A 113069-nucleotide genomic window follows, 5' to 3' on the forward strand; every position below is an offset into this window, starting at 1 on the left:
TCCGATCTGCCAACTGCCCGAGCTGCCGCCGCCGCCGATGCCCGTCCCCAAAGATCCATTAGGGTCGTGCCAGTGCCCCTGCAGCGTGTCGGCCTTGAAGCTACCCATAGTCCTTGCATTTGCAGTGCAAACGTTATTTAAAAGGAGATTTACCCATGAAATGCATAGATGTTTTCCAAGCCGATTACAAAGGCTTTCTTTTGTTTCAAACCGTCGCAAACGAGTTGGCGCTGGCGCCAGGCGTTTTCAATCGTCCATATCTTTCCTATGACGAGCGTCCCCACGAAGCGCCGCCAGGCATGGTGAATCGCCGTAACTTGCCGATCAACGATGCCTGGGTGCTGGTCGAAGATCACCGTGATGACGTTCTGTACTACGTAGTGGCGCCTGCGACTGAAGAAAAGCCAGCCGTGATCGCCCAGTACCACCTGGACCAGCTGGTGGAGGTCGATGGTGTGCAGGTCAGCTATGACGGCGGTGGACCGATCCCGTACTGGCTCACGGATGTCGCGCCGGTACCGGCTCCAGCTCCAGCTCCAGAACAACTCACGTAAACCAAAGGAGACGCCATGGCTGAACCAACAAGCTCCACGGCTGCGATCGCGTTCGCCGGTGGGGCGATCACATTGACCGGCTCACTGATGGGCGTGCAATACGACACCCTGCTGGCCGGTTTTACTGGCGGTCTGATCTCGCTGTCGTATCAATCGGCATCCCTTTCGCCACTGCGGGTGATAGGAGGGCTGGCCGGTTCAGCACTACTGGCCGGATTCTGCGCGCCAGTTCTTGCACTCGGGGCGTTCTATTACGTGCCATGGATGCGCGACCTGGGAGATTTCCTGCGGATTGCCCTGGCCGGTCTGCTCGGCATATGCGCACATGTTTTGATTCCAGCGGCCCTGGCCTTGTTGCCTGCAGCGATCGACTGGGTCCGCGATTGGTTTCGCTCAAAGAAAGGGACGCCGCCATGATCCAACTGGTCATATCAATGCTTGCCGCCTTGGTCATCGTGATTCACGGAATTTTCTTCGTGATCAACAACATGAATCGCTTTACACCTTGTGGCATGCGCTTCGCCTGGATCCTGATCACCGCCGGTGGCATGGCCGAGCTGCTGATCCCCATTTTTTACCCGCGAAATCCGTCGATACCGGAAACGATCCTGGTCGTCGGTATCGCCGTTTTTATCCTGGCTGAACGCCGCGAACGCATTGTTTATCGGAGGCCGTTATGAGCTCAATTGCTGTAGTCGAATCAATCACCCTGGCGCAGTACTTCATGAACCGTGAACGTCTTTACGGTAGTGAGCTGACGGCCGAGTATCGGGCCAATGCTGCATTAACGGTCGAACGCATCAACAAACTGATTGCTGCTTTTTCAGCCGACGGGGTGGTGCAGGAGATCCGTCCGGACACGAAATCGCCGGTGTCGAGCGGATGGCGGCCGGGTGCGATCAATGCAGGTACCAAGGGCGCTGCGCCTCGCAGCAAGCATTTAACCTGCCAGGCATGCGATTTGTACGACCCTGATGGCGATATCGACGCCTGGGCGCTGAAGCATCCCGAAGTGCTGACAAAAATCGGCCTATGGCAAGAGCATCCTTCAGCGACCAAAACCTGGGCACATTTCCAGATCGTGCCGCCACGATCCGGCAACCGTGTTTTTTATCCTTGAGGCGGCCATGAAATTCATCGAGCCATATATCGGAATACTAAAAGCGATCGCATTCCTGGCGGTCGTCCTGGGCTTGCTGTGGGCCGGTATGCGAATAGAGCGCGCCGGCTGGGTCGAAAAGGAAAAGAAGGCGGTAGAAAAAGCCCTCGATGGTGAGCGCGAATTGCGTGCAGTGAGCGATGGCTGGACATCCGATTACATCAACCGTATAGCGAAACAACTGGAGGCCGCACGTGCAAAACCGAAAATTACCCTTGTCAATGACTGCCCTGTGCCTGCTGCTGTTGGCGGGATGCTCAACGACGCCCAGCGGATGCATGCAGATGCCGGCACTGGATCCAGTCCTGGCACAACCAGCCAGGAAGTTGATTCCGCATGCGCAGCCGAGCTCGACATCGCCAAGCGAAACTATGCCGAAGTCTGCGTCCCCAACGCCGAGCAGCTGACGGAAATCCAGACTCGCTGGGAAAAGACGCGGAAACTCATCAGCGGGAAATAGCCGGATCGACGTTACTTCAATGCGTGCGTATGGTCATTGGTCGGGATGTCGAACATTGGATGACGCAATAGACGTTGCTCGAGGCGCTGCGCTTTCAATGTCGCCAGCTGTCGTCGACCACGCGGGCTACGGGCAAGCTTTTGTGCAAGCTCTCTCCCTCGGGGGTGGTAATAGCGCATGACCATCCTTAAGTCCTTTTGCCCATTGATTTTGGCCATGTCATGAGGATCAAAGATGGTGGCAAGGACGGATGTCGATTCGTGCCGCAGGTCGTGAAGGCGCAGATCAATGAAGTAAGAGGGATTCGCACGTCGGCCATATTTACTGCATAGCGATTCGTATTTTTCCCGTGCGCGTTGCCGAGCTCGGATAAATGCCCTGGTGACCGAACCTGGCGCCATAGTGAATACTTTTCCGCGTAGCGGCTTGCCGGTCAGATAGACACGAAGTGTTTCCTTTGCAAATGGCGAAAGCGGTACCTCGCGGGAAGTGCCATTTTTTGTATTGAACAGCTTGACTACCCCGTGAACGAGGTCAATGTGTTCTCTGTAGATCCCACAGATTTCACTACGGCGCATGCTGGTCTCAGACGCCAAAACGGCGATGGTTGGCATTTCAAGCGATCGCGATGATTGGATGATCCACTGAAGCTCGTTTCTCGGGCATTCGCCTTCTGATACGCCACGGAGTTTGATTTGGTCGAAGATCCGACGATCCCGTGAATCCGCTACAGACGGTCGGCGAACCAACTGGGCAGGGTTGGCCAGCTCGGTCCAGCCCCAATCCTTGCGCAACACAGTAAAGACGTGAGACAGGAAGGCGAGTCGTCGCACTACCGTGGCGGCCGCTTTGTCCTTTAGCCATTCGTCTCGTAGTTCAATCAAGTCTGTATTGCGGATCCGATCGATAGGCCTGCCAGCCAGCCTGGTACCAAGCCACACGCGTGCAATGGAACGCTCCGCTTCCGCCCCTTTTTTTCTAATGGACACTTCGGATACGTATCTGGTGATGATTGCTGCGAGAGTGGGGATGAAAGGACGGCGAAGGCGATTGGATGGTTTCATTGAGATTTGAAAATTCTGTCTGTTGCAACAGATGGGATTGAGATGTGGCAGATCTTGATTGCGCCGGTAGAGATGGCGTCACCTCAGAAAACTAATCCGGGATGATGGTGCGGATATCCGCTTGCTCATGGGTTGTAAAGCCATGATCTTCGGCCAGCACGCGCTGCCAATCGTCGCCCAGTTTGTCGTCGCGGAGTGTCCAGGACTTGGACTCTAATCCGTAGGTGTGGATTGCCGCGTCAGGGAGTTTTTTTCGAATCAGCGAGATCAGTTTGAATGTGTCGTGATAGTTCCCACAATACGTACGGTAGCCAATGTGAACAGACCTTATTGCAGATCGACTGATCGGCAACAGGAAGCGACTGCATTCGTCAGCCGTTTCATTCGGAAGGAATTTGGCGTCAGCGTTAATCAATGTCTGAGCTGATTTGACCACGCGCACTTCTTCCTCATAGTGCCATTCACTGCTTTTATAAAGAAAAATTCGCGATAAGGCTTCAATGAAATTTTCATCAAATCTGCTTAACTGGCCAGCAAAGATATGTGCGCTTTCAGAAGCGTTGTAGTAGTCCGTTGGCTTCGACTTTGTGTAGATGATGTTGCCGTGCTTTGCAGGAAGAACGCAGGTCATCTCGTCGTTTAAGCCGGCATCATTACAGTCAATACCAAATACCAATCCAGTGTGTCCCACTCCGTAGTGTGACCACATAATCGGATTCAATGGATTGCGTGTCAGCGAAAGTATGGGGTAGCTGGTACTTATCGCATGGTAGCGGTTGTATGGACCCCAGAAAGAATCACCAGGGTGATCACCGGCTTTCGTTTCAAATGGGTCATTCAAATGAGGGCATTTGGTGAACGACAGCGCCCCGCTAGCGAGTATTTTTTTCCCAGTTGCTAGATCCACATACTTGTAAAGAATCATCGGTATATAGCCATTTATTTCTTTGTCGTCGTTGCGTAGTCGGCCATCGCATTTGCAACCTGCGCCACCGCTAGGCGATTCTCTGGCGTCATGGTGCGGTAATTGCCGAGGAGGGCGTTTTCGTCCGGCGTGGCTGGGAATAATTCGGGCTGCAGGTAACGGGAGAAAAACTGTTCGTCTACTTCTTCAATGCTGTCGGTACTCAGTATTGCGTCAGGGGCTTCAAAGAGTCTGTAAGTGCCGACATTGCCTTTTTCAATTGCTGAGAATCTTTCGGGTGTGGTGGTCACTACTCTGAATGTCTTCCGACCTCTCTTTAGACGGGTGATGGTGGCTTTACCGATCGGTGCTGCGATGACCTCAACGATGGTGTATTCCACCCGGCGCATCACTTGATGTCCGTCCGAATCTTTCCCGTCCTTGACATCAAATGATCCAGGCTGTGACAGCACTATCAGTAACCGGCGCCCGTCGGTGACCAGGGTGATGGTCCAGTGTTCTTCCAGATACTCATCAAGCAGCTCGGCTGCATCTTCATCGTTTGTTCTGGCGCTGACATAAAAGGGTGCGCCGTGACCTTCCAGTAACCAGTCCGTCCGGACATTCTCCGTACGGTGAAAACAGGCCAGTGTTTCACCGCTTAAGCCCCCGTCCAGTTTCATTACTTTTTCGATCGATCCTTTATTGACACCTATGCGCTTCGCCCACGGGTAAAGAGTGCGGCCGTCAGCGAGTAGCTCTATGCGCTGCGGAAGAGTGGTTGAAGCAATTTTCATAGACGAATTTCATGACGAGCAAAAATAGCTTTGCAATTCACCAAAAGGTGACTACAATTCCCCAAAAGATGAATATATAAAAAGTATTAGGGTTTTTATATAAAAGTTAAATCCAAGTATAGCAAACGTAACCACGACCATGACGACCAAAAAACCACTCCGTAAAGCCGCTTCATCGACTAAACCACGTGCCGTCAAGACCAAGCAAGTCATGGTCACCTTCGGCGTGCGTAGCGAAAAACTGAAAAAAGAGTTTGATCGCTTGTGGAAAAAAACAGACTTAAGCGAGGCTGGATTCGCCCGTGAGCTGATTAAAGAGGGCATCGAATTACGCCTCCTGAAGAAATAGAAAAAGCCCGTCGACCGCGCCAACGGTCGAGCGGGCTTTGTTTTTCCCCCATCCTGCCGGATGAGCTACCACTACTACATGCAACGTTTAGTGTAGCGAAACCGGCAAAAAGTTTAGGTGTTAATTTTTTGTCAGGATTCACATGTCAACAAGCAATAAGCGTCTGCGTGCCGGTCCCCCGGCCGATGTGCAGGAGGCGTTCCGCGCCACGGTCTACGATCACGGCGTGCCGGAAATGGCAGCAAAGATCGGTACGCCGACGGGCACGCTATATAACAAGTGCAACCTGAACGAAACCAGCCCACACAAACCATCCTTGTCTGATGCGGTCCTGGTCCAGGTGGTATCTGGTGATACGCGCATCGTCGAAGCAATGGCGTTCACCCTTGGCGGCACCTTCCTGAAACTCCCGACGGTCGACGGCGTATCTGACGCTGCGCTGATGGAAATGCTCTGCCAGATCCGCATTGAAGATGGCCACTTCCATTTAGAGCTGCAGAAGGCTCTGCGCGACAAGAAATTTTCAAAAGACGAATTCGCCAAGATCAAAAGCGAGGCCATGCAGTACGTCACGGCCATCCTGGAAGCCACCAAACGTATTGAGGGACTTGTCGATGACTAAGTCCCACCGCCCAATTCCGGCAACGCTTGTACGTGCCGGCATCACTCAAGTCGTCGACAACATCCCGCCAGGTATGTGCGTCGGTGGATTTGAATCCGCGTTCGTCCGTCTTTTCAAGACGGAAATTATCAAGAAGTGTTTTGTGCCGGGAGATAACCGTGTCGAGAACATGCCATCCATATCAAAAAAGCCTACCTCTGAAAGTAGTGGTCAGGGAACCGACCGACGAGGATCTGCGCGAAGCGTACGCAGCTTGCCAGCTGGACCCAAACCGCCTGCCATTCGAAAAGGCCGTAGCGATCAAGGCGATCTTCCTGGGACTAAGACACACGGCTAGAGCTGCAATTATCAGACGAGGTGGGAAATGACCTTCAAGAATTTCTGCGATGGGGTGATCGCCGTGGCCTTTGCTTTGATCGCCTTGGTACTGATGAGCGCGCTGGATCCACCACCGTTTTAAAGCATCACCGAGTACTTCCCCCGACGAAAGGGCGTCGGGTTCATTCACTAACCGCATGGAGAACCACATGCTTCACCACTATTTACCACCTGATGAGCAAAAGCAGCTCATCGATGCGGCCGGAACGTCGGCTGCATTACTAGATCGCCGCGATCATGCCTGGATGCGTGCCTTGCTGTATTCAGGCCTGCGTATACAAGAATTTGCGCTGATTAAATTGGGCACTGCTCTGACCGCGCTGCGCGGCAAGTATCTGTTCATTCCGCGTGAGGATCGTAAGGGTAAGTTCCGCGACCACAAAGTTTTCGTTACCGAGCAGCTGCGCTCTTCGCTCACTGATCTAGTCACTATCCATTTTGAAATGGTCGGCGATAGCAAGTCGAACCTCGACCACGCACTGATCATCAGCCGTCAGTCAGGGCAAAGCGGCCAGCCGATGAGCGTTCGTTCTTATCAGCTCCGCATCAAGTACTGGGCCAAGGTCGCCGGATTAACGTCGGATGTGTCACCGCACTGGCTGCGCCATACCCGGGCAATGAACATCATGCGCAATAGCCAGGCAAAGGACCCGCGCGGCGTGACGCAACAGGCGCTTGGCCATGTCTCCATCAGTAGTACTGGTATCTATACCGGTGTGCTACGCGAAGAGCTGGAGAGTGCGCTGACGCAGACGGATACGGTGCCATCCAAGCGTGTGAGCCTGAAGCAGTTGCGTGCCGACTTTGAACGGAGCGCAAGTTGATCCGTTTTAAACACACCAAAGAGGTGATAGGGCGTGAAGTCACCCACAAGGGAATGCGCGCCGGTCTGGTCACTGAAGTACGACACAACATCCCTAATGGCCGGCTCTACGCATTCGTTCAACCGCACAACCCTGGCGACAGTGAGCGTCGTTTGCCGATCGACGAACTTGAATACTTTGAAAACAAATGAACACATCAAAACTCTTTAGGCAGACAGTGAAAGCGCTTGCCGATGAATATCACCTGCGCCTGCACACGCTGACGCAGAACATGACTGCAGTCAATGAATTGAATCAGGCGTGCATAGACCTGGCGCTGCTACCGATCGTGCAGGTCAGCGACTGTGGCACCTTGCGTCTTACCGCTATGTCTGTTGGTCCTGTGGTGACTGACGAATTGTGGTCCCGTATCGCTGCGCATCGCTTTGAAGTCGGCAGCCCCCGCCTGTATGCGTCGGATCCGTCGCGCCAGCATTTCGAATCGTTCCTCAAACGCAATGGCCATAGATTCAATCTGGTCTATAGCGTCAATCGTGTGTCATCGACAGCGGCGGTGCCAGCATGAAGAAATTACTGCTCACCGACGAATCGCTCACTGCAGAAATTATCAAGGCTGCGGCGTATGCGTCGAATCAGCCTGCAAGTGATGCCATGACTGTCTTTGTTGCCCGGCTTTGTGGTGGCATTGAAAAGATCGCCCCTCAGTCGCATCGCACATTGATGGACATGCTGATCCCACCTGCATCGCGCCCAAGCAATGACGCCTGATCACTTCATTCAAGCCTGGATCCTGTTCTCCAGCAGCTTGGCTGTGGCACTGATGGTGAAGCCGAACGGCCGCTTCCATCACCACGGCTGCTGGATTGGATTGATTGGCCAGCCAGCCTGGTACTACACCAGCTGGCAGTCTGGCCAATGGGGACAGTTCCTTGCTTGTTTCGTTTTTACCGGCAGTTTCATGTTCGGCGTCTTCTGTCACTGCCGACGAATATTCAAGGGGTAACAAGATGAATAATTTTCCTGCAGGGCTCGTACGCAATTTTAACGAGCCATCTCCCGTGATCTACCGCGCTATGGATCATTTGATCGGCGCCCGTGCCGGGGTCACCCTCATGGTGCCGGTGACTGCGTCGACCGGCAAGCTTGACGACCTGGTGGATCAATGTCCGATACCGCACCTGGAGGCATCCGCAATTCTGGACGCTGACTATGCCGGTGCGGAAGTACTCGACATCGGTTGCATCGTTGCATCGAGCCGCTGGCGTCGCCTGGACCATGGTTCCAGTGTCTATGCGTTTGCGAGGCAGCTGCTTGATGCCTTCCTGGCCGATGACGGTGTGCATGCATATGACCAGGCGTGGCGTCACACGCAGATCCGACTGAGCGCCGGCGGCCAGCCTTGTCGGGTACTGATGGGACAGTCTGGCGTTCGCCTGGCACTCACTCCTGACTTTCTGGAGGGCTTCCTGTGAAGGATTCGACCATCAAAGTCAGCATGGCTATGCCTGCGATCGCCGATGCCCTGGATAAATTTATCGAGGGCGTTGCCGGTGAGCGGATCGGGTTCACCTTGTTGGTTTTTACTGACGAACGGGCTAGCTATATCAGCAACGTTCCACGCGTCGACAGCGTGCGCGAGATTAAAAATCTGCTTGCCGACTGGGAAGCAGGATTGCCAGACGTTCCAGCCCACAAGGTGCATTGATGACTAAGTCTAAGGGAATACTGAAACCACGCCATAACTGGACAGACGAGCAGATTGCAATTCTACAGAGCCGATATGCGAACGAACGAACTGCGCTCCTTGCAGCTGAAATTGGGTGTGGATTGCATGTCATTTACAAAATGGCCACCAAGCTGCAATTGAAAAAATCTGAGGAATTTCTGCAGAGTGCAGATTCTGGTCGTATCAAAAATTTGACATCGATTGGTGCGCAGTATCGATTTCCGAAAGGGCACCAGCCGGCGAACAAAGGCAAGAAAATGCCGGGCTTCGCACCTGGTCGAATGGCCGAGACGCAGTATGCCAAAGGAAATGTGCCCCCCAATTACCTTCCACTCGGTAGTGAACGGTATTCGAAGGAAGGCTACCTGCAACGCAAGATGACAGATACCGGCTACCCGCCGAAAGACTGGGTACCAGTGCATTGGCTGCTTTGGATTCAGCATAACGGCCCGATTCCTTCGGGTCATCGTGTTTGCTTTAAAGACAGAAATAAGAAAAACATCGTTATTGAAAATCTCGAATTGCTTTCGGTTGCAGAAATGATGAAACGCAACTCAAGGCATAACTATCCAGCGGAAATTAACGAAGTAATTTACGCACGCGCAAGCCTAACCAGACATATCAATAAGAGGTTGAAAAATGAGCGAACAGAAAACGATAAGTGACCTTCGGGCAATGTTATTTGAAACGATCGCGGCGGTGAAAGATGGAACGCTGGAGATAGAAAAGGCGAAGGTTATTTCTGAACTGTCGCAGGTCATGGTCAATACCGCCAAGGCCGAAGTCGACAATGCAAAAGCGACCGGTGGCGTCGGTAGCGGCTTCCTGGAGTCCGCACCGGTGGCTGTGCCAGATGGTGCGCTTCCAAATGGCATCACCGGTATCACGCGCCATGTGTTGCGGGGATGATCATGACTCACACGTGTCACATCCCCAATTGTTCGAAACCAGTCAAACCGGAACTGCTCATGTGCCTGGTCCACTGGCGCATGGTTCCTGAAGCATTGAAACGTGACGTGTGGAAGTGCTATCGCCGCGGCCAGTGCGATGACAAAAAGCCTTCGATCGAATACATGGCGGCCGCGCGTGCCGCAATCGACGCCGTTCAAACCAAACTACAACTGAAAGCAGATCGTAATGGCTCTCTCCCGCTTATTTAAGTTCGCTGTATCGAAGCGTGAACTGGTGATGGTAAAGCACTCGGTGTGCTTGAAACCCAATACAGCCGTGTTGCTGACACCAAGGGATCGCAACGGCATTGAATCGAGACCGCAAGGTGTCATTGTCAGTTGGTTGTTCTGGCAGCTGCGTATCGATTTTAAATTCTAATTTTTAAGGAAACGATCATGGATAAAACATCGAAGAAGATTTTGGGGGCGCCAGCTGTTGGCCAGGAAGATAAAGAACAAGCCGCTGCTATTTTTCAGGCCGCACGTGAAGAACGCGAACAAGCTCAGAAGGCTTTACCTAACATCCGCCGCGATGGCCGGGATGCGCTTGTCAGATTGGTGAACATTGCACGGGGTGATTCGGGGCAGTGCCGCCATGTCGCGGTGTTCCTTCTCAGTCTGTACAACGGCAGTCGATTCAAATTCGATCTTACTGATTTTCGTTGCTTAGACAAGTCGATATTTGACGACTGCATGGCTGTGCTGAAAATGGATCGCACACCTGCGATGGAAGTGCATATGTATTTCGAAAATGGCGGTGAGATTTGGGAGCAATTAGCCAGGGATTGGCTTGTTCCTGATCGCCGGAAGTTACGTCTCGCTTTGTGTACTGCGTCGTTCACCGGTTATGACAAAGAACAAAATGCAATCAACGAGAAGTTAGTCGCAGATTACTTGGCCAGCCGCGCAATCTGAAGCCACACACAAATTCAAAAGAGACGTAATGGCTTCCATAAAAGAATTACAAAACAGAATTGATCTTCATGATTTGGCTGATCGCCTCGGATTAAAGCGAGGAAAGGGCGCCAATGCGAACTATCACAGTCCGCATCATCCTGATAAAAGCCCCTCGATCGGAATCAAGAAAGATGGCAGGTCCTTTGTGGATTACAGCGGTGGCGATTCGCCACACAGCAAAGGATCATGCATTGATCTGATCATGTGGGTGCAGGGCATCACCGATATCGGTGAAGCAATGAGTGAGCTGCACGATATGTACGCAATCCCACGTGACAAGAAACAGCAACCGGATGATCCACCTGCAGAGAAATCGCTTGCCGAATTTATAGCCGATCGCTGTATTGGCCAGGCACTGGAGGTGCGCGAGTACTTGAACGGCCGCGGCATCAGCGACTTGGTTATCGATCGCGCTATCAAGGCGAAGACACTCGGGTTTAATTCGCATACGTCGAAGAAGGTGAAATCAGGCGAGGTCGGCCACGGTGGTCCTGCAGCTGCTTTCATTGTCCGCCACCCGACGACTAATGCCGTGCTTTCGGTGGATCTGCGCTTTCTGGATCCAGCGATTAACGGCGACGTTAAAACTCAGTCCCATGGTGAAAAGTTCGGCGTGCTGTGGTGCAGCGACTGGAAGCGCCTGAAAGGGGCTGCACGCGTTTATATCGTCGAGTCCGCTACGAATGCATTGTCGATCGAGACGGCCGACCCGAAAGCCGTCGTGATCGCCTTGCGCGGCCTGGGTAATGTGGATTTGTGCGATTGGTCCTTCCTTCGCGGCAAGCACGTGATCATTTGCCTGGATAACGATCAACCATTTGCCGACGGCCACAAAATGGCTGGCCATCGCCCGGGCCCGGAAGCTGCCTGGAAACTCATCGAGAAGATGGTGTCCTTGAACATCGGGGCCATGCTGGTCGACCAGGTGGACTGGAAGGACGAGGACGACGAGCCGATCAATGATGTCAATGACATGCTGAAGGACATTGGTCCGGAGAAGCTGCGCGCTGCGCTGGATAAGTTCGAACCGTGGCTGATACCTGGTCTGCCAGCTGAAGCAGGAACACAGGGTAAGAAACGTGTTTACCTTCCTGGCCATGATTTTGCGCAGTACTGGAAGTTTCGCGTACGGACTGATTTCACGAACTACATAGGAAAGACTGAAGAGAAGGACGGCGAGGACGGCGAGAAAATCAAAACACCGATTTACATGGACCTGGCCGGGTTCCGGGTTGCTTCGCTTTCGCGGGTGTCGGTGGCCAGCGCCACGTCGACCATGACCGGGGATCCGGACAACCAGCCGGCGGTCTACTTTTCTGTCTCGGTACAGACGCCTCGCCATGGGCCTGTGCTGCAGCGCCGCGTGATGCAGGACGAGCAGCTGCACAACATCGACGGCTGGAAGAAGTTCGGACCGGTGTGGAATCCTGGCACGTTCTCGCGCATGGTCAACATCCTGGAGCGGACTGCGGATCTCGGTGCCAGGCACGCCGCCAACTTTGTCGGCCTGGCATGGCGTGATGGTGAGCTGATCGTCAACGAAGGGCCGGATTGCTACTTTACCGAGCCGGACAAGCAATGTCCGTATCACAATTTGACCTTCCCGACCGGTACCAAGCGCGAGGCGCGCCAGGTCATCACAGCCTTCCAGGGCACGTTTAAACGGAATGCGGCGTTACTTCCCTTGGTCTGGTCGCTTGGAGGGCACCTGAAGGCGCTCCTGGGCTTCTGGCCACACATGATGATCCAGTCTGACAAAGGGTCCGGCAAGTCGACCCTGATCAAGCGCCTAGAGCGTGCGATCGGTATGACTATGTTCTCCGGCCAGTCGCTGCAGACAGAATTCCGCTTGCTGACATCGATTAGCCATACTTCCCACCCGGTCGGGTGGGAAGAACTGTCCGCACGCCGGCAGGAAGTGATCGACAAGGCCGTCGGCATGCTGCAAGAGAATTATCAGTACACCGTGACCAGGCGCGGTACCGACATGACCGAGTACTTGCTGGCAGCGCCCGTGCTGCTGGCCGGTGAGGATGTGCCGGTCCGTTCGCTCCTGGGCAAGATCATCCGCACCGATCTGACGGGCAAGAAGGGGCCGATGATGCCGGACGATCTGCCGCGCTTCCCGGTCCGTAGCTGGCTGGAGTTCCTGGCCAAGCTGTCCAAGGCTGAAGTTCTGGAGCGATATCGCCAGGTGCGCGAGATGTGCCTTGGCGCATCCCGCGCAAGTGGTGATGACGATGGTGCCCTGCGTATGTCGGGCAATTACGCCGCGGTTTTCCTTTCTTGGCAGCTGCTGTGTGAATACGCCGGCATCCCGCCTGACCAGGGGGACTTTGACGGGGATCTGTTCGAAACGATGAACCGCCATATCGGCGAAACCAGCGCCGACCGTGAGCCGTGGGTATGGATCATGGAAACAGCGCTGTCTGAGATTGCTGCCGGCCGCTTCAGTTATCCGCATGCCTGGGAAACCGTAGGGGAGCCGCGCCTGCTTGTCCGGACCAGCCACATCATGGATCACATATCCAGCTCGTCAGCACTGCGTGAGAAGTGGAACGGTTTGCCGGTGAAAAGCGATCGCGTTTTCAAAAAACAAATGATCAACGCCGGCGTCATCGATGGCGAACCGTGTGAGCGGACGATCCATAACAGGCGTGTTTCTAACCTGCAGGCGATGCCGTTGGCCAAGCTGGAGCAGTTTGGCTTGTTCGCTACACCTACATCAGTGAAGGAGGATTGATGAAAGCCATATTGAGTACCGTGGTCCGATGGTTTTGGATCGGGTTTTACATTTTTGCGGCGCTGTCAGTGGTTGCCGTGTTCACCATATGCGGGATGGCAATTTAGAGATATGAGCGAAAACACAAAAATAGAATGGGCAGATCACACATTCAACCCGTGGGAAGGCTGCCAGAAAGTGGGGCCTGGCTGTGATCATTGCTATGCAGAGTCGCGCAATGCTCGGTTTGGTGCTGGCACAGCCATCAATTGGGGGCCTGGCGCGCCGCGCCGTCGTACCAGCGTCAGCAACTGGAACAAGCCAGTCATTTGGAACAAGAAACCCTTTTTCCAGTGCGAAGGCTGTGCATGGCGCGGTCACGATGCGAATTTCGCTGGTGGGACACTCACTGAAGGGTTGCCTTCTTGTCCTTCCTGCGACGACATGCGCTTGAAATTGGCACGCCCTCGCGTCTTCTGTGCGTCCCTCGCAGACGTATTCGATAACGAGGTACCACAGCGTTGGCGTCAGGATTTGTTCGATTTGATAACCGACACACCGAATTTGGACTGGCTATTGCTGACGAAGCGTATCGGCAACGCCAAGAAAATGCTCAACGATGTCGCCATGTGCCGTGGTGCACTGCTGACAGCGAATGATGAGTATCGGCCACCAGCGAACGTATGGATCGGCGCGACGATCGTCAATCAAGAGGAAGCCGATCGAGACATTCCAAAACTCTTGTCAGTGCCAGCTGAAAAGCGCTTCTTGAGCATGGAACCACTGTTAAGCCACGTTGATCTGACCGCCGCATATCTGCCGTGTGAAACGAGCCGTGACGGAATCGGAATGGATCCGGAGACTGGCGCGCATGAGTGCTGCAGCGAGTGTGACTACACCGGTATCGGCCCGGAAATGGGTATCGACTGGGTGATTGCAGGTGGCGAAAGTGGACCCGGCGCACGCCCAATGCACCCGAGCTGGATCCGTAGCTTACGCGACCAATGTGTTGCGGCCGAGGTGCCGTTTTTGTTCAAGCAATGGGGCGAGTACTGCGGCGACAGTGCATTTCGAGCTCCAGCTCGTCGCTGGACGATGATGGATCGGAATGGTGTGACGCTTCAGCAAGCCGGCAGCACTGCACGAATGGGATCTATCACCCACGTGGCGAAAGTCGGCAAGGTGGCCGCTGGCCGGCTTCTGGATGGCCGCGAATGGAACGAGGTGCCGCAATGAAGGCGCTATCCATTCGCCAGCCCTGGGCCTGGCTTATCGTCAATGCAGACCTGTATCCGGATCCTAAGCGCATTGAGAACCGCACCTGGTCAACCAAATTACGTAACCAGATCCTGATACATGCAGGTTTGAAGTTCGATCGCGCCGGCTATGACAGCGTCGTGGCCAGCCGTCCTGACCTGGTCGACGTCATGCCGGCACCGGCTGATTTCGAGCGCGGTGGCTTTGTAGGCATCGCGACGGTCGTGGACTGCGTTACAGAGTCGGATAGTTCCTGGTTCTTCGGGCCGCATGGGTTTGTTCTGGCTGATGTTGCGCCTTTTGCATTCAGTCCCCACCGCGGCCAACTTGGCTTCTTTGAGGTGCCAGCCATACCGAAAACCGCGTTTCCCGGCCTCTGGCGTACGTTCAGGGGCATGCCGTTCCAGGTATCGCTCAACGATATAGCGTCCTCGTGTTTTACGGTGCCGAACCTATCAGGGAGATTCCCTCATGAATGATAACTACGTCGCGCCCAATGGCGCTGCATACGCGCTCAAGATCGCCACACCGTCACCGGAGGTACTGCAGCGCCGGTTGAAGAGTGGAATCTACAACTATGACATCGACCAGCTGCAGAAGCGCTGCTCCAAGTGTCGCGACCACTGGCCAGCTGATTCCGAATTCTTCTTTGCAGAGAAATGCAGCGCTGACGGCCTGAGTGAATGGTATAAGGCCTGCTACAAGGACTGGCGCTATCCGAAAGGCCGTAAGGCAGCGGTCGATGCGTCGGCCCCGCTGCCTTCAGCGCCGGCCGTTGCCCACGATTCTGCAACACAGTGACGGCCGTGCCTACTGCCGAGCAGTCTTCCCCCGTACCCCCTGCAAAGAATCAGGGCGGGAACAAGAGCCAAGCTTCAAGGGAAGGGGGGCGATATAGCCAAATTCTATCGATGGGAGCCACGCAGAGCGCAAATAAGCTGTGGATTTCAGTGGATAACTTGCTAAGTCATTGTTTTTAGAAAGGGTTGCTCCCACAGGTCATGTGTGTTTTTCCATGAAATAGATTCAATTTTCCATAGGTGGCAAAAATTGAATGCTCGTTCTTTATCTCTTTATTTCTCTCTCTAAATAATTGAATAGAAAGAAGAATAAGAGGAGAGGAAACGCAAAAAACACCGAGGGAGTGTATCCACAGGTTAACGATGGCAATCCACAGGTAAACCGAATGCACAAAAAAGCGTCCACGAATTTCAGTTACAGAAACTGCCGATTCTGTGGATGACGTAAAGCAAGCTTTTATTGTGGAATCAACGAGTTAAGCGTGCCTGGGGATGCGTCCACAGTTCCACAGCTTGCGCTGCGCCTGGTTACCTGGTGCAGACGATTATTTAGTGAGAGTGAGACGATTTGATGAATGACCTGATTCAAAAATTTAGCGACTGGAAGCGGCACAACGAAGGCAAGTCAAAGCGGACGGTCGATTCATATTCAGCTGCCCTGGTGCGCCTGGAAGTGTTCCTGGAAGGCCGTTCCCTGACTGCAGTGACGACTGACGATCTGGATCTGTACACCGGCCTCTGGCTACATAAGCAGGGTGTGATGGCAGTTGGCCGTCGACCGTATGTCGCTGCAGTGCGTGAATTCTATAAATGGCTGACAAGCAAAAAGCTGATCGAAGCCAATCCGGCCCTTTCGATTACCTATCCCACGGCCGGGCGCAAGCTGCCATCCATGATGTCGCTGGATAGCGCAGAAAAAATTATGTGGGCGCCAGACTTCTCAACGTTCGCCGGTGTCCGTGATGCTGCAATCCTGTCGCTGCTGCTTGGCTGTGGCCTGCGCCGTGAGGGTGTCTCCTGCCTGAATGAATCGAACCTGATTACGTCCGAATACAAGGGGGATCGTCGCTACATTCTGAAGGTGATTGAAAAGGGCGATAAAGAACGATCGCTGCCGGTGCCACGTGAGGCCGATATGGTTCTGCGACTGTATCTGGAGCATGAGGATCTGCAGCGTATTGATCGTACCTTGCCTAACGGTGACAAGGTCCTGTTTGTGTCGCTTAACAACATGACAGTGCCGGCGCATGCCTATATCGGCGAAGAGCGACGTATGGCGCCGCGCGCGATATGGGAGGTGGTGCGCAAGTACGGCCGCAAAGCAGGTATTCCAGAAAGCCAAATGCACCCGCACGCATTGCGTCACCTATTCGGCACCGAGCTGGCAGAGTCGGACGTCGATCTGCTGATCAGGCAAGAGCTGCTGGGACATGAGGATCCCAAGTCGACCGCGATCTACACCCACCTGGCCATGCGCAAAAAAATGGCCGAGGCAGATCGGGCCAATCCATTTACCAAGATCCGGACGCCAGTCGGCGATCTGATTTCAAAGCTTCGCCGTCCTTCCTGACGGGATCTTAATTTTTTAGCGAGACATTGCCATGGCCGCATCCGGACATCCAAACGCCGCACACAACTCACCATATATGCGGCGTGTGCCAAAACCTTATACATGCATCTACAGAGTGACAGCTATCGATGAAATGAAGCATTCCCGCGTGCCTCCCAACTTCACCCAATAACGGCCTAACTCAGATCATGCGACATACAACTAACCCTCAAGGCTCCCTGTTCCCTGACCTTCGCGGTCTGTCAGAAAGCGAAACTGATGCGCCTGCTGCAGAGGCTACAGACGCGCCTGAACAGCATGTAAAGCGAAACTCAGCCACCGGAATTGCAATGATGGTGCAGCAGTTGACCTCCCCAGCATCACCCCTGGCACCAAGTTCTAAGAGGGTGGGGGGTCGGCAAGGAAGTAAGGCCCCGGCCGGTGGGAGGGGCGGGTACCAAGATAAATGCGATGTTTTTCAGATTCGGGCGGGGGTAAAAAAAACGGACGATCCGCGGCTCGATGAGCTGTATGCCATGGGCATGCAGCAATACTGGCTGGATGTGGCCGAGTTTTTAGGTGTGGATGCCTTCCTGGGGATGTGGCGCGTTCTTGACGCGCACCGAGACACGATGCCGGACGCCGGCGGCCGCGGCGCCTCAATGTCGCCAACGCTCAGACCATACTCAAACTACCTTAAATTTCAGAAAAACCGCTTTGTAGAAAACCTCGCACGGCAGGGAGTGCCGCCAAGCGAGATACAAAAAAGGGTGCAAACCCAGCTGTGTGAAAAGATCTCGATAAATCACATATACCGTTTGAACAAGAAGAATAAGATCAAGCGATGATCCAGAAGACAGCAATTATTTATTTACGCGTCAGCTCTGCTCAGCAAGCAAAAAGTCAGTTACCGATCGAAAGTCAATTGCAACATGCTCACGCCAAGGCGATCGAGCTTGGCGCGACTGTAGTCCGTGTTTTTACCGATAACGGAATCTCTGGACGGACTGATAAGCGGCAGGATTTCCAGGACGCTATCGCATATTGCGAGCTCTACAAACCCGACTATTTTATTGCCTGGGATACGGCGCGTTTTGCGCGCAACAGGATCGATGCTGCGATCTATAAACGGGACTTGCGCAAGATTGGTACCGATGTCGTCTATGTATCGATGTCGATCGACAGCAAAACAGACGAAGGCTGGTTTGTAGAGGCACTGCTGGAGGTGATGGACGAGAGTACTTCACGTCGCATCAGCAAAGATACCAAGCGCAGCATGATCAAAAACGCCCAGGAGGGATTTTTCAACGGTGGCCGTGTGCCATTTGGCTATCGGGTCGAGCAAGTGGGCCAGCGTCGTCGTATGGCGATTCAAGATGATGAAGCGATGCTTGTCCGTGAAATTTTTCGACTGTGCGAGAAAGGAATGGGTTCTGGTGCGATCGCAATTAGCTTGAACAAAGACGGGCGACTGAACCGCGGCAAAAAATGGGCCAAAAGCAACGTTACATATCTATTGAAAAATCAGACTTACACCGGGCATACCGTTTTTGGGCGCCGAAAGCATCACGCCCTTGCCCTGGAGCCAGAAGAGAACTGGATCCGGACAAAAAGTCATCCGGCGATTATCGAAGAAAGTACTTTTATGAAAATACAGAATGCTATTTCCGACCGTGCACCGTTGGTGGACACCGGTAGTCCGCATAGTCAGCATTTTTTCACCGGCATGATGCGTTGTGGTCAATGTGATTGCGCTATGCATATAGCTAGCGGCACCGGCCGCGGCAAGGTGTACCACTACTACATTTGCGCGAATGCAAAAAAACATCAAGGCTGCAAGGGACGCAGAGTAAATGCCACCGAAGTCGACGATTATCTGATCCAGGTCATGCTGGATGAGGTCCTGACACGTGATCGAGTGCGGACAATCGTGCGTGAAATTCAAAGTGAGGCCAGCAAGTGGTGGTCAGATCGGGAGAAGCGCCGCGCCAACATCGTCGCCGAGATCCGCATGTGTGAAAAGAAACGCAGCAAGCTTTTTGAAATTCTTGAGCTGCATGGCAAAGATGCGCCTAACCTTGGCGATTTGACGGAGCGCATGCGTGAATTGAAGCAGCAGATCGAAAACTGGGAGATAAACCTGATTGCGCTGGAAGCAGAAGCAGATCCAGTGCTTGATATCAGCGAAAAGGATATCGTTGACGCTGCAGATACATTAAGGGGATTGGTGCTGAATTGTGAGGATCCAGTGACACTACGCACATTCTTCAGCTCGTTTGTGAAGAGGGTAGTACTAGAAGCCGATAAAGTCGTTATTGAATACGACTCTTCGAAACTAATGAACCACGAAACATCCGTGGTTCATAGTAAGAATAAGTGGCTCCCCGACCTGGACTCGAACCAGGGACCTGCGGATTAACAGTCCGTCGCTCTACCGACTGAGCTATCAGGGAACAGAAGCGAGATTATGTATCAAGAACTCTCACTTGTCAAAGCTTTCGCGATAAATTTCTTTGTTTTTTGCAAAAATATTTATCGCGCTTTTACTACTACGTATTAAATGACCTTCGCGATTGCGCCAACGACGTAATCGATGTTGCGTGTGTTCAAAGCTGCGACGCAGATACGGCCAGTGTCGATAGCGTAGATCGAGTATTCGTCACGCAGGCGATTGACTTGTTCTTTGGTCAGGCCAGAGTACGAGAACATGCCGCGTTGCTGAATAACGAAGTCGAAGTTGTGCGCTGGTGCTTGCTCTTTCAACTTCTGTACGAATGCTTGACGCATGTCACGGATACGTACGCGCATGTCAGCCAGCTCTTGTTCCCACAGTGCACGCAGTTCAGGTGTTGCCAGTGCGGTTGCAACGACTTGGCCGCCGTGGATAGGTGGGTTGGAGTAGTTGGTGCGGATGACGCGTTTCAATTGCGACAGGACGCGTGCTGCTTCTTCTGCGCTGACTGCAACGATGCTCAATGCGCCTACACGTTCGCCGTACAGCGAGAACGATTTGGAGAAGGAGTTCGAAACGAATACCGGGCCGCCAGCTTCTGCGAATTGACGAACTACTTTGCCGTCGGATTCGATGCCGTCGCCAAAGCCTTGGTAAGCCATGTCGAGGAATGGGATCAGGCCGCGTTTCAATACGACTTCAATGACTTGCGCCCATTGTGCGTCGGTCAGGTCTGCGCCGGTTGGGTTGTGGCAGCAAGCGTGCAACAGAACGATGGAGCCGCTTGGGATCGAGTTCAGGGTGTCCAGCATGCCGCTGAAGTTCACGCCGCGGGTTGCTGCGTCGTAGTATGGGTAGTTGTTAACTACGAAGCCAGCCGATTCAAACAGTGCGCGGTGGTTTTCCCAGCTTGGATCGCTGATCCAGACTTGTGCATTAGGTGCGAAGCGTTTCAGGAAGTCAGCGCCCAGTTTCAATGCGCCGGTGCCGCCGATTGCTTGCGCGGTCACTGCACGTTTTTCCTTGACTACTGCGCTATCGGCACCAAATACGAGTTCTTGTACTGCTTTGTCGTAAGCAGCCAGGCCGTCGATAGGCAGGTAACCGCGTGGCGACAGTTTTTCTGCCAGCAGTACTTCGGCTTTACGTACGCATTCCAACAGTGGCAACTTACCGTTGTCGTCGTTGTATACGCCGACACCAAGATTGATTTTGTTTGGATTCTTGTCAGCATTGAATGCTTCGGTAATACCAAGAATCGGGTCACGGGGCGCCATTTCGATGGCGTTGAGGAGCGAAGCAGGAAGAGGTGCGTTCATCGTGATAACATCAAAAGTTAGCTGCAAACGGTGGTGTTGCAGACGGGTTGTATGAAGCGCAAGGCCAAAAGTCTTGCGGGAAATGCGACTCACTATTTTACCAAAGGTCGGATTTAAATGGCTGATTTATCCCAGGTTTCCAATCCAGTTGACGAATCGAAAATCGTTACCTTCCCGAACTCCCCGTTTCGCCTGCATCAGCCGTTCCCGCCGGCAGGGGATCAGCCGACTGCGATTGCGAAATTGGCCGAAGGCATCGAAGATGGTCTGTTTTACCAGACGCTGCTGGGCGTAACCGGTTCCGGCAAGACTTATACAGTTGCTAACGTGATCGCCCGCATGGGGCGTCCGGCCATCGTGTTTGCGCCTAACAAGACGCTGGCGGCACAGTTATATAGTGAATTCCGCGAGTTTTTCCCGGAAAACGCGGTCGAGTACTTCGTCAGTTACTACGATTATTACCAGCCGGAAGCATACGTACCGCAGCGCGACTTGTTCATTGAGAAAGATTCGTCCATCAATGAGCACATCGAGCAGATGCGCCTGTCCTGTACCAAATCGCTGATGGAACGGCGCGATGTGGTGATTATTGCGACGGTGTCGGCGATTTACGGTATCGGTAACCCGAGCGAATACCACCAGATGATCCTGACCTTGCGTGCCAAGGACAAGGTTAGCCAGCGTGATGTGATTGCGCGCCTGATCGCGATGCAATACACGCGCAACGAGGTCGATTTTGGTCGCGGTACCTTCCGCGTACGCGGCGACACTATAGATATCTTCCCGGCCGAGCATGCCGAGCTGGCGATCCGGCTGGAGATGTTTGATGACGAGATTGAAAGTTTACAGCTGTTTGACCCGCTGACCGGCCGCGTCAAACAGAAGATCCCGCGCTTTACCGTATACCCAGGTTCGCATTACGTGACGCCGCGTGCCACCGTGCTGCGCGCGATCGAAACGATTAAGGATGAATTGCGCGAGCGTCTGGAGTTCTTCCGCCAGGAAAGCAAGCTGGTAGAAGAGCAGCGCCTAGAGCAGCGTACCCGTTTCGACCTGGAAATGATGCAGGAAATCGGCTTTACCAAAGGCATCGAAAACTATTCACGCCACCTGAGCGGCGCCAAGGCGGGCGATCCGCCGCCGACGTTGGTGGACTACCTGCCGCAGGATGCGCTGATGTTTATGGATGAGTCGCACGTCCTGATGGGCCAGCTCAACGGTATGTATAACGGCGATAGGGCACGTAAAACCAATCTGGTCGATTACGGCTTCCGTTTGCCGTCGGCACTGGATAACCGGCCGCTGCGCTTCGATGAGTTCGAAGGCAAGATGCGGCAGATGGTGTTCGTCTCGGCAACACCTGCTGACTACGAGAATACACATGCCGACCAGGTGGTCGAGCAGGTGGTACGTCCTACCGGCCTGGTCGATCCGATTATCAGCGTGCGTCCGGCGTCGACTCAGGTAGATGACCTGATGTCGGAGATTACCGATCGCGTGAAGAAGAATGAGCGCGTACTGGTGACCACGCTGACCAAGCGTATGGCCGAGCAATTGACAGAGTTCCTGACGGATAACGGCGTGAAGGTGCGTTACCTGCACAGCGATATCGATACGGTTGAACGGGTCGAGATCATCCGCGATTTGCGCCTGGGTACGTTCGACGTTTTGGTCGGGATTAACTTATTGCGCGAAGGGCTGGATTTGCCTGAGGTGTCTTTGGTGGCGATTCTGGATGCGGACAAGGAAGGCTTTTTGCGTTCCGAGCGCAGCCTGATCCAGACCATAGGCCGTGCCGCGCGTAACCTGAGCGGGATGGCGATACTGTATGGCGACAAGGTCACCGACTCCATGCGCCGCGCCATCGATGAAACCGAGCGTCGTCGCGCCAAGCAGATTGCTTTCAATGCGGCGAATAACATCACGCCTATGGGTATCAAAAAGAATATCCGTGAGTTGATCGATGGCGTCTACAGTCCGCAGGAAGCGCGCCTCGAGTTGCAGGTTGCGCAGGAGCACGCCAAATATGAGGCGATGAGCGAGAAGCAGGTCAGCAAGGAAATCAAACGCCTGGAAAAACAAATGCTGGTGCATGCGAAGAACCTGGAGTTTGAAAAGGCGGCGCAGATGCGTGATCAGTTGCGCATCCTCAAAGAGCAGCTGTTTGGCGCGCCGGGCGCTGATAACGTCACACCGCTGGCGGGTAATCAATAGTGATTTAGGCTTGTGTCGGGCGAACTAGCGGCTACAATCGCTGCTTCGCCCGCTCGCTATCAAGCTATGTCGCACACAATTCCACCTACCTTTATTGCCATGCTGGATGCCGCCGACGCATCCTGGCGTCCTATTCTGCTGGCTGGCCTGCAAGCAGTACATCAGGCCGCTCCCGATTATTTGCCTACGCTGGCCGGTGATGATTTCCTGCCAAATGGTGGTCGCCTGTTTGCTGCCTTCAAGCAGCCGCTGGCCGCTGTGCACTATGTATTGGTGGGCGAGGGGCCTTATCCGCGTCCGGATAGTGCGACCGGGGTTTGCTTTATGGACGGTGCGGTGTCGTCGCTATGGTCAGACAAGGGTTTGTCCAAGCAGGTCAATCGCGCTACGTCACTGCGCAATTTCATGAAAATGCTGTTGGTAGCGGATGGTCAACTGGCGGTAGAGCAGACCACCGGCGATGCTTTGGCGGGCGTATCGCAGAAGGCGCAGGCGGAGCCGGCTAAAGTGATCCAGACCTTGCCTGAGTTGCAGGACAAGCTGACGCAGCATGGCTTCCTCTTGTTGAATGCTTCGCTGGTATTCCGCGCCCATGTCGCGCCGGTGAAGGATGCGAAAGCCTGGCTGCCGTTCCTGCAAACCGTGCTGGCGGCTTTGGCTGATCATGCGCAACGGGCAGGCCAGACCGCGCCGACGCTAGTCTTATGGGGCAAGATAGCGGTGCAATTGGAGGCTTTGCCTGAGAGCGGGCGCTTCCCGAAGAGGGCTTCCGAGCACCCGTATAACCTGAGCTTTATCGCGAATGCGGTGATGCAGGACCTGTTTGGCCCTATGCATTTATTGCAGAAATAGAGTTGTTTTAAATCAGGCTGAGCTGGCGCAGGTCGGTCGCTTCTGCTGGCTCTTTGGCTTCATTCGCCGGAGCGGCAGCACTTGCTTGTGTCGCTGCAGCTTTGCCTGGTTTTTCCGGTTTGCTTTCACGTGTAAGCAGCCGCGAAATCATGGTTTCAAAGAACGCAGGCAACGCGTGCTGATCATCATGCGCGTGGAAATGCTGGCGTATCACCATCCCATCCCACATCCCCGTCAGGAACAAGGCGGTTTGCGCCGCATCCAGTGAAGCGTCCATCTGTCCGCGCGCCTGCGCAACCCGCAGCAGGTTGGTCAGGCCCATGATCCATTCCGCTTCTATCTTGCGCAGCACCGTGCCTACGCGTTTGCTGCGCATGCCTTCTGCATAGACTTCCGTCATCAGGCTGGCGTCACCACCCGCGCGATAACGTTCTGCGAACAGGCGGGTGGTGGTGTTCAGTGCTTGCTGTAGTGATTCGGCATCGCGCATTTGCAGCAACATCGCGCGGGTCTGGCGGCGCTCATCTTCCACCATAGCTTCAATGATGGCTTCCTTGCCGGTGAAATAACGATAGACCGCACCCGGGCCGAGGCCGGTTTCAGCGCAGATTTGCTGCATGGAGGTTTGGTGGAAGCCGGTTTTGCGGAAACATTTGCCAGCTGCCTTGAGGACTTCAATTCGTTTTTTATCGGCTTTTTGGGTAGGCGATTGCGGGGTCTTGGAGATGCGTGTGGCCATTGCAGATATCGAAACGAGGTTTCAGTCAATTAACGAAGGGTCAATTATAAATTGAATATTCGTTCAAAGTCATATTTGTACTAAATCAGTGTGAAATGTGCTTTCTTCTATTGCTGTTATTTTGGGTTTTGCTCTGGAAAGTTTAATTAAATTGATTGAATAATCATTCAAATAATTATTTTGGCTAATGGTGTTTGGGGTGAATTCGGTGCTTCGGGACGGTTGCGGCTTGGGTTTGCGTGCGTCCTGCTGGCTATCGCAGGGTAATTTGCTGGCGCATAAAAACCTGATTTTTATGCGATGCAATATCTGGCTTAGTGACGCTGGTCAATGTTGTCAGGCTGGGTGGCTTATAAAATATCGACTTGGAAATGTTGGCGGAAAAGCCTTGTTGTATCCCGGCAAATCGGAAAAAGCGGGTACCTGACAGATTCAGTCAAGTTTGTTATACTTGAGTGAATCGATCAACCACTCGGTTTATTCATTCCTGTTGATCACTGGAGGCAAGATTCATGCGTTTGACGACTAAAGGACGTTTTGCTGTAACAGCAATGATTGACTTGGCATTGCGCCAGGACAATGGTCCGGTCACGCTCGCCGGAATCAGCCAGCGACAAGAGATTTCGCTGTCGTATCTGGAGCAGTTGTTTGGCAAGTTGCGCCGTCATGAAATCGTTGAATCCGTGCGCGGACCAGGTGGTGGTTACAACCTGGCGCGTCGTGCAGAAGACGTGACGGTGGCAGATATCATTATTGCCGTCGATGAACCTCTGGACGCAACGCAGTGCGGTGGCAAGGAAAATTGCCATAGCCCTGAGCATGAACACGGTGGTCGTTGCATGACGCATGACCTGTGGGCAACGCTAAATGCAAAAATGGTGGATTATCTCGATTCTGTGTCGTTAAAAGATTTGGTTGACCAGCAAAAACAAAAGATTTCTGAACAATGCGTGGTGGTTGTGCACCGCAACCACGCAGCCGTTTGATTATTGGAGCTTAAAAGATGAACGCCCCGTTAGACAAAAGCCTGATTGATACGATCAAGGCGCCGCATTTCCCGATTTATATGGATTATTCGGCGACTACGCCTATCGATCCACGGGTCGCTGACAAAATGATTCCGTACCTGCGTGAGCAGTTCGGTAATCCGGCTTCGCGCAGCCATATGTATGGCTGGACGGCTGAGAAGGCAGTGGAAGACGCACGTGAGCAAGTCGCTGCACTGGTCAACGCTGACCCACGTGAAATCATCTGGACTTCGGGCGCAACGGAAGGCAACAACCTCGCACTCAAGGGCGCGGCACAATTTTATAAAACCAAGGGCAAGCACATCATCACGGTAAAGACCGAGCACAAAGCTGTGCTGGATACCGTGCGTGAACTGGAGCGCCAGGGTTTTGAAGCAACTTATCTGCAACCGCAAGACAATGGCCTGATCACTATCGAGCAATTGGCGGAAGCGATTCGTCCTGACACCATTCTGGTATCGGTGATGCTGGTCAACAATGAAATCGGCGTGATCCAGCCTATCGATGAAATCGGCGAATTGTGCCGCAGCAAGGGCATCATCTTCCATTGCGACGCTGCACAGGCAACCGGCAAAGTGAAGATCGACCTGGAAAAATCCAAAGTCGACCTGATGACATTTACTGCACACAAAACCTACGGTCCTAAAGGTATCGGTGCCTTGTACGTACGCCGCAAACCACGCGTCCGTATCGAAGCGCAAATGCACGGCGGTGGCCATGAGCGCGGCCTGCGTTCGGGCACGCTGGCAACCCACCAGATCGTGGGCATGGGCGAAGCTTTCCGTATCGCACGTGAAGAAATGGATGAAGAAATCACCCGTATCAAGGGTTTGCGCGACCGTTTGGCCAAAGGCCTGATGGATATGGAAGAGGTCTATATCAACGGCGATATGGATCACCGCGTACCGCACAACCTCAACGTCAGCTTCAACTATGTTGAAGGCGAGTCGCTGATCATGGCAATCAAGGATCTGGCTGTTTCTTCAGGTTCGGCTTGTACTTCGGCCAGTCTGGAACCATCTTATGTATTGAGAGCGCTCGGTCGCAGCGATGAATTGGCGCACAGTTCGATTCGTTTCACTTTCGGTCGCTTTACGACGGAAGAGGACGTGGATTTCACGATCAAGCTGATCAAGGAAAAAGTCAACAAGCTGCGCGAATTGTCGCCGCTGTGGGATATGTATAAAGACGGGATCGATATCAGCACGATCCAATGGGCAGCGCACTAATATCGTTCTCATTCCTGTCGCTGAATGGCAGGAATAAGGCTTAACAAGGAGTATCAAAATGGCTTACTCAGATAAAGTTCTCGATCACTACGAAAATCCACGTAACGTGGGTGCCTTCGACAAAGGTGATGAAACCATCGGTACCGGCATGGTCGGTGCACCGGCTTGCGGCGACGTGATGAAATTGCAAATCAAGGTCGGCGCTGACGGCGTGATCCAGGATGCCAAGTTCAAAACCTACGGCTGCGGCTCGGCGATTGCTTCGTCGTCGCTGGTGACCGAATGGGTCAAAGGCAAAACCCTGGACCAAGCAATGTCGATCAAGAACACGCAAATCGCGGAAGAACTGGCTTTGCCGCCAGTCAAGATTCACTGCTCGATTCTGGCAGAAGATGCGATCAAGGCAGCAGTGCTGGACTACAAAACCAAGCACGGCGTAGCTGAATCGAAAGAAGCGGCTTAAGCTTGTTTAAGCGTCTGTGCAGCGCGTGTCCTTGCGGATGCGCGTGGCACAGTCCGGACAATCTTTTAGAGCAAAGATCATGGCAATTACACTGACTGAAAAAGCAGCGAAGCACATTACTCGCTATATGGAACGGCGCGGCAAGGGTATCGGCCTTCGTTTCGGCGTGCGCACGACCGGTTGTTCCGGTCTGGCCTACAAGCTGGAATATGTGGACGAAAGCGCCAATGAAGATAGCGTGTTTGAATCGCATGGCATCAAAGTCTTTGTCGATCCGAAGAGCTTGCCGTACATCGACGGCACCGAGCTGGACTTTGCACGTGAAGGTCTGAACGAAGGTTTTAAATTCCGCAATCCGAACGTCAAGGATGAATGCGGTTGCGGCGAAAGCTTCCGTATTTGATAGCTGGCTGCAGGGGCGTTTGCGCTCCGGCAGGAATGCCTTCTTTAGAGAGAGCCTGTCGAATGTGCGCAGGCTTTTTTATTTAATAAACCGGATATTCCCTGAGTATTCACTGATGCGATGTGTCGCATCGCACTAAAAGCCAGCCCATAGCCAGCGCACAAGCATGCAAAACCACTTCGAACTCTTCCACCTGCCGCAGCGCTTTGCCGTCGACCTGAAGGCACTGGATGGCGCGTATCACAGCGTGCAGGGCCAGGTTCACCCTGATAAGTTTGCACATGCGTCGGATGCCGAGAAACGCGTGGCGATGCAATGGGCGACCCGTGCGAATGAGGCCTATCAGACACTGAAGAGCCCGTTCAAGCGCGCGGCTTACATGTGTGAACTGAATGGTGTCGATCTGCAGGTCGAGTCCAATACCGCGATGCCGGTTGAATTCCTGATGCAACAAATGGAGTGGCGCGAAGCGCTGGACGACGCACGTGCACACAAAAGCAGTGAAGAGCTGGATGAGCTGGACAGCGCGATTCGCGCCGCACGCAAAACCACGGTAGCCGAGATCGGCACCTTGCTGGATGCGAACGACTTTACGCAAGCGGCCGGACTAGTGCGCCAGCTGATGTTCCTGGAAAAATTTGCCGAAGAAGTTTCTTATGCATTGGATGCCTTGCCGGATTGATAGGGCATGGCATCGATTGCAGTAAAACCGATTAATGCGCGTAGCTAGCAATCACGCGCTAACGATGATGGCCGCAGTATGACCGTCATCCCATCTTGAGATAAGTTACAAACGAATATGGCTCTTCTTCAAATCGCCGAACCCGGCATGTCTACCGCGCCGCATCAGCACAGGCTGGCAGTCGGTATTGATCTCGGTACTACCAATTCTCTGGTCGCGACAGTACGCAACAGTATTCCTGAAGTATTGACCGATGAAGAAGGGCGCGCCTTGCTGCCGTCCGTCGTGCACTACATGAAGAACGGTCACGCGCAAATCGGTTACAAGGCGCTGGCAGCACAAAATACTGATCCAAAAAATACGGTAGCGTCGGTCAAGCGTTTCATGGGCCGTGGTTTGAAAGACATCGCCTATGTTGAAAACCTGCCTTACGATTTCCTCGACACACCTGGCATGGTGCAGCTGAAAACCGTGGCTGGTGTCAAAAGCCCGGTAGAAATTTCCGCTGAGATCCTCGCCACTTTGCGTCAGCAGGCAGAAGATGCGCTGGGCGATGAGTTGGTCGGTGCAGTGATTACCGTGCCTGCGTATTTTGATGATGCGCAGCGCCAGGCGACCAAGGATGCAGCCAAGCTGGCTGGCTTGAACGTCTTGCGCCTGCTGAACGAACCGACCGCTGCAGCGATTGCCTACGGTCTCGATAACGGCTCTGAAGGTGTGTTCGCAGTCTACGATCTGGGTGGCGGCACCTTCGACGTATCCATACTCAAACTGACCAAGGGCGTATTTGAAGTGCTGTCTACCGGTGGCGATTCCGCGCTGGGTGGTGACGACTTCGATCATCGCCTGCTGTGCTGGATCATAGAACAAGCCAAACTGTCGCCTTTGTCCGATGAAGACCTCAGCGTCCTGATGGTGAAGTCGCGCGAAGCGAAAGAATTGCTGTCGACCAAGGCAGAAACACGCATAGATGCAGCACTGGGTTCGGGCGAAGAAGTGCACCTGACAGTGACGGCTGAAGAGTTTGTCAAAATGACGCAGCATCTGGTGGCGAAAACCATTACGCCCACCAAGAAAGCATTGCGCGATGCTGACCTGACCGTGGATGACGTCGATGGCGTTGTGATGGTGGGTGGTGCGACGCGCATGCCGCATATACGTAAAGCGGTCGGTGAGTTTTTCCAGGCTACGCCGCTGGCGAATATTGATCCGGATAAAGTCGTGGCGCTCGGCGCGGCGGTACAAGCCAATCTGTTGGCCGGTAATCGTGCCGCAGGCGACGACTGGTTGTTGCTGGATGTGATTCCTTTGTCGCTCGGTATAGAAACCATGGGTGGCCTGGTTGAAAAAGTCATTCCACGTAACTCGACCATTCCATGTGCACGCGCGCAGGAATTCACGACTTTTAAAGATGGCCAGACTGCGATGGCGATCCATATTGTGCAGGGCGAACGTGAACTGGTGAGCGATTGCCGTTCGCTGGCTCGCTTTGAATTGCGCGGCATTCCACCGATGGCTGCGGGCGCAGCACGCATACGCGTCACCTATCAGGTGGATGCGGATGGCTTGCTCTCTGTTTCTGCCCGTGAACTGCGTTCCGGCGTCGAAGCTTCGATCAGCGTCAAACCTTCGTATGGTCTGGAAGACGACCAAATCGCGCAGATGCTGCAGGATTCATTCAAGTCGGCAGATGTCGACATGGCTTTGCGTGCCTTGCGCGAAGAGCAGGTGGAAGCAGAGCGCATCGTACTGGCGACGCAATCCGCGCTGGCGGAAGATGGTGGCTTGTTGTCTGATGATGAGCGTGCATCCGTTACCGGCTTGCTGGCTGCCGTGCAGCAAAGCAGCACCGGTAACGACCATCATGCGATCAAGGCGGCAGTCGAAGCCCTGGCGCAAGGGACGGAAGAATTTGCCGCACGTCGCATGGATCGCAGCGTACGAACTGCGCTTTCTGGCAAGAAACTGGACGAAATTTGATACATCGCTCTTCATCCTGTGGGTGAAGGGTAGTCAGGCTAAGCAGTGTGCATTAAAACTTAAACTTTCGAGGTAAACCAAGTGCCCCAAATCGTTGTTCTTCCCCACCATGCTTTGTGCCCGGACGGTGCCGTAATCGAAGCGCCTGCAGGCAAATCGATATGTGATGTTTTGCTGGAAAACGATATCGATATCGAACACGCTTGCGAGAAATCCTGCGCCTGCACAACTTGCCACGTGATCGTGCGCGAGGGCTTTGCTTCGCTGAATGAAGCCGGTGAAACTGAAGAAGATTTGCTGGACAAGGCCTGGGGCCTGGAAGCCTCATCGCGCCTGTCCTGCCAGGCCATCGTAGCGGAAGAAGACCTGGTGGTTGAGATTCCACGCTATACAATTAATCATGCCAGCGAAAATCACTAAAACTTATTGCCGGGAGAGCTGATATGAAATGGACAGACACCATCCGCATTGCGGAAGAATTGAACGATAAATTCCCAAACATCGATCCTTTGACGATACGTTTTACCGACCTGCATCGCTGGGTATGTGAACTGGATGGCTTTGACGATGCACCGGATCACTCAGGTGAAAAAATCCTCGAAGCGATCCAGATGGCATGGATAGAAGAAGCGAAATAATCACTTCATTGTGACGAAAAAAAAGCGACCCGCAGGTCGCTTTTTTTATGGCCATCAAGGATTATCGTGGGCGCAGGTAACCATCAACTACGCGAACCTGGTCGCCGTTGCTCCAGTTAGGTGGGTTGTTGTATGGGAAGGTGCGGATGCGACCATCGTCCATACGGACACGCACTTCATAGGTCGTAGTGGTGCGGGTGTGTTTCTCGATTTCGTTACCGGCATAACCGCCACCGACTGCACCAGCTACTGTTGCCAGGCTGCGGCCGTTACCGTTACCGATCTGGTTACCGAGCAAGCCACCAACTACAGCACCACCGACGATACCGACACCGCTAGGTTTGGCTGCGGTTTGTACACTGCGGATGGATTCGATGCGACCGCAGTTGCTGCAAACCTGGGCTGGAGGTGCTGCTTGTGCCAGCTTGTTGCTGGAGTTTTCACGGGCTTGTGCCTGCTTCGCTGCCTTGGCGGCTGCGGCCTGGCGTTCGTCAGCTTCACGACGTGCCTGATCGGCACGTTCTTCGGCAGCTTGTGCTTCTGCTGCTTTATCAGCGGCTTCTTTTTCCAGCGCGGCGATGGCTTCTTTTTGTGAACCGGAGCTGTTTGAGTTAGGCAGCATACCGGTCATGGCGGCGATACCAACCAGACAGACCAGCAATACTGCGACAGCAGCAGCGGCGATGAGTGGGTGTATGCGACTAGTAGTGTTATTGGTTTCCATGGTTCCCCCAGCTAGTGGTTATTGTTCGAGTAGCTGCAGTATTGCGCGCTACCAGTTAAATAAAAAGCCGAAACCTGTGTCAAATGTAAGCCTATGTAACGATACACACCTGAAAACAACATTTAGTTTCTCACAATAAAAAAAGGACTGCCGAAGCAGTCCTTTTTTGTTTTCATATGGAAACTTAGTCTTCGCGACGCAGGTGCGGGAACAGCAATACGTCACGGATATTCGGCGAGTCGGTGATGATCATCATCAGGCGATCGATACCGATACCGCAGCCACCGGTCGGAGGCATGCCGTATTCCAGCGCACGGATGTAATCAGCGTCGTAGTACATCGCTTCTTCATCGCCTGCGTCCTTGGCGGCTACCTGTGCCTGGAAGCGTGCTGCCTGGTCTTCTGCATCATTCAGCTCGGAGAAGCCGTTGGCGATTTCACGACCAACCATGAACAACTCAAAGCGCTCGGTGATGCCTTCGACGGTATCCGAAGCACGTGCCAGTGGCGATACTTCAACCGGGTAATCAATGATGTATGTCGGCTCCCACAGTTGCGCTTCCGCAGTTTCTTCAAACAGTGCCAGTTGCAACGCGCCGAGGCCGGAGTGGGCATGTGGCTTGACGCCGAATTTCTTCAGTTCAGCCTTGATGAATTCGGCGTCGTGCAATTGTTCGTTGCTGTATTGCGGCGCGTATTTATTGATTGCACCGACGATGGTCAGGCGATGGAAAGGCTTCGCCAGGTCCAGTTCGCGACCGCCGTATGTCAGGGTGGCGGTGCCGTGGGCATCGATCGCTGCCTGACGGATGACGGCTTCGGTGAAGTCCATCAGCCATTTGTAATCGGTGTACGCCGCATAGAATTCCATCATCGTGAATTCCGGATTGTGGCGTATCGAGACGCCTTCATTACGGAAGTTACGGTTGATTTCAAAGACGCGATCGAAGCCGCCGACAACCAGGCGCTTCAGGTACAGCTCAGGTGCGATACGCAGGAACATTTCCATGTCGAGCGCATTGTGATGCGTCACGAAAGGCTTGGCTGCAGCGCCGCCAGGGATCGTGTGCAACATCGGTGTTTCGACTTCCATGAAGTCGTTCTCTGCCATGAAGCGGCGTATCGATGCGATCGCAGCAGTACGTGCCTTGAAGGTACGGCGTGTATCTTCATTCATGATCAGGTCGACGTAACGCTGGCGATACTTGGTTTCCTGATCGGCCAGGCCGTGGAATTTATCCGGCAATGGACGCAGCGATTTGGTCAGCAAGCGCAGTTCGGTAACCTTGATGGTCAATTCATCAGTCTTGGTTTTGAACAGGGTGCCGACTACGCCCAGGATGTCGCCGAGGTCGTAGTGATGCAGTGCCGCCATCGCCGCTTCACCGGTCAGGTCCAGCGTTGCGTAGATCTGGATACGGCCATCGGCTTTCGGTCCGGACGCATCCTGCAAGGTGGCAAATGCCGCTTTCTTGCCTGCTTCACGTTTCAACATCATGCGGCCTGCCAGCGTCACGGTGACTGGCTCGGCTTCCAGTTCTTCGCGTGTCTTGCTGTCGTACTGCGCGTGCAGGTCGGCTGCTTTATGTTGTGGACGGAAGTCGTTCGGGAACGCGATACCTTGTTCACGCAAGGTGCTCAGCTTGGCGCGGCGCTCGGCGATGATTTTGTTTTCGTCTTGCGGTAGCGCTGCTGCAGCGTCGTCGTTGTGCGTAGTCATGGGAGGCAACAATCTGTATGTAAATGTGTTTTATTGACGGAGGTACTCGGTGCTGCTTATACGCCTTGCTTCAGCGATGCGGCGATGAAATCGTCGATGTCGCCGTCGAGTACCGCCTTGGTATTGCCGGTTTCAAAGTTGGTACGCAAGTCCTTGATGCGGGACTGATCCAGTACGTAGGAACGGATCTGATGACCCCAGCCGACGTCGGTTTTGGAGTCTTCCAGCTTTTGCTGTTCGCTCATGCGATTGCGCAATTCCAGCTCAAACAGTTTGGCTTTCAGCATGTCCCATGCTTCGGCTTTGTTGCGATGCTGCGAACGGTCGTTCTGGCACTGCACGACGATGCCGGACGGAGCGTGCGTCAGACGCACAGCGGAGTCGGTTTTATTGATGTGCTGACCACCCGCGCCGGACGCACGATAGGTGTCGATGCGGACGTCGGCCGGATTGATATCGATCTCGATCGAGTCGTCGACTTCAGGGTAGACGAACAAGCTGGAGAACGAGGTGTGACGACCATTGGCCGAATCGAACGGCGATTTGCGCACCAGGCGATGCACGCCGGTTTCAGTACGCAGGAAGCCGTAGGCGTAGTCTCCTTCAACCTTGAGGGTCGCGGTTTTGATACCGGCAACCTCGCCGTCGGATTGTTCGAGGATTTCGACCTTGAAGCCTTTGCGTTCGCAATAGCGCAGGTATTGGCGCAACAACATCGATGCCCAGTCCTGCGCCTCGGTACCACCAGCACCAGCCTGGATATCGATAAAGCAGTTGTTGGCATCCATAGGATTGTTGAACATGCGGCGGAATTCCATGCCTTCAACCAGCTTCAGCAATTCCTGTGCATCGTTTTCGATGGCGACGATGGTGTCTTCGTCTTTTTCTTCACGCGCCATTTCAAACAGATCGCGCGCGTCGTTCAGCTCGGAATCAATTTTGATGAGCGTATGGACGATCGCTTCCAGCGATTTCTTTTCTTTGCCCAGGTCCTGGGCGCGTTTCTGGTCGTTCCAGACATCCGGGTCTTCGAGTTCACCGTTGACCTGGTCGAGTTTCTCTGACTTCACATCGAAGTCAAAGATACCTCCGGAGTTCGGCCGCGCGAGTCGTGAGATCGGCGAGCAGGGATTCGAGGGAATTTAAGCGTTCAGCTTCCATGATATTTCTTCAGCAATCAAACCGTGAATTATACCTGAGCTAGTGTTTGCTTTTAAGCCAGTTTCTAGGGCAAACTGGCTTGGGATATCGTTTTTTCAATATTAGGACTACTGATAAATATTATTCAGGGAGTAACAAATATGGAGCGGTCGCGACACATTTGCGCGTTTTTTTGCGTATGTGCGGTACTGACAGGCTGTTCCACGACCCCGGCGCCACGCGGGGAAGTCAAGGGGATGTCAGCCAGCGGTAAAGAGATGGCGCAGTCGGATACCAACCGGATTGCCACGATAGCCATGCGTGACAATCTGGAAAGCCTGTATCTGCTGATGGATAAGCTATACAAGCGCAATCCTGCCGAATGGCGTAAAACCGGCACCAGCCGTGAGGAAAGCATCAAGCGGGTGCGTGCTGCGGTGGAGCAGCGTCAGCCGTGGCCGGGCCTGCAGGGCCAGCGCGACATCAAGGCACTGTCCCTGGCGCTGAGTCCTGAATTCAGTGGTGACCGGGTGGCGGCGCTGATTTATGGCAGTGCCGACATGATAGTCGCCGCGCATGATGGCAAAACCGAATTTTTCCTGATCGACGGGCTGGATGCGCAGCATATCTACAATGCCGCCCGCAATATCGAAATCGCGGTGTGGCTGCTGGGCAGCCGGCGTGACAGCAATGGCAGGGTTTTGCTGCTGGCCGACGATATCAGCGAAAACGGACGCAACCTGAGCTTTGAGCGCGAATTCGGCAAGGTGGTCGGTCGACTCGACCTGATGGCCGAGTTCCTGACTGAGAAGTACCGCCGTGCCGGTATCACTTATGTGCAAAACCTGATCGGCGGTTCCTTCCTGCAATTCCTGCCAGTGCGTTGATTTTTAGTCTGCAGCCTCAGCATGCTCGACCAGCAACTGGACGCGGGTACGGCCATTGAATTCATTCGCGTCGAGACGGAAAGCGACGCGCGCACGATTCGGTAGCGAGTCTATGTGGCCGAACCAGATAGCGTCATAGCTGGCACCGTCTTTTTCCAATGTCAGCTTGAGGTGACGTTCTTTCAGGATGCGCTGGTTGACGACGCGGAACTCATCGCAAAACACTGGCGGCGCAAAGCCCTGGCCCCATACCTGGGCTTCCATCAATTCTATGAATTGCGTAGTGAAGTAAGCGGTTTCCAGCGGGCCGTCGGTTTCTACCACGCGCTCCAGCTGATTCTGATCCAGCCAGTCCTTGCCGACTGCTTCAAACGCTGCGGTAAACGCATCCAGTGCATCTGCCCGTATCGTCAAACCAGCCGCCATCGCGTGACCGCCAAATTTATCGATCAGTGTCGGAGCGTGCTTGGATACCAGATCCAGCGCGTCGCGCAAATGGAAGCCTGCAATCGAGCGACCCGAACCCTTGATCCAGCCATCTCCGGCATCGGCAAAGGTAATCGTCGGGCGGTAAAACTTGTCTTTCAGGCGTGAGGCGACGATACCGATCACGCCCTGATGCCAGCTCGGATCAAATACGCTGATGGTGGTCTTGTCTTGCGGATTGAAGTTTTCCAGCAAGAGCAGCGCGGTGTCCTGCATATCCGCTTCTATGCTGCGACGCTCGCGATTGATTTCATCGAGTTGCTGTGCGATAGCCCAGGCGCGGCCTTCGTCGTCGGTGGTCAGGCATTCTATGCCTAGCGACATGTCCGACAGGCGACCGGCGGCATTCAGGCGCGGCCCCAGTGCAAAGCCAAGATCGAACGGCGAGGCGCGACGGGCTTCACGTCCGGCCGCGCGGAACAGGGCGGCAACGCCTGCGTGCATGCGTCCGGCGCGCATGCGCTTCAAACCTTGGGCGACCAGGATGCGGTTATTGGCATCGAGTTTGACCACGTCGGCCACAGTGCCGAGTGCGACCAGGTCGAGCAGGCTATCCAGCTTGGGTTGGGTCTGTGCGTCGAAGATGCCGCGCTTGCGCATTTCTGCGCGCAAGGCGAGCAGCACGTAAAACATCACGCCTACACCTGCCAGGTTCTTGCTCGGGAAGCCGCAATCCGGCTGATTCGGATTCACGATGACGCGTGCTGCCGGCAGCGTGTCAGCGGGCAAGTGATGGTCGGTCACGACCACATCGATGCCGCGACGATTGGCTTCGGCCACGCCATCTATGCTGGCGATGCCGTTGTCGACGGTGACGATGACGTCGGGCGTTTTTTCACGGACGGCGAGGGCGACGATTTCCGGTGTCAGGCCATAGCCATATTCAAAGCGATTCGGCACGATGAAGTCGACGATGGCACCCATCGCGCGCAAACCACGCAGCGCAACCGCACAGGCGGTCGCGCCATCGCAGTCGTAGTCGGCGACGATGATGAGTTTCTTTTTAGCGGCGATCGCGTCGGCCAGGTAGCTGGCGGCCACATCTATTTGCAGCAGGCCGGGCGGCGGAATCAGTGCAGTCAGTTCGCTATTCAATTCCTTCAGGTCGAGCAAGCCGCGCGCGGCATACAGGCGCGCCATGACCGGGTGCACGCCGCTTTGTGCCATGCGTTCAGCATCGCGGAATGGATAGGGACGGGTGGTAATACGGGTCATGGTGCCAGTCGGGTGAGGGATGCTTTACGCCAGAATTTGCGCAGCGACGATTTGCTGCTGGTGATGGTCGACAAGGCGGTGTTATTGCTGAGGGTGAGGCTGAGCTGGTCTAGTTGGCCGTTTTTCAGTGCTTCCAGCAAAGGCGCAAACCAGATGCCTTCCATCGCCTGCAGGCGCATTAGCCATTCCGACCAGTCGCCAGCCATCGCCGGGGCGATGAGGCTTTCCAGTGTGAGCAGGCCGCGTTGCGGATGAGTGGCTAACAGCTCGGCGGCGGAACTCACGGCACGCTGTCTGAGCTCTGCGCCGATCAGCGGATTGCGCCCGGTGGATAAACTGAATGTTTCTTCAAATTTCTGTGCCGGAGCCGCATTGCCACTGCTTGTGGCACCCCACAGCCAAACCGAATTGACCGGTTTCAAGCCGCGCATTTCGCGTGCTTCATTGGTCGGATGGGCATGCCAATGCATTTGGACTTCGTTTTGCAGGCGACGCCAGTCACGCGCTTTTTCGCCCTTGGGCATCCAGATGTCGATGTTGTGGCCGCAGGCTGCGCCCGGAGTTGACGTCTGCAAAGCGGATAATTCATCGGCGCGCAGGAACCAGGTTTGCGCATCGCCATACAGCAGCGTCTGGCCGGTTTCGGCAAATAAAGGTTGGATGACCTCAAACAGGCTGCGCGCATCTTCTTCCGCCAGCTGCAATTGCTGGGTGTCTGTCAGGACCAGGTGATCGCGGGCGATGTGTAAATGTACAGGCTGCAGAATGAACCAGGTGCCATCTGCGCTTGGCAGGCCGTAGGCGGTCATCGCGTTGTGTGCGGCGGCGGGGCTGGTGTCGCCTGTGCTGCCCAGGCCGAATTGCCGCGCCAGCCATGTTTCATGCGGCAGGCTGCGGGCAAAGCCGTCAAATGCCAGGTGTTCGGTCAAATCGCCGCGTCCGAGCAGGGTGGCGAGTGCGGGCGTTTTCAGCTCACGCATGAGGTCGCGTGCCATTTCTTTCTGTGGCAGGGCGTACGGTAAAAGGAGTGCAAGTTGAGTCATGCCGCGATTGTAGGGCAATTGCGTGATGCACTGCTATCTGGATCGCTAATCCGGATTTGTATCTGCCGGGAACGTAAGTTGATACGGCATAGTCAATCGCTGGTACGCTTGCCGCTTTTCACCCTCGGGCTGTACTGGCAAAGGGGAATGTATGGCAAACTGCGTGCTGCATTCAGGAGCCCTCTTTGAGCATCATAAAAAACTTATCTTTCGAATGGCTGGTCGGCATACGCTATACGCGTGCCGGGCGACGCAGTGGTCGTAACAGCTTTATCTCATTCATCTCGCTGATTTCGATGGCGGGCATTGCGCTCGGCGTGGCGGCACTGATTATTGTGTTGTCGGTCATGAACGGCTTCCAGAAGGAGGTGCGTGACCGCATGCTGTCGGTGCTCTCGCATATAGAGATCTTCGAGCCGCAAGGTGCGCTGCCGGACTGGCAGGCGACTGCGCGTGAAGCCTTCACGAATAAGGAAGTGCTGGGCGCTGCACCTTATGTGGATGCCCAAGCCATGATGACGCGTGATGACACTTTGCGTGGCGTCGCGGTGCGTGGTGTGTTGCCAGCGGAAGAACCCAAGGTTTCGGATGTTGCGTCGCAAGTGCGCCAGGGTAGCCTGAATAATTTGCGTGCCGGTGAGTTCAATATCGTGCTGGGCAATGAGCTGGCCCGTAGCATGGGCGCGCAGCTGGGCGACAAGGTAACGATGATTGCGCCGCAAGGGCAGGTTACGCCGGCAGGTGTGATTCCGCGTCTCAAGCAATTTACCGTGGCTGGCATTTTCGATTCCGGTCACTTTGAATACGATTCGACGCTGGCTTTCATCCATATTAATGATGCGATGACTATGTTCAAACTGCCAGCGCCATCCGGTTTGCGCCTGAAAATCGCCGACATGCAGCGTGCGCCACAAGTCGCGATGGATTTGACGCAAGTCATCAGCGGCAATGTGCTGATACGTGACTGGTCGCGCCAGAACCGTAACTGGTTCGCTGCGGTACAAACAGAAAAACGCATGATGTTCATCATCCTGACCCTGATCATTGCGGTCGCCGCGTTTAACCTGGTGTCCACGCTGGTGATGACAGTGACCGACAAGCAGGCCGATATTGCGATCCTGCGTACCCTCGGTGCATCGCCACGCTCCATCATGAAGATCTTCATGATCCAGGGCGCTTTGGTCGGCCTGATAGGTACGGCACTGGGCGTTGGTGGTGGTGTGTTGATTGCGTCGAATATCGATGTGATCGTGCCGTTTATCGAACGCTTGCTGCACGTGCAATTCCTGCCCAAGGATATTTACCTAATTAGCGAACTGCCATCTGATCTGCGCTGGAATGATGTCTGGACCATCGGCAGTGTGGCAGTAGTACTTTCTTTTGTTGCGACGCTGTACCCAAGCTGGTGGGCTGCCCGCGTAAAACCTGCGGAGGCATTGCGTTATGAGTGATCAAGTATTGGCGTGCCGCGATCTGGCTAAGACTTTCACGCAAGGGAAGTATTCGGTCAATGTACTGAAAGGCATCAACCTGGATATCGTCAAAGGTGAGCGTGTGGCCATCGTCGGCGCTTCCGGTTCCGGCAAATCGACCTTGCTGCATTTGCTGGGTGGCCTGGATACGCCTAGTGCGGGTTCAGTAACCTTGTTGGGACAGGACTTCGCGACGCTGGATGAAAAGAAACGTGGTGACTTGCGTAACCAGTCGCTGGGCTTTGTGTATCAGTTCCATCATCTCTTACCAGAGTTTTCTGCGTTGGATAATGTTGCGATGCCCCTGATGATACGGCGTGTACCGCGTGCGGAAGCGCATGAAACAGCGCGCAAGATACTGGCACGGGTAGGGCTCGAGCATCGCGTTACACACGTACCGGGTGAGTTGTCCGGTGGTGAACGACAACGCGTGGCTTTGGCGCGCGCGCTGGTGACACAACCGGCGTGTGTACTGGCAGATGAACCTACCGGTAACCTGGACCGTGCAACTGCGCAAAAGACATTCGATCTGATGCTCGAGTTGTCGCGTACCTTGGGTACGGCGTTTATCATCGTGACGCATGATGTTGAGTTGGCGACGCACTGCGACCGGATTCTGCGTTTGTCGGATGAGGGGCTGCAGCCTTATACGGATTGATTTTCGGGATAGCTATGGATGATTTGCATTGCCATCATCTGATTGCGCATAGTTGATATGTGGGTAGATACACACTGTCATCTGGATGCGGCCGAGTTTGCAGGTGTTGAAGACGCCATTGCAGTCGAAGCGGCGCAAAGCGAGGTCGGCATGATCGTGATCCCGGCGGTTGCGCGCGATAACTTCGTGACGGTGGCCGAGCTGGCACGCAAGCATGCCAATTGCAGTTACGCCCTCGGCATCCATCCCATCTATGTGCCGCAGGCCGAGGAAAGTGATCTCGCTCTCTTGCGCGAGACAGTGGCTGCGGCCATGAACGATCCCCGTTTTGTTGCTTTGGGCGAGATAGGCCTGGATTTCTTTGTGCCTATGCTGACCACGCCGGAGATGCGTGAGAAGCAGGAATTCTTTTATGCAGAGCAACTCAAGATTGCGCGCGACTTTGACTTGCCAGTACTGCTGCATGTGCGGCGTTCGCAAGACAGCATCCTGAAATACTTGCGTCGCATCAAAGTGGTCGGCGGCATTGCCCATGCATTCAATGGCAGCTTCCAGCAAGCTGAAACCTTCATCTCACTGAATTTCAAACTCGGCTTTGGCGGCGCGATGACATTTACCCGTGCGCTGCAAATCCGGCGCATGGCGGCGACCTTGCCGATCGAAGCCATCGTGCTGGAAACCGATGCACCCGATATTTCGCCGGCCTGGCTGCACCCTGAACGCAATAGTCCTGGGCAATTGCCGCGTATAGGCCAGGTATTGGCTGAATTGCGTGAACTTCCACTGAATGAGGTCGCACACCAGACGACCGCCAATGCGCTTGCCGTGATGCCGCGGCTGGGCAGCTTTATCTAATTCCTGGTCGGCATGCGTAGTGCAATCCTTGGCTTTGTCTTGGGTGCGGCCTGGCTGCAAACGTGCGCTACGCTGCCACAATACTTCACCATCCTGCTGCTCCTGATTGCAGCCTGTGTATTGATTGCACTGGCGCGGTACTCCATCCTGAAGAAATTCAAAATGCCCTTGTTCGTGCTATTCGGCACGGCGCTGGGTTTCGTCTGGGCAGCCTTGTTCGCGCAATTTTATTTATCGCATGAATTGCCGAAGGAGCTGGAAGGCCGGGACATTACCGTGATAGGTACTGTTGCCAGCCTGCCGAATTATTTTGAGCGTGGCGTGCGCTTTAATTTTGCGGTGGAAGACGTGTTGCCAGTAGATGGTGTGGTGCCGACTATACCCGGCAAGCTGGCTTTGTCCTGGTACACCTCCTTCAATCCGGCCGATGCGACGCCGGTCAGCGAGATACATGCCGGTGAGCGCTGGCAACTGACGCTGCGACTGAAGCGTCCGCATGGCAATGCGAATCCATATGGCTTTGATTACGAGCGTTGGTTGCTGGAGCAAAATATCCGTGCCACCGGCTATGTGCGTCCGGATCAAAAAGCCGAGCTCAAGAATCAGCGACTCTCTCCATTTGTGTTTAGCTTCAACAATGTGGTTGAACGCGGTCGCGGCTGGTTGCGCTCGCGTATAGAACGAACGCTGGAGGGCAAGCCTTACGCGGGTGTGATTGTGGCGTTGGTGGTGGGGGATCAGCGTGCGATCAGTCAATCGGATTGGGCCGTATTTAACCGAACCGGTGTTTCGCACCTGATTTCCATTTCTGGTTTGCACATCACCATGATCGCGGCCATGTTTGCCGGTCTGGTCTTTGCATTGTGGCGGCGTTCTTTTTTCACCTCGGCACGACTGCCTTTGTTTTTACCTGCGCAAAAAGCCGCGGCATTGGCAGGTGGCCTGGCGGCGCTGGTGTATGTCTTGCTGGCCGGTGCTGGTGTACCTGCACAGCGTACGCTGTATATGCTGACGGTGGTGGCACTGGCCTTGTGGCACGGTCGGATTACCAACGTCTCTTATGTATTGTGTGTGGCGCTGGGCGTGGTGGTCTTGCTTGATCCGTGGGCGGTGCTGGGGCCAGGCTTCTGGTTATCGTTTGGTGCTGTCGCGGTGATCCTCTACGTCAGCGTAGGACGCGCGCGGCCACCGAGTCAGTCCGCTGGCGCACGCTGGCGTGTCGGTTTGAAGAATGCCGGCTTGACGCAATACGCAGTGACGCTAGGGCTGGTTCCATTCACCGTCCTCTTGTTTGGCCAAGCTTCGCTGGTCAGCCCGATTGCGAATGCAGTGGCGATACCACTGGTTAGTTTCTTTGTGACGCCGCTGGCACTTGCAGGCAGTGTATTGCCCGCGCCTTTGTCTGCCTGGTGTTTAGTGTCAGCGCATTTCCTGGTTGAGATGCTGGCGCAATTGCTGGGCTGGATGAGTAGCTGGCAACTGGCGGTCTGGACGGTACCGATTCCAGGCTGGTGGATGTTTGGGCTGGCCTTGTTCGGCACTCTGTGGATGCTGGCGCCACGCGGCTGGCCGGTGCGTTATCTGGGCGCGTTCGCCTGGCTGCCTTTGCTGCTCAATACTGCCACTCATCCGCGTGCTGGTGAAATGTGGGTGACGGCCTTTGATGTGGGGCAGGGTATGGCCTTACTGGTGGAAACGGAAAAACATCGCCTGCTCTACGATACCGGCCCCGTTTACTCGCCGGAATCGGATGGCGGTAATCGCGTGATCCTGCCTTATCTGCACGCGCGCGGGATTAATCGGCTCGACGCTGTGATGATTTCGCATAGCGATAATGATCATTCAGGCGGCGCTTTATCCATCCTGAAGGAAATAGAAGTTGCGCAGCTGTCGAGTTCCTTGCCGCTCGACCATCCGATAGTCAGTGCCGCGCCATCGCACCAGCGTTGTACGGCCGGGCAGGCCTGGGAGTGGGATGGGGCGCGCTTTGAAGTTTTACACCCGTCACCAGAGAGCTATGACAGCAGCAAGTGGAAGCCGAATGCGCGCAGTTGTACGTTGAAGATCAGCGTGGGTGAGTATGCAGTCCTGTTGCCGGGTGATATAGAGGCGCGGCAGGAAGCTGAGCTGGTCGCAAACCAGGGCGATAATTTGCGTGCCCATATATTGCTGGCACCGCACCATGGCAGTGGTACTTCTTCGACTGAGCCATTTTTGCGTGCCGTTGATCCGCAATACGCGGTATTCCAGGTTGGCTATCGCAACCGTTACCGCCATCCGAAGCAGGAAGTCTACGATCGCTACGGAGCGCTGGGGATCTCGCGTTTGCGCAGCGATGATACCGGCGCGATCAGCCTGCGCTTTGCCCAGCAGATGCAGGTAAGTGACTATCGCAGCGAACATGCGCGCTACTGGTACGGGCGTTGACAGGGCGTTCCGGCGGCGTTGTGATTTTTGTACTTTTGGCGGTTTTGACGGAAAGCCTTATGCCACAAGGTTTTGCCGATGCGAGCTTGCATGCGGCCGGATGGAAACCGGGGAATTTGTTTCACCGGCTTTAAATTCATCTGAAAACCTCGAAGAACCAGGTGGGTTTGCGGTATAATTTGAATTTCCCGCATGTGCCGTTCGGCACCTTCTGTAATGACCAAGTTTGTATTCGTCACTGGCGGCGTTGTGTCTTCCCTGGGTAAAGGGATAGCCGCCGCCTCTCTCGCTGCGATCCTCGAATCGCGCGGCCTCAAAGTCACTCTTCTCAAGCTCGATCCGTATATCAACGTTGATCCAGGCACGATGAGTCCGTTCCAGCACGGTGAAGTCTTCGTTACTGAAGACGGCGCTGAGACCGATCTTGATCTCGGTCACTATGAACGCTTCATCACTGCCAAGATGCGCAAGGTGAATAACTTTACGACTGGCCAGATTTATGAATCCGTAATCCGCAAGGAACGTCGCGGTGAGTATCTGGGCAAGACAGTACAGGTTATTCCGCACATCACCAACGAGATCCAGGATTACATCTATCGTGGCGCTGAAGGTTTTGATGTTGCTCTGGTGGAAATCGGTGGTACGGTCGGCGATATCGAATCGCTGCCTTTCCTTGAAGCTGCCCGTCAGTTGAGCTTGCGTGCTGGCCGTAATGCCGCTGCATTCGTACACCTGACCCTGGTTCCTTACCTGGCGTCTGCCGGTGAACTGAAAACCAAACCGACCCAGCACAGCGTGCAAAAACTGCGTGAAATCGGTATTTCGCCAGACGCCTTGCTGTGCCGCGCGGATCGCCAGATTCCGGACGACGAGCGTGCAAAGATTTCGCTGTTCTCTAACGTGCAGGAAGACGCGGTTATCTCGGTTTGGGATGCCGATACGATTTACAAGATTCCACAAATGCTGCACGACCAGGGCCTGGATCGCATCGTTTGCGAAAAACTCGCCTTGTCGCCGAAACCAGCTGATCTGTCGATCTGGACCAAGCTGGTGCACGCACTGGAAAATCCAAAGGACAGCGTCACCATCGGTATGGTCGGCAAATACGTCGACCTGACCGAGTCGTACAAATCGCTGACCGAAGCGCTGCGTCACGCCGGTATCCATACCGAAAGCCGCGTCAATATCGAATACCTGGATTCGGAAGAAATCGAAGCGACCGGCCCGCAATGCCTGGCCAAGTACGATGCGATCCTGGTACCTGGCGGCTTCGGCAAACGCGGTGTGGAAGGCAAGATTGCGTCCGCTCGTTTTGCCCGCGAAAGCAAAATCCCTTACCTCGGCATCTGCCTCGGCATGCAAGTCGCGCTGATTGAATATGCACGCGATGTAGCAGGCCTGACCAAGGCGAACTCGACCGAGTTTGATCCGGATACCGAACAGCCAGTGGTCGCACTGATCAATGAATGGCAAAACCATGACGGCAAAGTAGAGCGTCGTGATGCCAATTCTGATCTCGGCGGCACCATGCGCCTCGGCGCGCAAACCTGTGCAGTCAAGCCGGGTACGCTGGCAGCAGAAATCTATGGCAATGAAGTGACCGAGCGTCACCGTCATCGCTATGAAGCAAATAACCATTATCTTGGTCGTGTTGAAGATGCGGGCCTGATTGTTTCGGCGCGTACCCCAACCGAGTCCCTGTGTGAAATCATGGAATTGCCACGTACCGCGCATCCTTGGTATGTCGGCGTGCAGTATCACCCTGAGTTCAAGTCAACCCCGCGTGACGGACATCCGTTGTTCATCTCGTTCATCAAGGCGGCGCTGGCACACAAACATGCAGGGCAGGCCAAGAAGTAAAGGGGATTAAACCCTGCAGAGTATCGAAGCAGCTTCCATATTCATACAAACGTTAAAAGAATTTGTAATTTAGGAGAATTAGATGAGTGCAATTGTTGACATCATTGGTCGCGAAGTAATTGATTCACGCGGCAATCCGACCGTTGAATGCGATGTCTTGCTGGAATCCGGTGTCATGGGCCGTGCGGCCGTACCGTCCGGCGCGTCGACCGGTTCGCGCGAAGCAATCGAATTGCGCGATGGCGACAAGAGCCGTTATTTCGGCAAGGGCGTGTTGAAGGCATGTGAGAACATCAACACCGAAATCTCCGAAGCGATCATGGGTCTGGATGCCAATGAACAGGCTTTCCTCGACCGTACCCTGATCGACCTCGACGGTACCGAAAGCAAATCACGCCTGGGCGCAAACGCGACCCTGGCAGTGTCGATGGCAGTTGCCAAGGCAGCCGCTGAAGAATCCGGCTTGCCACTGTACCGCTACTTCGGTGGTTCGGGCGCGATGCAAATGCCTGTGCCTATGATGAACGTCATCAACGGCGGTGCCCACGCAAACAACAATCTGGATTTGCAAGAATTCATGATTATTCCAGTCGGTGCGCCTAGCTTCCGCGAAGCGATCCGCTACGGTGCGGAAGTGTTCCACACCCTGAAAAAAATCATCAATGACAAAGGCTTGCCAACTTCGGTAGGCGATGAAGGTGGTTTCGCTCCTTCGGTGGAAAACCACGAAGCAGCGATCAAACTGATCTTGCAAGCAATCGAACAAGCCGGCTACGAGCCAGGCACGCAAATCGCGTTGGGCCTGGATTGCGCAGCCAGCGAATTCTACAAGGATGGTAAATACAATCTGTCCGGCGAAGGCATGACCTTGTCGAGCGCGGACTTCACCAACCTGCTGGGCACCTGGTGCGACAAATACCCTATCATCTCGATCGAAGACGGCATGGCTGAAAACGATTGGGAAGGCTGGGCAACACTGACCAATGCATTGGGTAAAAAAGTGCAATTGGTTGGCGACGATTTGTTCGTGACCAACACCAAGATCCTGCGTGAAGGCATCCAGAAAAACATCGCCAACTCGATCCTGATCAAGATCAACCAGATCGGTACCCTGACCGAAACTTTCGCTGCGATTGAAATGGCGAAACGTGCAGGTTACACCGCTGTGATCTCGCATCGCTCGGGCGAAACCGAAGATTCGACCATTGCAGATATCGCAGTTGGTACCAATTCGCTGCAGATCAAAACCGGCTCGATGTCGCGTTCGGATCGTATGGCGAAGTACAACCAATTGTTGCGCATAGAAGAAGATCTGGGTGATATCGCGAGCTATCCAGGCCGCGGTGCATTCTACAATTTGAAGTAAGCATGATCCGGTCATGCAGCCTTGCTGTATGACCGGAATTTCCTTGTAGATGTCTGATGCGTCTCATTATTCTTTGCCTCGCAGCGCTGGTAGTGCTGATCCAATTCCCGCTGTGGCTGGGGAAGGGCGGTTGGCTGCGCGTGTGGGACCTCGATCACCAGGTGGTCGCAGCACAGAAAAAGAATGACGAGCTCAAGGCGCGTAACGCCAAACTGAATTCCGAAGTACAGGATTTGAAGGAAGGTACCGGCGCCGTTGAAGAACGCGCCCGTTACGAGCTGGGCATGATCAAGGAAAACGAAGTCTTCGTGCAGATTCTTGATCCTAACAAGAAGTCCACCTTCGTTTCGATTCCCCCGCCTGTCGTAGAACCCAAAGAAAAACGTTGAATGATGCGTGTCGCAGGACACGCATCATATAGCTGGCTTTAGTGCTTGCTCGGGCTGGCCGGGATCAGTGTTTCGACCGGTGCTTCGCTCACGAACAGTTGTGCGCAATCGACCGGGTCAAACTCATAGTGCTGACCGCAGAAGTCGCAGTCTATCGCCAGTTTTCCCATTTCTTCCAACGCCGTTTCCACTTCCGCCTGGCCCAGCATTTTCAGCATGGAGCCGACTTTTTCACGTGTGCAGCTGCACAGGAAGTGTGGATGCTTGGGATCGAAAATGCGTATGTCTTCTTCCCAGAACAGGCGACGCATCACGGTTTCGATATCAGTCGACAACAGCTCCTCGGTGCGCAGCGTGGATGCCAGCATGACAGAGCGATCCCATGGTTCCATCTCTTCGCCGCTGGCCGATTTGATGCCGCCTTCGCCAGGCAATTTCTGCAGCAGCAAGCCACGTGAGACATTGCCATCAGCTGCCAGCCACAGGCGGGTATCCAGCTGTTCCGAACGCATCATATAATTTTCGATGACAGTCGCAACCGACTCGCCATCCAGCGGCACGATGCCCTGGTAGGCCTGCTGGCCTGGCAGTTTGTCTTTCGGGTCCAGTGTAATGACAAAGCGACCGCTGCCGTTCTGGTTGACCAGCTGCGTCAGGGTGGTGTCGTCGGCGATGACTGCAGAGTCAGCCAACTTTGCGGTGGCGCGCATATTCAGGTCGGAGTCGCATTCGACTACCAGCAAACGCAGCGGGCCGTCACCGTGGATTTGCATCACGATGGCACCATTGAATTTTAGGTTGGCAGACAAAAGTGCAGCAGCCGACAGCATTTCGCCGAGTATGGTTTTTACCGCCGCAGGATATTCACGTCGGGCCTGTACATGTTTCCATGTCTCTGAAACATCGACCAGCTCACCGCGTACCGCAGTGTTTTCGAACATGAATTTTTGTAGTGTATCGGTCATGCTTATCCTATCCGTTTCAATTTATCTTTAAATTCACGCGCACGCTCTACATAGCTGTTTGCGATGCGCTGCAAGTTGGCGACATCCGCCTCGTTCAGTGTGCGTATGGCGCGGGCAGGCGCGCCGATGATCAATGAGTTATCCGGGAATTCCTTGCCTTCGGTGACCAGTGCGCCGGCACCGACCAGGCAGTTTTTGCCGATTTTGGCACCGTTGAGGATGATGGCCTGGATTCCAACCAGTGAGCCTTCACCTATGCTGCAGCCATGTATCATCGCCTGATGACCGACGCTGACATTGTCTGCCAGCGTTAGCGGGAAGCCGGGGTCTGCGTGCAGTACCGCGCCTTCCTGCAGATTGCAGTTACGGCCGATGGTGATGTCTTCATTGTCGCCACGTATGGCCACCTGGAACCACACGCTGGAGTTGTCCTTGATGGTCACGCGTCCGACTACGGTGGCGGTATCCGTCACGTAAGCGCTGGTGGCTATGTCAGGGACGTGCTCGCCTAATTGGTAGATGGCCATGTTGTCAGTAAAATAGTAAGGTTTTAATCGTGCCTGACCAGGCTACAAGTCCCGTAGCCGGATCAATCTCCGTAATTGGGGTCGTATTCCCGAATTGGAAGTCCCGCGCCGAATGAATTATGGCAGCCAGCCTGGCTGCGCCAATAAAGCGCTATTTTACGTTACTCACATGCATATTCTCGAATCCACGCCCGGCGCAAACTATGAATTGCGCGCGCTGGCTCTGTATTGGGCCGGGCAGACCGACGCCGCTGCCAAGGCCGCAGGTGTGATCGGATTGGCAAAATCCTGGGCGGCAGGTCAAATCGGACTGAGTCCGGCCGCCTCTTTGCAGGCGCAAGTGAGCATCCCGGGACGCCCGGCCTTGCCCGAGCTGATCTCGCCCAAATTCGTCAAACACCGTTCCATGCGCACGACAGAGGGACGCGCCGCGTTAATCCATGCGCTGACGCATATCGAGTTCAATGCCATCAACCTGGCGCTGGATGCAATCTGGCGCTTTGTCGGTATGCCGGCGGCTTATTATGCGGACTGGCTGCAGGTCGCAGGAGAGGAAGCGCTGCATTTCTCGTTGCTGGCCGGACATTTGCAGGTATTGGGTCATCAATATGGTGATTTCCCCGCACACAACAGTATGTGGGAAATGGCAGACAAAACCAGCAGCGATATCCTGGCGCGCATGGCGCTGGTGCCGCGTACGCTGGAAGCGCGCGGGCTGGATGCCACGCCGCTGACCCGAGCCAAGCTGGCGCAGGCGGGTGACCAGGCTGCGGCAGAGATACTGGATATCATCCTGCGCGACGAGATAGGACACGTGGCAATAGGCAATCACTGGTATAAAGTGCTGTGTGACGAGCGTGGACTTGATCCGGTGACAACGTATGCCGATTTGACCGTACACTACAAAGCACCTGTTTTGCGCGGACCATTCAATCTGGATGCACGGCGGGCGGCCGGTTTTAGTGAGCCGGAGCTGGATGCGCTGCAAGCTGAGCCACGCTAGATTTTCGCTTCACCTGTTGTTTGCATTTGTTACACCCTGTTACTGCATGAATGGAAACTTGGTTCAACGTTCTTAGTCTGATGGAAAGATTGTCGTATCGATAATCGCAATGCGTAGGGATGTTTCTCTGCCAGTGCATTTTGGTTTGAGGCATCTTTTTCGTATCACTTCTAAAAGGGAAAAATCATGAATTCAAGCAAAACTCTCATCTCGCTACTCGCAGCTAGTGTGTTGATCGCAGGATTGGCCGCCTGCCAGAAAAAAGAAGAAGTCAGTGGCGGCCCGGCGGAAACCACCGGCCAGAAGATAGACCAGGCCGCAGCTGCGGCAGGGCAGAAAATAGATGAAGCAGCTGCGAAGGTTAGTGCCGAAGCAGAAAAAGCCAAGGCTGACATTAGCCAGGGCGCTGCCAATATGACAGACGCGGCTGGTAAAAAAGTCGAAGAAGTCGGCGTGAAGATGCAAGACTCCGCTAAAGACAGCACCAGCAAGTAAGCAGTTTTTCCAGCAAGCGCGCCGCCAGTTCTGCTGTCGGCGCGCTTTGTTTGTTTACGCTCGTGCAGTCGTGCGGGCTTAGCCTTACAGTGGCTGGAATGTAAAATGCTTAGTAATCAATTGCAGTATTTGTTGCTCGTTTTACAGAGCTATTTCTATCGACAATTTTTATTGAATTCAGCATGAAGTCTACGCGTTCGGAATGGATCAATATCCGCGGTTTGCAATACCACATACGGCATTGGGGCGAGCCTGACGCGCCTGTCCTGTTCATGCTGCACGGCTGGATGGATGTGTCGGCTTCGTTCCAGTTCCTGGTCGATAGCCTGCAAGGCGAGTGGCATGTGATTGCACCGGATTGGCGCGGTTTTGGTTTGAGCGATCATGCTGCCGGTAACTACTGGTTTCCCGATTACCTGGCAGACCTCGATGCCATCCTGCAGCATTATTCGCCGGAACAGTCCGTCAATTTAGTTGGGCATAGCCTGGGCGCGAACGTCGCTGGTATTTATGCGGGTGTGCGGCCGGAACGGATCGCGCGGTTGATCTTGCTGGAAGGATTCGGTATGCCGGCGACGCGAGCCGAAGATGCGCCAGCACGCTTTGCCAACTGGCTGGATGAGTTGCGTGAACCGCCCGTGTTACGCGACTACGGCAGTTCAGCAGAAGTTGCGCGACGCCTGCAGAAGAATAATCCGCGCCTGAATAATGAACGTGCGGCATTTTTATCTGTCCATTGGGCAGCGCCGGATAAGGATGGACGTTGGGAGTTGCAGGCTGATCCTGCGCATCGATTGTCGAATCCTTATCTGTATCGCATTGATGAAGTGCAGGCTTGCTGGCGCGCGATTACGGCCCCGGTTTTATGGGTGGAAGGCAAGCAGAGTGAATTGCTGGCGCGTTTTGGCGCTGACCCGCGCGCGGTGGTCGATGAGCGGATTGCTTGTATCGCCGATGCCACTGTCGTCCTGCTCGATGATGCGGGGCATATGCTGCAGCATGATCAGCCGGAACAGCTGGCTGCTGCAATGGAACAATTCCTTGTCTGAAGCCGCCTATTCCTTTTTGCTGTGCAGCAAATCACCGCTATCACGCGTACAATCCTTACATGCGCCCATGCTGGCGCAAAACTATTGAATTTGCATGTTAAACGCTGACCTACATTGCCACTCCAACTTTTCTGACGGTACCTTGACGCCGACGGCTCTGGCTGCACGTGCCAAGGCAAATGGCGTCGATGTATGGGCGATGACAGACCATGATGAAGTCGGCGGCCTGGCAGAAGCACGTGCTGCTGCCGCTGCGCTCGATTTGCCGTTTGTCGCGGGTGTAGAAATCTCTATCACCTGGTCTGGACAGACCGTGCATATCGTCGGTTTGCAAATCGACGAAACCAATGAAACCCTGGTGCAGGGTCTGGCGAGTACCCGTGGCGGGCGTGAACCACGCGCGCGTGAAATTGCCGCGCAACTGGAAAAGATAGGTATCAAAGGTGCGTATGAAGGTGCACTCAAATTCGTTGATAATCCTGACCTGATTTCGCGTACCCACTTTGCGCGCTACATCATCGAACAGGGTTTATGCGATAACTTGCATGATGTTTTTGCCAATTACCTGGGCGAGGGCAAGCCGGGTTTTGTCCCGCATCGCTGGGCCAGCCTGCAGAATTCTGTCGATTGGATACGCGCCGCCGGAGGCATCGCCGTGATCGCCCATCCGGGACGTTATAAATTTACTGATCTCGCATTTGACGCCTTGTTTAAGGAATTTAAATCTTTCGGCGGTGTCGGAATCGAAGTGACGACAGGTAGTCATACTGTCGATCAATATGATTTTTATGCGAAGGTTGCCAGGGACTATGATTTCCTCGCTTCGCGTGGTTCCGATTTTCATGGTCCAGGCGAGTCGCGCGTTGACCTGGGCGGCTTGCCGCCGCTGCCAACAGGTGTAAAACCGGTGTGGCATAACTGGGGGTGGTAAATTTTGTGAAGATTTCGTTAAAAACAGTGAGTTACACTATTGAAATTTTCGATTGCGGTCTTATTTAGGAATCGCTCTTAACCCCCTCTGGAGGCTATTGAATGAAACGTATTTTCCTCTTCATCGCGACGAATATTGCAGTTATCGCGGTGATGTCCGTGGTCCTGTCGCTGCTGGGCGTAGATCGCTTTATCTCGCAGGCTGGACTGAACCTGCCGATGTTGCTGGTGTTCTCGCTGGTGGTTGGCTTTACCGGTTCCATCATCTCGCTGCTGATCAGCAAGCCGATGGCCAAGTGGTCGACCGGTGCGCGCGTGATCGATGCGCCATCGTCGAGCACTGAATTGTGGCTGGTCGATACCGTCGGCAAGCTGTCACAGCGTGCGGGTATCCGCATGCCGGAGGTCGCTGTTTATGATGGTGAACCGAATGCATTCGCGACTGGCGCTTTTCGTGATTCCGCTCTGGTTGCGGTGTCGACCGGTCTGCTGCAAAGCATGACGAAGGAAGAAGTGGAAGCTGTGCTCGCACATGAAGTGGCTCACGTTGCCAATGGCGACATGGTGACCATGACGCTGGTGCAAGGCGTGGTCAATACTTTCGTGGTGTTCCTGTCGCGTGTGGTTGGCTACTTTGTTGATCGTGCGATTTCGCGCGACAACAATAACAGCCAGGGCATCGGTTATACGATTACCGTCATTGTGTCGCAAATCGTATTTGGTATTGCTGCCTCGGTGATCGTTGCATGGTTCTCGCGTCATCGTGAATACCGTGCGGATGCAGGTGCTGCCAAATTGCTGGGTAGCCCGCAACCGATGATGAAAGCGTTGGCACGTTTGGGCGGGATCGAGCCGACCAGCTTGCCGGAAGGTCTGGCTTCGCTGGGTATCAACGATAAGCCTGGATTCGCTGCCTTGTTCTCCAGCCATCCGCCTATCGAAGATCGTATTGCTGCGTTGCGTAACCTGCGATAGTCTTTAACAAAGGAAGACACGGCGGCGGTGGCTAAAAAAGCTGCCGCCGCCCTTATTATTTTATGAGCCAATTTTTTCAAATCCATCCTGACAATCCGCAAGCGCGATTGATCAGCCAGGCGGTGCAAATCATCCGGGACGGTGGCATTGTCGCCTTGCCGACTGATTCCTGTTACGCGCTGGTTTGTCATCTCGACGACAAGGACGCCGTGGCGCGCCTGCGTCGCATACGTAATGTCGATGACAAGCATCACCTGACGCTGCTGTGCCGCGACCTGAGCGAGATTTCGCTGTACGCCAAAGTGGATAATCAGCAGTACCGTTTGCTGAAAGCGGCGACGCCGGGTGCTTATACTTTCATCCTCGAAGCGACCAAGGAAGTGCCGCGTCGCCTGAGTCATCCATCGCGCAAAACCATAGGTTTGCGCGTACCGGAAAACCGTATCGTGCATGCCTTGCTGGAAGAGTTGGCGCAGCCTTTGCTGGGCACCACGCTGATCCTGCCGGGTGAAGATGAGCCGCTGACCGATCCGGAAGAGGTACGTGACCGCCTGAACAAAGTAGTGGACCTGGTGATCGATGGTGGTGCCTGCAGTTTTGAGCCGACTACCGTGATCGACCTGACCAGCGGTGAACCTGTATTGCAGCGCCAGGGGCGCGGCGATGTTGCACTGTTTGGTCTGTAATGAGAACGCATCTCACGGATATTGGTGAAATGAGTTCTAACCTTTCCCCTCGCGCTTGTCGGCTCTGACCGGCAGGCGCGTCTTGTATGCCGCCATGCTAGTCCTGAGGGGGTATATATCCGATTGCTTACGCCGTTGTCATAAACGACGGCATCCCCTCTGATAAAATTCTGCCGATGAACGATCTTATTCAAACCTTTTCCGTTTATGCATTGCCTATCGTATTCGCGATTACCTTGCATGAAGCTGCGCATGCCTACGCTGCCAAATACTTCGGTGACACCACTGCTTACGCGCAAGGGCGCATGAGCATGAACCCGATCAAGCACATCGATCCTATCGGTACCTTGCTGATACCTATCGTGCTGTATTTCGCTGGTAGTCCTTTCCTGTTTGGTTACGCGAAACCGGTGCCGGTCAACTTCGGCAATTTGCGCAATCCGAAGAAGCAGATGGCTTTCGTTGCGCTGGCGGGGCCGGCGGCTAACCTGGTGATGGCACTGATGTGGATGTTGCTGGCGGTGTTCCTGCATGCCTTCGGCTCGACTGAAGAATTCCTGATGCGCATGGCGCAGGCCGGTATCCTGACCAACCTGGTGATTTTCGCGTTTAATCTGTTCCCGATTCCACCGCTGGACGGTGGTCGCATCATGACCAGCCTGCTGCCGAATAAATATGCGTACAAGTTTGCGCAGTTGGAGCCCTATGGTTTCTTCATCGTGCTGGCGCTGGTCTTTTTGAAGGTGCTGCATTTCTGGATGGTGCCGGTCATGACGATTGCCGAGACCGGTTTGCTGCTGTTGATTTCCCCGATTACTTTTTTACTGAACTGAGTTCGCGTGTCACAACCATCGATGATGCAGATGCCAGGCACTAACGCACATAATGCAATGGACAGGGCTTCGGCCTGGGTCACTCGCTTTGCGCCGCTGATTCCGGCTGGCGAGGTCTTGGATCTGGCTTGCGGAGCAGGGCGTCATAGTCGGCTGCTGGCGCAGCACGGACATCCGGTACTGGCAGTCGACCGGAATGAGGAAGCGTTGGCTTTGGCTGCCGGTTCTGGCATTCAAACCATGCAAGTCGATCTGGAAACCGCAGAGCCTGCCAAAACCTGGCCGTTTGTCGCTGACAGGTTCGCTGGCATCGTCGTCACCAACTATCTGCATCGCCCACTCTGGGGCAGCATGGTCGCCAGCCTGGCGGACCAGGGCGTGCTGATTTACGAAACCTTCGCGCTGGGGAATGAGCAATTTGGCAAGCCGTCCAATCCTGACTTCCTGCTGGCGCATGGGGAATTGCTGGAAGTTGCGCGTCTATATGACCTGCAAGTGGTGGCTTATGAGGATGGGTATCTGGATGAGCCCAAACCGGCGATGGTACAAAGAATTTGCCTAATTAAGGCCAATAAGGGTCTGAAAGCCACTAATTTGCGCTTAAATTGAGCTTCTATTCTTTGCAAGAGCACACCACATAAGCGGGCGATCCGCTACAATCTAATATTCTCCAATTTTTTCGCTCACACACTATTATGATTCAGGGCAGCTTAGTCGCAATCGTTACTCCCATGCACGCCGACGGTACACTCGATATTCCGGGCCTGCGTAAATTGATTGATTGGCATATCGCAGAAGGTACGGACGGCATCGTGATCGTCGGTACTACCGGCGAATCGCCAACAGTCTCAGTTGAAGAACATTGCGAGCTGGTCCGCGTCACTGTAGAACATACCGCCAAGCGCGTTCCTGTCATCGCCGGTACCGGTGGTAACTCGACCTCAGAAGCCATTGAACTGACCCAGTTCGCCAAGGATGTAGGCGCGGATGCGTCGCTGCAAGTTGTACCTTATTACAACCGTCCTACCCAAGAGGGTATGTATCAGCACTTCAAGAAAATCGCGGAAGCGGTTGACCTGCCTGTGATCCTGTACAACGTCCCTGGCCGTACCGTAGCGGATATGTCGAACGACACTATCCTGCGTTTGTCCAAAGTACCAGGCATCATCGGCGTCAAGGATGCGACCGGCAACATCGGTCGCGGCACTGAATTGCTGCGCCTGGTGCGCAAGGATTTCGCGGTGTATTCGGGTGACGATGCAACGGCTATGGCCCTGATGTTCTGTGGTGCCAAAGGCAATATTTCGGTCACTGCCAACGTCGCACCACGCGCAATGCATCAATTATGCGATGCAGCGGTGAACCAGCGCGTTGCTGAAGCGGTCGAAATCAACAACAAAATGATTCCTTTGCACACCAAGCTGTTCATCGAACCGAATCCGGTACCTGTCAAATGGGCGATGGCTGAGATGGGTTTGATTCCATCCGGCATGCGTTTGCCTATCGTGCCGCTGGCTGCAGAGTTTCACGAAACAGTGCGTGCCGCGCTGCGTGAATCGGGCGTATTACAATAAGCCCGCTCAATAAGCCTTGATGTGGCGTTCGCAGCCGAAGTTGCCAGCTGAACCAGCTTTTTAAGTATTCAACATAATTACTCGGAAGATTTCTTACATGGCTCAAAGTAGCTTCGCAAAACGTGGAATGATTTACCTGCTCGCGCTCACTGGTGGTCTGGCTGGATGCAGCTCCATCAATTCGATCCTCGAGCCAGGACGCATCGACTACAAAAGCGAGGTGAAAAAGACACCTACGCTGGAAATTCCTCCTGATCTGACCCAGTTGCAACGTGAAAACCGTTACGCCTTGCCGGATGCAAACCGTGGTACTGCCACTGCTTCTTCGTACAACGCGCAACAGACGACACGTCCGGCTGAGCAGGCCGCGACTGTCGCGCCCAAGGCTTTCAACGATATCCGCGTAGAGCGCGATGGTTCGCAACGCTGGCTGGTCGTCAACCAGGCACCTGAAGTCCTGTGGCCTAAGGTCAAGGATTTCTGGCAGGACAACGGCTTCCTGATCAATCTGGAGGCGCCACAATCCGGCGTGATGGAAACCGACTGGGCTGAAAACCGCGCCAAGATCCCGCAAGACTTCATCCGCTCGACCCTGGGCAAAGTATTTGATTCGCTGTACTCGACCGGTGAGCGTGACAAGTTCCGTACCCGTCTGGAACGCGGTGCGAACGGCACCACCGAAATTTACATCAGCCATCGTGGCGCAGAAGAAGTCCTGACTGGTACCGACAAGGAAACCACAGTGTGGACTGCGCGTGCTTCCGATCCTGACCTGGAAGCAGAATTTCTGTCGCGCCTGATGGTTGCGCTGGGCGCTGAAGATACGCGTGCCAAGGCAGCTGTTGCCAACGTGGTAGCGCAATCTTCGCGCGCCAAGCTGGTGAAAGCACCTAGCGGCAATTACGTGCAGGTAGACGAAAGCTTTGAACGTGCATGGCGTCGTGTCGGCCTGGCACTGGATCGCGTCGGCTTCACAGTCGAAGACCGTGATCGCAGCCAGGGTCTGTACTTCGTACGCTATGTCGACCAGGGCGACGATGCGAAAAACACCGAGAAAAAAGGTTTCTTCGGCAATCTGTTCACCTTCGGTTCTTCCAAGGCAGAGAAGGATAAAGCAGCAGCGCGCTATCGCGTCGCCATCAAGAGCTCCGGCGACACCAGCCAGATCACTGTGCTGAACAGTGAAGGCAAGCTGGAATCGTCGAAAACAGGCGAACGCATCCTGAGCCTGTTGAACGAGCAACTGAAGTAATTTGTAGTAATGCCTGCTGACGAGGCCTGCGCATGAAATTTGCCAGCCTCGGCAGTGGCAGTGAAGGAAACGCTTTACTCATTTCTACCCAATCCGGCAGCTCGCGTACTACGCTGATGCTGGATTGCGGCTTCGGTATCAAGGAAACCGAAAGACGTCTGGCCAGATTGCAGATGCTCCCGACGGATCTTTCCGGCATCATCGTTACCCACGAACACCAGGACCATGTAGGCGGCGTATTCAAGTTTGCTCGCAGGCACAAGCTGCCAGTCTGGCTGACTTATGGCACTTACCAGGCGGTGCACGATAAGTGCGACGGCGTACAGCTGCATTTCTGTCGTGACAGTGAGCGCTTTGCGATAGGTGACCTGGAGCTGTCGCCTTATACCGTACCGCACGATGCCCGTGAGCCGGTGCAATATGTCGCCAGTGACGGCGCAAGCAGGCTAGGAGTGCTGACTGATGCCGGACATGGCACCGCGCATATGATAGCTGCGCTGGACGCCTGTGATGCCCTGATGCTGGAATGTAATCATGACCGGCAAATGCTGATCAATTCCACTTACCCACCTTCACTCAAGCAGCGCATAGGCGGCGAGTACGGCCATCTGTCGAACCATGCGGCGGGTGAGATTCTGGCAGCACTGGACAAGTCACGGTTGCAGCGGATCGTTGGTGCGCATCTCAGCCTGAAAAACAATACGCCGGAACTGGCGCGGGCGGCTTTGACCGGGGTGGTGGCAGATAGCGCCGAAGTAATGATTGCGTGCCAGGAAGAGGGCTTTGGCTGGGTGGAAGTCACGCTACCCTGAGTGCCGCGATGGAAATGCGGCAACTCACCTCAGTGCGACTTTAATCGCGAATGCTGCAGGCATAAAAAAACCGACCCGAGGGTCGGCTTTCTCATCCAGAAACTGGATTAATTACTTAGCTGCTGGTGCTTCAGCTGGAGCTGCTGCAGGAGCTGCTGGAGCTTCAGTTGCTGGAGCAGCTGGAGCTTCTGCTGCTGGAGCAGCTGCTGGTGCTGCTGGAGCTTCTGCTGCTGGAGCAGCTGCAGGTGCTTCAGTTGCTGCTGGTGCTGCAGGAGCTTCTTCTTTTTTGCTGCAAGCGGTCAAAGCAATAGCCAACAGGGATGCGATCAGCAAGGATTTTGTCATGATTATCTTTCAATAACTAGGTTGATATTAATTTGCGATGAATAATTACCGGTAATTATCGCTCTATAGGGTGCTTCGTAGTATTTCGAACCATAATGTTGCGGTGCGATGAAACGAAACCTTCCTAACCGGTAATTATAGCGCTTCTTTTTGTTTGTGACACAACACTTTTACATTTTGGTAAGTGCTAGTTTGTAACAAAATATGAATGGATTATGACGTGATTTGTCATCATCCCAGCAGTAACCAGCCGTCTTTGTGCCATGTGTGCAGCGCATCGATGACATCAGCAGAAGCCGAACTGATAAGCGTTCCACTGAGCGATCTTACATTCGCCAGTTCTTTCAAAACTGCCAAATCCTCGTCTCCGACTTCGAACGAAGTACCGTTAATGAAGACATAATTGCTGCGATGCAGCATAAGACTTTTCCGAGAAAGCTTGATGCCGTTTTTCTTTGCACTTTGCAGGAAGCGGGCACGCGTCAGGTTTTCTTCCGGTGCGTCGAAGTAGATCTGCGCTTTGGGTTCGGACAAATACTCGCCGACAAAGAGTGCGATGTCTTCCTGCGTAAAGCGCACCTTGTTCAATTCGGCGGCGATACGCGACAGCATTGCGCTGCTGATTTCCGCGGGCTGCTTGGCTGGCTTCAGATCAGGGTCGGCATAGCGACCCGGCAGGTCTATGGTGTCTATCATAGACTCCAGGAAGGCTTCACCCAGCTCTTGATAGGACGGCGCGCGGAAACCGATAGAGTAGGTCATGCATTCGTCCATTGCCACACCTTCGTGCGCATACTGCGGTGGCAGGTAGAGCATGTCGCCGGGAGCGAGGATGAACTCTTCTTCGGGCTGGAAGTTCTTCAGGATCTTCAAGGGCATGCCGTCGACCAGCGTGAGGTCGGTTTGTGCGCCTATGCGCCAGCGCCGGTGGCCATGCGCCTGCAACAGGAATACGTCGTAGGAGTCGAAATGCGCGCCGACACCACCGGTTTCGGTGGCATAGCTGATCATGAGGTCATCCAGGCGCGCATCTGGGATAAAACTGAATTCGCGCATTAGTGCATCGACCGCTTCGTCATGCAAATTGACGCCTTGTACCAGCAAAGTCCAGTCTTTTTGCGTCAACGGCGGCATCTTCTCAAACGGGCCGTTGTCCATATTCCATACCCGTTTGACATGTGTAATCAGACGCGATTCGACATCTTCGCTTTGCACCAGCTCGAACAGTTCGTCGCGTGTCAGCAGCGGCTGGAAATCGGGGATGGCCTGGCGGATCAATAATGGCTTTTTGTGCCAGTAGTCGCGGAGGAATTCTGCGGCGGTCAGTCCGCCTAGTAAGGTCAATTTTTTCATGGCGCCATTATATATGGCTGCAGTATTTGCCCGGCATACAGAGTTGCCGTGTCACAGAATAAGTGCACGAGTATAATTGCGCCCATATTTAATGAAAGGATCATCATGAAGATTGCCAAGAATACGGTCGTGACCGTGGAATACAAATTGTCAGACGCGCAAGGCGATTTGATTGAAGAAGGCCGTGAGCCTATGGTGTACCTGCACGGCGGCTATGAAAATACCCTGCCTAAGATCGAAGAAGCGCTGGAAGGCAAGGAAGCTGGCTTTGAAGACACGATCCAGGTTGAGCCGGAAGATGCTTTTGGTGAATACGATGCCAACCTGGTCAAGATCGAGCCACGCAACCGCCTGCCGGAACCACTGGAAGTAGGCATGCAGTTTGAAGGTTCGCCGGAAGCGGAAGATGAAGATGAGCAACCACTGATCTTTACCGTGACCGACATCGCTGACGACAAGGTTGTGCTTGATGGCAATCACCCGTTGGCAGGCATGGCACTGCGCTTCACACTGAAAGTGACCGAAGTACGCGCTGCGACTGAAGAAGAAATTGCACATGAGCATGTACACGGTGCACATGGTCACCACCACGGTGACGAGGATGACGAAGGCGAAGCCGGCGATCATTTCCGCAGCCATCCTATCCACTAATAGCTGAATTTGCTGTCCGGTGAAACGGGCGCATAAAAAACGGATGCCGAGGCATCCGTTTTTTATTGGTCGCGCACTATATCGTTTAGTGACGCGCCGCTTGTACCGTGATCGGATTGATTAGTGTGAACAGGTCAGCAGACGCCGGATTGACGTGAATCTTGCGCCATGGTGGTTCTACCCGCAACGCGCCTATATTGCCGCGCCAGCTGATGCCTTTCGGTGATGGTGTTGCGCGCGTGTTGTAATCGCTGTGCACGATCAGTATCTTGCCGTGGTACTTGTCGGCGAAAGCCAGTATCTGGCGTCTCAGATCAGCAAAACCCTCACGCTTGCCGGAAGAGAACATCGATGAATGTTCGGCCTGCAGCAAAGGATTGCCATCGCAAAAAATCACCACGCCATCGACCTTGCCGATTTTTGCCGTGATGAACAGTCGTTTCAGCCAGTCGCTATTCGCGGTCTGGCGGTCTTCGAATTCAGTATTGTGACCGGCTGCATACTGGTAGTTATTGTTATTCGCCGGGACATTGATGGTGGCAAACATTACATCGCCGATACGCCAGCGCATATTCTCGGCATAGCTGCGGAATTGCGGCATGGTGGACTGACGTACCAATGGGATCTTGCTGTCGCCGAGTGAAAGATCCTCGCTGAACAGCAGGTCACGTAAACGGTTCATGCGGTCTGTTGCGATCAAACGATTTTTGCTGTTGACGCAGCGTGTCCAGTCATAGCCACTGACGGCGACGACTACGCCATTCTTCGCGCTGTCCAGCAGTGTCTTGCGGTTGCGATAGAGACTGTCGCTACACGGTTCTTCTGCTGCCTTGATGCCGCTGGCGACCACGAAGGCGAGGTTGTCGGCATCGCTCTCGGTAATTGCTTCACGCAGCACGGTTTCGCTATCACTGGCCTTGACCGGTTTCGCGATCACGCCGAAGCTGAATGGCGTCGCGTCGCTCGCATGCACCCATACCGGATGCAGGAGTGCGATGCAGAGCAGCAATGGTGTGGCGACGAGTTTCATGCAGTTATTTACTGATTGCTCAGTTCTTTCAGACGATACAGCGCATCCAGTGCTTCACGTGGCGACAAGGCATCCGGATTGATGGCAGCGATGGCTTCATCCACAGCCGAAGGCGCTTGCGGCTCAGGTTCGCTTTCTATGGCACCTGCAGTACTGCCGCCGCTGGCGAACAAGTCAAATTGTGGCGTCGCCTGCATCGAGTTCGCTTCCAGCGATGCCAGATGTTTGCGTGCAGCACGTATAACTTGCTGCGGCACACCGGCCAGTTGCGCCACTTGCAAGCCATAGCTTTGCGAAGCAGGTCCGGCTTGTACTGCATGTAAGAACACAATACTGTCTTTATGTTCCACTGCCGACAAATGGACGTTGGCCGCCGTCGGGTGGACTTCCGGCAACTGTGTCAGTTCGAAATAGTGGGTGGCGAACAGCGTAAAGCTCTTCGTATTGTCGATCAGGTGTTTGGCAATAGCCCAGGCTAGTGCCAGGCCGTCAAAGGTCGAGGTGCCGCGACCAACCTCATCCATCAGTACCAGTGAGTTCTCTGTCGCACCATTCAGGATGGCGGCCGACTCGGTCATTTCAACCATAAAGGTGGAACGTCCGCCGGCCAGGTCATCAGCAGCACCGATACGGGTAAAGATACGGTCGATAGGGCCGATCACAGCGCTGGTAGCCGGTACGAAGCTGCCGACATAAGCGAGCAGGGTGATCAGGGCGACCTGACGCATATAAGTCGATTTACCGCCCATGTTAGGGCCGGTGATCAGCAGCAACTTGCATTCGCTGGAGAGCAGGCAATCATTGGCGATGAACCGTTCTATATGGTTTTCAACGACAGGGTGGCGACCTTGTTCTATCGTGATGGTCGGCTCGCTGACCAGTTGCGGTGCGCACCAGTTATGGCGCAATGCATGTACGGTAAGGGCGACCAGCGCATCCAGTTGCGCCAGCGCATGCGCGATGTTCTGCAGCGTGGCGATATGCTGCGTCATTTGCAGCAATACCTGTTCGTACAAATACTTCTCACGTGCCAATGCACGTTCCTGTGCCGACAGCGCCTTGTCTTCAAATGCTTTCAGTTCAGGCGTGATGTAACGCTCGGCATTTTTCAGGGTCTGACGACGGCGATAGTCGTCCGGCACTTTATCGGTCTGGCCATGTGTGACTTCGATGTAGAAGCCATGCACCTTGTTGTACTCAACGCGCAGATTGCTAATGCCGGTGCGCGCACGCTCGCGGGTTTCTAGGTCGATCAGGAATTGCCCGGCGTTTTCCGACAGGCCGCGCAATTCATCCAGCTCCGCGTCAAAGCCACGTGCGATCACGCCACCATCGCGCACCATGGCCGCTGGCTCCATCGCGATTGCGCGTTCGACCAGGTCCAGGCAATCGCTGGGTGTTGCGAGTGCCTCGTGTATGGTCTTCAGCAAGGGGGCATCGGCATTGCACATTGATACATAAGCGCGCAGCGACGGTAGCTGCTGCAGGCCGCCGCGCATGCCAGCGAGGTCGCGCGGACGCGCCGACATCAGTGCGATGCGGGTGGTGATGCGTTCAACGTCAGGTACTGAAGCCAGCGTAGAGGCGAGGCCGCTGCAGGCATCGGCATGCATCAGCGCATTGATGGCGGTATGACGTGCGATTGCCACGCTTTGATCACGACGTGCATGATGCAGCCAGTGTCGCAACAGGCGTGAACCCATCGCGGTACGGCAGTGATCGAGCAGGGAGAACAGCGTGGCAGCATTCGTATCCTGTCCGCGTATGGTTTCCGTCAGTTCCAGATTGCGACGCGTGGCGGCGTCGAGGCCGATGAATTCATTCTCGGTTTCTACCGTCAGCATACGTACATGCTGCAAGCCTTTGCCTTGGGTAGATTGCGCGTAACGCAGCAAGGCACCGGCGGCACCGATAGCGGCGCTCAGGTTCTCCGCGCCGAAGCCGGTTAGTGTGCCCACATTCAGTTGTTCGTATAAAGCCTTGGTGCCGTGTGCGATATCGAAGTGCCAGTCAGGCACAGTCGTGTTCTTGGCAAACGCGTATTCATTGAACAAATCATTGACCGCTCCAGAGACCAGGATTTCTGCCGGTGCGATGCGTTCGAGTTCATGTTTCAGGCGTGTATCTGCATTTTGCGCATCGGTCGCGAATTCCATCAGCTTCAATGCGCCACTCGCCATCGACAGCCAAGCCAGCCCTATGGTAGTGGTCTTGCGTTGTGTGGTGCTGTATAGCGCGAGCAGGGGCTGTTCTGATTTTTCCGGCAGCAGGTCGGAATCGGTCAGGGTACCCGGCGTGATCACGCGCAAGACTTTGCGCTCTACCGGACCTTTGCTGGTCGCCGGATCGCCTATCTGTTCGCAGATGGCGATGGACTCACCCAGTTTTACCAGCTTGGATAAATACTGATCAACTGCATGGAAAGGCACACCCGCCATTTTGATCGGGTTGCCGTTGGAGGAGCCGCGCTGGGTCAGTGTGATGCCGAGCAGACGCGACGCTTTTTCCGCATCGTCGAAGAACAGTTCATAGAAATCGCCCATACGGTAAAACACCAGGGTGGTCGGGTACTCGGCCTTGATGCGTAAATACTGCTGCATCATCGGAGTATGTTTTTCGCTGACCTCTGGTGTTTGAGGCTTGATGGTTTTCATATGCTTGATGTCATGTAAATGCGGTGTGCGGAAGGCGAGGAAAACAGCCGATCATTGTACGAGAATGCTAGGCTGCGCATGAGCTATATCGCCGCTTCCCTTGATACATTCAGAGATTTCGGCGACTCGCATCTCTGCAAGCCGCGTACTGGTCGCTTAGGCGTAAGTGACGACCAGTTCTTCCAGCCCGTCTACATGCCCTACCAATTTGTCTCCGCGCTGCACCGGGCCGACGCCAGCCGGAGTGCCGGACATGATCAGGTCGCCTGGACGCAGCGTGATCATATTGGACAGGTAGGCGATTGTTTCGGGTACGTTCCAGATCAGGTCAGCGAGGTCACCTTTTTGTTTCAATTCACCATTGATCTTGAGCCAGACCGCGCCTTTGCTTGGATGACCGATTTGCGTGACCGGCGTGATGCCAGTGCAGGGAGCTGAATTGTCGAAGGCTTTGCCCATTTCCCATGGGCGTCCCATTTTCTTGGCGATGCCTTGTATGTCGCGGCGTGTCATGTCCAGCCCTACGCCGTAACCAAATACGTGATCCAGTGCCTGTTCGACTGGGATATTCGCACCGCCACGTCCGATAGCCACGATCATTTCGATTTCGTGGTGTAAATCCTGAGTCAGTGTCGGATATGGGATGGTGGCATGGTTGGCCGCGATAGCATCAGCAGGCTTCATGAAGAAAAATGGCGGTTCGCGATCAGGATCGTGGCCCATTTCACGGGCATGCTCAGCGTAGTTGCGACCGACGCAGTAGATGCGTCCGACCGGGAACGGCTTGTCACTCCCGCTCACGGGTAAAGTCGTGATTGGCGGGAAATCAATTGCGTAATCCATCGTATTTGTTCCTGATGTTTAATGGGGGATTGCTTGCAGGGCATCCGCTGAACCAGCGTGGCGTTCACCCGGGAGGGAAGGAGGGCGTGAGCAAGAGCGAACATGATAAATTTTAAATGCGTCAAAATCAACTGAATGAGCGGCAAAGCCGCGCCATGCCAGCGTGTTTCCGTTTTCGGTATGATGCACTTTTCCTTTCCCGCAGGAGTGTATGTATGGATGCAAGCAGTCGTAGTGAAGCAGACGTTGCAGCGAAGCTGGGAGCAATGCGTTATTTGCTCATCATGCTGATCCAGCGACTGGACGCGAACCTGCAGGTGAAGACTGCGGATTTGATGGCTGGCGTGCAGGCCGATTGGGCTGCGCTCGCACCAGATATTGCCGAAGGGCAGTTACTTGATCAGGTATTCAGGGAAACCTTGGATATCCTGCAAATTGCCGCAGGCGGCAAGCGCGATATGCCTGCTTAGAGAAGGATGTAGTTCAGGATACGACAGGAAGAAACTGCCAGAACCCATGCAGAAGATGGATCCCGGCTGAAGTACGTGCGTCGGATTAGCGTCCGCGCCCACCCGAGCGGTGTGGTGCCGACGGACGTGCATTCGAGTTGCCGCCGAAGCCGCCGCGGGACGGTCCGTTAGGCTTGCCTGCCGGTGCCTTGCCGGATTTGGCTGGCGCGTTACGACCCTGACCTTGCGGACGGCGACCTGGTGCATCGTTGCTGCGACGCTGGATAGGTTGCGGCTTGGCATTCAGGTCTGGTTCAAAGCCAGGAATCACTTCGGATGGCAGTTTGCGTTTGATCAGCTTTTCGATGTCTTTCAACATTTCCAGTTCATCGACGCAGACCAGCGAGACTGCTTCACCAGTGGCGCCAGCGCGACCGGTACGACCGATGCGGTGTACATAGTCTTCCGGTACGTTAGGCAAGTCATAGTTGACTACGTGTGGCAATTGATCGATGTCGATACCACGGGCAGCGATGTCGGTCGCAACCAGTACTTGCAGGCTGCCGTCCTTGAACTCGCTGAGGGCGCGGGTACGTGCCGACTGACTCTTGTTGCCGTGGATGGCCATGCCGCTGATGCCGTCTTTTTCCAGTTGTTCTACCAGTTTGTTCGCGCCATGCTTGGTGCGGGTAAAGACCAATACCTGCGACCAGTTATTGCTCTTGATCAGGTGCGCCAGCATGGGGTGTTTCTTGTCGCGATCGACCGGATGGATTTTTTGTTCGATGATTTCCACTGTCGAATTGCGACGTGCGACTTCTATGGTCGCAGGCGAATTCAACAAGCCGTCTGCCAGTGCCTTGATCTCGTTCGAGAAGGTGGCGGAGAACAGCAGGTTTTGACGATTCTTCGGCAAGGCTGCGAGGACACGGCGTATGTCTTTGATGAAGCCCATGTCCAGCATGCGATCAGCTTCGTCCAGCACCAGGATCTGGATGTGGTTCAGATTGACCGTGCCTTGTTGCATATGGTCGAGCAGGCGGCCTGGTGTCGCCACCAGGATATCGACGCCATGCTTGAGCATTTTGATTTGCGGGTTGATGCCGACGCCGCCGAAGATCACGGCAGAGTTCAGGTTCAGGTATTTGCCGTAGGTGCGTACGCTTTCTTCGACTTGTGCCGCCAGTTCGCGGGTTGGTGTTAACACCAGTGCACGAATAGGACGTTGTGCGGTAGCAGACGCATGCGGCGTGCCGCTGGTCGCGAGGCGATGCAGTATCGGCAGCGTGAAGCCTGCGGTTTTGCCGGTGCCGGTTTGTGCACCTGCCAGCAAGTCGCCACCTGCCAGTACAGCGGGAATCGCCTGGGCCTGGATAGGGGTAGGGTTGGTGTAACCGCTTTCAGTAACGGCGCGAACAATTCCTTCGGCTAAGCCGAGGTCAGAAAAAGACATGAATACTCAATAGAAAATTATCGGCCTGTCGCCGCAGTGGGCGCCAGTCGCAGGCAAACGGGGATTAGGGTGCGGAAGTCGCAGGACAGCGGCAAGGTGACTGGTGGTATGCCGTGTGCCGCGAGTATAGCAGTAGTGGGCTGGAAGCCGGGGATTACTTGCTGATGCATGGTTGACATGCGTATACCGGAATGAAAAAAGGGAAGTACCAGCTGCTCAATCCGTCAGCGGATACTTCCCTTTCTTGTGCAGAGCTACTTACTTGGCGTATGGGCTCAACAAGGAAACCATTTGCGCAAATACTTTAGGCGTACCAGCGATGACATCACCTTTGTACAAGTAGTCGGATTCACCATCGAAGGTGCCCATGATGCCGCCGGATTCAGTGATCAGCAAAGAACCTGCTGCCATATCCCACGGTTGCAAACCTTTTTCAAAGAAGCCATCGAGACGACCGCAAGCGACATAAGCCAGGTCGAGTGCAGCGGAGCCAGGACGACGCAAACCAGCGCAGCTTTGCGTCATGATCTTGAAGACTTTCAGGTATTCATCAATATCGTCGCCTGCACGGAACGGGAAGCCGGTGCCGATCAGTGCGTCAGCAATCTTGTCGCGCTTGGTGACACGGATGCGTTTTTCATTCAGGTAAGCGCCTGCGCCTTTGGTCGCCGTGAACAAGTCATTGCGGGTCGGGTCGTAGACCACGGCTTGCGTGATCTGGCCGCGTTGTTGCAGGGCGATCGATACGCAGTATTGCGGGAAGCCGTGGATGAAGTTGGTGGTGCCGTCGAGAGGATCGATGATCCAGACGTTGTCGTTTTCGTCGTGCAGATTGCTCGACGCGCCGGATTCTTCGGCGAGGATGGCGTGGTCGGGGTAGGCGGATTTCAGGACTTCTATGATCGCCTGCTCAGCGGCCTGGTCCACTTCGGTCACAAAGTCGTTAGGCTTTTTTTCGGTGACCTTGATACGGTCCAGATCGAAGGACGCGCGATTGATGATGGCAGCGCCGCGGCGGGCAGCTTTGACCGCCGTATTAAGCATGGGATGCATAGAGTTTCCGTTAAAATGGCGGTCCTTACGCCTCAGGGCGAGCAGAACCACCTAAATTGAAATTAATGAGCGATGCGGTATAGAGTTGCCATTTCTGACATGATTCTTACCGCGCAATGCCGCTATTTTAAATGATGCAGCCACAAACCGACACGCCTCTTTTCAATCGACTTCGTTTTATCCTGGTGGAAACCAGCCGTCCCGGCAATATCGGGGCGACCGCGCGCGCTATCAAAAACATGGGTTTTACCGATCTGGTATTGGTCAATCCGCGTTTTCCGGATGCTGCGTTACAGGAAGAGGCGGTTGCGTTTGCCAGTGGTGCGCAGGATATCTTGCAGTCTGCCCGCATCGTTGGTTCGATAGAAGAGGCACTGGTCGATTGCAACTTTGCTGCCGCAGTGACGGCGCGCTTGCGCGAATTCTCGCCACCGGTGATTTCGCCGCGTGCGTTGGCGACGCGTCTGGTTGAGGAGAGCGGTTTGCGCGCAGCGGTGGTGTTTGGCAATGAGCGTTTCGGCTTGCCGAATGAAATCGTGGAAAAGTGCAATGTACTGATCAATATTCCGGCGAACCCGGATTATTCATCGCTGAACCTGGCGCAGGCGGTGCAGGTATTGGCTTATGAGGCACGTATGGCTGCAGTAGGCGAGACGCGTACTGCGACAGAAATCGGCTTCCAGGGTGAGGCCGCGAGCATGGCGCAGATCGATGGCATGTATACGCATCTGGAGCAGGCGCTGGTAGCAATCGACTTCCTTGATGCAAATAATCCGAAGAAGCTGATGCCACGACTGAAGCGCCTGTTTTCCCGTACCCAGCTAGAGACAGAAGAGGTTAATATCCTGCGTGGCATCGCCAAGCAGATACTGGCGCAAAAGAATAAAGGCGGAGATAAAAACTGAGGCGTTTGCCTCAGTTCCAGGTACGCATCAGGCCGACCGCCAGGCCTTCCAGTGCAAATTCGTCGTGCGCCAGGTCCACGAGTATCGGTTCAAAGTCCGGGTTCTCCGGCAGCAATTCAATCAATGAGCCGGATTTCTTGTAACGCTTGACGGTGACTTCTTCACCCAGACGTGCCACCACGATCTGGCCGTTTTTCGCGGTATCGATTTTCTTGACTGCTAGCAGGTCGCCGTCGAGGATGCCGGCGTCGCGCATGGACATGCCGCGTACTTTCAGCAGGAAGTCTGGTTTGGCCGAGAACAGCGAGCGATCTACATCGTAGGTGGCTTCGATATGTTCTTGCGCCAGGATAGGCGAGCCAGCGGCTACGCGACCGACCAGCGGCAGGCTGAGTTGCATCAGGGCTGGATGTGGCAAGGCCATCTGGCGGGCAGAGGAGCGATCATCGCCGTGGCCCATGTCGCGCAGACGGATACCGCGTGAGGTACCGGGGGAAATTTCGATGGCGCCTTTGCGCGCCAGGGCCTGCAAATGTTCTTCGGCCGCATTGGCCGAGCGGAAACCGAGTTCTGTTGCAATTTCGGCACGGGTCGGCGGAAAGCCGGTATTTTCGATCGCATCGCGTATCAAATTCAGGATTTGTTCCTGGCGTGCTGTCAGTTTGATCATTGCGTAGGCCCGTTTGGTGACGGGCGTAGCTGTGACGCCCGTAAACTGTTTGTATGAACAGTCTGTATTTTTATACAGTACATGCCTAAACGCAAGCTGATTTATGCGGTTTCGGTGCAAATTGCGACGTATTCATGCGGGATTGCGGCGATAAACCTGCGTAAGCATTGAGTTTCCCTGCATTTGCGCGTATGATTGCCGGTTTTCCTCTTCCCACACTCGTCTTGACGCCGAGGTGGGCGATTTTCAATCCGACCAAAAGGAGCTTACATGCGTCATTATGAAATCGTATTTATCGTTCATCCGGATCAAAGCGAGCAAGTGCCTGCAATGATCGAGCGCTACAAAGGTATCGTCACCGCACGCGGCGGCGTTATTCACCGTGTCGAAGACTGGGGCCGTCGTCAAATGGCGTACATGATCCAGAAATTGGCAAAAGCGCACTACGTCTGCCTGAACATCGAATGTGACGGCGAAACACTGGCTGAAATCGAAACCGGCTTCAAATTCAACGATGCCGTTCTGCGTCATCTGACAGTGAAAATGAAGAAGGCTGAAACCGCACCATCGCCAATGATGAAGGCTGTGCAGAAGGAAGATGCTGCCAAGAGCCATCGCGCCGAGGCACCCGCTGCCTAATAGCCCTTAGACGTTACCAGACGGAGAGTGAATCAGCTTCAGTTTATTGCGACCATCGCCGAGCGTGAAATTTTGCGCTACACACCGGCCGGTGTCCCGATAGTGTCAGCAGTTTTGCTGCACAGTTCGCAACAGATGGAAGCAGGTATCCCACGATTGGTTGAGTTTGAAATGACCGCGATAGCTGCGGGTGAAATTTCAGGTCGATTCAATCAAGCCGAATTAGGCGGGACATATCAGTTCACTGGATTTCTGGCACGCAAGAGCCGTAACAGCAAAAGCCTTGTTTTCCATCTCACAGATTTCGAGAACCACATTTAGATACAGGAGCCCAAAATGGCATTCGGTAAAAAATTCGACAAGAACAAACTCAAAGAAAAACGCAAACAACAAAACCCATTGTTCAAGCGTAAAAAATTCTGCCGCTTCACCGCTGCACACGTAGAACAAGTTGATTACAAAGACGTAGATACCTTGAAAGACTTCGTTCAGGAAAACGGCAAAATCATGCCAGCACGCCTGACCGGTACCAAGGCTATCTATCAACGTCAGGTTGATACAGCAATCAAACGCGCACGTTACCTCGCGCTGTTGCCGTACACCGATCTGCACAACGCGTAATTAACGACTTGAAATAGGAGAAAAACATGCAAGTCATTCTGTTGGAAAAAGTCGTTAATCTCGGCAACCTCGGTGAAGTTGTAAAAGTCAAAGACGGTTACGCACGTAACTTCCTGATCCCACAACGTAAAGCACGTCGTGCTACCGCTGCTGCAGTCGCTGAATTCGAAGTCAAGCGCGCAGAACTGGAAAAAATCGCTGCAGAAAAACTGGCAGCTTCGCAAGCTCAAGGCGAGAAACTGACCGGTCAAACCGTTCAAATCACGCAAAAATCGGGTGTTGACGGCCGTTTGTTCGGTTCCGTTACCAACTCCGATATCGCTGAGGCGTTGGCAAAACAAGGCTTTGCAGTTGAAAAAGCTCAAGTTCGTCTGCCTACCGGCCCATTGAAAGTTGCTGGCGATCACGTTGTTGCAGTTGCATTGCATACCGACGTAGTCGTTGACGTAACGATCACTGTAATCGGCGACCACGCTTAAGTCGTCTTAAAGTACCTCGGGCACTTGCTGCCCACAAAAAGCCGGGTTTTCCCGGCTTTTTTATTGCCCATTTTCTGAAAGGGTGGGCTCCTAACAGGTATAATTCGCGCCATGAACACCCGTGCCGATCCGCAATTAGAAGCCCTACGCGTCCCCCCGCATTCGATAGAAGCCGAGCAATCTGTTCTCGGCGGCCTGCTGCTGGACAATGCTGCCTGGGATCGTATTGCCGATTTCGTCAATCAGGACGACTTCTATCGCTACGATCACCGGATTATCTTCCAGCACATGGTCAAGCTGATCAACAGCTCCAAACCAGCTGACGTCATCACCGTATTCGAAGCATTGACCAACAGTGGCAAGGCAGAAGAAGTCGGCGGCGTCGCCTACCTCAATGCGCTGGCCCAGAACACCCCATCCGCTGCCAATATCCGCCGCTACGCCGAAATCGTGCGTGATCGCGGCGTGCTGCGCAAACTGATTACAGTTGCTGACGAGATCTCCGGCAACGCTTTCAATCCGCAAGGTAAAGAAGTAAAGCAGATGCTGGACGAGGCCGAATCCAAGATCTTTGCGATTGCGGAAGAGGGCGCACGTGGTGCACAAGGTTTTCAGGAAATTCAGCCCCTGCTGACGCAGGTGGTAGAGCGTATCGACGAGCTGTATAACCGTGACATGCAGAATGACATCACCGGTGTACCTACCGGTTTTGCCGACCTCGACCGCATGACTTCCGGCTTGCAGCCAGGCGATCTGATTATCGTCGCCGGTCGTCCTTCGATGGGTAAGACCGCATTCTCCGTCAATATCGGTGAAAACGTGGCGATCGATAGTGGCTTGCCAGTCGCCGTCTTCTCGATGGAGATGGGTGGCGCTCAGCTGGCAATGCGTATGCTGGGTTCGGTTGGTCGTCTCGATCAGCACCGTCTGCGTACCGGTCGTCTGGCCGACGAAGACTGGCCACGCCTGACGCACGCGATCCAGAAAATGAACGATGCACAGCTGTACATCGATGAAACTCCGGCCTTGAACTCGATCGAGTTGCGTGCCCGTTCGCGTCGTCTGGCGCGTCAATGCGGCAAGCTGGGCCTGATCATCATCGATTACTTGCAACTGATGTCGGCCAACTCCGCCGGTGAAAACCGCGCTACCGAGATTTCCGAGATTTCGCGTAGCCTGAAAGGTCTGGCCAAAGAATTGAATTGCCCGGTGATTGCGCTCTCGCAGTTGAACCGCTCGCTGGAGCAACGTCCTAACAAACGCCCCGTCATGTCCGATCTGCGCGAATCCGGCGCTATCGAACAGGATGCTGACGTGATTCTGTTTATTTATCGCGACGAGGTTTATAACCCCGATTCGCCGGATAAAGGTACTGCCGAGATCATCATTGGTAAGCAGCGTAACGGCCCGATTGGTGCGGTACGCCTGACCTTCCTCGGCCAGTTCACCAAGTTTGAGAATTACACCGGTACCGCTGCCCTGTACCAAGGTGATTAATTAGGGTATCAGTTAGTTTTAGGAATTCTGGTCGGGGTCTGTGCCCTGGTCATCGCAGTATTTCAACATTTTAATATTCAAAGAGAGTAATCATGTTTGGACGACTTCTGCCGAAAGAAGGTAAATTTTTCGATCTCTTCAATGAGCATGCTGAATTTTGCGTGAAGGGTGCACGTGAGATGGTTGCATTGATGACCAATTTCGATGACCTGGAAATTCGTGTACATGCTATCGAAGGCATCGAAAAGCAGGCAGACAAGGTGACACATGCGACGCTGGACGCGCTGCATAAAACCTTCATCACGCCGCTGGATCGCGATGACATCCATCAACTGATTACCCGCATGGACGACATCCTCGACCTGCTCGAAGATGCAGCACAAACCATCTCCCTGTACGACATCAAGGCCATCACACCGGAAGCCAAACGCCTGGCCGAGTTATGCCTGGCTTGTACCGAAAAGGTCAAAGCTGCGGTCGGCCTCCTGCACAACATGGACAACTCGCGCGAAATCCTGACTATCTGCCAGGAAGTGGATCGCCTGGAATCGGATGCCGATCACGTCATGCGCGCTGCAATGTCCAAACTGTTCCGCGAAGAGCCGGACGTGCGCAACCTGATCAAACTCAAAGCCATTTATGAATTGCTGGAAACCGTGACCGACCGTTGCGAAGACGTAGCCAATATCATCGAAGGCATCATTGTCGAGAACGCTTAAGTCCGGCGCAACCCGGCCTGTCTTGCGCTGCTATTACATCGCGCAAGACGGAGCCATAAAGTTTCGCGGTTGCTGACACCGTTGTCCGCGACGTACGCAGAATCAACAAGAAATAAATATCCATGCAAACTCTTCACATGAGCTTTTATGTCCTGGCCTTTTTGATCATATTGGCTTTGGTCTTCGATTTCATGAATGGCTTTCATGACGCGGCTAATGCGATCGCAACGGTCGTCTCTACCGGCGTACTGAAACCGCAAACTGCGGTCATGATGGCGGCCTCATTCAACTTTATTGCGATTGGTGTATTCCACCTGAAAGTCGCATCGATGATAGGCAAGGGCACCATCGATCCTATCGTGATTGACCACTACGTCGTCTTTGGCGCCCTGGTTGGCGCCATCGTCTGGAACGTAGTGACCTGGTACTTCGGTCTGCCATCGTCCTCGTCGCACGCGCTGATCGGTGGTCTGGTTGGTGCTGCAGTAGCCAAAGCCGGTACTGATGCACTGATCGCTTCGGGTCTGATCAAAATCATCGCTTTCATCGTCTTGTCTCCTTTGCTTGGCTTCCTCTTTGGTTCGCTGATGATGGTGCTGGTGTCCTGGCTCTTTGTCAGGTCGACGCCGCGCAATGTGGATCGCTGGTTCCGTCGCCTGCAGCTGGTTTCGGCGGCGATGTACAGCCTGGGCCACGGTGGTAACGATGCACAAAAAACCATGGGTATCATCTGGATGCTGTTGATCGCCGCAGGTGCGACTACCGCTGAAGATCCGCTGCCATGGTGGGTAGTCATCAGCTGCTACAGCGCGATTAGCCTGGGTACCTTGTTTGGTGGCTGGCGTATCGTGAAAACCATGGGGCAGAAAATCACCAAGCTCAAACCAGTTGGCGGCTTCTGTGCTGAAACCGGTGGCGCGATTACCTTGTTCCTGGCAACTGCGCTGGGTGTGCCGGTTTCGACCACGCACACGATTACCGGTGCGATTGTCGGTGTCGGCGCTTCGCGCAAGATGTCGGCTGTGCGTTGGGGTGTGGCGGGTAATATCATCTGGGCCTGGATCTTCACCATTCCGGCTGCAGCGTTTATGGCTGCGATTGCCTGGTGGTTGGGAACGATGATCTTGTAATCATTTCCGTTTAATAAAAAAGCCGCTTCATGCGGCTTTTTTTATTGCGTGTCTGGTTTGTGTGCATATTCACATTGCAAACTTGGCAAGTTCGCGAGGCGTAAAGCTTGACACACTGGTAAGGACATTCTGTCCTAGGGCTTTATGTCCAATGTTGAACACGGTTGGCATAACTTAAAATAAATACACTGCTATGGCGCTGCGATGCAGGATTTTGAGGCAGCGCGCCTCACGATAGATAGCTTCAAGTAATAACCTGGAAATACTGAAAAATCATGGATTGGGTCCCGATAGTCTTCGTTGTGTTCAAAGCCCTCGTGCTTGTCACGGGCATGTACTACGCCATCAAATGGCATTACGACCAAGGGAAAAAGGGCAAGCTGACGGAGAGAGGCGCGGTGTTACGCGCGAGCGGTAAAGTAGTCGCTATCTTCATGCTGTCGCTTCTGATTCTCGGAGGCTTTACATATGTTCTTGTCAGCGTAGCTGGCCTGGATATGGGGTGGCCGTGGTGGTAAAGAGCGGGAGCTGAAAAAGCAGCAGCTTCGCTGATTCACGCTAGTGCATACATAAAATAAACCTAAGTGGCTGCCGGGCCACCCCCGGCAACCCCGCTCTCTACGGAGAGAGCGCCGAATCAGCAACAATCAATACGCAAACCAAGCACCCAATAAAAAAGGCCTGCTAAACAGCAGGCCTTTTTGCAACTACTCAAATTAAAACTAAGCTTACAGCACCTCACTGGCATGATCTGCCAGGCGCGAACGCTCACCGCGTGCCAGAGTGACATGGCCACTATGACCCCAGCCCTTGAAGCGATCAACCACATAGGTCAAGCCGCTCGAGCCTTCGGTCAGGTAAGGCGTATCGATCTGCGCGATGTTACCGAGACAGATGATTTTGGTGCCTGGACCTGCGCGGGTGACCAGGGTTTTCATTTGTTTCGGCGTCAGGTTTTGCGCTTCATCGATGATGAGGAATTTGTTGACGAAGGTACGGCCGCGCATGAAGTTGAGCGACTTGATTTTGATGCGTGAGCGGATGAGGTCTTGCGTTGCGGCGCGGCCCCATTCACCTGCATCATTGTCGGACTTGTTCAGCACTTCCAGGTTGTCGTCGAACGCGCCCATCCATGGCGACATTTTTTCTTCCTCGGTACCAGGCAGGAAGCCAATGTCTTCACCGACCGGCACCGTGACGCGGGTCACGATGATTTCGCTGTAGAGCTTGGTTTCCAGTACCTGTGCCAGACCTGCAGCGAGTGCCAGCAAGGTTTTACCGGTACCCGCCTGACCCAGCAAGGTGACGAAGTCGCACTCAGGGTCCATCAACAGGTTCAGGGCGAAGTTTTGTTCGCGGTTGCGAGCTGTGACGCCCCAGACGCTGTTCTTGGTGTGTGCATAGTCACGCAAGGTCTGGATGACTGCGGTTTTGCCATTGATTTGTCGCACCTGGCCGTAGAACGACGCTTCGCCGTTTTGCGGTTCCATGAAGACAAACTGATTGACCAGCATCGAAGGCACGACCGGACCGCTCAGGCGATAGAAGGTGTAGCCGGTACCGTGTTTGTTTTCCTGCCAGGACTCCATGCCTTTCGCATGCTTGATCCAGAAGTCGTCCGGCAATTGCATGATGCCGGAGTAGAGCAGGTCGGTATCTTCCAGTACGTGGTCGTTCAGGTACTCTTCCGCTGGCAGGCCCATCGCGCGCGCCTTGATGCGCATGTTGATATCTTTCGATACCAGCACGATGGCACGACCCGGATACTGGGCTTCCAGTGCACGTACCACGCCGAGGATCTGGTTGTCGGCTTTGCCCATAGGCAGGCCTTCAGGCAGCGTGACGTTTTGCAGCTTGGTCTGGAAGAACAAACGGCCTTTGGCATCCTTGTTGCCCAGTTTGGACAGCGGGATACCTTCGTCGATCGCATTTTCTTCCACACCGCTGACCAGAGCATCCAGTGAACGGGATACCTGGCGTGCGCTGCGCGCGACTTCGGACATGCCTTTCTTGTGATCGTCGAGTTCTTCCAGCGTCATCATAGGCAGATAGACGTCGTGTTCCTCGAAGCGGAACAGCGAAGTCGGATCGTGCATCAGGACATTGGTGTCGAGTACAAATAATTTGGTGACGCCGGATTTATCAGTCGGGCGACGGGTGCCGGATTTTGGTGCCAGCGCGACGGTTTGTGCCGAGGATGCGGCGCGCGGTTTAGTAGCGGGGGCTTTGTCTGCGATTTTTGCGCGGACAGGTGCCGGGGCTGGGGCTGCTTCAGTTTTGCGTGCTACCGGTTCAATCAGAGTCAGCGATTTGACAATCTTGTCCTTATCCGCCTTCGGATAGTCTCGCGGTGACAGCAATGCAGCAGGCTTGGTCGGTAGTTTAGGCAGGGGCATCAGGACCTCGATCTAGAAAGTTTGAGAACATTTACAACAGGCACTAACGGTGATGCAGACGCGAAAAAGCGCGGTGGAGGAGAAAAAATGGCAAAAGAAAATGCCGGCCGGAGGAGGGTGTACAAATCAAAAAGTAAAAAAGCCGTTTGGGAAGGCTCATGGCCTAATCCGCAAACGGCTTTCTTAGAGAAAAATTCTTTTGAATTCAATGGGTTTTGCAAACCTAAGCAAGAGCCTTCACAAACTCCAGTACGTCATCGATGTGTCCAGGCACTTTCACTCCACGCCATTCTTTCACCAATTTGCCTGACTCGTCAATAATAAAAGTGGAGCGTTCGATACCGCGTACTTTTTTGCCATACATATTTTTCATCTTCATGACATCGAACATGGTGCACAGTGTTTCGTCCGGGTCAGAGATCAGTTCGAAGGGCAGTGCCAGTTTGGCCTTGAAGCCTTCATGCGAACGCAGGCTGTCGCGGCTGACGCCGAATACTTCGGCATTAGCGGCGCGGAATTGCTCATGCAGGTCGCGGAAGTGTATGCCTTCGGTGGTGCAGCCCGGCGTGTTGTCCTTGGGGTAGAAATACAGGACGATTTTTTTCCCTTTGTAATCAGCGAGTTGAAAGGTTTGCTCACCAGTCATGGGCGCGGAAAAATCCGGTACGATTTTGTTCAGGGCAGAAGGGCGTTCTGCTACGGGAGTGGCTTGATCCATTTATCTCACTTTCTCTGCCGATAGTGCAGCGCTGCAGGCGCAGCGGCATGATGGTCGATCGATTTGCTACCAGTTCGGCGTATGCGTGAAAAACGCGAGGAGCAATACGCAATAAGCTATACGGCCGAGCACACAGATGGGGGCGAGTTTTTATCCTTCAAGCAATGAAATTAATTTAATTTCATGCGTGAAATATTCGTTAATACCTGTCGGACACTATACAAAAGACAATAATTTCCCGACTTGGTTCTGTGCGGACTGCACTCGAGTGTAGTCCGTGCAGCTTGCCCCAGCCTTACAGGATTAGTGCGAGGGCGACCTTACGGCCTTCAGCCATGAGGATGTTGTAGGTGCGGCAGGCAGCCTGGTTATCCATGCATTCGACGCCGATGCGGCGCGAGGTAAGCGAGGCGGTCAGACGTGGATGGACGAAGCGCTGGGTGGCGCCGGTGCCGAGGATGACGACATCGGGGGTGATCGCATTGATTTGCTCGAAATTTTCGGCTGTCAGCGCGTCGAACGAGGTCACTGGCCATGCAACCGGTTTGATTTCAGGTAATACGACCAGGCTGTAGTTGTATGGAATTAAATTGATTTCAATGCCATTTTCATCATACGAGGTGACAGTCTGGTATTGCTGGGTAGCGGTGCTGTGTAACTTCATGGCTGGGCAGTCGGGAGTCGGAGCGGGTTTCCGCCTGTTTCCGAATAATTGGATGGTAAAGAAGGCTTATTGTAACGTTTTCAGCTTTAAAGCAGCCTTTATCGATTGATAAAATCGCTTCCTTTCGGCAAAATGGATCTCTTTCGCGGTGCACCATTGCCACCGTCATTTTTCGCTTGCCTCCCGGGCGCTTTACTCTGCGGCCACAGATTGTAGGGAGCAGGCGTTTCAATTAGAGCTTAGTAAAGACAAGTTCTGAAATTCACAAGGAACAGTAGCTGTGCGACCGATTCAAAAATCGAAAAAACTGGATGATGTTTGCTACGACATTCGCGGCCCCGTGCTCGAAAAAGCGCGGCAAATGGAAGAAGACGGTCACAAGATTATCAAGCTGAATATCGGCAACCTCGCCGTATTCGGTTTCGACGCGCCGGACGAGATCGTGCAAGACATGATCCGCAATATGTCGAACGCCTCCGGCTACACAGATTCCAAAGGTTTGTTTGCGCCGCGCAAGGCGATCATGCATTACACGCAGGAAAAGAAAATCACCGGCGTGACCATAGATGATATCTACCTCGGCAACGGTGCGTCCGAGCTGATCGTGATGAGCATGAATGCCTTGCTCAATACCGGCGACGAAGTACTGGTGCCTTCGCCTGATTATCCGTTGTGGACCGCCGCGGTCAGCTTGTCCGGCGGCAAGCCGGTGCACTATGTCTGCGACGAGCAGGCAGACTGGTTTCCGGACATCGAAGATATCAAGAGCAAGATTAATTCGAATACCAAGGCGATTGTCGTCATCAACCCGAACAATCCGACGGGTGCCCTGTATCCGGTAGAGCTGCTGGAACAGATCGTTGAGCTGGCTCGTCAGCATCAATTGATCGTGTTTGCAGATGAAATCTACGACAAGGTACTGTACGACGGCAACACGCACACCTCGCTGGCTTCGCTGGCGGACGACGTCTTGTTCATCACCTTCAATGGCTTGTCGAAAAACTACCGTTCCTGCGGCTATCGCGCAGGCTGGATGGTGGTTTCCGGTGAGAAGCGTCATGCGCGTGATTACATCGAAGGCCTGAACATGCTGGCGTCGATGCGCCTGTGCGCCAACGTGCCGGGGCAGTATGCAATCCAGACCGCATTGGGCGGCCACCAGAGCATCAATGACCTGGTCGGGCCGGGTGGTCGCTTGCTGCGCCAGCGTGACCTTGCGCATAAGTTGCTGACCGAGATCCCGGGTGTGACCTGCGTCAAGCCTAAGTCGGCCTTGTACATGTTCCCGCGTCTGGATCCCAAGATGTATCCGATCAAGGACGACCAGGACTTCGCACATCAATTGCTGGCAGAAGAAAGTGTATTGATCGTGCAGGGTACGGGCTTCAATTGCCCGACTACAGACCATTTCAGGGTAGTATTCTTGCCGAATTCAGATGACCTGACGGTCGCGATCGGTCGAATCGCGCATTTCCTTGAAGGCTATCGCAAGCGCCTGGGCTAAGCCCCGGACTCTATTTCAGTCACCACGCTCTTCGTCTTGGAGAGCGCTGTTTTTCATGTGACATTATTTATACAGAGATTATGAAATCCATCAAAGTTGGCTTGTTAGGAATCGGCACCGTCGGTGCGGGTACATTCAATGTTCTGAAGCGTAACCAGGAAGAAATTTCCCGCCGCGCCGGTCATGGTATTGAAATCGTGATGGTGGCTGACCTGAATGTGGAACGCGCCAAGGAATTGGTTGGCTCGCACTGCGAAGTGGTGAGCGACGGCAATCTGGTTGTTTCCAATCCTGACATCGACATCGTAGTCGAATTGATTGGTGGCTACGGCATTGCGAAAGACCTGGTACTGAAAGCGATCGCCAACGGCAAGCACGTCGTGACCGCGAACAAGGCTTTGCTGGCGACCCACGGCGATGAGATTTTCAAAGCTGCACAAGACAAAGGCGTGATGGTTGCGTATGAAGCCGCAGTAGCTGGTGGCATTCCTATCATCAAGGCTTTGCGTGAAGGCCTGACCGCCAACCGCATCGAATGGATCGCCGGCATCATCAACGGCACCACCAACTTCATCCTGTCCGAAATGCGTGACAAGGGCCTGGATTTCGATACCGTTTTGAAAGAAGCGCAACGCCTGGGTTATGCCGAGGCTGATCCTACCTTCGATATCGAAGGCGTGGATGCTGCGCACAAGGCGACCCTGATGTCGGCGATTGCATTCGGTATCCCGGTGCAGTTTGACAAGGCGCACGTGGAAGGCATCACCAAGCTGGAAGCGGTTGACATCCGTTATGCAGAACAACTCGGCTATCGCATCAAATTGCTCGGCATCGCCAAGCGCACACCGCAAGGTATCGAGCTGCGCGTGCATCCGACCCTGATCCCTGCCAAACGCCTGATCGCGAATGTCGAAGGTGCGATGAATGCGGTACTGGTGCAGGGCGACGCCGTCGGCGCAACTTTGTATTACGGCAAGGGTGCAGGCGCTGAGCCTACCGCATCGGCCGTGATTGCCGACCTGGTAGATATCGCGCGTCTGGCGGATGCAGAACCAGCGCATCGTGTGCCGCATCTGGCGTTCCAGCCAAATGCAATGGCCGATACGCCTATCCTGCCGATTTCGGAAGTCACCACCAGCTACTACCTGCGCATGCATGTAGCGGACAAACTGGGTGTGTTGGCAAATGTCACCAGCATCCTGGCGGATTCGACGATCTCGATAGACGCCATGTTGCAAAAGGAACCAGCCTTGGGCGAAACCCAGACCGACATCATCATGCTGACGCACCAGACGCAAGAGAAGAACGTCGAAGCTGCGATCAAGAAAATCGAAGCCTTGCCTACCGTTATCGGCAAAGTGACCAAGATCCGCCTGGAACACTTGAGCTAATCTGGCAGCCAACACCGGTGAAGTTGGTTAAATCCGGCTTCACCGCGTCTCTTCATCGCTTATTTTGCTGATTTCACCGAAATTGGCTCTTCATCCCCGGCGACTATCCCTGTTCTGCTCCCCAGGCCTGCTCCGGACGCTATAATAGTGCTCTGTATGTAATGTGCTGCCTTGCCGGTATCATCCTGTTTCCTGAGCAAGTCGGCCACCAACCAAGTCAATTACTCTATGCAATACATTTCCACTCGCGGCCTGGCGCCGGCACAGTCGTTTTCTGAAATTTTGCTGGGCGGTCTGGCGCCTGACGGTGGTTTGTATCTGCCTGAGACTTACCCGCAGGTCAGCGATGCTGAGCTGGATGCCTGGCGCACGCTGTCGTATGCCGACCTGGCTTACGAAGTGCTGCGCAAGTTTGCGACCGACATTCCGGATGCCGACCTCAAGGCACTGGTACATAAAACCTATACCGCCGATGTGTATCGCAATGTGCGCCATGGCGAAGAAGCTGCGCGCATCACACCGTTGCGTACGGTAGAAGAAAAGAATGGCAGCAAGCTGGTATTGCAAGCCTTGTCGAACGGCCCGACGCTGGCCTTCAAGGACATGGCGATGCAGTTGCTGGGCAATCTGTTCGAATACACACTGGCCAAGCAACACGCGGAATTGAATATCTTTGGCGCGACCTCGGGCGATACCGGCAGCGCGGCCGAGTACGCGATGCGCGGTAAAAAGGGCATACGTGTCTTCATGCTGTCGCCGCACAAAAAAATGAGCGCATTCCAGACTGCGCAAATGTTCAGCCTGCAAGACCCGAACATTTTCAACATCGCGGTGGAAGGCGTGTTTGATGATTGTCAGGATATGGTCAAGGCCGTCTCGAACGATCACAGCTTCAAGCAACAGCAAAAAATTGGTACCGTGAATTCGATTAACTGGGCGCGCGTCGTGGCGCAAGTGATCTACTACTTCCGTGGTTACCTCAGCGCGACCACCAGCAACGAACAAAAAGTATCGTTCACCGTACCCTCCGGTAACTTTGGCAACATTTGTGCAGGTCATATCGCGCGCATGATGGGCTTGCCTATCGATAAGCTGGTTGCAGCAACCAATGAAAACGATGTGCTGGATGAGTTCTTCCGCACCGGTGTGTATCGCGTACGTAAATCAGCCGAGACTTACCACACCACCAGCCCGAGTATGGATATCAGCAAGGCGTCGAACTTCGAACGCTTTGTCTATGACTTGCTGAATCGTGATGGTGATCGTGTACGTGCCTTGTTCCAGAAAGTGGAAACAGATGGCGGCTTCGATCTGTCCGGCAAGCCGGGCAGCGACGGTGACGAGTTCAAGAATATTGCGAAGTTCGGTTTTGCTTCCGGCAAATCGACACACAGCGATCGCGTCGCTACCATCCGTGACCTGCAAAACAAGTATGACTTGATGATAGACACCCATACCGCAGATGGCGTGAAAGTCGCACGTGAGCACCTGACACCGGGTGTCACCATGATCGTGCTGGAAACAGCATTGCCAGCCAAGTTCAACGAAACCATACGCGAAGCGCTGGGGCGTGATGCCGATCGTCCGGCTGGTTTTGAAAATATTGAAGACTTGCCGCAGCGCTTTGAAGTGATGCCAGCAGATGTTAACAAGATGAAGAGTTTCATCGCCAAGCATACAGGTCTGTAATACCGGAATTGCCGCCTGCGCGCGGCAATTGAAAGGGCAAGCGGAATACCATGTTTCCGCTTACTATCGTTCCATGATCCATTATCGAGCCCAGCATGAGTGAACCTAAACCGATGTTGAGTGTGGCCGAAGCCCTCGACTTCCTGCTTACTTCCGCCAAGAAAATTACCGAGACTGAAACCCTGGCTACGCTGGATGCGAACGGTCGCGTCCTGGCCGTTGCACAGGAGTCGCAACTGAATGTACCGCCAGTCGATAACACATCCATGGATGGCTATGCGGTGCGTGCTGCTGATTGCGCCAGCGGTGAGGCGGTCTTGCGTGTCAGCCAGCGCATCCCGGCCGGACATGTCGGCCAGCCACTAGAGGCTGGTTGCGCAGCGCGTATTTTTACCGGTGCCATGATCCCGCAGGGTGCGGATGCCGTCGTTATGCAGGAAGTCTGTGTCGCATCCAAAGGTGCGGACGGCGACCTGGTCACGGTCAAACACGCCCCGGTCTCCGGCGAATGGATACGCCGTGCTGGTGAAGATATCCGTGCCGGCAGCACCATACTGACTGCAGGTCAGCGCTTGCGTGCGCAGGAACTCGGTCTGGCCGCTTCGGTCGGTCTGGCGCAATTGCCAGTGGTGCGCAAATTGCGCGTTGCGGTCTTCTTTACCGGTGACGAACTGGCGATGCCGGGAGAAGTGCTGAAACCAGGCGCTATCTACAATTCGAATCGCTTCACATTGCGTGGCCTGCTGGAAAACCTCGGCTGCGAAATCAGCGATTTCGGCATCGTGCCGGACACCCTGGCCGCAACCCGCGACACCTTGCGCCGCGCTGCCGCTGAAAACGACCTGATCATCACTTCTGGCGGCGTTTCTGTCGGTGAAGAGGATCACATCAAACCTGCGGTCGAAGCCGAAGGCCATCTGAATATGTGGCAGATCGCGGTCAAGCCGGGCAAGCCGCTGGCGTTCGGTGAAGTGAACCGCAGCGCCAAAGGTGGTACTGCTTACTTCCTCGGTTTGCCGGGTAATCCGGTGTCTAGTTTCGTCACCTTCATGCTGTTTGTGCGCCCATTCATCCTGCGTCTGCAAGGTGTCGAAAATGTGGCACCCAAGGCCTATCCTATGCGTGCTGACTTCAATCTGAACAAGGCCGACAAGCGCAACGAATTCCTGCGCGCAAAGATCAATGAGCAGGATGGCCTCGATTTATTTCCTAACCAGAGTTCGGGTGTGCTGACCTCAACTGTGTGGGGCGATGGCTTGATTGATCATCCGTCGGGCAAGACCATAGCGGCCGGAGATACCGTGCGCTTTATTTCATTCAGCGATTTGATGTACTGATAGTGATATGAATATAGAACTTCGTTTTTTTGCCAGCGTACGTGAAGCGCTGAAGGTAGCCCAGGAGTCGGTCACCGTCCCTGCCACTGTCAAAACCGTGGGCGACGTGCGCGCTTTCCTGCGTGAGCGCGGTGGCGTCTGGGCTGAAGCACTGGCGGACAGCCGTCCTTTGCGCATGGCTTACAATCAGGAAATGACAAGTGCTGACACCGCAATCGAAGAGGGCAGTGAAGTCGCTTTCTTCCCTCCGGTAACCGGCGGCTGATCAGACGGAGCAGAGCACATGCCAGTACGTGTACAAACCGAAGATTTTGATGTCAGCCAGGAAGTCGCTGCCTTGCGTGCAAATAGTCCGCAGGTCGGCGCAGTCGTAACCTTTATTGGTACCGTGCGCGACATGAATGACGGCTCCAGCGTGGCCGAGATGGAGCTGGAACACTATCCCGGCATGACCGAAAAAGCCCTGCAAAACATCGTGGAGCAGGCTAAGGCACGCTGGCCTATTTTTGATGCGCTGGTGATCCATCGCATCGGACCTTTGTTGCCACTCGAGCAAATCGTGCTGGTGGCGGTGACCTCGGCACATCGCGGCGAAGCTTTTTCTGCCTGCGAATTCATCATCGATTACCTGAAAACAGACGCGCCGTTCTGGAAGAAAGAACAAACACCGCAAGGTGCGCGCTGGGTGGATGCCCGTACTACTGACGATACCGCACTGGCCAAGTGGAAGCTGCCAGTCTCTGAATCGGGAGTCGGCAAGTGAGCTGGCTCGCAGTCGGCCTCGGTGCAGCACTGGGTGCCTGGCTGCGATGGGGGCTGGGCCTCTGGTTCAATGCGGTCAATAATTTTGTACCCGTCGGTACGCTGGCAGCCAATCTGATCGGTGGTTATCTGGTCGGGCTGGCGGTTGCCTTCTTCAGCGGTCATCCGGGCGTACCGCCGGAATGGCGCTTATTCGCCATTACAGGCTTTCTTGGTGGCCTCACCACTTTCTCCACTTTCTCGGCTGAAGCCGTGTTGCTGCTACAGCGTGGCGACTATATGTGGGCGCTGACGCATACCGTGCTGCACCTGGTCGGCTCGATCGCCTGCTGTATTGCCGGTTTTGCCACCTATCGCGCATTCGCTGCATAGACTACTATGGACGCAGCCAGCCGCATTCGGGCTGGCCAGGCGTTTGATAACACCTGTATCACCAGCATCCCGTCTTTTTCCACGATTTCTGCCCATTTGGGGCCATACTGCGGGCTTATTACTGCTATTCCGCCATCTCCCGCTTGAAAAGTAGTTGCTTGACCCAATTTTCTTTCCATTAATGAATTCTTCTTTGGAGAGTATGCAATGCGTCTCGATAAACTAACTACCAAGCTGCAGGAAGCGCTCGCTGATGCGCAAAGCCATGCAGTCGGTAACGACAATCAATATATAGAACCGGTACACGTACTGGTCGCCCTGTTAAGCCAGGACGACAGCAGCACGCGTTCACTGCTGCAACGTGCCGGTGCCAACATCAATGGTATGACCACTGCGCTGCGCAGTGCACTGGATCGCCTGCCCAAGGTTTCGGGCAATGGCGGCGAAGTGCAGATAGGGCGCGACCTCAGCTCCCTGCTGAACCTGGCCGACAAAGAATCGCAGCTGCATGGCGACCAGTTCATCGCCACCGAAATGGTCTTGCTGGCCCTGACCGAAGACAAATCGGAAGCAGGCAAGATTGCACGTGAAAACGGCCTGACGCGCAAAGCGCTGGAAGCCGCGATCAAGGCCGTGCGCGGCAGTTCGAAAGTGGATTCGGCGGATGGCGAAGGCCAGCGCGAAGCCCTGAAAAAATACACGCTGGACCTGACCGAGCGCGCCCGTATCGGCAAGCTGGACCCTGTCATCGGTCGTGACGATGAGATCCGTCGCGCGATCCAGGTATTGCAACGTCGCTCGAAAAACAATCCTGTCCTGATCGGTGAGCCTGGCGTTGGTAAAACCGCCATCGTCGAAGGCCTGGCACAACGTATCGTCAATGGCGAAGTACCGGACAGCCTGAAAGGCAAACGCGTACTGTCGCTGGATATGGCGTCGCTGCTGGCGGGTGCCAAGTACCGTGGTGAATTCGAAGAGCGGCTGAAAGCAGTCCTGACCGAGCTGGCCGAAGATGAAGGCCAGACCATCGTCTTCATCGATGAAATGCATACGCTGGTCGGTGCAGGCAAGGCCGAAGGCGCGATGGACGCGGGCAATATGCTCAAACCGGCTTTGGCACGCGGTGAGCTGCACTGCGTAGGCGCGACCACGCTGGATGAATACCGCAAATACATCGAAAAAGATGCAGCACTGGAACGTCGCTTCCAGAAAATCATCGTGGCTGAGCCTACGGTGGAAGCAACCATCGCTATCCTGCGCGGCTTGCAGGAGAAGTATGAGCTGCATCACGGCGTTGATATCACCGATCCGGCTATCGTCGCAGCGGCTGAATTGTCGCATCGCTACATTACTGACCGCTTCCTGCCGGATAAGGCGATTGATCTGATCGATGAAGCTGCGTCCAAGATCAAGATCGAACTCGATTCCAAGCCGGAAGTGATGGACAAGCTGGACCGTCGCGTCATCCAGTTGAAGATCGAGCGTGAAGCGATCAAGAAAGAAAAAGATGAAGCGTCGCAAAAACGCCTGGCTTTGATCGAGGAAGAAATCGATCGCCTGGGACGTGAGTACGCTGATCTGGAAGAAATCTGGAAAGCTGAAAAATCGTCGGCCCAGGGTAGCCAGCAAATCAAGGAAGAAATTGAAAAAGTCCGTCTGCAGATGGAAGAGGCTACGCGCAAGAGTGATTGGCAGCGTGTCTCTGAGCTGCAGTACAGCACCTTGCCGCAGCTGGAAGCGCAGCTGAAGAATGCTGTCAAAGGCGAGGTATCGGGCGGCAAGCCGCAACTGGTACGTACGCAGGTAGGTGCGGAAGAAATTGCAGAAGTCGTTTCGCGCGCCACTGGTATCCCGGTTTCACGCATGATGACGGGCGAACGCGAGAAGCTATTGCAGATGGAAGATGCGCTGCATAAACGCGTGGTCGGTCAGCATGAAGCCATCGTTGCGGTCTCCGATGCTATCCGTCGTTCGCGTGCAGGTCTGGGTGATCCGGATCGGCCATATGGTTCCTTCATGTTCCTCGGGCCTACCGGCGTTGGTAAAACCGAGCTATGTAAAGCATTGGCTTCGTTTATGTTCGATACCGAGGAATCGCTGATCCGTATCGACATGAGTGAATTCATGGAGAAGCACTCGGTCGCACGCCTGATCGGTGCACCACCAGGTTATGTCGGTTACGAAGAAGGCGGTTACCTGACCGAGGCAGTACGTCGCAAGCCATACTCGGTGATCCTGCTCGATGAAATCGAGAAGGCGCATCCGGATGTCTTCAACGTCTTGCTGCAGGTGCTGGATGATGGTCGTATGACGGACGGACAGGGACGTACGGTGGACTTCAAGAATACAGTGATCGTCATGACTTCCAATCTGGGTTCGCACAAAATCCAGTCGATGGAAGGCAATGAACCTGCGCTGATCAAGATGGCCGTCATGGCGGAAGTGCAAGGTCATTTCCGTCCTGAGTTCATCAACCGTATCGATGAAATCGTGGTCTTCCATGCACTGGATGAGAAGAACATCGGTTCGATCGCGAAGATCCAGTTGCAAGTATTGGAGCAACGCCTGGCACGCATGGATATGTCCATGGATGTCACCGAAGACGCGCTGCAAAAAATCGCAGAAGCCGGATTCGATCCTGTGTATGGTGCACGTCCTCTGAAACGTGCAATCCAGCAGCAGATCGAGAATCCTTTGTCCAAGGCTATTCTGGAAGGGAAGTTTGGGCCTAAGGATGTGATTGCGGTGGATGTGCGGGATGGCGATCTGGTGTTCACCAAAAAGATGTAAATGCATCGCTAACTGCATGCAGTAGTACTAAGCCCGCCATGTGATGAACATGGCGGGCTTTTTTATGCGCTGCGTTCAGGTACTTATGCTCATCAGGCTGGCATTGTCGTCGACTTCTGCCTTATTGATACATGTTCGTGGATGTCACTGAAGCCGGGTCCGCCCCTGTGTATAGTGCGCGCGCTATGAAGCGTGCGATCTAGAAGGAGTCGAAAATCCTTCATGTAAGGCTATTTTTGAAGGGAAGCACGGCTCTCAATATGTGATTTTGTTTGATGTGAAGAATGACGAATCGCTATTTGCGAAGGATAGCGCGTTCTTTGGTTTTTGGGTGAACGAGGTAAAAAACTATTGCGATAGTATTGGATACAGGATGTCTTCATCTGGGTGCTCTAGCTTCAATAAACTGCAAAGAGTTGCATTTTGCGGTTTTTCTGCAGCATAAAAGCCAATCACAGATCTTGGATAGTCAGCTATCTTGACGGCTAAATTATGGAGTTTGTAAATGTCGAAAGTGAATAAGCAAATTGATTGTCCATTGTCTAGTTTGTGCCAAGTGCAAATGTACTTAAACCGCCCGTTGTAGGCGTAAATTGCATCGTGAGTTTCAGTACGTTGCGCAGTGCATAACTCATTTGAGAATTGATAAGTTTGTATTTTTTGTGAAAATGGTTTGTTATTGTTCGCCGTGTCTGCTTCAGGAATTGGGTAGTGGATATCGTGAACTGTCTCGACCTTCAGAAATGACTTGTAGAGTAGTGCGTGCATGCATCGAATAATGCGATAAGCAAGTGGACGTATTGGGAGTTTTGTTATTCCTTGATATATGCCCTGTTCGCTTTTGATATCTATGAAATTTAGTTTTGCAAGATGTTTTGGATTGGATGACTTCTCGGTTCCATGTAAAGCATCAAGAAATATTGACATTGTTTCGTCAGCTAGGTGCCATTTGTGATTGCAACGTTCATGAACTTGCAGCTTGATTGGATAGTTTGTTCGGTCTGGTTTGGAAAAGAAACTCTGTGGCGGACAATGATCGTCATTTAGGAGTGAACCATCTTTTAACGTAGTTCCACATAGATAACAAAAGTCAGGTTTTTTCCAACGCTGAAATTGTGATTGAGTGAGAAGGCGTGGCATCTTTTATATTCGACGTTTAAGAATCTTTAACGCTGGTTTGCTTGAAGTGAAGTAATTCCCAACTAAAAATTATCACTGAAGCTCCTTTCTAATTATGGACATAATGAAGTCTGCTGTTTCTTTATTGCGGACATTCTGTTTTTTAGATTCAGATTCAACATCTTTTTCTATCCACGTGATCCGATATTTTTTTGCGAGATTACTCACTGCCTGAGTAGTTTTTCCTCTCGAGCGAGTTGCACAGACGATGATGCGACAGTTTCGTTCTTGGAATAGTTTTAGGCTTTCAAAGATTCGACTACCTGGGTCTCCTTGACTTTCAATTCCAATTTTTACGCCATTGATTTTGACAATCAAGGATATGTCTTTCACACCGATGAACAATTTATCGAAAATAGCTTCTGGATATTCTTTGCGTAGTAATTGATATGCGAGTTTTATGCTTGTGCTTTTTCCCCTGTTGGAGACACCACGTACTGCGATTAAAGTTTTCATAAGGTCCTATTCAGTTAGTAATATTCTTAAAGGGATGGTTTGCTAAAGGGCTTTTGATGAGATGCTAGATTTGCATATCTGGGCATTGCAAGGCGATGATAGGCGCTACTTACATCTGAAAGTCTAATCCCTAGACGAGATAGCTCTTCAGCGTTCCAGTTTTCGGGGGCTATCCAGAACTCAGCTTTGTGTTGGCATGCCATCGCTAGTTCTTCATCGATATGCCTTAGAGGAATTGCTGCCGCCGCCCAAACTTTAGCAAGTTTCGCTTCAGTTTTAGGATTTCTCGGTTTGCCGCGTTCTCTATCACGATAGTACAACTTCGTTTCAGTAAGTGCGATCGAAATGGCACTCAGTGCGTTGTCTTTAAGCTCCCTCTTGTCTTTTGATAGAGTTGCTATTGGTCCGAGCAAATTTATTAATTTTTCTAATACATATTCAAGCATAAATTTATCCATGATAAAAATTGTAGATACGAAAAAATTCTTACAACATACTAATCTGATGTTCGCCTAGAATCATGTTCTAAACACATGCATGTAAAAATATAGCGCTATCGGAATAGTGACTCAGTTATCGAATCTAGTTGTCTTTCAAGTTGTCTGATGACGCTTTTATCTTACTTAGTGTTTTATGGTCATTAGGCTCGCATTGCCGCCAGCTGCTGTCGTATTGATACACAGGGCACGCTCGTTGACGAGACGCCATAACGGAACCGGATGCGGGAATTCTGTCGTCACGACAAGCACGATGGCGCCTTCGCGCGCTGCCAGTGCGATGCGCAGATCAGCTTGGTGCTGGTCGCGTTCCAGCAAGGCGAGACGCAGCTCCTTGCATGCATGCTGATGCTCTATAGTGGTGATGCTGGCGCGCAAGTGTGCCGGGAAGTCTGGTGGTACCAGCAATGCAGTGCTTTGTAATAATACGACCTGGTTGCCGGTCGCATAGACTGCGAACATTTGATTCAGCAATGCTGGCGTTGTTTCAGCGACGCACAGCACGGCACCGCGTGCAGCAAAACCTAAGGTATTGATCTCGCCAGTGACGCCGTGTAAGCGGATGATTTTTCCTGATGGACTGGTGCGCACATATTCGACGATGAGCTGGCTAAGTGTTTGCTCTTGGCGCGGAATACTCCAGGTCAGCAGTTCTGCCAGCGCAGTTTCTATGTGCCGTGCTTCTTCTCTGTCCTCGTCGTCCGTTTTCTCTATGCTTACGGTGCCGCTATGTTGCAGGCGTTTCAGATAGAACGGGCCGCCTGCCTTGGGGCCGGTACCGGATAGGCCCTCGCCACCGAAAGGCTGTACGCCGACTACCGCGCCGACGATGTTGCGGTTCACATAGATATTACCGACGTGGGCGTGATGCGTGACGTAAGCCGTGGTTTCGTCTATGCGCGTGTGTATGCCCAGGGTCAGGCCAAAGCCGGTGGCATTGATATCCCTGATCAATTGCGGCAAGTCGTCGCGTTGATAGCGCAGCACGTGTAGTACCGGGCCAAACACTTCGCGTTTCAATTCGGCGATGCTGTCTATCTCCAGGACGCAAGGTGCGACAAAGGTGCCGTTTTCAGCTGTTGCCGGTAACGTCAATTCATACATTTTTTTATCTGCGTTTTGCGCGATGTAGTCCCGCAGATGTCCTTGGGCTTCTGCGTCTATCACTGGCCCTATATCTGTCAGCAGGCGATCAGGATTGTTGATGTGCAGTTCCTGCATTGCACCTTGCAGCATATGCAGGGTTGGCTCGGCGATGTCGCTTTGCAGGCACAAGACACGCAGCGCCGAACAACGTTGGCCTGCACTGTCGTAAGCAGAGCTGATGACGTCACGTACCACCTGTTCGCATAGGGCCGACGAGTCGACGATCATCGCATTTTGACCACCGGTTTCTGCAATCAACGGTATGTCCCTGGCTTCCGCGATGCTGCGTTGTGCGAGCTTGCGATTAATGCTGCGTGCGACTTGCGTCGAGCCGGTGAAGACCACGGCTGAAACACGTTCGTCCGTGACCAACTGCGCACCGATAGTCTCGCCATTGCCGGGCAGATAGAGCAAAACATTTTCCGGTACACCGGCCTGGTGCAATAGCTGTACTGCGCGGAGAGCGATCAGCGGTGTTTGTTCGGCTGGCTTCGCAATGACGACATTGCCTGCTGCCAGTGCTGCGCTGAGTTGGCCGGTAAATATGGCTAAGGGGAAATTCCATGGACTGATACAAGCGACCAGTCCTAGCGGCGGGGTTGCATTCGATGCAATGGACTGTGCGCTGTAGTAGCGCAGGAAGTCGATAGCCTCGCGCAGTTCGCCGATTGCATTCGGCAAGGTTTTGCCCGCTTCGCGTACGGCCAGTGCAATGAACTCGTTTGCATGTTGCTGGAACAAATCTGCGGCACGCAGCAAGATGGCGGCTCGCTGCTCCGCGGTGTGCGCTTGCCATGTACTCATGCCTGTCACTGCATGAGCGATTGCCTGCTCGGCATCAAGCTGGTTCGCGTGCGCTACCGTGCCGACCACATCGTTATGATCGGCCGGATTACGTATCGCGATGGCTGCGCCATATATTGCTGCACCCGTCAAAGGCAGCGCATGCCATTGTTGTTTGCCGTAGGCGCTTAAGCTTGCGCTGAGTGCACGCAAGGCATGTTCATCGCTCAGGTCTATGCCGCTGGAATTTTGCCTTTCCGCGCCATATAGGTCGACCGGTAAGGGCAGCGCCGGATGTGGCTGACCTGCGTACTGTGCAGCGAGTGCAACCGGGTCTTGCAGCAGCTGGTCTATGCTGATGTGCTCATCGACGATTTGATTGACGAATGACGAGTTGGCTCCATTCTCCAGCAGTCGTCGCACCAGATAGGCGAGCAAGGTTTCGTGGGTACCGACCGGTGCATAGATGCGGCAGGGCACATGCAAATGTTCCGGGCCGACGATCTGGTCGTACAAGGTTTCGCCCATGCCGTGCAGGCACTGGAACTCATAGTCCGTTACCTGCAATGCTTGCGCCTGTTGATAGATGGCGGCGAAGGTCAGCGCGTTGTGGGTGGCGAATTGCGGATAGATGACGTTGTTGGCAGCGAGCAGTTTTTGCGCACAGACCAGATAGGAGAGGTCGGTATAGGCTTTACGCGTATAAACCGGATAGCCGGACAAACCATCGACTTGCGCCCGCTTGATTTCGGTATCCCAGTACGCACCTTTGACCAGTCGAACCATGAATTTCCGGCCGCTGCGATGAGCCAGATCTATTAGGTAATTGATGACGTAAGGGCAGCGTTTTTGATAGGCCTGTACGACGAAACCCAAGCCATCGTAACTTGCCAGCTCAGGATCAGCCGCCAGCGCTTCCATCAAATCCAGTGACAGTTCCAGTCGGTCGGCTTCTTCCGCATCAATGTTGAGACCGATGTCGTACTGCTTTGCCAGCAGTAACAGTTGTTTCAGGCGTGGCAGTAGTTCCTGCATGACACGTGTACCTTGCGCGCGCGTATAGCGCGGGTGCAGCGCCGACAACTTGACGGAGATACCGGGACCGTTGCGTATGCCGCGTTGTTCGCTGGCTTTGCCGATTGCGTGTATCGCGGCGGTATAAGATAGATAGTAAGCCTCCGCATCGGCTACTGTCATCGCCGCTTCGCCCAGCATATCGTAGGAGTAGCGATAGCCGTGTTTTTCATGTTCACGACTGTTTGACAGCGCTTCATCTATCGTTTGTCCAGCGACAAACTGGCTGCCCAGCATACGCATGGCGAGATCGACGCCTTTGCGTATCAGCGGTTCGCCGCCTTTGCTGATGAGACGGGTCAGGGCGGCACCCAGGCCATCTTCGCTGGCGCTGTGCAGCAATTTGCCGGTAATGAGCAAGCCCCAACTGGCGGCGTTGACGAAGAGTGAGGGCGAGGTGCCGAGATGGCGTTGCCAGTCACCTTTGCTGATCTTGTCTGCAATCAGGCGATCCGCAGTCTGGTGGTCGGGTATGCGCAGCAGCGCTTCGGCCAGGCACATCAGGGCGATGCCTTCTTCTGACGACAGCGAGAATTCATGCATCAAAGCGTCGACACCAGATGCGCGGCTGCGTTTGGCGCGTACACTTGTCACCAGTTGCCGTGCAAGCGCCTGACTGGCGCTTTGCAACGCCGGATTGTTTGTGACCTGCTTCAGCAAATTTTGTACGGCGGTGATTTCATCCAGCCGATAAGCGCGGCTGATGGTGTCACGTAATGGCGATGGCGTGCTGATGGTTTCTTCAGCAAAAGCCGAGAATGGCGAGGAATAGGAGAGTGAGGACATTGATGCACCGTGTTTGAGTGAATCATCCGATTCCATCTTACATGCAAGTCGTGCAAATGTCGCAATGGCGTTGGCTAAGAATCTGTGTTGCCTGGATTTACCTCACTCTAGTTTTTTGATTCTTCAACTAACTGGATAGCTAACCAGGAATTTCAGGCTCGACGAGTGTCGCGAGTTGAAGCAAAGACTCCTGCCATCCGAGGTAGCACATCTCGACGGGGATAGCTTCAGGTATTCCTGCTTGCACAATATTGATTTCGGTTCCGCACAAGACTTTGCTTAAAGTCACCGTCACCTGTATTTCACCGGATAAGTTTGGATTATCGAATTTATCTGTGTAGCGAATTTTTTCATCCGGTACAAGTTCCAGATATTCGCCACCGAAAGAATGCCCGCTTCCTGTGTTGAAATTCGAAAACGACATCTTGAAAATCCCGCCGACCTTGGCTTCCAGATGATGAACCTTACATGTAAAACCGTAAGGTGGTAGCCACTTTGCCAGTGCGCCAGCATCCAGAAATGCACGATAAACACGCTCTGGTGGCGCACGAAGCACGCGATGTAGTTTTACTGTACCTGTAGGCATATCAATTCTCCTTCTTACGCAGATTTGATTCGGCTTTGAGACGGTTTGTTGTTGCCTACTATGACGTTGCAAACTTTTTGTCAGGTAAGCAATAACCCGATATTAAAGCAATTCCACACTATCCAGATTCAGGTAACAGCTTTCGCGCGTGGTGCTCACAAAGTCCGCCAGATAAGGCTGTTCCGATACCTCGGGCAGGCAGGCGGCATACAGTCGCCCCGTCAGGCCTTCACGGGTGATGCGCTTGGCTTTGACGTAATCACGGTTCAGATAGTTTTGTGCCGCCCACACCGGCAAGGTTGCGATGCCGCGTCGGCTGGCAACCAGTTGCAGCATGGCGACGGTCAGTTCGGTCGTGCGGCGTGCGACTTGCACACCGGCCGGCTTGAGCACCTGGCGTACCACGTCCAGCATATCGTCCGGTACCGGGTAAGTGATCAGTGTGTCGCCGATGAAGTCCTCGGCAGTGAGGAATTCCTTGTCGGCCAGTGGATGGTCGTGCGCTACCAGGGCGACGATTTCAAAACGGAACAGTGCGTGGTAATCGACTTTTTCATCAGGATCGATTTCGGCGACGATGGCGACGTCGGCACGGTGTTCATATAGCAGACCGACCGGATCGGCCTGGAAGCCGGAGACGATGTCTAGCTCGACTTCCGGCCAGCGGCCGCGGAATACATCCATCGCCGGCATCAGCCAGTCGAAGCAGGTATGGCATTCGACTGCGATGCGTAATTGTCCGGCGACGCCTTGCGCCAGCCGCACCAGGTCGCGCTCGGTCTCGGCGACTTGCGGCAAGACGGTATCGGCCAGCTTCAGCAAGCGTTCACCGGCCGGGGTGAAGCGCACCGGTGTGGTCTTGCGTTCAAACAGCGTCGTGCCGTGATGATCCTCTAACTGCTTGATTTGATGCGATAAAGCAGATTGGGTGACATTCAGCAGTGAAGCCGCACGGAGCAGGTTGCCTGCTTCGCGCAGGGCCAGCAGGGTTTTCAGGTGGCGTAATTCAAGGATGGATTGCACTATGAATTTTTCTCATGATGAATCTTAAAATTTATCGTTTGAATCATAGTTCATCTGCGCACACCATGGCAAGCTTCAAAAATCTATATCGGAGTTGGGCATGGCTAAGGCGCATATTTTGGGTTTCCCTCGCATCGGGGCTCAGCGCGAATTGAAATTTGCCGTCGAATCGTACTGGCGCGGCGATACAGGACTCACAGCCTTGCAGGAAACCGGCAGAGCACTGCGCCAGCGTCATTGGGCGATACAGGCAGCAGCCGGGCTGGATTATGTGTCAGTGGGCGATTTCGCCTGGTATGACCAGGTTTTGAATACGCTGGCTTTGCTCGGCGCGGTGCCTACCCGTTTTAAATTCGCCCCGAAGAAGTTGACGCTTGCGGACTACTTCACGCTGGCACGCGGTAATCCCGAGCACTTTGCGATGGAAATGACTAAATGGTTTGATACCAACTACCACTACCTGGTACCTGAGTTCACGGCTGATATCAGTTTCGACGGCGGTGTGGATTGGCTGTTTGAAGAAAACGCCGAAGCGGTCGCCCTGGGTCATGCGACCAAGGTCACGCTGGTCGGTCCATTGAGCCTGCTGTATCTTGGCAAGATCAAATCCGGCGTCACGCATAAACTTGATCTGTTGCCCAAGGTGATCGCAGGCTATCAGCGCGTGCTGCAGCGCTTGCAGGAGGCAGGCGTAGAGTGGGTGCAGATTGATGAACCTATCCTGGCGCTGGACCTGGACGCCACATGGCGTGCTGCGTTTGCGCCGACTTACCAGGCCTTGTCGCCGGTCGCGCCCAAGCTGCTGTTGGCCACTTACTTCGATCAGGTGCGGGAGCACAACGCCTTGCTGCGCAACCTGCCGGTAGCCGGTGTGCATCTGGATCTGGTGCGTGGTATCGGGCAGTTGCCAGCATTCCTGCAAGACTGGCCGCAGGATCGTGTGTTGTCAGCAGGCGTAATCGATGGTCGTAATATCTGGCGTGCTGATCTGGATAGCGCGCTGGCCTTGCTACAACCCTTGCATGCAGTGTTGGGTGAATGCTTGTGGGTCAGTGCAAGTTGCTCCTTGCTGCACGTACCGGTGGATCTGGCACATGAAAATAAACTGGATGCCGAACTCAAAGGCTGGCTGGCGTTTGCAACACAAAAGGTTGCCGAAATCACGGCACTCAAACGCGCGTTGAATGGCGAAGAGCAAGCAGTGCAAGCGCAGTTCACTGCGGCTGCTTTGGCGGTCGCAGCACGCAAGGTTGCACCGCGCATACATAATCCTTTGGTGCAGAAGCGCCTGCGTCAGATCGACGACATTCCAGCGACGCGCAACAATGTATTTGCCGACCGCATCGTCAAGCAGCAAGCGCGTTTCAATTTGCCTGCTTTCCCGACCACGAATATTGGTTCCTTCCCGCAAACAACGGATATCCGTCAGGCGCGTGCACAGTACAAGCGTGGCGAGATGGGGCATCTGGATTACCTGAACCGCATGCGCGAAGAAGTGCGTCTGGTAGTGCAGAAGCAGGAAGATATAGGCCTCGATGTGCTGGTGCATGGTGAGCCGGAACGCAACGATATGGTCGAGTACTTTGGCGAACAATTGTGGGGCTATGCTTTCACTGCGAACGGTTGGGTACAGAGCTATGGTTCGCGCTGTGTCAAACCACCGTTCATCTACGGTGATGTGTACAGACCGGAAGCGATGACCGTGGGCTGGAGCGAGTACGCGCAGAGCCTGACCAGCAAGCCGATGAAGGGCATGCTGACGGGGCCGGTCACCATGTTGCAATGGTCTTTCGTGCGTGACGATCAGCCGCGTGAGCAGACAGCTTTACAGATCGCATTGGCATTGCGTGATGAAGTGGTCGACCTGGAAAAAGCCGGTATTGGCATGATACAGATTGATGAACCTGCATTCCGCGAAGGCTTGCCGTTGAAGGCTGCGGACTGGCCGCACTATCTGGATTGGGCGGTGCAGGCTTTCCGCATTACTGCTTCCGGTGTGCAGGACGATACGCAGATTCATACGCACATGTGCTATTCCGAGTTCAACGATATCCTGCCGTGGATCGCTGCGATGGATGCGGATGTGATCACCATCGAAACTTCGCGTTCCGATATGGAATTGCTGGATGGCTTCGGCGAGTTTGCCTATCCGAACGACATCGGTCCTGGTGTCTACGATATCCATTCGCCACGCGTACCCAAAGTGGAGGAAATGCAGCGCCTGTTACGCAAGGCGCGTGGCGTGATTCCTGACCAGCGCTTGTGGGTGAATCCGGATTGCGGCCTGAAAACCCGTGGCTGGCCGGAAACTACCGCAGCTTTGGAGAATATGGTGCTGGCAGCGCGCACTTTGCGGGCGGAAGTGGCGCGACAGGAGCAGGCAGCCTGAGCTGCTGAGCAATTCTAAGCAAAACGGGTACAGGGCTGGGCGCTGTACCCGTTTTTTCATGGTGATGGCAGTCTTGGCGGGGCTGGATGCGCGTAATCGTATGTATTCAAGCCGGTAATTGTTAGAATGACGCATTACGGGGCCGCACCGTCTGTATTGCGCGGCTTTCCACCCATCATTCTTGCCAAGATAGACATTCCCTATGTTGAGTTACCGTCATGCCTTTCATGCAGGCAATCACGCCGATGTACTCAAGCATCTGGTCCAGATTCAGTTGCTGAAATACCTGAATCAAAAAGATACGCCTTACATGTACATCGATACCCATTCAGGTGCCGGTGTGTATGCACTCGATGGCAACTACGCCGCAAAAAATGCCGAGTTCGAAACCGGTATTTCCAAACTTTGGGATCGCAAGGATTTGCCGGAACCGCTGGCCGATTATGTGCAGGTCATCAAGGCGCTGAATCCTAGCGGCAAGCTGCGCTATTACCCGGGCTCGCCCTACTGTGCAGATGCCATCATGCGTGAACAGGATCGATTGCGTTTGTTTGAATTGCATCCGGCTGACAGCAAGCTGCTGGCAGATAATTTCCGCAAGCTGGAAGCGCACGCAGCCGAGCAGGGCAAGCGTCCGACCGTGCGCGGCAAGCGCGTCATGATAGAACGTGCGAACGGCTTCCAGGGCTTGAAAGCATTGCTGCCACCGCCATCGCGTCGTGGCCTGGTGCTGATTGATCCGCCGTATGAAGACAAGACTGATTACCGCACCGTGGTGCAAACGGTTTCCGATGCGTTGACACGCTTTGCTACGGGTACGTACGCAGTCTGGTATCCGGTACTCAATCGTCTCGAATCGCGCCAGATGCCGGATAAGTTAAAACGCCTGCCTGCAAATGGCTGGCTAAATGTCACATTATCGGTGACGACGCCATCGCCGGACGGTTTTGGTTTGCACAGCAGTGGTATGTTTGTGCACAACCCGCCGTGGACGCTGGAACCCATGCTACGCGAGTTGATGCCGTATCTGGTTAAAACTCTGGGTGGTGATGAGGGTGCCGGTTTTACGTTGGAATCGGGGCAAACTGTCGCGACGAATACCGGAACGCGGCGAGTATAGGGGCTGGAGGAAGCTCGTAACAATTGTTGTACCGAAAAACCACAGACATTTCTGTTTTCTACGTATAGAAAACACAAGGGAAACGGAGGGCTTGCGTCGAGGAAATATTAACGGAATAATGGCCTGAATAGATTTGCAGCAGCAGCTACAAATTGCCAGTCCGTTTTATGACTCGTAGTCTGTGGTGAGACACCATCCATCCATGCGGTATCGTCTAAAGAATAAAAATGAAGATATCGTCCGGATGTACAGAATGTTTGATCGTTTGTGAATGCTGCGATGCCCGTGCATGGCAGGCATTTTTCAAGATTTGACAGGGACGTGCCTTGGTTGATCTATGCGTTCTGCTTAATAAACAGAGACCACAATCTTGATGATCACCAACCTCAATCAGCATTTGCCTGATGACCATCCCCGCGTAAAGGAGTTCTTCCTGGCGCGACAACCTATATTGAACACCGACCAGGATCTGGTCGCGTATGAATTATTGTTCCGTCGCGCCTCGTCCGGTCCCGCCAATGTGGTGGATGACCTGGCTGCTACCGCTTCTGTGATCGCGCATGCGTCCGAGCTTGGGATAGGTAATGTCATCGGTAATTCATTGGGCTTCTTCAACGTCGATGCAGCAGTGCTGATGTGCGACTTCGTGAATTTCCTGCCTAGCGACAAGGTCGTGCTGGAAATCCTGGAGACGGTAGAGATTACGCATGAGTTGGTCGAACGTGTTACAGAATTGGTGAGGCAAGGTTTTACATTTGCGCTGGATGACGTGATCTCGCATTCAGACGAGCTGAGGAATTTGCTGCCGCTGATCAAGATCATCAAGATCGATATCACCGGCATGAGTCACGCCGAGCTGAGCAAACTGGCCGCGCATTTCCGTAACGAAGGCAAGCTCTTGCTGGCAGAGAAAGTCGAAACAGTCGAGCAATTCGAGGCTTGCATGGAACTCGGTTTCCATTACTTCCAGGGCTACTACTTCGCGCGTCCTGTCATCCTTTCCGGTAAAAAGCTCGCGCCGTCACAACTCGCGATCATGCAACTGATGACGCTCATCATGGCTGACGCTGAGACTGCTGAAATCGAACGCAATATCAAGAAAGATGCATCACTGGTACTGACCTTGCTGCGCCTGGCCAACACGCCTGGTGTCGGCGTCACGCAGCGGATAGATTCATTGGGACAAGCGCTGACCGTGCTGGGGCGCCGCCAATTGCAGCGCTGGTTGCAGATCATCCTGTACGCTGAACATAACAAAGGCAGCCACTTCACTTCACCTTTGCTGCAACTGGCGACGACGCGCGGCAAACTACTGGAACTGATCACCGAACAACTGCGTCCTGACAATCGTTCGATGGCAGACACGGCTTTCACCGTCGGCATCATGTCGCTGATGGATACGCTGTTTGGCCAGTCCATGGAAGAAATCCTGGATCAGGTTTCGGTAGTAGACGAAGTCACTGACGCCTTGCTGTATCGCAAGGGCTTTTATGGCGATTTGCTGAAACTGGCGGAATACATAGAGCAAATAGAAAAGACCGGTGCCTTGTTGATTCCTACCTTGCAGAAATTGGAACTATCGATAGAGGATCTGTACGCCTTGCAACTGACTGCGTTTGAATGGAGCAACAACGTGTCTGCTTGCGTCTGATTCTTCCCTGGTAATTCCTCGCCTTTCCTGATGCTGCCTGCGACTTGCGGGCACGCATGACGTTAAAATAGCGGCATGACGAATCAAGCTAATACCAACGACAACGATGATGACGACGGCGACAACAGCGCGCCGCCGATTCCTGCTGGCTCCAAGAATTACATGACGCCGCAGGGGCATCTGCGTATGAAAACCGAACTGCTGAAACTGATCGATGTAGAGCGGCCGGAAGTGGTGCAAATCGTTTCCTGGGCAGCGTCGAATGGCGATCGCTCTGAAAACGGTGACTACATCTACGGCAAACGCCGCCTGCGCCAGATAGACGGCCGTATCCGCTTTCTCACCAAGCGCCTGGATCTGGCCGAAGTGGTGGACCCGAGCATCCATCACGGCAGTGACCAGATATTCTTCGGTGCGACCGTACGCTATGAAACGCAGTCCGGCGAAGAGCAGACGGTTACCATACTCGGCATCGATGAACTGGATCCGTTGAATGGCAAGATCAGCTGGATATCGCCGGTTGCGCGTGCACTGACCAAGGCACGCGAAGGTGATACCGTGATCCTGAAAACACCAGGCGGTCTGGAAGAATTATTGATACTGGAAGTGAGCTATCCGGCCCCGCAATGAGGCCAGATCAGAAGTGAGGCAAAAGGTTAAGAGCGCTTAGCCTTTGTCGCGCAACAAGCGGGTGACGCCCGGGATGCTGCGCAGATTGCGCATCAGGCGCGCCAGATGCACGCGATCTTCGACCTGTACCGTGAAGTGCAGGTAAGTGATCATGTGGTCCTTGTCTTCATCCATACCCACATGCGTGATGTTCGAGTCGGACTCACCGATCTCTGCTGCGACGCGTGCAAGTATGCCTTTTTCATTACGAGCCAGCAGCGTGATGCTGCAGTCGAAACGACGATCAATATCCGAGCCCCAGACCACATCGATCCAGCGATCCGGTTCTTTCATGCGTTGTCTTCTGCCGACGTCACAATCATGCGTATGGATAGTCAGGCCCTGGTCGCGCTTCATCTGGCCGATGATGGTGTCACCCGGGATAGGCTGGCAACAGGAGGCCAGTTGTACCGATACGCCTTCGCTACCGTAGATGACGACAGGATCGATTTTCTTCGGCAAGACTTCGCCATCGGCATCGATCTGCGGACGCGGTACCAATTGATCGTTCTCGACCATGCCGAGGATGTGACGTGCCACCAATGCGGCCATGCGTTTGCCAACACCGATGTCGGCATACAAATCGTCCAGCGATTTCGCGCTCGACTCATTCAGCAGACGTTCAGCTACCGGGGCTGGCAGTTCAGGATCGAGATTCAGGGTCACCAGTGCTTGCGATAGCAGGCGGCGCCCCAGTTCTATTGATTCGGTCAGGTTAATGGTGCGCAGGTGATGCCGGATCGCCGAGCGTGCCTTGCCGGTACGTACGAAGCCCAGCCAGTTCGGATTCGGGCGCGAGGTCGGTGAAGTAATGATCTCGACGATGTCACCGTTGCGTAATTCGGTGCGCAGCGGTACCTGTTCCAGATTGATTTTGACTGCAATGGTCTGGTCGCCGATGTCGGTGTGGATCGTGTAGGCGAAGTCCAGTGCCGTCGCACCGCGTGGCAGCGCGATGATTTTTGACTTCGGCGTGAAGACGTAGACAGAGTCAGGGAACAGGTCGACCTTGACGTGTTCCAGGAACTCGGCGGAGTCGCCAGTCTGTTTCTGGATATCGAGCAAGGATTGCAACCAGGCGTGTGTGCGTTGCTGAAGGTCGGACAGGCTGCCTTCATCGTCCTTGTACAGCCAGTGCGCAGCGACACCGGATTCGGCAACGCGATGCATGTCCTGGGTACGGATCTGGAATTCTATCGGCGTACCGTACGGGCCGATCAATGTGGTGTGCAGCGACTGGTAGCCATTCAGTTTCGGAATGGCGATGTAGTCTTTGAACTTGCCCGGCATAGGCTTGAACAGCGCATGCAGGGTGCCGAGCGCGACATAGCAATTCGCAAAGCTGTCGACCACCACACGGAAGCCGTAGATATCCAGCACTTGCGAGAAAGACAGACGCTTGTTCAGCATCTTGGTGTAGATGCCGTACAGGGTTTTTTCGCGGCCGTAGACTTGTGCCGGGATGCCGGTTGCGTCCAGCGTGTTATTGACCGATTCGAGGATCTTGCTGACCACTTCGCGACGATTGCCGCGCGCCGCCTTGACTGCCTTGGCCAGCGTTTTATAACGCATAGGGTACAAGTGCGAGAAGGCGAGGTCTTGCAATTCGCGATAAATATTATTGAGGCCGAGCCTATGTGCAATCGGTACATAGACTTCCATCGTTTCGCGTGCGATACGACGTTTCTTGACCGGTGCCATCGAACCGAGCGTGCGCATATTGTGCAGGCGGTCGGCCAGTTTGACGAGTATGACGCGCACATCGCGCGCCATCGCCAGCAGCATTTTGCGGAAGTTTTCCGCCTGTGCTTCTACCTGGCTTTGGAATTCGATTTTTTCCAGTTTGGACAGACCATCGACCAGATTCGCGACCGGCGCGCCGAAGCGTTCGATCAACTCATCTTTGCGGACATCCTGGTCTTCCATCACATCATGCAGCAGCGCCGCCATGATGGCTTGTGCATCCAGCTTCCAGTCGGCGCAGATTTCCGCGACAGCGATAGGGTGCGAGATATAGGGTTCGCCCGACATCCGCATCTGGCCCAGATGTGCTTCATCCGAGAAGCGATAGGCTTCCTTGACCTTCTTCAGTTCGGAAGGCGTCAGGTACTCGGATAGTTTGGTCGTGAGCTGCGTGACCGAAGCTACACCAGCGACAGGTGCTGGTGTGGTGGCGGTGGATGCGGTTTTCTTTTGAGGCATTTTGGCCGAGCGGTCAGGAACCGCTCGGTTAGTTGAAGCGATGGATGCTGTTGAATCTGTAGGTGTCAGGTTCATACTGATAGTCTATCAGCCGCATCGCGGTTAGCCAGAGATTATTAGCTAGGGACTTTTTTCAACATTTCAAGGCCGACATGGCCAGCAGCGATTTCGCGCAGGGCGATCACGGTTGGTTTGTCTTTTGCGTCGACTTTAGGCGTGTGGCCTTGCAACAACTGACGTGCGCGATAAGTCGCTGCGAGGGTCAGTTGGAAACGGTTGGGAACTTGTTTGAGGCAGTCTTCGATAGTAATGCGGGCCATACGTACTCCTAAAAATTCGATATCAGCTTAAATTGGCATGAATGCCCAATTGGGCGAACAGGGATGCGTTGCGAGTTGACTGTTGTGCAAAGCGACAACGAGCGGCTTTTACGATCGCGCTCAACTCAGCTAAAGCAACGGTAAAGTCTTGATTGATAATAACATATTCGAACTCGGAAGCGTGCGCGATTTCGCCGCCCGCAGCGAGGATACGACGGGTAATCACGTGATCTTCGTCCTGGCCGCGTTTTTTCAGGCGTTCTTCCAGGGCGGCGATCGACGGTGGCAGGATAAAAATGCCGAGCGCATGCGGGAATTGCTTTTTGACCTGCTGCGCGCCTTGCCAGTCAATTTCCAGCAGCACGTCGGTGCCAGCAGCGATCTGATCAGCAATTTGTATGCGGGAAGTACCGTAATAGTTGCCAAAAACCTCAGCAGATTCGAGAAATTCATTGGCCTGGCGGCGTGCCAGAAAGTCATCTGGTGTCGTAAAGAAATATTCGCGGCCGTGCTGTTCACCCGGGCGCGGCTGGCGCGTAGTGTAGGAAATCGACAGTTTGATGGCCGGTTCCTGTTGCAGCAGGGCATTAACCAGGCTGGATTTGCCCGCGCCAGACGGGGCAACGACTAAAAACAGGCTGCCGGAAGAATGAACTTGCTCAGACATCGGTGTCCTTGATGAATGGTTGAATATGGAAGCGATAGTTCGCAATGACTATCGCTGATATGCGATTGTAGCGCCGCTGTCTGCGGATTTACTCCAGATTTTGTACCTGTTCACGCATTTGTTCGATCAGCAGTTTCATCGCCATCGATGCGTCGGACAGTTCCTTGACTGCCGCCTTGGAGCCGACCGTGTTGGCTTCGCGGTTCAGCTCTTGCATCATGAAATCCAGGCGTTTGCCGACCTGGCCACCTTTTTTCAGGATGGCGCGGGTTTCGCTGAGGTGGGCAGCGAGGCGGGTCAGTTCTTCCGCCACGTCGACGCGTATACCGTACAGCGTGACTTCCTGGCGAATACGATCCAGTGCTTCTTCGCGCGTGACGCTGGCTTGCGCGTTGCCATTGCCAGCGGCCAGGCCCAGTGCTTCCATCATGCGTTCGGTGGCTTTTTGCTGGAACTGGGCGACGACTTGCGGCATCAGCGGTGTGATTTTTTGCACAATGGCTTCCATGTCGTCCACACGTGATAACAACATGGTTTGCAGCGCAGTACCTTCACGTTCGCGACTTTCGACGAAGGCATTCATTGTGGTTTGCATCGCTGCGGCGACATCCGCCTGCAGGGTTTCCTGGCTCATCTCGGCTTCTTCGATCACGCCGGGCCAGCGCAATAATTCATTGACCGAGAGTGGGGCGGCATCGGCGAAGCGGCTGCGTACTTCAGCTTGCAGCTTGGCGACTGCGTCCAGTGCGCCCTGGTTCAGCGCCTGCGTCGCACCGTTGGCGACTTTACGGCCAAAGCTCAGGCGGCATTCGACTTTGCCACGGGTGAGGCGAGCCATGATGGCTTCACGCAACACCGGTTCCAGTGCGCGTAAATCATCGTTAATACGGAATTGCAAATCAAGGAAGCGCGAGTTGACGCTTTTGACCTCTATGGTCAAGGTGCCACTGCTGGTCTCATGGGTGGTGACGGCATAGCCGGTCATGCTGCAAATGGTCAAAATGAGTTCCTCGTTTTTCTTTACAAAGCGGCGATTTGTCCACACAATCCACAACGAACAAGGTTGCCGGATAGCGGTAGCCGGAAAAGGGATGAGCCTGTTTGCTGGCGCGCTTTCGCCGTGCTGTATTTCCCAGGCTCGCTAGACATTATTTATAGGACGACATGGCTGCGCAAAACAATGCCCCGTTGCCGGATGGTTTGGAAATCGCTGGATATCGCATTGTAAAGAAGATTGCGTCTGGCGGGTTCAGTATTGTCTATCTGGCCTACGATGAAGATGGCAATGCAGTCGCCATCAAGGAATACCTGCCGAGCTCGCTGGCGCTGCGCCAGCCGGGCGAACTGGTTCCGGCGATTTCACCGGAAAACCTGCCGGTCTTCCGTATCGGCCTGAAATGCTTCTTCGAAGAAGGTCGTGCGCTGGCACGTATCGCCCATCCGAACGTGGTGAGCGTGACCAACTTCTTCCGCGCTAACGAAACCGTGTATATGGTGATGGGCTACGAGTCCGGTCGTTCCTTGCAGGACCACATCCTGCGTCGCCGTGACAAGGGCGAGAAACCACTCGTCTCGGAACGTTTCATCCGCAAGATGTTCAGCCATGTGATGAATGGCTTGCGCGAAGTTCATACGAATAAACTGCTGCATCTGGACCTGAAGCCAGCGAATATCTATCTGCGCGTAGACGGTACGCCCATCCTGCTGGACTTCGGCGCAGCGCGCCAGACCTTGCAATCCGATATGCCCAAGCTGTATCCGATGTACACACCGGGTTTTGCAGCACCTGAGCTCTACGTGAAGAACGGTAGTCTCGGACCTTGGACAGATATTTACAGCATAGGCGCATCGATGTTCGCCTGCATGGTAGGCGCCCCGCCGCAACCGGCAGACCAGCGCAAACTGAATGACAAGATGGATGGCCACTTCAATAAGCTGGAAGGCGTCTATTCATCCGACCTGATCAAGGTCATCCGCTGGAGCCTGATGGTCGATCCGCTGGAGCGTCCGCAAAGCGTATTTGCATTGCAAAAAGCCTTGCGCGAGCCAGTGCCGGAACAGCAGGGCGACGCCAAGCTGCAGCAAGTGGCGCGCAAGATTAAAAACATATTCAACAATATGGGTAAACGCTCGTCCAACGTATCGACTACGATACAAGAACATACGCGTTAAACTTACCCTAACTTATTCCGACCCGACCCAGCCATGCGATTCTCCGTCTACCAAGAAAGCCATATAGGCGGTCGCAAGAACAACCAGGACCGCATGGGTTATAGCTTCACGCGTGATGCCTTGCTCTTGCTGGTAGCTGACGGCATGGGTGGTCACATCATGGGTGAAATGGCGGCGCAGATTGCGATGCAAACCATCGCTTCGCTGTTCCAGGAAAATGCCACGCCTTACGTCAAGAAGCCGGAGCGCTTCCTCGAAGACAGCTTCTTTGCCGCGCATCGCGAAATCCATCGCTACCGCGCCATCAATAATCTGCCGGAAACACCACGTACCACCATCGTCGCCTGCCTGATCCAGCACAATAGTGCGATGTGGGCGCATTGCGGTGATTCGCGCCTGTACTGGATGCGTAACGGCCAGATCCTGGCGCGCACACGCGACCACTCGCGGATAGAAACCCTGATTGCACAAGGCAAGGTTGATCCGTCGGAACGCGATACGCATCCGGAGCGCAACAAGCTATTCAACTGCCTCGGTGCGCCGAACATGCCCATCGTTGAAATTTCGCGCCGTGCCAGCCTGCAGGCGGGCGATATCATGTTGCTGTGCTCGGACGGTCTGTGGTCGGTCTTGCCGGATCACGAACTGGCGCAGCGCCTGCATAACAACACCATCGTGCGTGCGGTTCCTGAATTACTCACGACTGCTACTGGCATCGCCGGTAAAACAGGGGATAATGTCACCGCTTTGGCGATGATGTGGGAAAGCAGCGAAAACCTGCATGGCAACAGCACCATCACCACGCACACCTTGCCGATAGGCAGTGTCACCACCACGATCCAGGCGCCACGGCACCTCGATCTGGAAAATGCAGACACCTATAACGATTCAGAAATCGAAAAAGCGATTGAGGAAATCCGCAACGCTATCGATAAATCATCACGTATCACTTCCAGGAATTAAAGCCACATGTCGTATGAAAATCGTCCCAGCGGACGCGCCGCTGATGCCTTGCGCGCCATCAAACTGACCCGTAACTACACCAAGCATGCCGAAGGCTCGGTCCTGATCGAGTGCGGTGACACCAAAGTCATCTGCACCGCCAGCATCGAAGATCGCGTGCCAGGTTTCCTCAAGGGTAAAGGCCAGGGCTGGTTGACGGCTGAATACGGCATGCTGCCACGCTCGACACACACACGCATGGATCGCGAAGCCGCACGTGGCAAGCAATCCGGTCGCACCCAGGAAATCCAGCGCCTGATCGGTCGCTCACTGCGCGCCGCGTTTGACCTGCAGGGATTTGGCGAGCGTACCTTGCACCTGGATTGCGACGTCATCCAGGCCGACGGTGGTACACGTACCGCAGCGATTACCGGCACCATGGTTGCCGCTTACGATGCCTTCAGCAAACTGGTCGCGCAAAACGTCATTCCAGCTATCCCGCTCAAGCACTTTGTGGCTGCGATCTCGGTCGGCGTTTATAAAGGCCAGCCAGTGCTGGACCTGGACTACGCGGAAGATTCGGATTGCGATACTGACATGAACATCGTTATGACCGACGCTGGCCACTTCATCGAAGTGCAGGGTACGGCAGAAGGCGCCGCGTTCGACCGCGCGACCATGGACAAATTGCTGGACTTGGCGCAAGACGGCATCAGCGACCTGATCGTGCTGCAAAAACAGGCCTTGGCAATAGCTGCGTAAAATAGAGCCTGCGCTGCGCGGACTTGCTTTTATGTAAATGTCGCAGCGCCTGGCCCCAGCGGTAGTGTCAAATCACCCGGCTGTATTTGAGGCCGGGTTTTTTATCGTTTTTATTTTCGGATTATCATGTCGCGTACCCTTATCCTCGCCTCCAATAACCAAGGCAAATTGAAAGAATTCAGTGCCTTGCTGTCGTCCATCAATTTTGATGTGCATGCGCAGGGCGAATTCAACGTACCGGAAGCGGAAGAACCGCACGTCACCTTCGTGGAAAACGCGATCGCCAAGGCGCGCCACGCAGCACGCTTGACCGGCAAACCGGCACTGGCCGACGACTCTGGCGTCTGCGTCAATGCACTGGGCGGTGCACCGGGTGTGTATTCGGCACGCTATGCCGGTGAGCCCAAATCAGACCAGCGCAACAATGAAAAACTCATCGCTGATCTCGCCGCACACGCCGACAAATCCGCTTACTACTATTGCGTGCTGGTCTTCGTGCGTCACGCGGACGACCCGCAACCTGTGATCGCAGAAGGACGCTGGAATGGCGAAATGCTGGCAGAACCACGCGGGCAGGGCGGCTTTGGTTACGATGCCTACTTCTGGCTGCCCGAGCAGCAAAAAACAGCGGCAGAATTAACAGCTGAAGAAAAAAATCGCCTGTCGCATCGCGGCCAGGCCTTGCGTGCACTGATCGAAAAATTGCGATGATCCCGATTAAACCGATCAGCGCCGATGTCGCTGCTGCGCTCGATCATTCGGGACCGGCACGCGTCGCTACGACCTATCTGAAGCCAGGTGCGTTAAGCCTGACTGCATTACCGCCGCTGTCGCTGTATGTGCATTTTCCGTGGTGCGTGAAGAAATGTCCGTACTGCGATTTCAACTCGCATGAAGCGAACGGCGGTTTCCCGGAAGATGAATACCTTTCCGCCTTGCGTGCCGACCTCGAGATGGCTTTGCCACTGATCTGGGGTCGCAAGATTTATACGATCTTCATCGGTGGCGGTACGCCTAGCCTGTTGTCCGCCGCCGGACTGGATCGCCTGCTCTCCGACATCCGTACCTTGCTGCCGCTGGACGGCGCGGTGGAAATCACGATGGAGGCCAACCCGGGTACCTTTGAAGCGGAGAAATTCAAGTCCTACCGTGCCAGCGGCATCAATCGCCTGTCGATAGGCATACAGAGCTTCAATCCACGACATCTGCAGGCATTGGGCCGTATTCATGACGGTGACGAAGCACGTCGCGCTGTGGACATTGCCGCCAACAACTTCGACAACTTCAATCTCGACCTGATGTATGCCTTGCCTGCGCAGACTTTGGACGAAGCGCGGCAGGACGTGCAAACAGCGATCAGCTATGCGCCACCGCATTTGTCGCTGTATCACCTGACGATGGAGCCGAATACGGTCTTCGCCAAATATCCGCCCACCGTGCCGGATGACGACACCAGTGCCGACATGCAGGACATGCTAGAGCAGGAAACCAGCGCTGCCGGTTACCAGCACTACGAAGTCTCGGCCTATGCGCAACCCAAGCGCCAGGCGCGGCATAACCTCAACTACTGGCAGTTCGGTGATTACCTCGGCATAGGTGCCGGGGCGCACACCAAACTTTCCTTCCCGCATCGCGTGATCCGTCAGGCGCGTTACAAACAGCCAAAAAGTTATATGGAGCAAATGCGCCTCGGCAATCCTATCCAGGAAGAAAAGGAAATCACGCGCGACGAACTCGGCTTTGAATTCATGCTCAACGCGATGCGTCTGGTGGAAGGCGTGGAGGTCAACATGTTCGCCGAACGCACCGGCATGCCGCTCAATGCAGTGGAGCGGGCGCTGAACGAGGCCGAAGCGAAGGGTTTGCTCTACCGCGACCATAAAACCATCAAGCCGACAGTGCTGGGCCAGCGCTTCCTGAATGATTTGCAGGAAATGTTTCTGGCGGATTGAAACAAATAATCGTCGGACAGTCGGCAATTCCAGGGGAGTTAGGTATAATGCGACCTCTTGGAAGTTGATGGACTGCTTCGCCGGTTAATTGCACGCTCGTGCAATGCGTAGTAAATCGGACGGATGTGGTTTCTTCGTCAACATCTCAAAACGGAAGTGTGGCCGAGTGGTTGAAGGCACCAGTCTTGAAAACTGGCGACGGTTTATCCCGTTCGTGAGTTCGAATCTCACCGCTTCCGCCATTATTCCGTTCTACTACTCCCCCCACTAAGGATAAGAAATTTCACCGAGATTGCTTGGGGCGAGAGGTGCTTTACCGCTATTTTTTGTCTTACTCGGACTGATTCCCGCAAGTACTTAGAAACCCGTTTCACGCCAAGCCACCGAGGCAGCAACACGCAGGAATCGTAGCGCTGGTATTTCCCAGTTTCCGGCTATCGTGACACGTCCACGCCATGCCGGACTGGTGGCTGGGAGCGCCTCATCGGTATCCAGCACCACGCGATAGACGGCATGCTCCGGATACAAGCTGCCGTTCTTTTCGCGCACCAATACATCACCGCCGAATAGTGAGGCCAGTTCTGGCTCATTCAGGGTGCGGCTGGCATCGCGGTCTATGCTGACGACGTTCAGGCGCCGGGCCGGTCCTGCCATGCCATCAGCGATGAACAGTGCACGGTCGCCTTTTGAAATACGACGTACCGCTTCTTCGTCAACGTAAGTCACCACTTGCCAGCGATCTGCAGCGACCAGTGAGCCGAGATATTCCTGGCTCTTGAGTGCTTCGCCGGGACGCAAATCGGGATCGATGTCGACCAGCACGCCAGCGTAGGGGGCAACAGGTTGATAGCGTTGGAGATCGGTACTGACGGCGACTCGTTCCGCGTTGGCATAGGCCAGTTGATCGTTGAGTACTTGCCAGTCTTTACGGCTGTTTACGTCGAGTCCGGCCGCAGCTGATTGCCACGCCAGAGATTCATATTTGGCGTCGGACTCGGTGGCGCGCAGATCCAGCTCCGGTGATGACAGCTGCATCAGTGTTTGCCCGGCTGACACCGTCTGACCACTGGCGACCGGCAGCGCGTCCAATGTGGCGTGGGGCGGCGCATAGAGTGCCAGCCTGGTTTGCGGCTGTAACAGGCCTGAGCTGCGTACCCGATCCGGCCACGGCAGCAGGAAGATAAAAATAAACAGTGCTGCCAGTGCTGCACTGCGTCGGGCACGTTTGCTGTGTCTTATGTCCGGCCAGCGTGTACGCCATACCTGAATTTCGCGCCATACCGGCAACGCAACAAACCAGCATATCTCCACGATAAATAGCAGAATCCCGACCGCTTTGATGAAGAAGTGGTAGACCAGTACAGCGATGCCGAGAAAGAGTATGAGGCGATAGATCCAGATTGCCCATGCAAACAGGATCAGACCGGTATTCATGCGTGGCGAAAATGCTTCCGGCGCTGGTTCACCCAATGCAAACAGGCGCTCACGCAAATCCCAGCGCGCGAGTGCGAATGCGCGGTTGTGCAAGTTAGGCAAGCCCAGGTAGTCCGACAGAATGTAGTAGCCATCAAAGCGCATGAAGGGGCTGGCGTTGATGAGCAGGGTGCTGATCCAGGTGGTGGTCGAGAGCAAGAAGGCGACTTGTTTGGGGCCGCCTTCCGGTAACCACGCCCACGCCAGAGTCGCCCAGGCGGCGATGCCGAGTTCAGTGATGATCCCGGCACTGGCTACGGTTAATCGTTTCTTTCTGTCGGCGAGTTTCCAGACTTCATTGGTATCGGTATAAGCGACCGGCCACATCACCAGAAACGCCAGCCCCATGGTTGGTACCCGGCAACCGTAGCGTTTGGTGGTCAGCGCATGGCCCAGCTCATGGCAGGTCTTGGCGAAAAAAATGGCTGCACCGTATAGCACCGCACCATCCCAGCTGAGTGTGTCCATCAGCGTGGCGGAGAATCGATCCCACTCGCGGTAGGCACCGATCAATCCAAGCACACCGGCAAGAATCGTCAGATGACGGAAAGTGGGGCTGAACAGGAACGCCAGTCGCGGTTCCAGCCAGGTTAGCCAGCGGTCGGGTCGCAATAACGGAACACGGAAAAACAGATAGTTATGCAGCAGCCACTGATGCCAGTTGCCACGTTGCCTGGCGCGCATAGCGGCCA

General features: G+C 54.2%; 116 protein-coding genes and 2 tRNA genes (1 of these 118 running past the window's edge). 83 read left to right on the forward strand and 35 right to left on the reverse strand.

The window, feature by feature from the left end:
• Positions 1 to 155 precede the first annotated feature (155 nt).
• The 5 genes from IXC47_RS04450 to IXC47_RS04470 are packed head-to-tail and all read left to right on the forward strand — an operon-like array spanning position 156 to position 2173.
• The gene (locus tag IXC47_RS04450) at positions 156 to 554 is read left to right on the forward strand and encodes a phage tail protein (protein WP_195874834.1); all 399 of its coding nucleotides are present in this window, start codon (positions 156 to 158) and stop codon (positions 552 to 554) included.
• 15 nt (positions 555 to 569) lie between these two features.
• Positions 570 to 971 carry a hypothetical protein gene (locus tag IXC47_RS04455; protein WP_195874835.1) on the forward strand — a complete coding sequence of 134 codons (402 nt, stop codon included), beginning with the start codon at positions 570 to 572 and terminating at the stop codon, positions 969 to 971.
• On the forward strand, positions 968 to 1234 hold the full coding sequence (locus IXC47_RS04460) for a hypothetical protein (RefSeq protein WP_195874836.1): 267 nt from the start codon (positions 968 to 970) through the stop codon (positions 1232 to 1234). The genes IXC47_RS04455 and IXC47_RS04460 overlap by 4 nt, the downstream gene beginning before the upstream one ends.
• On the forward strand, positions 1231 to 1674 hold the full coding sequence (locus IXC47_RS04465) for a hypothetical protein (protein ID WP_195874837.1): 444 nt from the start codon (positions 1231 to 1233) through the stop codon (positions 1672 to 1674). The genes IXC47_RS04460 and IXC47_RS04465 overlap by 4 nt, the downstream gene beginning before the upstream one ends.
• Positions 1675 to 1681: 7 nt before the next feature.
• Positions 1682 to 2173: a hypothetical protein gene (locus IXC47_RS04470; protein ID WP_195874838.1), complete on the forward strand. Its 492-nt coding sequence runs from the start codon at positions 1682 to 1684 to the stop codon at positions 2171 to 2173.
• A gap of 11 nt (positions 2174 to 2184) precedes the next feature.
• Here IXC47_RS04470 and IXC47_RS04475 read toward each other — a convergent pair whose 3' ends face one another.
• From IXC47_RS04475 to IXC47_RS04485, 3 genes are all read right to left on the reverse strand, one after another.
• Positions 2185 to 3237, reverse strand: coding sequence for a tyrosine-type recombinase/integrase (locus IXC47_RS04475; protein WP_195874839.1), 1053 nt, complete (start codon positions 3235 to 3237; stop codon positions 2185 to 2187).
• Between the two features lie 91 nt (positions 3238 to 3328).
• Entirely contained in the window at positions 3329 to 4162 is an 834-nt protein-coding gene (locus tag IXC47_RS04480; protein ID WP_195874840.1) for a DUF2971 domain-containing protein, read from the reverse strand.
• A gap of 14 nt (positions 4163 to 4176) precedes the next feature.
• On the reverse strand, positions 4177 to 4938 hold the full coding sequence (locus IXC47_RS04485) for a hypothetical protein (protein WP_195874841.1): 762 nt from the start codon (positions 4936 to 4938) through the stop codon (positions 4177 to 4179).
• A 139-nt stretch (positions 4939 to 5077) separates the two neighbouring features.
• Here IXC47_RS04485 and IXC47_RS04490 point away from each other — a divergent pair, with 139 nt between their 5' ends.
• The 20 genes from IXC47_RS04490 to IXC47_RS19560 all read left to right on the forward strand — a co-directional run bounded on the left by IXC47_RS04490 (position 5078) and on the right by IXC47_RS19560 (position 19491).
• The gene (locus IXC47_RS04490; protein WP_195874842.1) at positions 5078 to 5287 is read left to right on the forward strand and encodes a hypothetical protein; all 210 of its coding nucleotides are present in this window, start codon (positions 5078 to 5080) and stop codon (positions 5285 to 5287) included.
• 142 nt (positions 5288 to 5429) lie between these two features.
• Entirely contained in the window at positions 5430 to 5909 is a 480-nt protein-coding gene (locus IXC47_RS04495) for a phage regulatory CII family protein (RefSeq protein WP_195874843.1), read from the forward strand.
• 527 nt (positions 5910 to 6436) lie between these two features.
• Entirely contained in the window at positions 6437 to 7111 is a 675-nt protein-coding gene (locus tag IXC47_RS04500) for a tyrosine-type recombinase/integrase (RefSeq protein WP_195874844.1), read from the forward strand.
• A complete protein-coding gene (locus IXC47_RS04505; protein WP_195874845.1) occupies positions 7108 to 7302 on the forward strand; it encodes a PRC-barrel domain-containing protein in 195 nt (64 codons plus the stop codon). The genes IXC47_RS04500 and IXC47_RS04505 overlap by 4 nt, the downstream gene beginning before the upstream one ends.
• The gene (locus IXC47_RS04510) at positions 7299 to 7676 is read left to right on the forward strand and encodes a hypothetical protein (RefSeq protein WP_195874846.1); all 378 of its coding nucleotides are present in this window, start codon (positions 7299 to 7301) and stop codon (positions 7674 to 7676) included. The genes IXC47_RS04505 and IXC47_RS04510 overlap by 4 nt, the downstream gene beginning before the upstream one ends.
• Positions 7673 to 7879, forward strand: a complete 207-nt coding sequence (locus IXC47_RS04515) for a hypothetical protein (RefSeq protein WP_195874847.1) — start codon at positions 7673 to 7675, stop codon at positions 7877 to 7879. Before IXC47_RS04510 ends, IXC47_RS04515 begins: the two co-directional genes overlap by 4 nt.
• The gene (locus IXC47_RS04520; protein ID WP_195874848.1) at positions 7869 to 8114 is read left to right on the forward strand and encodes a hypothetical protein; all 246 of its coding nucleotides are present in this window, start codon (positions 7869 to 7871) and stop codon (positions 8112 to 8114) included. Before IXC47_RS04515 ends, IXC47_RS04520 begins: the two co-directional genes overlap by 11 nt.
• A 4-nt stretch (positions 8115 to 8118) precedes the next feature.
• Positions 8119 to 8583, forward strand: coding sequence for a hypothetical protein (locus IXC47_RS04525; protein WP_195874849.1), 465 nt, complete (start codon positions 8119 to 8121; stop codon positions 8581 to 8583).
• Positions 8580 to 8816, forward strand: a complete 237-nt coding sequence (locus tag IXC47_RS04530; RefSeq protein ID WP_195874850.1) for a hypothetical protein — start codon at positions 8580 to 8582, stop codon at positions 8814 to 8816. Before IXC47_RS04525 ends, IXC47_RS04530 begins: the two co-directional genes overlap by 4 nt.
• Entirely contained in the window at positions 8816 to 9502 is a 687-nt protein-coding gene (locus tag IXC47_RS04535; protein ID WP_230089401.1) for an HNH endonuclease signature motif containing protein, read from the forward strand. Before IXC47_RS04530 ends, IXC47_RS04535 begins: the two co-directional genes overlap by 1 nt.
• On the forward strand, positions 9477 to 9746 hold the full coding sequence (locus IXC47_RS04540; protein ID WP_195874851.1) for a hypothetical protein: 270 nt from the start codon (positions 9477 to 9479) through the stop codon (positions 9744 to 9746). Before IXC47_RS04535 ends, IXC47_RS04540 begins: the two co-directional genes overlap by 26 nt.
• Before the next feature lie 59 nt (positions 9747 to 9805).
• Complete coding sequence (locus tag IXC47_RS04545) at positions 9806 to 9997, forward strand: hypothetical protein (protein ID WP_195874852.1); 192 nt, start codon at positions 9806 to 9808, stop codon at positions 9995 to 9997.
• A gap of 186 nt (positions 9998 to 10183) precedes the next feature.
• Positions 10184 to 10702 (forward strand): DUF7673 family protein, encoded by a 519-nt coding sequence (locus IXC47_RS04550; RefSeq protein WP_195874853.1) that lies wholly within the window; start codon positions 10184 to 10186, stop codon positions 10700 to 10702.
• A gap of 28 nt (positions 10703 to 10730) precedes the next feature.
• A complete protein-coding gene (locus IXC47_RS04555) occupies positions 10731 to 13487 on the forward strand; it encodes a toprim domain-containing protein (protein WP_195874854.1) in 2757 nt (918 codons plus the stop codon).
• Between the two features lie 111 nt (positions 13488 to 13598).
• Positions 13599 to 14702, forward strand: coding sequence for a phage Gp37/Gp68 family protein (locus IXC47_RS04560; RefSeq protein ID WP_195874855.1), 1104 nt, complete (start codon positions 13599 to 13601; stop codon positions 14700 to 14702).
• Entirely contained in the window at positions 14699 to 15202 is a 504-nt protein-coding gene (locus tag IXC47_RS04565) for an ASCH domain-containing protein (protein ID WP_195874856.1), read from the forward strand. The genes IXC47_RS04560 and IXC47_RS04565 overlap by 4 nt, the downstream gene beginning before the upstream one ends.
• Positions 15195 to 15524, forward strand: a complete 330-nt coding sequence (locus tag IXC47_RS04570; protein WP_195874857.1) for a hypothetical protein — start codon at positions 15195 to 15197, stop codon at positions 15522 to 15524. The genes IXC47_RS04565 and IXC47_RS04570 overlap by 8 nt, the downstream gene beginning before the upstream one ends.
• Positions 15525 to 16094: 570 nt before the next feature.
• Positions 16095 to 17093, forward strand: coding sequence for a tyrosine-type recombinase/integrase (locus tag IXC47_RS04575; RefSeq protein ID WP_195874858.1), 999 nt, complete (start codon positions 16095 to 16097; stop codon positions 17091 to 17093).
• Between the two features lie 515 nt (positions 17094 to 17608).
• Positions 17609 to 17920, forward strand: coding sequence for a hypothetical protein (locus IXC47_RS04580; protein WP_195874859.1), 312 nt, complete (start codon positions 17609 to 17611; stop codon positions 17918 to 17920).
• Positions 17917 to 19491, forward strand: a complete 1575-nt coding sequence (locus IXC47_RS19560) for a recombinase family protein (RefSeq protein WP_407651076.1) — start codon at positions 17917 to 17919, stop codon at positions 19489 to 19491. Before IXC47_RS04580 ends, IXC47_RS19560 begins: the two co-directional genes overlap by 4 nt.
• On the opposite strand, the gene IXC47_RS04595 is transcribed toward IXC47_RS19560, so the two are convergent.
• Positions 19450 to 19525, reverse strand: a tRNA-Asn gene (locus IXC47_RS04595). The two genes, IXC47_RS19560 and IXC47_RS04595, sit on opposite strands and share 42 nt — an antisense overlap.
• 103 nt (positions 19526 to 19628) lie before the next feature.
• Entirely contained in the window at positions 19629 to 20843 is a 1215-nt protein-coding gene (locus tag IXC47_RS04600; protein ID WP_175626511.1) for an amino acid aminotransferase, read from the reverse strand.
• Positions 20844 to 20960: 117 nt separating this feature from the next.
• Between IXC47_RS04600 and uvrB the strand changes: the two genes are divergently transcribed.
• Complete coding sequence (uvrB, locus tag IXC47_RS04605) at positions 20961 to 23057, forward strand: excinuclease ABC subunit UvrB (protein WP_195874860.1); 2097 nt, start codon at positions 20961 to 20963, stop codon at positions 23055 to 23057.
• Between the two features lie 66 nt (positions 23058 to 23123).
• Positions 23124 to 23909, forward strand: a complete 786-nt coding sequence (locus tag IXC47_RS04610) for a uracil-DNA glycosylase family protein (protein WP_195874861.1) — start codon at positions 23124 to 23126, stop codon at positions 23907 to 23909.
• 7 nt (positions 23910 to 23916) lie between these two features.
• On the opposite strand, the gene IXC47_RS04615 is transcribed toward IXC47_RS04610, so the two are convergent.
• A complete protein-coding gene (locus IXC47_RS04615; RefSeq protein WP_195874862.1) occupies positions 23917 to 24648 on the reverse strand; it encodes a TetR/AcrR family transcriptional regulator in 732 nt (243 codons plus the stop codon).
• A 512-nt stretch (positions 24649 to 25160) separates the two neighbouring features.
• Here IXC47_RS04615 and iscR point away from each other — a divergent pair.
• From iscR to iscX, 8 genes are all read left to right on the forward strand, one after another.
• Positions 25161 to 25634: a Fe-S cluster assembly transcriptional regulator IscR gene (gene iscR, locus IXC47_RS04620; protein WP_012079108.1), complete on the forward strand. Its 474-nt coding sequence runs from the start codon at positions 25161 to 25163 to the stop codon at positions 25632 to 25634.
• 17 nt (positions 25635 to 25651) lie between these two features.
• A complete protein-coding gene (locus IXC47_RS04625; protein WP_175626514.1) occupies positions 25652 to 26905 on the forward strand; it encodes an IscS subfamily cysteine desulfurase in 1254 nt (417 codons plus the stop codon).
• A gap of 58 nt (positions 26906 to 26963) precedes the next feature.
• Positions 26964 to 27368: a Fe-S cluster assembly scaffold IscU gene (gene iscU, locus IXC47_RS04630; RefSeq protein WP_012079110.1), complete on the forward strand. Its 405-nt coding sequence runs from the start codon at positions 26964 to 26966 to the stop codon at positions 27366 to 27368.
• A gap of 79 nt (positions 27369 to 27447) precedes the next feature.
• The gene (gene iscA, locus IXC47_RS04635; protein ID WP_012079111.1) at positions 27448 to 27771 is read left to right on the forward strand and encodes an iron-sulfur cluster assembly protein IscA; all 324 of its coding nucleotides are present in this window, start codon (positions 27448 to 27450) and stop codon (positions 27769 to 27771) included.
• A gap of 166 nt (positions 27772 to 27937) precedes the next feature.
• Complete coding sequence (hscB, locus tag IXC47_RS04640) at positions 27938 to 28453, forward strand: Fe-S protein assembly co-chaperone HscB (protein WP_175626515.1); 516 nt, start codon at positions 27938 to 27940, stop codon at positions 28451 to 28453.
• A gap of 117 nt (positions 28454 to 28570) precedes the next feature.
• Positions 28571 to 30433, forward strand: a complete 1863-nt coding sequence (gene hscA / locus IXC47_RS04645; protein ID WP_195874863.1) for a Fe-S protein assembly chaperone HscA — start codon at positions 28571 to 28573, stop codon at positions 30431 to 30433.
• Between the two features lie 81 nt (positions 30434 to 30514).
• A complete protein-coding gene (gene fdx / locus IXC47_RS04650; RefSeq protein WP_175626517.1) occupies positions 30515 to 30853 on the forward strand; it encodes an ISC system 2Fe-2S type ferredoxin in 339 nt (112 codons plus the stop codon).
• A gap of 23 nt (positions 30854 to 30876) precedes the next feature.
• Entirely contained in the window at positions 30877 to 31071 is a 195-nt protein-coding gene (iscX, locus tag IXC47_RS04655; RefSeq protein ID WP_195874864.1) for a Fe-S cluster assembly protein IscX, read from the forward strand.
• A gap of 61 nt (positions 31072 to 31132) precedes the next feature.
• On the opposite strand, the gene IXC47_RS04660 is transcribed toward iscX, so the two are convergent.
• The 3 genes from IXC47_RS04660 to prfB all read right to left on the reverse strand — a co-directional run bounded on the left by IXC47_RS04660 (position 31133) and on the right by prfB (position 34676).
• On the reverse strand, positions 31133 to 31795 hold the full coding sequence (locus IXC47_RS04660) for a glycine zipper 2TM domain-containing protein (RefSeq protein WP_175626519.1): 663 nt from the start codon (positions 31793 to 31795) through the stop codon (positions 31133 to 31135).
• A 184-nt stretch (positions 31796 to 31979) separates the two neighbouring features.
• Entirely contained in the window at positions 31980 to 33515 is a 1536-nt protein-coding gene (lysS, locus tag IXC47_RS04665; protein WP_175626520.1) for a lysine--tRNA ligase, read from the reverse strand.
• 56 nt (positions 33516 to 33571) lie between these two features.
• Positions 33572 to 34676 (reverse strand): peptide chain release factor 2 gene (gene prfB / locus IXC47_RS04670; protein WP_175626521.1). Its coding sequence is split into 2 segments (ribosomal slippage): positions 33572 to 34594 and positions 34596 to 34676, totalling 1104 coding nucleotides; the frame shifts between segments, so codons are not numbered across the junction.
• A gap of 140 nt (positions 34677 to 34816) precedes the next feature.
• Here prfB and IXC47_RS04675 point away from each other — a divergent pair.
• Positions 34817 to 35542, forward strand: coding sequence for a hypothetical protein (locus tag IXC47_RS04675; RefSeq protein ID WP_195874865.1), 726 nt, complete (start codon positions 34817 to 34819; stop codon positions 35540 to 35542).
• 3 nt (positions 35543 to 35545) lie between these two features.
• Here the strand turns inward: IXC47_RS04675 and recJ are convergent, their stop codons facing one another.
• Complete coding sequence (gene recJ, locus IXC47_RS04680; RefSeq protein ID WP_195874866.1) at positions 35546 to 37243, reverse strand: single-stranded-DNA-specific exonuclease RecJ; 1698 nt, start codon at positions 37241 to 37243, stop codon at positions 35546 to 35548.
• On the reverse strand, positions 37240 to 38238 hold the full coding sequence (locus IXC47_RS04685) for a hypothetical protein (RefSeq protein WP_230089402.1): 999 nt from the start codon (positions 38236 to 38238) through the stop codon (positions 37240 to 37242). The genes recJ and IXC47_RS04685 overlap by 4 nt, the downstream gene beginning before the upstream one ends.
• A 233-nt stretch (positions 38239 to 38471) precedes the next feature.
• Between IXC47_RS04685 and IXC47_RS04690 the strand changes: the two genes are divergently transcribed.
• From IXC47_RS04690 to ftsB, 7 genes are all read left to right on the forward strand, one after another.
• Positions 38472 to 39737 carry a lipoprotein-releasing ABC transporter permease subunit gene (locus tag IXC47_RS04690; protein WP_175626525.1) on the forward strand — a complete coding sequence of 422 codons (1266 nt, stop codon included), beginning with the start codon at positions 38472 to 38474 and terminating at the stop codon, positions 39735 to 39737.
• On the forward strand, positions 39730 to 40416 hold the full coding sequence (gene lolD, locus IXC47_RS04695; protein WP_175626526.1) for a lipoprotein-releasing ABC transporter ATP-binding protein LolD: 687 nt from the start codon (positions 39730 to 39732) through the stop codon (positions 40414 to 40416). The genes IXC47_RS04690 and lolD overlap by 8 nt, the downstream gene beginning before the upstream one ends.
• 57 nt (positions 40417 to 40473) lie before the next feature.
• Complete coding sequence (locus IXC47_RS04700; protein ID WP_195874868.1) at positions 40474 to 41271, forward strand: TatD family hydrolase; 798 nt, start codon at positions 40474 to 40476, stop codon at positions 41269 to 41271.
• Between the two features lie 12 nt (positions 41272 to 41283).
• Positions 41284 to 43698 (forward strand): DNA internalization-related competence protein ComEC/Rec2, encoded by a 2415-nt coding sequence (locus tag IXC47_RS04705; RefSeq protein WP_195874869.1) that lies wholly within the window; start codon positions 41284 to 41286, stop codon positions 43696 to 43698.
• A gap of 216 nt (positions 43699 to 43914) precedes the next feature.
• Positions 43915 to 45558 carry a CTP synthase gene (locus tag IXC47_RS04710; protein ID WP_175626529.1) on the forward strand — a complete coding sequence of 548 codons (1644 nt, stop codon included), beginning with the start codon at positions 43915 to 43917 and terminating at the stop codon, positions 45556 to 45558.
• An 82-nt stretch (positions 45559 to 45640) separates the two neighbouring features.
• Entirely contained in the window at positions 45641 to 46924 is a 1284-nt protein-coding gene (gene eno, locus IXC47_RS04715; RefSeq protein WP_124575206.1) for a phosphopyruvate hydratase, read from the forward strand.
• Positions 46925 to 46980: 56 nt separating this feature from the next.
• On the forward strand, positions 46981 to 47313 hold the full coding sequence (ftsB, locus tag IXC47_RS04720) for a cell division protein FtsB (RefSeq protein ID WP_012079128.1): 333 nt from the start codon (positions 46981 to 46983) through the stop codon (positions 47311 to 47313).
• 38 nt (positions 47314 to 47351) lie between these two features.
• Here the strand turns inward: ftsB and hslO are convergent, their stop codons facing one another.
• The gene (gene hslO / locus IXC47_RS04725; RefSeq protein ID WP_175626530.1) at positions 47352 to 48278 is read right to left on the reverse strand and encodes an Hsp33 family molecular chaperone HslO; all 927 of its coding nucleotides are present in this window, start codon (positions 48276 to 48278) and stop codon (positions 47352 to 47354) included.
• A gap of 2 nt (positions 48279 to 48280) precedes the next feature.
• Positions 48281 to 48805, reverse strand: coding sequence for a gamma carbonic anhydrase family protein (locus tag IXC47_RS04730; protein WP_175626531.1), 525 nt, complete (start codon positions 48803 to 48805; stop codon positions 48281 to 48283).
• Between the two features lie 169 nt (positions 48806 to 48974).
• Here IXC47_RS04730 and IXC47_RS04735 point away from each other — a divergent pair, with 169 nt between their 5' ends.
• The 11 genes from IXC47_RS04735 to IXC47_RS04785 all read left to right on the forward strand — a co-directional run bounded on the left by IXC47_RS04735 (position 48975) and on the right by IXC47_RS04785 (position 58414).
• Complete coding sequence (locus IXC47_RS04735) at positions 48975 to 49808, forward strand: ferritin-like domain-containing protein (protein ID WP_175626532.1); 834 nt, start codon at positions 48975 to 48977, stop codon at positions 49806 to 49808.
• Between the two features lie 186 nt (positions 49809 to 49994).
• Positions 49995 to 50303, forward strand: a complete 309-nt coding sequence (locus IXC47_RS04740; RefSeq protein WP_175626533.1) for a hypothetical protein — start codon at positions 49995 to 49997, stop codon at positions 50301 to 50303.
• A 182-nt stretch (positions 50304 to 50485) separates the two neighbouring features.
• Positions 50486 to 51352, forward strand: a complete 867-nt coding sequence (locus IXC47_RS04745; protein ID WP_175626534.1) for an alpha/beta fold hydrolase — start codon at positions 50486 to 50488, stop codon at positions 51350 to 51352.
• A gap of 94 nt (positions 51353 to 51446) precedes the next feature.
• A complete protein-coding gene (locus tag IXC47_RS04750; protein ID WP_175626535.1) occupies positions 51447 to 52283 on the forward strand; it encodes a 3',5'-nucleoside bisphosphate phosphatase in 837 nt (278 codons plus the stop codon).
• Between the two features lie 101 nt (positions 52284 to 52384).
• Positions 52385 to 53257, forward strand: a complete 873-nt coding sequence (htpX, locus tag IXC47_RS04755; protein ID WP_175626536.1) for a protease HtpX — start codon at positions 52385 to 52387, stop codon at positions 53255 to 53257.
• 62 nt (positions 53258 to 53319) lie between these two features.
• Complete coding sequence (locus IXC47_RS04760; protein ID WP_175626537.1) at positions 53320 to 53943, forward strand: L-threonylcarbamoyladenylate synthase; 624 nt, start codon at positions 53320 to 53322, stop codon at positions 53941 to 53943.
• A 176-nt stretch (positions 53944 to 54119) separates the two neighbouring features.
• Positions 54120 to 54776 (forward strand): site-2 protease family protein, encoded by a 657-nt coding sequence (locus IXC47_RS04765; protein ID WP_195874870.1) that lies wholly within the window; start codon positions 54120 to 54122, stop codon positions 54774 to 54776.
• Positions 54777 to 54806: 30 nt separating this feature from the next.
• A complete protein-coding gene (locus IXC47_RS04770) occupies positions 54807 to 55385 on the forward strand; it encodes a class I SAM-dependent methyltransferase (protein ID WP_195875075.1) in 579 nt (192 codons plus the stop codon).
• Between the two features lie 86 nt (positions 55386 to 55471).
• On the forward strand, positions 55472 to 56350 hold the full coding sequence (dapA, locus tag IXC47_RS04775) for a 4-hydroxy-tetrahydrodipicolinate synthase (protein WP_175626539.1): 879 nt from the start codon (positions 55472 to 55474) through the stop codon (positions 56348 to 56350).
• A gap of 127 nt (positions 56351 to 56477) precedes the next feature.
• A complete protein-coding gene (gene bamC / locus IXC47_RS04780; RefSeq protein WP_230089403.1) occupies positions 56478 to 57602 on the forward strand; it encodes an outer membrane protein assembly factor BamC in 1125 nt (374 codons plus the stop codon).
• Between the two features lie 32 nt (positions 57603 to 57634).
• The gene (locus IXC47_RS04785) at positions 57635 to 58414 is read left to right on the forward strand and encodes an MBL fold metallo-hydrolase (protein ID WP_195874872.1); all 780 of its coding nucleotides are present in this window, start codon (positions 57635 to 57637) and stop codon (positions 58412 to 58414) included.
• 111 nt (positions 58415 to 58525) lie between these two features.
• On the opposite strand, the gene IXC47_RS19565 is transcribed toward IXC47_RS04785, so the two are convergent.
• The gene (locus IXC47_RS19565; RefSeq protein WP_124575193.1) at positions 58526 to 58759 is read right to left on the reverse strand and encodes a hypothetical protein; all 234 of its coding nucleotides are present in this window, start codon (positions 58757 to 58759) and stop codon (positions 58526 to 58528) included.
• Positions 58760 to 58990: 231 nt separating this feature from the next.
• A complete protein-coding gene (locus tag IXC47_RS04795; protein ID WP_195874874.1) occupies positions 58991 to 60112 on the reverse strand; it encodes a cupin domain-containing protein in 1122 nt (373 codons plus the stop codon).
• Positions 60113 to 60217: 105 nt separating this feature from the next.
• Here IXC47_RS04795 and IXC47_RS04800 point away from each other — a divergent pair, with 105 nt between their 5' ends.
• On the forward strand, positions 60218 to 60763 hold the full coding sequence (locus tag IXC47_RS04800; protein WP_175626544.1) for an FKBP-type peptidyl-prolyl cis-trans isomerase: 546 nt from the start codon (positions 60218 to 60220) through the stop codon (positions 60761 to 60763).
• Positions 60764 to 60848: 85 nt separating this feature from the next.
• On the opposite strand, the gene IXC47_RS04805 is transcribed toward IXC47_RS04800, so the two are convergent.
• The 3 genes from IXC47_RS04805 to IXC47_RS04815 all read right to left on the reverse strand — a co-directional run bounded on the left by IXC47_RS04805 (position 60849) and on the right by IXC47_RS04815 (position 65290).
• Positions 60849 to 61793, reverse strand: coding sequence for a hypothetical protein (locus IXC47_RS04805; protein WP_195874875.1), 945 nt, complete (start codon positions 61791 to 61793; stop codon positions 60849 to 60851).
• Positions 61794 to 61801: 8 nt separating this feature from the next.
• Positions 61802 to 64447 (reverse strand): DNA mismatch repair protein MutS, encoded by a 2646-nt coding sequence (gene mutS, locus IXC47_RS04810; RefSeq protein ID WP_195874876.1) that lies wholly within the window; start codon positions 64445 to 64447, stop codon positions 61802 to 61804.
• Between the two features lie 156 nt (positions 64448 to 64603).
• Complete coding sequence (locus tag IXC47_RS04815) at positions 64604 to 65290, reverse strand: fumarylacetoacetate hydrolase family protein (RefSeq protein WP_195874877.1); 687 nt, start codon at positions 65288 to 65290, stop codon at positions 64604 to 64606.
• 215 nt (positions 65291 to 65505) lie between these two features.
• Here IXC47_RS04815 and IXC47_RS04820 point away from each other — a divergent pair, with 215 nt between their 5' ends.
• The gene (locus IXC47_RS04820; protein ID WP_175626548.1) at positions 65506 to 65760 is read left to right on the forward strand and encodes a hypothetical protein; all 255 of its coding nucleotides are present in this window, start codon (positions 65506 to 65508) and stop codon (positions 65758 to 65760) included.
• A gap of 85 nt (positions 65761 to 65845) precedes the next feature.
• Here the strand turns inward: IXC47_RS04820 and IXC47_RS04825 are convergent, their stop codons facing one another.
• Positions 65846 to 67192, reverse strand: a complete 1347-nt coding sequence (locus IXC47_RS04825) for a DEAD/DEAH box helicase (protein WP_175626549.1) — start codon at positions 67190 to 67192, stop codon at positions 65846 to 65848.
• A gap of 258 nt (positions 67193 to 67450) precedes the next feature.
• The gene (locus IXC47_RS04830) at positions 67451 to 68245 is read right to left on the reverse strand and encodes an inositol monophosphatase family protein (protein WP_175626550.1); all 795 of its coding nucleotides are present in this window, start codon (positions 68243 to 68245) and stop codon (positions 67451 to 67453) included.
• A gap of 131 nt (positions 68246 to 68376) precedes the next feature.
• On the opposite strand from IXC47_RS04830, the gene IXC47_RS04835 reads away from it, so the two are divergent.
• The gene (locus IXC47_RS04835) at positions 68377 to 69150 is read left to right on the forward strand and encodes an RNA methyltransferase (protein ID WP_175626551.1); all 774 of its coding nucleotides are present in this window, start codon (positions 68377 to 68379) and stop codon (positions 69148 to 69150) included.
• Between the two features lie 10 nt (positions 69151 to 69160).
• Here IXC47_RS04835 and lexA read toward each other — a convergent pair whose 3' ends face one another.
• A complete protein-coding gene (lexA, locus tag IXC47_RS04840) occupies positions 69161 to 69820 on the reverse strand; it encodes a transcriptional repressor LexA (protein WP_195874878.1) in 660 nt (219 codons plus the stop codon).
• Between the two features lie 270 nt (positions 69821 to 70090).
• Here lexA and rpsF point away from each other — a divergent pair, with 270 nt between their 5' ends.
• The 8 genes from rpsF (at position 70091) to IXC47_RS04880 (ending at position 75423) form a co-directional block, all read left to right on the forward strand.
• Positions 70091 to 70459 (forward strand): 30S ribosomal protein S6, encoded by a 369-nt coding sequence (gene rpsF / locus IXC47_RS04845; protein WP_012079158.1) that lies wholly within the window; start codon positions 70091 to 70093, stop codon positions 70457 to 70459.
• 27 nt (positions 70460 to 70486) lie between these two features.
• A complete protein-coding gene (gene priB, locus IXC47_RS04850; protein ID WP_175626553.1) occupies positions 70487 to 70780 on the forward strand; it encodes a primosomal replication protein N in 294 nt (97 codons plus the stop codon).
• 15 nt (positions 70781 to 70795) lie between these two features.
• On the forward strand, positions 70796 to 71080 hold the full coding sequence (rpsR, locus tag IXC47_RS04855) for a 30S ribosomal protein S18 (protein WP_012079160.1): 285 nt from the start codon (positions 70796 to 70798) through the stop codon (positions 71078 to 71080).
• 26 nt (positions 71081 to 71106) lie between these two features.
• Positions 71107 to 71559, forward strand: a complete 453-nt coding sequence (gene rplI, locus IXC47_RS04860; RefSeq protein WP_175626554.1) for a 50S ribosomal protein L9 — start codon at positions 71107 to 71109, stop codon at positions 71557 to 71559.
• A gap of 111 nt (positions 71560 to 71670) precedes the next feature.
• Positions 71671 to 73056, forward strand: coding sequence for a replicative DNA helicase (locus IXC47_RS04865; RefSeq protein ID WP_175626555.1), 1386 nt, complete (start codon positions 71671 to 71673; stop codon positions 73054 to 73056).
• A gap of 92 nt (positions 73057 to 73148) precedes the next feature.
• On the forward strand, positions 73149 to 73775 hold the full coding sequence (locus IXC47_RS04870) for a DUF47 domain-containing protein (protein WP_124575180.1): 627 nt from the start codon (positions 73149 to 73151) through the stop codon (positions 73773 to 73775).
• 122 nt (positions 73776 to 73897) lie between these two features.
• The gene (locus IXC47_RS04875) at positions 73898 to 74905 is read left to right on the forward strand and encodes an inorganic phosphate transporter (protein WP_195874879.1); all 1008 of its coding nucleotides are present in this window, start codon (positions 73898 to 73900) and stop codon (positions 74903 to 74905) included.
• A 275-nt stretch (positions 74906 to 75180) separates the two neighbouring features.
• Positions 75181 to 75423 carry a hypothetical protein gene (locus IXC47_RS04880; protein WP_175626557.1) on the forward strand — a complete coding sequence of 81 codons (243 nt, stop codon included), beginning with the start codon at positions 75181 to 75183 and terminating at the stop codon, positions 75421 to 75423.
• A 210-nt stretch (positions 75424 to 75633) separates the two neighbouring features.
• Here the strand turns inward: IXC47_RS04880 and IXC47_RS04885 are convergent, their stop codons facing one another.
• From IXC47_RS04885 to IXC47_RS04895, 3 genes are all read right to left on the reverse strand, one after another.
• Positions 75634 to 77301 (reverse strand): PhoH family protein, encoded by a 1668-nt coding sequence (locus IXC47_RS04885; RefSeq protein ID WP_175626558.1) that lies wholly within the window; start codon positions 77299 to 77301, stop codon positions 75634 to 75636.
• 223 nt (positions 77302 to 77524) lie between these two features.
• Positions 77525 to 78019, reverse strand: a complete 495-nt coding sequence (locus IXC47_RS04890) for a peroxiredoxin (protein ID WP_175626559.1) — start codon at positions 78017 to 78019, stop codon at positions 77525 to 77527.
• A 295-nt stretch (positions 78020 to 78314) separates the two neighbouring features.
• A complete protein-coding gene (locus IXC47_RS04895; RefSeq protein WP_175626560.1) occupies positions 78315 to 78683 on the reverse strand; it encodes an Mth938-like domain-containing protein in 369 nt (122 codons plus the stop codon).
• A 280-nt stretch (positions 78684 to 78963) separates the two neighbouring features.
• Here IXC47_RS04895 and IXC47_RS04900 point away from each other — a divergent pair, with 280 nt between their 5' ends.
• From IXC47_RS04900 to clpB, 8 genes are all read left to right on the forward strand, one after another.
• Positions 78964 to 80187 (forward strand): pyridoxal phosphate-dependent aminotransferase, encoded by a 1224-nt coding sequence (locus tag IXC47_RS04900; RefSeq protein ID WP_175626561.1) that lies wholly within the window; start codon positions 78964 to 78966, stop codon positions 80185 to 80187.
• 80 nt (positions 80188 to 80267) lie between these two features.
• Positions 80268 to 81578: a homoserine dehydrogenase gene (locus IXC47_RS04905; protein WP_175626562.1), complete on the forward strand. Its 1311-nt coding sequence runs from the start codon at positions 80268 to 80270 to the stop codon at positions 81576 to 81578.
• Between the two features lie 228 nt (positions 81579 to 81806).
• The gene (thrC, locus tag IXC47_RS04910; RefSeq protein WP_195874880.1) at positions 81807 to 83267 is read left to right on the forward strand and encodes a threonine synthase; all 1461 of its coding nucleotides are present in this window, start codon (positions 81807 to 81809) and stop codon (positions 83265 to 83267) included.
• A gap of 95 nt (positions 83268 to 83362) precedes the next feature.
• Positions 83363 to 84604 (forward strand): molybdopterin molybdotransferase MoeA, encoded by a 1242-nt coding sequence (locus IXC47_RS04915; RefSeq protein WP_195874881.1) that lies wholly within the window; start codon positions 83363 to 83365, stop codon positions 84602 to 84604.
• A gap of 7 nt (positions 84605 to 84611) precedes the next feature.
• Positions 84612 to 84869, forward strand: a complete 258-nt coding sequence (gene moaD, locus IXC47_RS04920) for a molybdopterin converting factor subunit 1 (protein ID WP_175626565.1) — start codon at positions 84612 to 84614, stop codon at positions 84867 to 84869.
• A gap of 18 nt (positions 84870 to 84887) precedes the next feature.
• Complete coding sequence (moaE, locus tag IXC47_RS04925) at positions 84888 to 85367, forward strand: molybdopterin synthase catalytic subunit MoaE (RefSeq protein ID WP_195874882.1); 480 nt, start codon at positions 84888 to 84890, stop codon at positions 85365 to 85367.
• Complete coding sequence (gene crcB / locus IXC47_RS04930; RefSeq protein WP_195874883.1) at positions 85364 to 85738, forward strand: fluoride efflux transporter CrcB; 375 nt, start codon at positions 85364 to 85366, stop codon at positions 85736 to 85738. Before moaE ends, crcB begins: the two co-directional genes overlap by 4 nt.
• Positions 85739 to 85945: 207 nt before the next feature.
• On the forward strand, positions 85946 to 88528 hold the full coding sequence (gene clpB, locus IXC47_RS04935; protein WP_175626568.1) for an ATP-dependent chaperone ClpB: 2583 nt from the start codon (positions 85946 to 85948) through the stop codon (positions 88526 to 88528).
• Positions 88529 to 88876: 348 nt separating this feature from the next.
• On the opposite strand, the gene IXC47_RS04940 is transcribed toward clpB, so the two are convergent.
• From IXC47_RS04940 to IXC47_RS04965, 6 genes are all read right to left on the reverse strand, one after another.
• A complete protein-coding gene (locus IXC47_RS04940) occupies positions 88877 to 89668 on the reverse strand; it encodes a hypothetical protein (protein ID WP_195874884.1) in 792 nt (263 codons plus the stop codon).
• A gap of 72 nt (positions 89669 to 89740) precedes the next feature.
• The gene (locus tag IXC47_RS04945) at positions 89741 to 90163 is read right to left on the reverse strand and encodes a hypothetical protein (RefSeq protein WP_195874885.1); all 423 of its coding nucleotides are present in this window, start codon (positions 90161 to 90163) and stop codon (positions 89741 to 89743) included.
• A gap of 26 nt (positions 90164 to 90189) precedes the next feature.
• Positions 90190 to 90621, reverse strand: a complete 432-nt coding sequence (locus IXC47_RS04950; RefSeq protein WP_230089404.1) for a hypothetical protein — start codon at positions 90619 to 90621, stop codon at positions 90190 to 90192.
• A gap of 165 nt (positions 90622 to 90786) precedes the next feature.
• Positions 90787 to 94449 carry a bifunctional proline dehydrogenase/L-glutamate gamma-semialdehyde dehydrogenase PutA gene (putA, locus tag IXC47_RS04955; RefSeq protein ID WP_195874886.1) on the reverse strand — a complete coding sequence of 1221 codons (3663 nt, stop codon included), beginning with the start codon at positions 94447 to 94449 and terminating at the stop codon, positions 90787 to 90789.
• A 139-nt stretch (positions 94450 to 94588) separates the two neighbouring features.
• On the reverse strand, positions 94589 to 95035 hold the full coding sequence (locus IXC47_RS04960) for an SRPBCC family protein (protein ID WP_195874887.1): 447 nt from the start codon (positions 95033 to 95035) through the stop codon (positions 94589 to 94591).
• 102 nt (positions 95036 to 95137) lie between these two features.
• Positions 95138 to 96061, reverse strand: coding sequence for a LysR family transcriptional regulator (locus tag IXC47_RS04965; RefSeq protein WP_175626860.1), 924 nt, complete (start codon positions 96059 to 96061; stop codon positions 95138 to 95140).
• Between the two features lie 97 nt (positions 96062 to 96158).
• Between IXC47_RS04965 and metE the strand changes: the two genes are divergently transcribed.
• The 4 genes from metE to greB all read left to right on the forward strand — a co-directional run bounded on the left by metE (position 96159) and on the right by greB (position 101848).
• Entirely contained in the window at positions 96159 to 98447 is a 2289-nt protein-coding gene (gene metE, locus IXC47_RS04970) for a 5-methyltetrahydropteroyltriglutamate--homocysteine S-methyltransferase (RefSeq protein ID WP_195874888.1), read from the forward strand.
• A gap of 202 nt (positions 98448 to 98649) precedes the next feature.
• Complete coding sequence (locus IXC47_RS04975; RefSeq protein ID WP_195874889.1) at positions 98650 to 99567, forward strand: 23S rRNA (adenine(2030)-N(6))-methyltransferase RlmJ; 918 nt, start codon at positions 98650 to 98652, stop codon at positions 99565 to 99567.
• Positions 99568 to 99940: 373 nt separating this feature from the next.
• Positions 99941 to 101218: an EAL and HDOD domain-containing protein gene (locus IXC47_RS04980; protein ID WP_195875078.1), complete on the forward strand. Its 1278-nt coding sequence runs from the start codon at positions 99941 to 99943 to the stop codon at positions 101216 to 101218.
• A gap of 75 nt (positions 101219 to 101293) precedes the next feature.
• Complete coding sequence (greB, locus tag IXC47_RS04985) at positions 101294 to 101848, forward strand: transcription elongation factor GreB (protein WP_195874890.1); 555 nt, start codon at positions 101294 to 101296, stop codon at positions 101846 to 101848.
• Between the two features lie 36 nt (positions 101849 to 101884).
• Here the strand turns inward: greB and IXC47_RS04990 are convergent, their stop codons facing one another.
• The 4 genes from IXC47_RS04990 to IXC47_RS05005 form a co-directional block, all read right to left on the reverse strand.
• Positions 101885 to 104089 carry a RelA/SpoT family protein gene (locus IXC47_RS04990; RefSeq protein ID WP_407651068.1) on the reverse strand — a complete coding sequence of 735 codons (2205 nt, stop codon included), beginning with the start codon at positions 104087 to 104089 and terminating at the stop codon, positions 101885 to 101887.
• 116 nt (positions 104090 to 104205) lie between these two features.
• A complete protein-coding gene (rpoZ, locus tag IXC47_RS04995; protein ID WP_124575160.1) occupies positions 104206 to 104409 on the reverse strand; it encodes a DNA-directed RNA polymerase subunit omega in 204 nt (67 codons plus the stop codon).
• Between the two features lie 22 nt (positions 104410 to 104431).
• Positions 104432 to 105076, reverse strand: coding sequence for a guanylate kinase (gene gmk, locus IXC47_RS05000; protein ID WP_175626862.1), 645 nt, complete (start codon positions 105074 to 105076; stop codon positions 104432 to 104434).
• Between the two features lie 88 nt (positions 105077 to 105164).
• Entirely contained in the window at positions 105165 to 106061 is an 897-nt protein-coding gene (locus tag IXC47_RS05005) for a YicC/YloC family endoribonuclease (RefSeq protein ID WP_175626863.1), read from the reverse strand.
• 179 nt (positions 106062 to 106240) lie between these two features.
• Here IXC47_RS05005 and IXC47_RS05010 point away from each other — a divergent pair, with 179 nt between their 5' ends.
• The 6 genes from IXC47_RS05010 to IXC47_RS05035 all read left to right on the forward strand — a co-directional run bounded on the left by IXC47_RS05010 (position 106241) and on the right by IXC47_RS05035 (position 111146).
• Positions 106241 to 107248 carry a serine/threonine protein kinase gene (locus IXC47_RS05010; RefSeq protein ID WP_195874892.1) on the forward strand — a complete coding sequence of 336 codons (1008 nt, stop codon included), beginning with the start codon at positions 106241 to 106243 and terminating at the stop codon, positions 107246 to 107248.
• A 33-nt stretch (positions 107249 to 107281) separates the two neighbouring features.
• Positions 107282 to 108211, forward strand: coding sequence for a PP2C family protein-serine/threonine phosphatase (locus tag IXC47_RS05015; protein WP_012079188.1), 930 nt, complete (start codon positions 107282 to 107284; stop codon positions 108209 to 108211).
• Between the two features lie 6 nt (positions 108212 to 108217).
• Positions 108218 to 108952, forward strand: coding sequence for a ribonuclease PH (gene rph, locus IXC47_RS05020; protein WP_175626577.1), 735 nt, complete (start codon positions 108218 to 108220; stop codon positions 108950 to 108952).
• Positions 108953 to 109078: 126 nt separating this feature from the next.
• Positions 109079 to 109663 carry an RdgB/HAM1 family non-canonical purine NTP pyrophosphatase gene (rdgB, locus tag IXC47_RS05025; RefSeq protein ID WP_195874893.1) on the forward strand — a complete coding sequence of 195 codons (585 nt, stop codon included), beginning with the start codon at positions 109079 to 109081 and terminating at the stop codon, positions 109661 to 109663.
• Positions 109660 to 110904, forward strand: a complete 1245-nt coding sequence (gene hemW / locus IXC47_RS05030) for a radical SAM family heme chaperone HemW (protein WP_195874894.1) — start codon at positions 109660 to 109662, stop codon at positions 110902 to 110904. Before rdgB ends, hemW begins: the two co-directional genes overlap by 4 nt.
• Positions 110905 to 111056: 152 nt before the next feature.
• Positions 111057 to 111146: transfer RNA gene (locus tag IXC47_RS05035), tRNA-Ser, on the forward strand.
• A 115-nt stretch (positions 111147 to 111261) separates the two neighbouring features.
• Here the strand turns inward: IXC47_RS05035 and IXC47_RS05040 are convergent.
• Positions 111262 to 113069 carry the 3' portion of an HlyD family efflux transporter periplasmic adaptor subunit gene (locus IXC47_RS05040; RefSeq protein WP_195874895.1) on the reverse strand. Its footprint extends 295 nt past the window's final position, so 1808 of the gene's 2103 nt are visible here — the last part of the coding sequence; the start codon falls outside the window, past its right edge — the gene reads right to left on this strand; its stop codon occupies positions 111262 to 111264.

It is taken from the genome of Herminiimonas contaminans (assembly GCF_015645465.1).
GTDB lineage: Bacteria > Pseudomonadota > Gammaproteobacteria > Burkholderiales > Burkholderiaceae_D > Oxalicibacterium > Oxalicibacterium contaminans.

Bases quoted from the DNA above. Each gene is read 5' to 3' on its own strand.
- IXC47_RS04450 (WP_195874834.1), top strand. From the start codon at position 156: ATGAAATGCATAGATGTTTTCCAAGCCGATTACAAAGGCTTTCTTTTG.
- IXC47_RS04455 (WP_195874835.1), top strand. From the start codon at position 570: ATGGCTGAACCAACAAGCTCCACGGCTGCGATCGCGTTCGCCGGTGGG.
- IXC47_RS04460 (WP_195874836.1), top strand. From the start codon at position 968: ATGATCCAACTGGTCATATCAATGCTTGCCGCCTTGGTCATCGTGATT.
- IXC47_RS04465 (WP_195874837.1), top strand. From the start codon at position 1,231: ATGAGCTCAATTGCTGTAGTCGAATCAATCACCCTGGCGCAGTACTTC.
- IXC47_RS04470 (WP_195874838.1), top strand. From the start codon at position 1,682: ATGAAATTCATCGAGCCATATATCGGAATACTAAAAGCGATCGCATTC.
- IXC47_RS04475 (WP_195874839.1), bottom strand. From the start codon at position 3,237: ATGAAACCATCCAATCGCCTTCGCCGTCCTTTCATCCCCACTCTCGCA.
- IXC47_RS04480 (WP_195874840.1), bottom strand. From the start codon at position 4,162: ATGATTCTTTACAAGTATGTGGATCTAGCAACTGGGAAAAAAATACTC.
- IXC47_RS04485 (WP_195874841.1), bottom strand. From the start codon at position 4,938: ATGAAAATTGCTTCAACCACTCTTCCGCAGCGCATAGAGCTACTCGCT.
- IXC47_RS04490 (WP_195874842.1), top strand. From the start codon at position 5,078: ATGACGACCAAAAAACCACTCCGTAAAGCCGCTTCATCGACTAAACCA.
- IXC47_RS04495 (WP_195874843.1), top strand. From the start codon at position 5,430: ATGTCAACAAGCAATAAGCGTCTGCGTGCCGGTCCCCCGGCCGATGTG.
- IXC47_RS04500 (WP_195874844.1), top strand. From the start codon at position 6,437: ATGCTTCACCACTATTTACCACCTGATGAGCAAAAGCAGCTCATCGAT.
- IXC47_RS04510 (WP_195874846.1), top strand. From the start codon at position 7,299: ATGAACACATCAAAACTCTTTAGGCAGACAGTGAAAGCGCTTGCCGAT.
- IXC47_RS04515 (WP_195874847.1), top strand. From the start codon at position 7,673: ATGAAGAAATTACTGCTCACCGACGAATCGCTCACTGCAGAAATTATC.
- IXC47_RS04520 (WP_195874848.1), top strand. From the start codon at position 7,869: ATGACGCCTGATCACTTCATTCAAGCCTGGATCCTGTTCTCCAGCAGC.
- IXC47_RS04525 (WP_195874849.1), top strand. From the start codon at position 8,119: ATGAATAATTTTCCTGCAGGGCTCGTACGCAATTTTAACGAGCCATCT.
- IXC47_RS04535 (WP_230089401.1), top strand. From the start codon at position 8,816: ATGACTAAGTCTAAGGGAATACTGAAACCACGCCATAACTGGACAGAC.
- IXC47_RS04540 (WP_195874851.1), top strand. From the start codon at position 9,477: ATGAGCGAACAGAAAACGATAAGTGACCTTCGGGCAATGTTATTTGAA.
- IXC47_RS04545 (WP_195874852.1), top strand. From the start codon at position 9,806: ATGTGCCTGGTCCACTGGCGCATGGTTCCTGAAGCATTGAAACGTGAC.
- IXC47_RS04550 (WP_195874853.1), top strand. From the start codon at position 10,184: ATGGATAAAACATCGAAGAAGATTTTGGGGGCGCCAGCTGTTGGCCAG.
- IXC47_RS04555 (WP_195874854.1), top strand. From the start codon at position 10,731: ATGGCTTCCATAAAAGAATTACAAAACAGAATTGATCTTCATGATTTG.
- IXC47_RS04560 (WP_195874855.1), top strand. From the start codon at position 13,599: ATGAGCGAAAACACAAAAATAGAATGGGCAGATCACACATTCAACCCG.
- IXC47_RS04565 (WP_195874856.1), top strand. From the start codon at position 14,699: ATGAAGGCGCTATCCATTCGCCAGCCCTGGGCCTGGCTTATCGTCAAT.
- IXC47_RS04570 (WP_195874857.1), top strand. From the start codon at position 15,195: ATGAATGATAACTACGTCGCGCCCAATGGCGCTGCATACGCGCTCAAG.
- IXC47_RS04575 (WP_195874858.1), top strand. From the start codon at position 16,095: ATGAATGACCTGATTCAAAAATTTAGCGACTGGAAGCGGCACAACGAA.
- IXC47_RS04580 (WP_195874859.1), top strand. From the start codon at position 17,609: ATGGGCATGCAGCAATACTGGCTGGATGTGGCCGAGTTTTTAGGTGTG.
- IXC47_RS19560 (WP_407651076.1), top strand. From the start codon at position 17,917: ATGATCCAGAAGACAGCAATTATTTATTTACGCGTCAGCTCTGCTCAG.
- IXC47_RS04600 (WP_175626511.1), bottom strand. From the start codon at position 20,843: ATGAACGCACCTCTTCCTGCTTCGCTCCTCAACGCCATCGAAATGGCG.
- uvrB (WP_195874860.1), top strand. From the start codon at position 20,961: ATGGCTGATTTATCCCAGGTTTCCAATCCAGTTGACGAATCGAAAATC.
- IXC47_RS04610 (WP_195874861.1), top strand. From the start codon at position 23,124: ATGTCGCACACAATTCCACCTACCTTTATTGCCATGCTGGATGCCGCC.
- IXC47_RS04615 (WP_195874862.1), bottom strand. From the start codon at position 24,648: ATGGCCACACGCATCTCCAAGACCCCGCAATCGCCTACCCAAAAAGCC.
- iscR (WP_012079108.1), top strand. From the start codon at position 25,161: ATGCGTTTGACGACTAAAGGACGTTTTGCTGTAACAGCAATGATTGAC.
- IXC47_RS04625 (WP_175626514.1), top strand. From the start codon at position 25,652: ATGAACGCCCCGTTAGACAAAAGCCTGATTGATACGATCAAGGCGCCG.
- iscU (WP_012079110.1), top strand. From the start codon at position 26,964: ATGGCTTACTCAGATAAAGTTCTCGATCACTACGAAAATCCACGTAAC.
- iscA (WP_012079111.1), top strand. From the start codon at position 27,448: ATGGCAATTACACTGACTGAAAAAGCAGCGAAGCACATTACTCGCTAT.
- hscB (WP_175626515.1), top strand. From the start codon at position 27,938: ATGCAAAACCACTTCGAACTCTTCCACCTGCCGCAGCGCTTTGCCGTC.
- hscA (WP_195874863.1), top strand. From the start codon at position 28,571: ATGGCTCTTCTTCAAATCGCCGAACCCGGCATGTCTACCGCGCCGCAT.
- iscX (WP_195874864.1), top strand. From the start codon at position 30,877: ATGAAATGGACAGACACCATCCGCATTGCGGAAGAATTGAACGATAAA.
- IXC47_RS04660 (WP_175626519.1), bottom strand. From the start codon at position 31,795: ATGGAAACCAATAACACTACTAGTCGCATACACCCACTCATCGCCGCT.
- lysS (WP_175626520.1), bottom strand. From the start codon at position 33,515: ATGACTACGCACAACGACGACGCTGCAGCAGCGCTACCGCAAGACGAA.
- IXC47_RS04675 (WP_195874865.1), top strand. From the start codon at position 34,817: ATGGAGCGGTCGCGACACATTTGCGCGTTTTTTTGCGTATGTGCGGTA.
- recJ (WP_195874866.1), bottom strand. From the start codon at position 37,243: ATGACCCGTATTACCACCCGTCCCTATCCATTCCGCGATGCTGAACGC.
- IXC47_RS04685 (WP_230089402.1), bottom strand. From the start codon at position 38,238: ATGGCACGCGACCTCATGCGTGAGCTGAAAACGCCCGCACTCGCCACC.
- lolD (WP_175626526.1), top strand. From the start codon at position 39,730: ATGAGTGATCAAGTATTGGCGTGCCGCGATCTGGCTAAGACTTTCACG.
- IXC47_RS04700 (WP_195874868.1), top strand. From the start codon at position 40,474: ATGTGGGTAGATACACACTGTCATCTGGATGCGGCCGAGTTTGCAGGT.
- IXC47_RS04705 (WP_195874869.1), top strand. From the start codon at position 41,284: ATGCGTAGTGCAATCCTTGGCTTTGTCTTGGGTGCGGCCTGGCTGCAA.
- IXC47_RS04710 (WP_175626529.1), top strand. From the start codon at position 43,915: ATGACCAAGTTTGTATTCGTCACTGGCGGCGTTGTGTCTTCCCTGGGT.
- eno (WP_124575206.1), top strand. From the start codon at position 45,641: ATGAGTGCAATTGTTGACATCATTGGTCGCGAAGTAATTGATTCACGC.
- ftsB (WP_012079128.1), top strand. From the start codon at position 46,981: ATGCGTCTCATTATTCTTTGCCTCGCAGCGCTGGTAGTGCTGATCCAA.
- hslO (WP_175626530.1), bottom strand. From the start codon at position 48,278: ATGACCGATACACTACAAAAATTCATGTTCGAAAACACTGCGGTACGC.
- IXC47_RS04730 (WP_175626531.1), bottom strand. From the start codon at position 48,805: ATGGCCATCTACCAATTAGGCGAGCACGTCCCTGACATAGCCACCAGC.
- IXC47_RS04735 (WP_175626532.1), top strand. From the start codon at position 48,975: ATGCATATTCTCGAATCCACGCCCGGCGCAAACTATGAATTGCGCGCG.
- IXC47_RS04740 (WP_175626533.1), top strand. From the start codon at position 49,995: ATGAATTCAAGCAAAACTCTCATCTCGCTACTCGCAGCTAGTGTGTTG.
- IXC47_RS04745 (WP_175626534.1), top strand. From the start codon at position 50,486: ATGAAGTCTACGCGTTCGGAATGGATCAATATCCGCGGTTTGCAATAC.
- IXC47_RS04750 (WP_175626535.1), top strand. From the start codon at position 51,447: ATGTTAAACGCTGACCTACATTGCCACTCCAACTTTTCTGACGGTACC.
- htpX (WP_175626536.1), top strand. From the start codon at position 52,385: ATGAAACGTATTTTCCTCTTCATCGCGACGAATATTGCAGTTATCGCG.
- IXC47_RS04760 (WP_175626537.1), top strand. From the start codon at position 53,320: ATGAGCCAATTTTTTCAAATCCATCCTGACAATCCGCAAGCGCGATTG.
- IXC47_RS04765 (WP_195874870.1), top strand. From the start codon at position 54,120: ATGAACGATCTTATTCAAACCTTTTCCGTTTATGCATTGCCTATCGTA.
- IXC47_RS04770 (WP_195875075.1), top strand. From the start codon at position 54,807: ATGCCAGGCACTAACGCACATAATGCAATGGACAGGGCTTCGGCCTGG.
- dapA (WP_175626539.1), top strand. From the start codon at position 55,472: ATGATTCAGGGCAGCTTAGTCGCAATCGTTACTCCCATGCACGCCGAC.
- bamC (WP_230089403.1), top strand. From the start codon at position 56,478: ATGATTTACCTGCTCGCGCTCACTGGTGGTCTGGCTGGATGCAGCTCC.
- IXC47_RS04785 (WP_195874872.1), top strand. From the start codon at position 57,635: ATGAAATTTGCCAGCCTCGGCAGTGGCAGTGAAGGAAACGCTTTACTC.
- IXC47_RS19565 (WP_124575193.1), bottom strand. From the start codon at position 58,759: ATGACAAAATCCTTGCTGATCGCATCCCTGTTGGCTATTGCTTTGACC.
- IXC47_RS04795 (WP_195874874.1), bottom strand. From the start codon at position 60,112: ATGAAAAAATTGACCTTACTAGGCGGACTGACCGCCGCAGAATTCCTC.
- IXC47_RS04800 (WP_175626544.1), top strand. From the start codon at position 60,218: ATGAAGATTGCCAAGAATACGGTCGTGACCGTGGAATACAAATTGTCA.
- IXC47_RS04805 (WP_195874875.1), bottom strand. From the start codon at position 61,793: ATGAAACTCGTCGCCACACCATTGCTGCTCTGCATCGCACTCCTGCAT.
- mutS (WP_195874876.1), bottom strand. From the start codon at position 64,447: ATGAAAACCATCAAGCCTCAAACACCAGAGGTCAGCGAAAAACATACT.
- IXC47_RS04815 (WP_195874877.1), bottom strand. From the start codon at position 65,290: ATGGATTACGCAATTGATTTCCCGCCAATCACGACTTTACCCGTGAGC.
- IXC47_RS04820 (WP_175626548.1), top strand. From the start codon at position 65,506: ATGGATGCAAGCAGTCGTAGTGAAGCAGACGTTGCAGCGAAGCTGGGA.
- IXC47_RS04825 (WP_175626549.1), bottom strand. From the start codon at position 67,192: ATGTCTTTTTCTGACCTCGGCTTAGCCGAAGGAATTGTTCGCGCCGTT.
- IXC47_RS04830 (WP_175626550.1), bottom strand. From the start codon at position 68,245: ATGCATCCCATGCTTAATACGGCGGTCAAAGCTGCCCGCCGCGGCGCT.
- IXC47_RS04835 (WP_175626551.1), top strand. From the start codon at position 68,377: ATGATGCAGCCACAAACCGACACGCCTCTTTTCAATCGACTTCGTTTT.
- lexA (WP_195874878.1), bottom strand. From the start codon at position 69,820: ATGATCAAACTGACAGCACGCCAGGAACAAATCCTGAATTTGATACGC.
- rpsF (WP_012079158.1), top strand. From the start codon at position 70,091: ATGCGTCATTATGAAATCGTATTTATCGTTCATCCGGATCAAAGCGAG.
- rpsR (WP_012079160.1), top strand. From the start codon at position 70,796: ATGGCATTCGGTAAAAAATTCGACAAGAACAAACTCAAAGAAAAACGC.
- rplI (WP_175626554.1), top strand. From the start codon at position 71,107: ATGCAAGTCATTCTGTTGGAAAAAGTCGTTAATCTCGGCAACCTCGGT.
- IXC47_RS04865 (WP_175626555.1), top strand. From the start codon at position 71,671: ATGAACACCCGTGCCGATCCGCAATTAGAAGCCCTACGCGTCCCCCCG.
- IXC47_RS04870 (WP_124575180.1), top strand. From the start codon at position 73,149: ATGTTTGGACGACTTCTGCCGAAAGAAGGTAAATTTTTCGATCTCTTC.
- IXC47_RS04875 (WP_195874879.1), top strand. From the start codon at position 73,898: ATGCAAACTCTTCACATGAGCTTTTATGTCCTGGCCTTTTTGATCATA.
- IXC47_RS04880 (WP_175626557.1), top strand. From the start codon at position 75,181: ATGGATTGGGTCCCGATAGTCTTCGTTGTGTTCAAAGCCCTCGTGCTT.
- IXC47_RS04885 (WP_175626558.1), bottom strand. From the start codon at position 77,301: ATGCCCCTGCCTAAACTACCGACCAAGCCTGCTGCATTGCTGTCACCG.
- IXC47_RS04890 (WP_175626559.1), bottom strand. From the start codon at position 78,019: ATGGATCAAGCCACTCCCGTAGCAGAACGCCCTTCTGCCCTGAACAAA.
- IXC47_RS04895 (WP_175626560.1), bottom strand. From the start codon at position 78,683: ATGAAGTTACACAGCACCGCTACCCAGCAATACCAGACTGTCACCTCG.
- IXC47_RS04905 (WP_175626562.1), top strand. From the start codon at position 80,268: ATGAAATCCATCAAAGTTGGCTTGTTAGGAATCGGCACCGTCGGTGCG.
- thrC (WP_195874880.1), top strand. From the start codon at position 81,807: ATGCAATACATTTCCACTCGCGGCCTGGCGCCGGCACAGTCGTTTTCT.
- IXC47_RS04915 (WP_195874881.1), top strand. From the start codon at position 83,363: ATGAGTGAACCTAAACCGATGTTGAGTGTGGCCGAAGCCCTCGACTTC.
- moaD (WP_175626565.1), top strand. From the start codon at position 84,612: ATGAATATAGAACTTCGTTTTTTTGCCAGCGTACGTGAAGCGCTGAAG.
- moaE (WP_195874882.1), top strand. From the start codon at position 84,888: ATGCCAGTACGTGTACAAACCGAAGATTTTGATGTCAGCCAGGAAGTC.
- clpB (WP_175626568.1), top strand. From the start codon at position 85,946: ATGCGTCTCGATAAACTAACTACCAAGCTGCAGGAAGCGCTCGCTGAT.
- IXC47_RS04940 (WP_195874884.1), bottom strand. From the start codon at position 89,668: ATGCCACGCCTTCTCACTCAATCACAATTTCAGCGTTGGAAAAAACCT.
- IXC47_RS04945 (WP_195874885.1), bottom strand. From the start codon at position 90,163: ATGAAAACTTTAATCGCAGTACGTGGTGTCTCCAACAGGGGAAAAAGC.
- IXC47_RS04950 (WP_230089404.1), bottom strand. From the start codon at position 90,621: ATGGATAAATTTATGCTTGAATATGTATTAGAAAAATTAATAAATTTG.
- putA (WP_195874886.1), bottom strand. From the start codon at position 94,449: ATGTCCTCACTCTCCTATTCCTCGCCATTCTCGGCTTTTGCTGAAGAA.
- IXC47_RS04960 (WP_195874887.1), bottom strand. From the start codon at position 95,035: ATGCCTACAGGTACAGTAAAACTACATCGCGTGCTTCGTGCGCCACCA.
- metE (WP_195874888.1), top strand. From the start codon at position 96,159: ATGGCTAAGGCGCATATTTTGGGTTTCCCTCGCATCGGGGCTCAGCGC.
- IXC47_RS04975 (WP_195874889.1), top strand. From the start codon at position 98,650: ATGTTGAGTTACCGTCATGCCTTTCATGCAGGCAATCACGCCGATGTA.
- IXC47_RS04980 (WP_195875078.1), top strand. From the start codon at position 99,941: ATGATCACCAACCTCAATCAGCATTTGCCTGATGACCATCCCCGCGTA.
- greB (WP_195874890.1), top strand. From the start codon at position 101,294: ATGACGAATCAAGCTAATACCAACGACAACGATGATGACGACGGCGAC.
- IXC47_RS04990 (WP_407651068.1), bottom strand. From the start codon at position 104,089: ATGCCTCAAAAGAAAACCGCATCCACCGCCACCACACCAGCACCTGTC.
- rpoZ (WP_124575160.1), bottom strand. From the start codon at position 104,409: ATGGCCCGCATTACTATCGAAGACTGCCTCAAACAAGTTCCCAACCGT.
- gmk (WP_175626862.1), bottom strand. From the start codon at position 105,076: ATGTCTGAGCAAGTTCATTCTTCCGGCAGCCTGTTTTTAGTCGTTGCC.
- IXC47_RS05005 (WP_175626863.1), bottom strand. From the start codon at position 106,061: ATGACCGGCTATGCCGTCACCACCCATGAGACCAGCAGTGGCACCTTG.
- IXC47_RS05010 (WP_195874892.1), top strand. From the start codon at position 106,241: ATGGCTGCGCAAAACAATGCCCCGTTGCCGGATGGTTTGGAAATCGCT.
- IXC47_RS05015 (WP_012079188.1), top strand. From the start codon at position 107,282: ATGCGATTCTCCGTCTACCAAGAAAGCCATATAGGCGGTCGCAAGAAC.
- rph (WP_175626577.1), top strand. From the start codon at position 108,218: ATGTCGTATGAAAATCGTCCCAGCGGACGCGCCGCTGATGCCTTGCGC.
- rdgB (WP_195874893.1), top strand. From the start codon at position 109,079: ATGTCGCGTACCCTTATCCTCGCCTCCAATAACCAAGGCAAATTGAAA.
- hemW (WP_195874894.1), top strand. From the start codon at position 109,660: ATGATCCCGATTAAACCGATCAGCGCCGATGTCGCTGCTGCGCTCGAT.